The sequence below is a fragment of the Mesorhizobium sp. WSM4935 genome (genome assembly GCF_029625735.1).
GTDB lineage: Bacteria > Pseudomonadota > Alphaproteobacteria > Rhizobiales > Rhizobiaceae > Mesorhizobium.
The window spans coordinates 680,703-768,553 of record NZ_JARTVR010000002.1 but is presented as its reverse complement, the minus strand read 5'-3'; the positions used below and the strand labels follow the sequence as shown (position 1 = coordinate 768,553).

Here is an 87,851-nt window from a genome sequence, read left to right as displayed (position 1 = left end):
ACTGGCTCGACCGGAGCGACTGGTGCGACGGGCTCAACGGGGGCGACCGGAGCCACAGGTGCGACGGGTGCTACCGGTGCAACTGGAGCAACCGGCTCGACTGGCGCGACTGGTGCCACGGGCTCGACGGGAGCAACCGGAGCCACAGGTGCGACGGGCGATACCGGCGCAACTGGAGCGACTGGCTCGACCGGAGCGACTGGTGCGACGGGCTCAACGGGGGCGACCGGAGCCACAGGTGCGACGGGTGCTACCGGCGCTACTGGAGCAACCGGCTCGACCGGAGCGACTGGTGCCACGGGCTCGACGGGAGCAACCGGAGCCACAGGTGCGACCGGAGCAACCGGTTCGACTGGCGCGACCGGAGCCACAGGTGCGACGGGTGATACCGGCGCAACTGGAGCAACCGGCTCGACGGGAGCAACCGGAGCCACAGGTGCGACCGGTGCAACTGGAGCAACCGGCTCGACCGGAGCGACTGGTGCCACGGGCTCGACGGGAGCAACCGGCGCAACTGGAGCAACCGGTTCGACCGGAGCGACTGGTGCCACGGGCTCGACCGGAGCAACCGGAGCCACAGGTGCGACCGGCGCCACTGGAGCGACTGGCTCGACTGGTGCCACCGGCTCAACCGGAGCGACGGGTAGCGGCGGTCCGACGGGGGCTACCGGACCGACAGGCCCGGGCGGCGAAACCGGGCATCAAGGTCCGCAGGGCAACAACGGGCACGGCAATGGCCAGCAGGACGCGCCAGGCAATTCCGGCGACCACAACAATGCCGATAACAGCTCGCACCAAGGACAGGGCAACTCTGCCGGTGGCCAAGGCAATGGAAATGGCGGACCCCACGCCACCTTGACGGCGAGCACGCTCGGGCTGACGGACTCCAAGCAGTTCTTGCAGTCCGGATCGTCCGGCGCAGCCAGCCCCGCCTCGTTCGGGAAGCTCGTGAGCCAGGCTGCCAGTTCGGCGACGACCGATCTCTTGAACGTGCTCAACGCGGTCAAGGGCTTTGGTCAGAACCAGAACAAGCCGTCCGGCGCCGCATCCGACCTGCTATCGGACAAGGGCAAGCAAGGTGCTGGATACGGTCAGGCCGACGACACGCTGAAAAAGGCTCTGAAGGATATTCTGAAGCCGAATGACTGAGTGTCGGTCGAGAAAAGCTCACGCGGGCCCTGCGGAAACGCAGGGCCCGCGTCCTCGCGTCTCGGAAAGAGGGCAAGGCCTCGTGTCGTGGCCTTGTTCGCACTACAATAGAGTTGCCGGGCATCCACGCCGGCGCGGTCGTGGCGGCAGCGTTCTCGAACCCTCGCTTGCAGGTGGCAGAGGAAGCAGATGGTGAGCATTCCTCAAAACACCGTAGCTCAGCCGGTCCCAATCCGCACGGACTTGGAAGCGGACAAGGCCGGGCAAGGTCACAAGATCGGAGAGGACCGGATCCCTAGCGGCCCCACCGCTTTCGATCGGATCGAGCCGCGGATCAAAGCAATGCTCCAGGTCGCCCGCTATCACGGTGTCGAGCTCGATCCCAACGAATTCAGGGCAACGAACGAAGGGTCGTTTCCGACCGCCTCCGACCTCTCGCAGTGGGCCCAGGACGCCGGGATGTGGTCTCGTGCGTTGCGGATCCGCTGGTCGCATCTGTTGCGTTTTGAGCATGTGGGGCCAATCGTCCTCCTGTTCAATGATGGCGGAGCCGGTCTCCTCATCGGGGCAAGCGCTGAACACAACCTCGTTTTCCTCAAGAGCGTCGACGCTTCCGATGACGCGGACGCTCTACCGATCGACGAGCTCCGCCTCGCCCAGGTGTGGTCTGGCGAGGCTGTCCTGTTGCGGGCGGCGCGGTCCTACGTCGCGGCGGACGCGCCATTCACGTTTGGTTGGCTGATCGATCTGGTGCGGCTTGAGAGCCGCCCGCTGCGTGATATTGGCATCGCCTCGTTTACGCTCAGCATTCTTACCGTTCTGCCGCCCCTCATCGTAATGACGGTGGTCAACAAGGTGCTGCAGTTCAGCAGCGTTTCGACCCTGGTGCTTCTCTCGGCTGTGATCGCTGTTGTGTTCGCCTACGAGACGCTACTCGGTCATGCTCGGCGGCTCATCGTCAATGTTGTCGGCACTCGTCTGGACACGAAGCTCAATCTGCATGTTTTCGGCAGGCTGTTGCGCCTGCCGCTCGACTATTTCGAGCGGCATCCTGCAGGCGAGACGATGTATCACCTTGCCCAGGTTTATCGCATTCGTGAGTTCCTGACCGGCAAGCTCCTCAGCACCTTCCTGGATCTGATCACGTTGTGTGTGCTGATCCCGGTCATCTTCTACATAAATCCCATACTGGCCTGGATGGTGCTCGCCTGCGCGGTCCTGATCATGGCGACGATCTTCGCCTTTCTTGCGCCGCTGCGTCGGCGTTATCAGCGCGTCGTGGACGCGGAGACCTGGAAGGCAGCCGCGCTCGGCGAGACCGTCGTCGGCATCAAGACAGTCAAAGCGCTCGGGCTCGAACCGCAGCGCAAGGCGCTGTGGGACGAACGGGTGGCCGACGCGGGCAAGGCGCGTCTCGCCTTCGGGGAACTGGCCAACTGGCCGCAGACCCTCGTCACGCCGATCGAGCGCGTCATGGTTCTCGGCACAATGCTGATCGGCGCCTATCTCGCGATGAACGACCGGTCAGGCTACATGGTCGGCAGCCTGTTCGCTTTCATGATGATCGCACAACGCGTCGCGCAACCTCTGGTCGGACTGGCACGGCTAGTCGAGGACTATGAGGAGGTCAGCGCCGCGATCGGGGAAGCCGCTTCGGTTCTCAACCGGCCATTGGAGAGCAGTTCCAATTCCGCCGGGCTGCGGCCGAGGCTCGTCGGCGAGATCAAGTTCAGCGATCTGACCTTCAGTTACATCGGCACCAAAACACCTGCGCTCGACCGGGTCAGCTTCGACATTTCGGCCGGTACTATGTTCGGCATTGTCGGGCGCAGCGGATCGGGCAAATCGACGATCGCGCGCCTGTTGCAGGGAATAAACCGCGACTACAGCGGGTTCCTCAAGCTCGATGGGGTTGATCTCAAGGAAATCAACCTCCGCCATTTGCGCCAGGGACTGGGCGTCGTCCTTCAGGACAATTTTCTGTTCCGCGGCTCGATCAAGGACAACATCATTGCAGGACGTTCCGGGCTGACGCTGTCCGACGCCATGCGTGCCGCTCAATTGGCAGGTGCTGCCGAATTCATCGAACGCATGCCGAACGGCTACGACACCTATATCGAGGAAGGTTCGCCCAATCTCTCTGGAGGCCAGAAGCAGCGGCTGGCAATCGCTCGTGCGCTCATTCACGATCCGACGATCCTGATCCTAGACGAGGCGACGAGCGCGCTCGATCCGGAGAGCGAGGCCGTGGTGAGCGCGAACCTGATGCGCATTGCCAGCGGGCGCACGATGATCATCGTTTCGCACCGGCTCGCCTCCTTGACCGAATGCGACCAGATCCTCGTCATGGACCAGGGTAAGGTGCTCGATGTTGCCCCCCATACGGTGCTTCTGGAGCGGTGCGGTGTCTATCGCCAGCTCTGGTTCCAGCAGAACCGGCATCTTGACGGCCGCCATGGCCGCCTGGCGGCTGTGCCGTCTCGACCTGACTGAGCTGGCCGGCAATGAGCAGCACCACTTATTCCACTCTCCCAGTTCACCGGCGCCGGCGAGATGCGAGCGATCCGACCGCTCCCGCTATCCTCGAGTTCAAATGGCCGTCGACGGCAGTCGCCAACGCACCGATTCCTTTGATGGCGCGCAGTATCGTGTGGATCATCTCCAGCATGGTCGCCGCCTTGATTGCGCTCGCCGCGCTGATCCCCGTCGACCAGGTCGTCACGACACGGGGGCTTGTGGTTTCGCAATCGCCCAACATCATCGTCCAGCCGTTGGAGACCGCGATCGTGCGGTCGATCGAGGTGCGCGAAGGACAGCGGGTAAAGGCGGGCCAGTTGCTGGCTCGCCTCGATGCCACTTTCGCTTCAGCGGATCTGACCGCGCTGGCCACCCAGGTCTCGACGCTCGAAGCCGAAGTGGCGCGCCTCAAGGCAGAGGCCGACGGCAAGCCTTTCAGCTATGATGGACTGGACCCAAGCTGGACACTGCAGGCCGCGATCTTCGAGCGCCGCAAGGCGGTATACGATGCAAAGCTTGAAAGCTTCGACAGGCAGCGTGACGAGTTGAGCTCCGTCATCTCGCGCTCACAATCCGACGCAGAGGGCTATCGGCAGCGTCTGGCTGTCGCGGCGTCCATCGAAAAGATGCGGCAGCAGCTTGAAGAGCGGCAGGTTGGGAGCCGTCTCAACACGCTTCTCGCCGAAGACAATTCGGCGGAGATGTCGCGCTCGCTCAAGAATGCCGAGCAGACGACCGAGGCTGCCAAGCGCCAGCAGGCCGCAGCCGCAGCCGAGCGTGACGCCTACGTGCAGAACTGGCGTGCCGATGTATCGCAAAGCCTTTCGGAAGCGACTTCACGGATGTCGGACGCGCGTGAGCTCCTAAACAAGGCGAAGCTGCGCAAGCAGTTGGTGGAGTTGAAGAGCGAAGCCGATGCGACTGTTCAGTCGGTAGCCAAGGTATCGGTGGGCTCGGTCCTGCAGTCCGGCGAGCGCCTGATCACACTTGTTCCAGCCGACGCGACCCTCGAGGTCGAGACCAACATAGTCGGGCGCAGCAGCGGCTTCGTCCATGTCGGCGACCCTGTGGCCATCAAGTTCGATACCTTTCCCTATTCGCAATATGGCCTGGCGCATGGCACCGTTCGCGCAGTCAGCCCAGACTCCTTTTCAGCCAGGGAACAAGCGCGCGATCCAAACAGTTCGCTGGCCATGCTGCCCGCGGATGCGGATCTGTTCTATCGCACCCAAATATCCATAGACGATGTTGCACTCCATGGTTTGCCGGCGGACTTCGCGATCAGTCCCGGCATGCCTGTGACTGCTGATGTGAAAGTGGGCCGCCGCACAGTGCTAAAATATCTGCTGGGCGCCATGCTGCCGATCGGACAGGAAGCGATGCGGGAGCCCTAGATGGCGATCCTCGACCGTCTGACTGCACGCATTCATCCCGCGCTGGCACTTCGCCGGGCAGTCCAGCTCTCCGTCAGCGGCAAGCCTGCGGAAGCTTTTGCGCTGATGGCCATCGCAGCACGCGGCGGCATTGTGGAAGCGCAATATCAGGTCGGCCGTTTTTATCTGGAAGGCATTGGCGTACCGCCGAGCCATTCTGAGGGCGCGCGTTGGTTGCGGCGGGCAGCCGATCGCGGCAGCTCCGATGCGCAGGCCCTTCTTGCTGCGCTGTGTGTAGCCGGGCTGGCGCCACGGGAAATCGGGGCTGGTTCGGAAGGCTTGTTCGAACGAAATTCCTCGGGAGAACCGGACTTCGCGGCAGCGCTCGACCTTGCGCGGAAAGCCGCCGAAGCCGGGTCCGCTACAGGACAGGCCCTGCTCGGCTATATACTGAGCAAGGGTCCAAAGGCGATGCGCGATCTCGATGCCGCGCATGGCTGGTACGAAAAATCAGCCGCGGCCGGTTGCCCGGAAGGATGCCTTGGGCTGGCCCTTTCTCTAATCCGGTTGAGGCAGCCGGAGCAGAGAACCAGAATCGCCACAGAGCTTCGTCGGGCCGCGGATGCCGGGCTGCTAACGGCGATCTATCTGTATGCGGTCCTCACCGAGCACGGAATGGGGGTGCCTGTCGATCTGCACGCAGCTCAGAGGCTTTATAGGGATGCGGCGGAGAGGGGACTCTCATCCGCTCAATTCCGCCTGGGGCTAGCACTCATCGAGGGTAGCCTGGTGGATCGGGACCCTGTCGCCGGTGAAGCCTGGTTGCGTCGTGCCGCCTTGGCTGGAAATGTCGATGCCGCTTATCGCTTGGGCGAGCTGTATGCGAGCCGGCCCCCGCGGGACTTTGCGGAGGCAGCGACCTGGTATCGCCGGGCTGCCGATGGAGGTCACCAGCCAGCCTCACGTGCATTGGCTTCGCTCTATCTTTCGGGCAATGGTGTGGCTCAGGACGCTGAGGAAGGAACTCGCTTGCTGCGGTCCGCAGCAGCCAGTGGCGATCGCCAGTCCCAAGTTGATCTGGCAAACCTCGTCCTCGAAGGCGCGGGCGAACCAGATGACGCTATCAGCATTGCTGGATGGTTTGGGGCAACCGCGTCATCGGGCGATCTGGTTGCTGCGTTCAATCTCGGTCTTTGCTTTGCCGAAGGCGTTGGTGTCGGCAAGGATCAGGAGCGTGCGGCGCGTTGGATGGGCCGCGCGGTCGAAGGCGTTGCCGAGGCGCAATATATGTATGCCCGCATGCTTCAGGAAGGACGAGGCATGGCTGCCGATCAGAGGCAGGCCCGCGTCTGGTTTGAGCGGGCGGCAAAAGCTGGCATCGTGGACGCGCAGGTTGCTCTTGCCGAAATGCTTTACAATGGTCGTGGTGGAGAACGCTCCGTCGTTGCCGCAGCCCATCTTTTCAAGCAAGCCGCCGCTGCTGGACATGCCGGGGCGATGTTCGCGATCGGGGCATTGTACGAGACCGGACAAGGCCTGTCGACCAACCGTAAGGCGGCCCAGGAATGGTTTGCAGCGGCGGCAGAGAGAGGCCACGGGCATGCGCAGCTCATGCTTGGCCGCTATCTCTCCAGAGGCATTGCCGGCGAGCATGACTCCGCAGCCGCCCGCATCTGGCTCGAGCGGGCGGCTGCGCACGGTCTCCAGGAAGCCTCTGACGAGCTCGCCGAGATATAGCGGCGGGGGGCTCAGCTTCGTTCGCTGGAGTCTCGCATTTCCTCGATTTCTTCCGGCTCCTTGTCGTCCATTTCGGCGATCTCGTTGCGAGCCTTGTCGTTCGCCTTGATTAGCTCATCGAGTTTCGCCTGGAGGGCTTGGGTGTCGCGATGCTCGGCCCTTTGGATAAACAGCGTCATCGCCCAGGTGATCAGCGTCGCGACGCCGTGCCAGTCAAGCGTTTCCCGCTCGAAGATAAACCAAGAGACGGTGTAGCCGCCCAAAATCAAAAAAGCTGCTGGTCGGGACGTCAATGTGCCGACCTTGGTCAGCGCCTCTCGAATCTGCAATGTCGCCATGCCTGCGAACGGCTGACGGCAATCCGGGTTCCCGCCGAGTCGGCTTGGCAGCGCGAAGTGCAACGCGTATCTACGCCAACCGAAGACCGGCCGGTTTGCTCCGGTACACCGAACAAACCGCGCGACCATCGGTCTCCAATAGAAAAGTTCGCGTGTCCTAACCTAACGCAGAATGCCACCTATCATTCCAAGACTGAGCGCCTCGGCGGCATGGATGTAGCAATTCTGCGTCGCCCGTCGGTAAAGTTCGTCCGCGCTGAGCGAGCTGCCTTCGACAAGTTCCCTGAAGCCTTCCATCTCCAGACGTTGCGATGTCTCCAGCAAGGCGAGCTGCTCGCGAACGATCTGGATGCAGGATCGCATCGGGCCGTTGAGCGCAATGCTCGTTTCCATGCGCCGCTCATGCACGAGAAGAACGGCGTCTTCGGTCAGGAAACGGTTCTGCCTAGGGAAGGCTGCGAAGATCGTCACTCCCGCCGAATAAACTTTCGTCTTCCCGACGCAGAAAGCGTTGCGGCTGGAATGCCGCCGGAACAGCCGAACCTCCAGCGCGATGCGCCGCGCGGCGTCCGCATCGCCGCCGCTGGTGTTCAACTCCATTAGCATGTCCTGACCGTCTTTTCGGACCGTCTCCAGGCGACCGAGGAAGAAGCTGACCGTTTCATCATCGATCAGCCCGTTGATGGAGATATTGGGCTGGAACAGGAGCTTGTCCCGGCTCGGGGCGGAGCCGTCCTGCTCGTGTGAAACGCTGTCGTCGTGGAAAGTCATGGAATGTCTCGTCGGGATGCCCGAGATCCCAACCATTCATCGATCCGTTCGTTCCTCGCGGTTTCGGATTTCGGGAACATCAACGCCACAGGCCGGTTATTTCGCTGCGAGGAGGCTCTCCATGAACGCGACGAAAGAATTCCTGCGCAGCTGGCTCGAGGAGAATGTCGGCAATTTGCCTGCCGACACTGAGATCAGCGTTCCGATGTTGGCGCAGCAGTTCGAGCAGGATGCCGATGCCGCTGGCTACGGTCGCGAAGTGCGGGAGCAGGAGGTCGGCAATATCGAAGATGCCATCCGACGGGCGCTCGATAAAACCGTCGAGGAAAATGTGGAGACGGAATCGAATGCCGACGAGGACAATTCACTGGCGCCGATTATCGATGCCCTGGAAGCTTCCGAGCCCGACCATGAGGCATCGGACGATGCCGAGGGCCGCGGTAATGGTCGACAGTAGCGGAACAAAGGTCGACGCCAGAGGTTTGGCTCTCGATTCATCCCGGCAGCCATGCACACATTTGGTGGAACAGAGAAGCCTACAATGACGAAGTCCCCCGGAAAGAGCGATCCTGCCGCGCCGGGATCAAGCAGCGATCAGACGAAGCGGCAAACAGAGACATTGCCGGAGCAAGATCCCGCGGAAGGATCGCGCAGGACGGTGGATCACGAGTTGGAGCGGCAAAAGCGCTCGCCCGAGGCCGAGGATCGAAAGTCCGGGCGACAGGCGCTGCGGGACCAGGTCGAGGAAGAGACGGAGCTGCCTCAGAAGGGGTCGGCCTGAGAGCAGCAGCGCCGCATCGCCTGCTTCCGCAATTTCCAGTCATGACAGCAAAGCCCAGGCGAAACCTGCTTCTGTTGCTTGCGGCCGCAACGGTCGGACTGGCGCTCTACAACAATCTCCTCGCGCGACGGGCGTTGGCTTCACGACCGCTCGGGCGCTTCATCCACCTTCGCGGAACGAAGCTGCATTTCCTGGAGGCGGGCAGTGGGCAACCGCTGCTGCTCTTGCACGGCAACGGCGCTTCAGCGGAAGACTTCACGACAAGCGGCATCTTCCACAAAGCCGCTGCCAAATATCGCGTGCTTGCCTTTGACAGGCCCGGCTTCGGCCTGAGCTCACGTGGGGCAGGCAGACCTTGGACCGCCGGGGCCCAGGCCGATCTCATTCAGGCCGCGGCCGCGAAGCTCGGCATCGAGCGCTACATGGTTGTCGGCCATTCCTGGGGGGCCGCCGTGGCGCTCGAGATGGCGCGTCGGCATCCCCGATCCGTCGCCGGGATTGTCGTTGTCGCCGGCTATCATTACCCGCCGCCAAGGCTGGCCCTCGCCATCTCCGCGTTGCCGGCGATTCCGTTGATCGGGACGGTGTTGCGCCATACCGTGCTGCCTTCGCTGGTCAGGCTGAACTGGCGCTTGGCTATGAAGAAGATTTTCCATCCGGCAATGATCGCAACCCCTTTCGCAGCAATGACAAGGGAGCTGGCGAGCCGCCCCTCGCAACTGCGGTCCATCTCCGCGGAATCGTTCCTGATGCTGGCGTCGGCACTGTTCCCAAATCGTCGGTATGCCGAGATCGCCATCCCTGTCGGGATAATTGCCGGCGCCGACGATCAGCTGTTCGATGCCAAGGCCGAGGCGCTGCGGCTGCACACGGAGATAAGCCACTCGCTGCTGGATATCGTCCTGGATGCCGGACATATGGTGCATCAAAGCAAGCCGCAGGCGGTCCTGGCGATGATCGACAAGGTTGCCGCTCTCGCAAGCGCTGCCGGCCCGGGAGCACTCCTTAAGTCTGCGGTTCCTAAGGCACGTCCGCGTCCGCCATGCGGCGAGCCATCCGGTCAGGAACCGGATGGCTGCAGCAGGGTGGCACACAAGTCCCGGATGGCTTGAGGCAGGACGCCGAATGCATAGCCCATGTGCAGTCTTTCAAGCGGCGTATGGTAATCGCGTCCCCATGGGCCGATGTTGATCGTCGGCACATTGGCGAGAGCCTGTCGCATCGGCCAGCGCACGCTGTTTTTCCAGGCAGGCGTGTTGCGGGCAACGATATCGAGCGAGGACTCGGCTGCCTCGCCGAAAAAGCTCATGTCCGAAATTCCGGCGAAATAATCGGCGCAGGCGATGGTGCTGCCATAGCGTTCGGCCGACCCGCGCGCGATTTGCATGGCAATTGCTTTCAACCGCATGGCCGCCGGCGCGTTTGAAAGGTTGGTCGGAAGATAGGGTATCGAGCCGAAACCGGTGACGATCGCCGGGCCGGCGAGGCGGCTCAAATCCCAAGCTTCCTCGGTGATCAGCCAGCATTTCTCCGGCAGTGGAAGATCGCCAGCGATCGAGGCGGAGTATGCATCGAGCCTGTGCTTCTCCTGCGGGCCGAGATGCTCGACCAGCGCTTCGAACCGGTAGAGCGGGATGCGTCTTACAAGATTTGCGATGCCCTCCGGAGCCTGGCTTCGGCCTTTGAGTTCGCCCAGAAGGTTCGATGCCGCTTCCGCGCAAAGCCGGTCGAAGCGGTCGAGCACTTCATCCGGCGTGCGGCGATAGCTGAGTACGTTGAACGTGGCGAAGGCGGTTGCCGGCGTCGTGACGTCATATCCAGTCTTCCCGTCACGAATACCGAGCAGGCTGGGCGGGGTGCCTGGCGAGGAACCGCAATGATCGGTCAACTCGGTTGCCCATTCGACGCGCGCGGCTATAGAACCGGCGAGCGCGGCCGCATTGATGCCGTTCAGCGGAAAGCCGCTATGTGTCGGGACGCCAACCACATAGGCGGTCGGAAGCAGCTTGCCGACTGTCCCGAGCGCGATGATACGTCCTTTCGAGCCGTCGCCGTCATCGGCGATGGCGTCGAGATTGACCGCCGCGACAAGATCGAGGCCGTGCTGCTCACAGATACCGGGCAGCGCTGGGGCGGCCTTGCGGGCGCCGGCCGAATTGTTCTCTTCATCCGGCACCGCGATGAACAGCAGATTGCCCGCGACATTGGCGCTTTCGGCGAAATCCGCGCATACCGCCAGTCCGGCGGCGAGACCAGCCTTCATGTCCAGCAAGCCGCGTCCGGCCAGGAATTGCCCGCTCTCCAGGTCGGCAAGGGCCAACCGGGCGGCAGGCGTATCGGCGTCCGCCAGGGAATCGCGCAAGGCGCGCGTCAAAGCCTCAGGCCGCGTGGCCAGCTCTTCCAGCTCGCCATAGTCCCGCGTTGCCACCGTATCGTAATGACCGGTCAGAAGCACGGTCGAGCAGCCCGTCCCGCGAAGCAGCATCGCCACGCAATGCCGGCCATCTCCAGGCCCGACCTCGATCGTCCAGATATCCGCATGGCTGAAGGCGGGATTCTCCCGCAACTGCGCCGCCAGCCACGGACCGAATACAGCTTCGTCCTGCGTGCCGGTGACGCTCTTCTGCTCGGTGAGCGCCATCGCCCAGCTGCTGGCACGCTCAGGCAACGTTTTGGCTAAGTCGCGGTTCATGATCGTCCTGATACCGTTGAAATACTTGCGAAGCTAGGCCGGTCGTGGCGTTCGCCCCCGCAAATCCCGATGGCGAAGGAACTTTCCCGCGGCTTCGGATTTATTATCGTGATTTCAAGCGATTGCGATGGGGGAAGATGTTGCGTACCGTTGCCCGGCCGAGCCGGGCCTTCCTGCTCCTGCTGATGCTGGCGCTTGCCTCCTGCTCCTCATCTGAAACCGTCGACCAGCAATCGAAGCTTGCAGCCTCGACGGCGCAGGCGGCAGCGCTGGTGAGTGATGCCTGGCTCTCTGGGGCCGCGCCGTCCCGCTACGCATCCTCCGCTTTGCAATCCTTCGCCGAGACACTCGCCGACGCGGGCCGGCAATTGGAATCGGCGTCTGTGTCGGACCCGGCAAAGCGGGATGCGTTGGCAGCGGCTGCCAGCCGGCTGTCGAACGCGGCAAAGCGGGCCAACAACGCAGTCGAGGCCGAACAGCACGCGCAGGCCGGCCAGGCCCTCCAGGAGCTTCGCGCCGCCCAAGGCGATCTCGCCACCGCCTATCGACAATATTTCTCGCCCGACAGATGAAGAAGCTGCTGGAGATATCGCTTGGTGTCGTCACCAGCGTCGGCGGCTTCCTGGAGGTCGGGTCGATGGCCACGGCGGCGCAGGCCGGCGCGCTGTTCGGCTTCCAGCTCATCTGGGCTGTCGTGCTCGGCACCATCTGCATCATCTTCCTGGTCGAAATGGCCGGTCGCTTCGCTGCGGTGAGCCATCACACCATCGCCGACGGCATTCGCGAACGGTTCGGCTTCAATGCTTTCATCTGGCCGCTGCTAGCAACCTTGCTGGTGAACTTCCTGGTGCTTTCCGCCGAGATCGGCGGTGTCGCCGTTGCCGCCGAACTTGCTACGGGAATCAGCTTCCGGTGGTGGGCGCTGCCGGTCGCCTTCCTGGCGTGGCTGCTGTTGTGGAAAGGCACGTTCGGCCTGATCGAGAAAGGCGTGTCGATGCTGGGCCTGGTCACGCTCTGCTTCGTCGTCGCGGCCGTGATGCTCCGTCCCGAATGGAAAGAGGTGGCGGCCGGCGCCGTGCCGAGCCTGCCGCACCACGATACGGCAAAATACTGGTTCATGGCCGTCAGCATTCTCGGCGCCTCGATATCGCCTTACCTTTTCATGTTCTATTCCTCAGGCGCGATCGAAGATCAGTGGGACAAGAGCTATCTCGGCGCCAATCGGGCGATAGCCGGGCTCGGCATGAGTTTTGGCGGAACGATCTCGGTGGGCGTTCTGATCGTGGCCGCGCTCGTGCTTGGCGCTCATGGCGTTACCGAAGTGGACGACTACAACCAGTTACCATTGATGCTGATCCCGATATTCGGCCTCTGGGGTTTCGTCCTTTTCGTTGCCTCGCTGGCCATCGCCTGCTTCGGCGCCGCGCTCGAAGTGGCGTTGCAGCAGGCCTATCTCGTCGCGCAGGGGTTTGGCTGGACATGGGGTGAGGATCTGAAGCCGCGCGACGATCCCGGCTTCAGCCTCGTCTACACGCTGACGCTCTTCCTCGCCGCCGTTCCGATAGCGCTCGGTCTGGATCCGTTGAAGCTCACCATCTTCTCGATGGCGCTCACAGCGGCCAGCCTGCCGCTAACGGTTGTGCCGTTCCTTTTCCTGCTCAACGACGAGCGCTATGTCGGCAAGCATCGCAACGGCGTCATTTCGAACGCGGCCGTGATCTTCGTCATCGCGCTCGGCTTCGTGCTGGCGGTGGTGACCATTCCGCTGCAGATATTCGGGGGCACGTGATGCAGCTGCTGCGCGATATATTGGATAAGCAGGTTGTCGATCGCGAGCAGGTCAAGATCGGCAAGGTCGATGGCCTTGTTGCCGAACTGAGGCGTGGCAAGCCGCCCAGGGTCGTTGCCGTCGAACTTGGCTCGATTGCGCTTTCGCGCCGGCTTGGAGCGCGGCCCGGGCGATGGACCGCGCAGCTCGCGGCAAAGCTTAGCGGCAAGCGCCAGGCGCGGCCGCACCGGATCGCGTGGAACAAGGTGCGCGACATCGGCGTGGACATCGAATTCGACATCGACGTGCGCCGCACCAAGATCTTCGCCTGGCAGGATTGGCTGCGCGACCATGTGGTTGGCCGGATCCCGGGAGCCTGAATATGGCGACTGTGCACCTCGATCACCTTGCCGGCAGGCGCGTGTTTTCCGAGCACGGCAGGAGCATCGGCTATATCGAGGAGATCATCGCCGAGCAGGACGGCAGCGACCTCGTCGTCACCGAATTTCATGTCGGCATCTTTGCCGCGTTCGAGCGCCTGTCCGCTTCGACCATCGGTACCGCCTTGCTCGACTTCTTCGGGTTGCGGCGTCGCGAGGGGCTCTATCGCATTCCCTGGGACAAGCTCGATATTTCGGACCCGGAACGCCCGAGGCTACTTTGCCCAGACGAGGAGCTTGCAACTTTGAAGGCGCAGCCCCGTGGGCAAATGAGGACTGGCTAAAAAAGCTTCTCGCGCAGCGGAACATAGCAGCCGACGCGAAGTTGGACTGTCATCGAGGAGGCTGTGCCATGAACAGTGTCATTTATCTCATCGGTCTGATCGTCGTCGTGCTCGCCGTGCTTTCCTTCCTCGGCTTTCACTAGGAGGCACCATGCAGCGCGAGAATGATCGGGGCCGCGAGCCCGCCGACTTCGCCGAGGCGAAGGACGAAGTTTCCGAGCGAATCCAGCAAGAAACCCAAAGCGCCAGCGAAGCGCTCCACGATGCCCGCGACGACGTTGCCCGCAGGGCGGGGGCCTATGCCGCCGAAGCTCAGCAGGCCGTCGCCGAAAGGGCCGAGGCGACGCAGCGCGATATCGGATCGAGCCTGTCCGCCTTCGGCGGCGCCTTGCGCGCCGCGAGCGACCACTTGGCCAACAGCGACCAGAGCGCGGCCTCGAAATTCATGCAGGATGCCGCGAGCGGTTTGGAACGGCTGTCCTCTTCATTGAAAGAGAAGCCGTTCGGGCAGGTGCTCGAGGACGTTCAGGCCTTTGGCCGCCAGAATCCTGGAATGCTTCTTGCGGGTTCGGTTCTGGCGGGACTGGCACTTGGCCGATTCATAAAGGCTTCGCCGCCCGGCACACACCGTCCGACGCAGGGCGCCGCCAAGCCTGAACATTCAGGGCAAACCGGCGCGGGAACGACCGCGGGCCGGGATAACGCTCCAGCAAACTGGGGTTCGGACGGCGGTATACCCGGGAAGGCAGCGGAGCTGAAGAAATGAGCACTCAGGACAATCCAAGTCTCGGCACATTGGTCGCCGATCTGGCGCAACAGGTGAGCACGCTTGTGCAAACGGAAGCCAGGCTCCTGAGAGCGGAGATATCGGAAAACCTCACCAAGGCTGGCACGGGCGCCGTGGAGGTGCTGGGCGGCGCGATATGCCTGCTCGCCGCGCTGCTGATTTTGTTGCAGGCGCTCGTCATCGCCCTGGCCCGCCTTGGTCTGGGCGCCGGGTGGTCCGCTTTGCTCGTCGGCGTGGTGGTTGCCGTGCTGGGCGTGATCCTGTTGCGGACTGGCATGGCAAGCATGGCGCCCTCCGAACTCGCGCCGGATCGCACACAGGAACAGCTCAAGCGTGACGTGAACGTGATCAAGGAACAAGCGAGATGACCGAGAAATCCGCAGCCGAGCTCGAACGCGAGGCGGAAGCCACGCGCGCCAGGGTGGTGGCGACCGCCGATTCCATTCGCGACAAGATGACCCCCGGACAGCTCTTCGACGAATTCACTGGGCTTTTCCGGGGAGGCGCGGGCTCCGACATGCTCCACAATTTGAAGGTCCAGGTGAGGGACAATCCGTTACCGCTGACGGTGATCGGCGCGGGACTGGCCTGGCTGATGTTGGGCAGCGGCGCTTCCACCACCCCGGCTGGTACCGATGGTGTGACGCGGCGTGGTTCTCGCCTCGATCATGGAGCATTCGGCGCTGGAATGGCTTCGAGGGCCTCGGACGCGGCGGGCTCTGTTGCCGAAGCGGCCAGCGGAGCGGCCGGAACTGTCTCCGGAATGGCAAGCGAGGCAGCCGGCGCAGTGTCGGACATGGCAAGCAGCGCTGCGGATACACTCGCGGGTTCGGCGGCAGCTACGGCCGATATGGCAACGAGTGCCGCGCGCTCGGCGCATAGTCTGCTTCAGGAGCAGCCTCTCGCTGCGGCGGCCGTCGGCCTCGCCATCGGAGCTGCGATCGGGGCCATGCTGCCCCACACCGAGATCGAGGATGAGCGATTGGGCGCCTATCGCGAAAGGCTTCGGGAAAGCGCCGAAGACACTTTGAAAGAGGGGCTCGACGCTGCAAAGCAGGTCGCGGCCGAAGCCTACCGGACGGCGAGCGACGAAGCCGAGCGGCAAGCATCAAGCGAAGGGACGCTGGCCGACAAGGTCAGCCGTGTCGTCAGGGCCACGGCCGACAAGACAGATGAATCGGTGCGCGAGAAGCTCTCCGATTCCGATCCGTCCTCGTCCCGGAAATCGTAACCGGACCTCGCGTTCAAGGAACAATCCACGCCCCCGGCGGTTCGGGCGGCGTTAGACGGATGGAGACACCAATGGCTGAATCACGCGAATGGCTTGTCCAATGGTTAAGGGACGCTCACGCAATGGAGGAACAGGCCGAGACCATGCTGTCGGGCCAATTGAGCCGGATAGACAGCTACCCCGAGCTCAGCGAGCGAATTCGCAGCCATCTGGAAGAAACGAGGGAGCAGGCCAGGCGGCTGAAGACCTGCCTGGATGGTCTTGACGAAGGGACGTCCATGCTGAAGGACGCAGGCGGCAAGCTGACCGCCACGGCCCAGTCGGTCAGCGGCGTGTTTGCCGGCGATGAGGTCATGAAAGGCTCTCTGGCGAGCTACACGTTCGAGCATATGGAAATCGCGTCCTATACGATCCTTATCGCCGCAGCCAATGCCGCCGGCGAGGCCGAGATTGCCCGCGTGTGCGAACAGAATTTGCGGGAAGAGGAAGCTATGGCCGAGTGGCTGAAGAAAAATCTGCCGCAGGTCACGGAACAGTTCCTGGCGCGGGCGGACGTCGACAGCGACAGCGCCAAGCGCTGACGGGCGATCGATTAGAGCGGTTCACCGTTCGACCAATGTGGCCCGACCTGGCCCTGCGCGCCGGGCACGCCGGGAATCGTGCGGCAGCCGGGGCGACCATTCCCGGTCATGATCGGAATGGCGCGCGCGCTCACGCCTCCGGTCGCCACATCCGACTCGTGCCGAGCGGCTGCCCGGAGCAAAGGCGACACGCGAAATTATGACCGGGAAATGAGCACAATTGCTGAGGCAACAGGAACCTCCGTGCTGACAGCGCATTAGCTCCCTGGCTATCCAATCCAAACGGTTCCTTGCGGAGGCATTTTTGCGGACGATGAATTCCGGCTCGTCGGCCCTCCAAAACGAGGCGGCGATCGTCGATCTGATCCCGGCTTTGAGAGCTTTCGCGCGTACCTTCTGCAGGGATAAGACCGACGCCGACGATCTCGTGCAAGAGACCTTGCTCAAGGGGATAGCGCATATCGACCAATTCGAACCTGGCACCCGGATCAAGTCGTGGCTGTTCACGATCATGCGCAATACCTTCTACACGAAGCACAAGATCTATACGCGCGAGGCTCCAGGAGCCAATGATTGCGCATCGGCCCGTTCGATCACGTATGGTGACCAGGAGTGGCATCTTCGCAGCCAGGAGGTTCACGCCGCTATCGGCAAACTGCCTCCCCGGCAGCGGGAGGTCTTGATGCTGATCGCCATCCTCGGCGTAAGTTATGAGGAGACGGCGAGCATCTGCGGCTGCGCTATCGGAACCATCAAGAGCCGGTTGAACCGTGCGCGAATGTCGTTGCTTGAAGACCTTGGGGGAGACGTCTTCAGCGTCCGCTGTGGACTCCTGCGCCAATACCCCGTTACCTGGTCAAACCCCGTTACCTGGTCAATCGCAAAGTCGGCGCTAGAGCGCCATGGCGTTTCGTTGGATCGCCATGGCGGTCCAGCTCTTTGTGGAGCATGATCTCTCTCCGAAAACCGGTTCCTACTTTTCGGGATCATGCTAGCGGGATGGCGCCGACGGGGTCATCATCACGCGGACCGGCACCGACTTTGCCGCCGGCACATGTGCCTTTTCGGCCCGGTGCCACAGCGGAATGAGCGGATTGAGCTCGGGATAATAGCCGGCGCAATCGCCGCGTGGAATTGAATAGGGAGTGACGCGCAATCCGTGCACTCGGCGCTCGACACCGTCGCCTGCCGCGGATTCCAGATCGACCTCTTGTCCGTCGTGGAGTCCCAGCCGTTCAATGTCGTGCTCGTTCATGAGCAACACCATCCGCGTTCCGTAGATGCCGCGAAGGCGATCGCGATAGCCGTAGACGGTGGTGTTGAACTGATCATTGGAGCGAACCGTGATCAGCGTCAGCACGTCCGATTGCGCGACGTCGACGTCCGGATCCGTTTCCAGCATCGTCGGCGGCTTGAAGTTGGCCTTCTTGTTGGGGGTCTGCCACACACGCTTCGAAGCCTTGATGTCGCGATGAAACCCGCCCGGCGCCAGGAAGCGTTTGTTGAAGTCCTTGAAATGGGCGGGGAAGCAACGTTCGATTTCGTCCCTCACGCGGGAATAGTCGGCAACCCACTCATCCCATGGGATCGAGCTCTTCCCAGGCACCGTAGCCTTGGCAAGCTCGGCGATGATCCTCGGTTCGGAGAGCAGGTTGGGTCCGGCCGGCGGGCGATAGCCGAAGGAGCCATGGATGCAGGCCGTGGAATCCTCCATGGACACATGCTGCTCGCCGGTATCCTGCAGGTCCGTCTCGATGCGCGAAAGGCAAGGCAGCAAATAGGTGACGGCTCCCGGTATCAGGTGACTGCGGTTGAGCTTCGTGGCGATCTGGACGTGCAATCTCAGGTGCCGCCAGGCCTCTTCGACAAGCCCGGTTTCCGGAACGGCCCGTACGAAATTGCCGCCCAATCCAATGAACGCGCTCACCGAGCCGTCGATCACCCCTTCGCATGTCTCGACGGTATCGCGCCCTTTCTCGCGTGGCGGTTCGAAGTGATAAAATTCGGCAAACTTGTCGAGCGGCACCAGCTCGGGCTTTTCGGAGATGCCGACGGTTCTTTGGCCTTGAACATTGGAGTGGCCGCGAAGCGGGGACACGCCGGCGCCCGGTTTGCCGATATTGCCGCGCATCAGCAGCAGGTTGCAAAGCATGTGGACGTTCTCGGTCCCATGCCGGTGCTGCGTCAGGCCCATGCCGTAATTGCCGATGACCGCCGAAGCCTTGCTGTAGACATCCGCCACATGCTCGAGATCGGCGCGCGCGATGCCCGAACGCATCTCGATTTTTTCCCAAGGAGTGCGGCGTAGATAGGCCTCAAACGCGTCGAAGCCATCCGTGTGTTCTTCGATGAAGGCCATGTCGAGGACGCGCGGCGCGCCGGTCTGCCTCGCCGCGTCGTCGAGCGCGAGAACGGCTTTCGCAATGCCGGTCATGGCAGCGATGTCGCCGCCGCCGCGGATCTGGAAGAAGTCGCTGGACATTTTGGTGCCGGCGCCTGGCGAAAGCATTTCAACCGGGTTCTGCGGGTTCTTGAAACGCTTCAGGCCACGCTCCGGCAGCGGATTGAAGGTAATGACGGGTATGCCGCGCTGGCGCGCCTCCTCGATCGGGTGAAGCAATCGCGGCGCGGTCACGCCGGTATTGTGGCCGAAGAAGAACATCAGGTCGCAATGGCTGAAGTCCTCCAGTTGCACGGTGCCGACCGGCGAGCCGATCGACTCCGGCAGGCCGACCGAGGTCGACTCGTGGCACATGTTCGAAGAGTCCGGCAGATTGCTCGAGCCGTAGATACGCGCGAAAAGCTGATACATGAACGATGCCTCGAGCGAAGCGCGGCCCGAGGTGTAGAACACGACCGATTTCGGATCGAGCTTCCTCAGCTCTTCGCCGATATCCCGGAAGGCGGTCTCCCACGAGACCGGCTCATATTTGTCGGTGACCTCGTTATAGCGCATAGGCTCAAGCAACCGACCCTGCTTTTCCAGATCGTGATCGGGCCAGTCGAGCAGCTCGTTGACGGAATGCGCGGCGAAGAACTCCGGGCCGCAGCGCCGCTTCGTCTGGTCCCACATCGTAGCCTTGGCGCCGTTCTCGCAGAACTCGAACGGCCGGGGCTCGGCGGGCTTCGCCCAAGAGCAGGAGACGCACATATAGCCGTCCGCCTTATTCTGCTTGAGCAACGTGCTCCAGATGCCGGACGTCAGCAGACCTTCTGCACGAGCATTGCGGATCAGCGATTTGAGGGACCCCCACCCGCCGGTCGGGTGGTTGTATTCGCGAATTTCGATGTGGTCGGTGGTAGAGGGGTTCATGGTCGAGCTCGGTTGGCTATCGCTTTGATTTCCAACCCTTCCGGCGCCGCTATGTTCCAGTGCCGGCGAGCGAGGCCGCGGGGTTTTCGAGAGAATGATCTGCCAATCCGGATCAAGCGCACTCAAGCCGTCGACAGCGGCCCGCGGATTGTCTGGCGTGCCGGCCGGAACATTTGAACCCTTCACTGGTTAGCCCACGGAACCGGGCAACATCCTCGTTGCCGGGGCGGTACCTTCGAGCGGGAAGGAAAGACCAATGTCCGGCACCGATTTGTGGCTCGTCGTCGTCGCGGGCGGTCCCCTCATTCTCCTGCTTGCGATCGTCTACGTGCTCGTTACCCGCCGTCGCCGAGGACCGGCGGAGCGGCGCGAGAGCGATCGAGCGGTCGAACGCCTCTATCGAGAGGAAGGGGACTAAGCGCGTCTGTCCTGGCGAGGCTCGTCATGGAAGTCTGGCGTCGAGCGCGGAACAACGCCGCACTACCGCTGTTTACCGGAACAGGTGGATGAAGATCAAAGGCCGGAGCAACGGTTGATGACCAGTGACGAGTTGCCGGGAGTGCTGGCGACGCTGCCGGTGATCGACGCAAAGGCGGAGCCGACGCTGAAGAGCGCCGAGGCGGAGGCCTTCTACACGAACGCGATCCGCGAACTCGCCGCCACCGACATTCCCTTCCTGGTTGCCGGGACCTATGCGGTAAGCGCCTATACCGGCGTCGTACGCCAGACCAAGGACCTCGATATCTTCTGCAAGGCCGGCGATTGCCCGCGCATCCTCACCCATTTCAAGGATATCGGCTACGCCGTCGAAATCGAGGATGATCGCTGGTTGGGGAAGGTCTTCGAAGGCCCGCATTTCTTCGATGTGATCTTTGCATCAGCCAACGGCACCATGCAGGTCGAGGACCAATGGCTGGAACATGCCCGCCAGGTCGAGCTGCTCGGCAGCCGTGTCCGGATCATCGGACCGACGGAGCTCATCTGGTCGAAATGCTTCATCCAGGACAGGGGTCGTCACGATGGCGCCGACATCGCCCACACCATCCTCAAGGCACATGACCAGATCGACTGGCACAGGCTGCTTTCCTACCTCGACATCCACTGGGAGGTGCTTTTGATGCAGCTGCTCAACTTCCGCTGGATCTATCCGAGCGAGCGCGACCTTATCCCCGACTGGCTGCTCGACGATCTGCTCAAGCGGCTGGCCACACAGCGGCGGCTGCCGTCGCCGAAGATGAAGATCTGCCGCGGCCGGCTGCTGTCGCAGGTCGACTACGAGATCGACGTCAAGGAATGGGGCTTTGCGGGCGTCGGTGGCGTTGGAGAATTTCGCGATGGCTGAACGGAGCAATGCAGGCCGCAAAGCGAACGGTAACGGCAAGCTCAAAGTCGCCGCCATGGGCGATCTGCATGTTCAGGAAGATTCGCAGACGTCCTACCGCGATCTGTTCGGCGAGGTTTCGCGCGAGGCCGACATCCTTGTGCTTACCGGCGATCTCACCAATCTGGGCAAGCCCAAGGAGGCTGAGCTTCTCGCCGAAGATCTGCGCGCCTGCTCGATCCCCGTCGTGGCCGTGCTCGGCAATCACGACTACGAGTCAGGCTGCGTTGACCAGATCGCGGCGACCCTCCGTCAGGCCGGTGTCTACCTCCTCGATGGTCAGGCGACGGAACTGATGGATGTCGGCTTTGTCGGCGTTAAGGGTTTTATCGGCGGCTTCGGGCCAAGAATGCTTGGCTCCTTCGGCGAGCCGGCAATCAAGACCATGGTGGCCGAGAGCGTCAATGAAGCGATGCGGCTGGAGAATGCCATGCGGCAAGTCCGCGCCAAGCGCACGCTGGTGGTCCTTCACTATGCGCCAATTGTGGAGACCGTCGCCGGCGAGCCGCCGGAAATCTTTCCGTTCCTCGGCTCTTCCCGGCTGGCGGAAACGATCGACCGCTTCAAGGTGAGCGCCGTCGTGCATGGACATGCTCACCGTGGCACTTTTGAAGGCCAAACCCCCGGCGGCGCCAAAGTCTACAACGTCGCCATGCACATCACGAAGCCGACGGGCCGGCCTTACGCACTGCTCGAAATCTGAACCGTCGCCCCTAGACTTCGTCGAACCGGCTGCCTTCTTTGGAAGGATCCTTGGACAGGACGCGTTCCTCCTCGTCGTCAGGCAGCGCTTCGTCGCTGCCCTGGAAGGGGTTGTCGTCATCCTCTTCGGGAAGGTTACCTTCCGCTTCAGCATCATCCTGAGGGTCACCGTTCACGGCAACGCTGTCAGGCAGGATTCTACCACCCTCCAGAGCATCCCAGTCCTGTTGCTCGATGGTCGGCGCTTCGGTTTCTTCGGTCCTTGCAGGCCGCTGTTTATCGCGCGGGTCCATGACGTTCTCCAATGCTGAGTTTCGACTGAAGAACCTCCCGCAGGAAGAGTTGTTCCGCTTCCTGTCCGCTGCGGAATGGTTGGAGCCCGGGAACGGCAGGGTGCTTTTCCGACTTATCGTGCGGAACCGGGAACTTTCATGCCCCGCAAGCTCGATCTCACCGGCGGCACACCCGTCTGGTGCGCCTATCGCTCAGCCGCAGTGCCGGCGGGTCGCCTGACCCGAGATGCAAAGACGGATGTCCTGGTCGTCGGCGTGGGGATCAGCGGCGCAACGATGGCCGAAGTGCTGACCCGCGATGGCCATTCCGTGATTTGCATCGACAGGCGCGGGCCGCTGAAAGGGTCAACGGCAGCCACGACGGCGCTGGTCCAGTTCGAAATCGATCAGCCGCTCATCAGTCTGTGCAGGATGATCGGGGGCGATGCCGCTCGACAGGCCTGGCGGCGCTCGCGGCTGTCGCTGCTCAACCTGCGCGAGCGCATCACCGGACTCGATATCCGCTGCCGGTCGGCGGATACGCCGTCGCTTTATCTGGCCGGCAATCGGCTCGATGCGTCGGACCTGCGACGCGAGGCGGAAGCGCGCCGCCAGGCGGGCATTGGAGCGTCACTCCTGACACGCAAAAAATGAAAGAAGAGTTCGGGATAGACCGGACCGCAGCGATTCTAAGCCACGGCAATCTGGCGCTCGATCCGCGCAAACTGACATCCGGACTGCTCAGGAGAGCGCTGGAGCGGAAGGCGCGTTTCTATGCGCCGGCGGAGGCGATTGCTATCGACGACAATCGCGTCGGCGTGACGGTGTCGACCCGAGATGGCCCGGCAATCAAGGCTCGCCATCTCGTTCTCACGACCGGATACGAACTGCTCGATATCGTGCCGAGAATGGACCATCGCATCATCTCGACATGGGCGATCGCAACACGGCCGCAGCCCAAAAAACTTTGGCCGCTCACCGCCCTGATCTGGGAGGCTTCCGATCCCTATCTCTACATCAGGGCGACGTCCGACGGCCGCGTCATATGCGGCGGCGAAGACGAGAAGTTCACCGACGAGGAACGGCGCGACGCCCTGATCGCTCAAAAGACGGACCGCCTTGAGGAGAAACTCGGGGAAATTTTCGCGCAACTCGACACGGCGGCTGAATTCGCCTGGAGCGGCTCGTTCGGCGCCACCGGTACCGGACTGCCGATTATCGGCAGCGTGCCAGGACACCCCCGAGTGCATGCGGTGATGGGTTATGGCGGAAACGGGATCACTTTTTCACAGATCGCGTCCGAGATCATCTCGGCTTCCATCGCCGGCAGGGAGGACGCGGACGCAAGTCTGTTCGCGTTCAAGAATTAATCCTCCGGGCTTAAGGTCGCCAGCGGTCGCTCTATTCGATCTGCTCGAACGTGCACTGGCGCGGCGCTTTGTCAGGCCGCCAGCGTAACAGTCTGGTGCCATGCCGGAAGCGGTCGCCGGTGACGTGGTCGAAACGAACTTCGACCACCAATTCCGGCTTTACCGGCTCCCATTCACCGCTGCGTTCGGTGCTCCAGCGACTTGGCCCGCCGGGCGCCTTGCCGGTGAAGCCGGGCCCACCGCGCAACGCCTCAAGCTTGCTCGTCAGCTCAGCGCGGTCGTCATTGGCAATGGTCGATGTGAAGCCGACGTGATCGAGCTGCCCTTGGTCGTTATAGAGGCCGAGCAGCAGCGACCCGACCTGCCGTCTGCCGTTCAGATAGCGGAAGCCGCCGACCACGCAGTCGGCCGTGCGCAGCCGTTTGACTTTGATCATCGCACGCTCGCCTGGCCGATATGGTTCGTCGAGCCTCTTGGCGACGACGCCATCGGTCGAGCCATGGCCGGCGCCTTGCAGCCATTGCCTGGCTGTGGCGATATTGGTGGTGAATGGCGACAGACGGAGTGCGGCATTCGGTGCCTTGGACAGAAAGGCCTCCAAAGCGTCGCGCCGATCGGCCAAGGGTCTTTCGAGCATAATCTTGCCGCCCGGCGCGACCAGCATGTCGAACAGGATCAGCCGGGCCGGCGTCTCCATGCTCAGCTTGCGGATACGGCTCTCTGCCGGGTGCAGCCGCATCTGCAGCGCGTCGAAGGAGGCGTTGCCGCCGATTTCGATCACGATCTCCCCGTCGACAACGAAATCCTTTGCACTCAGGCCGCGCAACATGGCGGTCAGTTCCGGAAAATAGCGGCCGAGAGGCTTGCCGGATTTCGCCCGCAGTTCGACTACCTCGCTTCCTTTGAAGGCAAGGCATCGAAATCCATCCCATTTTGGCTCGTACTGCCAGGCGTCTTTCTCTTCCGGCAGCACGTCGGCGGTGTGCGCTTCCATCGGCGGTGTGCCGGGAGGCAGCGGAAACCCTTTGCTCGAAGCCGCTACCATCGTTCTTCCGCATCGTGATGGGGCAGGTCGAGGCCGCAGCAGATCCAGCCGAGGCGCTGCGATGATCCGTAGTTGTATCGAGGCGGAAGCTCCGCCGGATCGTCGAAACTTCCGACATGCAGCGCGATCTCGTCCTGGGCGGCATCGTAGGAAAGGGTCAGCGGAGAACCGCAGTCCCGACAGAAACCTCGCCTGGCAATGGGCGAGGACCGGCGGCTGGCAGGCGCTTCATCAAGCCAGGAGAGGCTTGCGCAAGGCACCCAGGCGAGCACCGCAAAGGCGCTGCCGGTGGCTCGGCGGCACATGTCGCAATGGCAATAGTGAACGCGCGGATCGCCGCTGACGCGATAACGGACCTTACCGCAGAGGCATCCTCCCGTTCGTTCGACGGGAGCAACTTGGGCGAAGCTTACGGATGTTTCCATCCACCTTGAACGCGTCGGGGGCAGATGTGTTTCGGCGGAACGGCTGTCGAAGCAACGCGTTGGTCCGCAGTCCGAGGATCCAAGCTTGCGCCTGAAATACCACGTTGCCCGTTCCAAACCTTTCCGATCTGCCCCGGCCCGCCGGGTCGGGAGCCCAGCCTTCGCGGTGTTGCGATGTCAGTTCCTGGCTTGACCTACGGTCCTCTTAGCGACCGCTGCGTCCACCTCTGTGTCGACATGCAGAGGCTGTTTGCCGAGCCATCGGAATGGGCGACGCCCTGGATTACGAGGGTCCTTCCGAGAATTGTGAATCTCGTGGAGAGAAAGGCCGGGCAGACGATTTTCACGCGCTTCATACCGGCGTCGAGGCCGGGGCAGGGTGCTGGCACCTGGAAGCGATACTACGAGCGCTGGGCATCGATGACGATCGAGAATGTCGGTGCAGGTATGATCGAGTTGCTGCCGCAGCTGTCGCCATTTTGTCCGCCGGCCGAGGTGATCGACAAGCATGTCTATTCGCCCTGGCCGGAAGGCAGGTTGCAGACTGTGCTTGCCGCTCGCCAGATCGACACGGTTATCGTCACCGGCGGAGAGACCGATGTGTGCGTGCTTGCCACCGTGCTGGGAGCGATCGACATCGGCTACCGCGTCGTGCTCGTCACCGACGCGCTTTGCAGCTCTTCCGATACCACGCATGATGCGCTGATGACCGTCTATCACCAGCGCTTTGCCCAGCAGGTGGAGACGGTCGAGATGGAGACCGTTCTTTCCGCCTGGAATTGACGGACGGCTTAGGCGTCGAGATCGATCAGGGCGATACCGAGTTCGGGTCGTTTCGTGCGCCGCAAATGGACGGGCGCTTCCGTCACGGTGATTTCGAGTGTCGGCTGGACGATGCCTTCGAGCAGATGTCCACCCCGGGTCGATCCGTCGCTCAGTCCGAGCACGGCATGGAGATGCAGGCTTGGTCTGCCGCTGTCGTCGACGGCGAGGTCGCCGATGGCGCTCAGCACCTCACACTGCTCGTCCACGGGAATTTTCCGGTACGATTTCGAGCCGAAATCGAACCAGCCGACCGTTGCGCTCTCGAACGCGCCGATGGCCGTCAGCGAGGCGCCGGTAAGTCCCTTCCGACCGGCGAAAGCGGTGAGGGACGCGACGGCTTCCTCGCCCGGATCGAGAACGACCACGAATATTCTTTGTCCGGCGGTCTCGGCGACGAGTTTCGATTTCATGATGCCCTGCTGACGGAGAGATGGACTGGGGCAGAACGCCCGGTCACGCCGCATGTTCCAGCGGGGGGGGCCTCGCGGCACTCCGGTTCGAGCGGGAAGTCTCACACTTCGGTGAAGCGTCGCGGTTTTACGCTCACCATCGGAACAATGGCACCCTTGAAAGGTTTGCGCACAACACGAGCCAGCCAGGAGCGAGCCATGTCCCAGCCTTCAGCCCTGTCCACCAATGGTCTCAGCCGAAGAAAGTTCATGGCGGGCACGGTCTCGGCGGCTGCGACCGCGCCGTTGCTGGCCTCGACCGCGCGGGCCGAAGCGCCGATCGCAACCCAGGCGAAACTGAGGCAGCCGGTCGTAACGTCGCTCAGGATCAACAAGCAGGCCTATGAGCTTTCGCTTGATACCAGAACCAGCCTGCTCGATGCCCTGCGCGACCATATCGGACTCACCGGCACCAAGAAGGGCTGTGATCACGGCCAGTGCGGCGCCTGCACGGTGCTGGTCGACGGCAAGCGCGTGCTCTCTTGTCTGAGCTTCGCCGTGATGAACGACGGCAAGGATGTGACGACGATCGAAGGCCTCGCCTCGGCTGATGGCAGGCTGCATCCTATGCAGCAGGCCTTCATCGATCACGATGCCTTCCAGTGCGGCTACTGCACGCCGGGCCAGATTATGTCGGCCATTGGCTGCGTCAATGAAGGTCACGCCGAATCCGAGAATGACATCCGGGAATATATGAGCGGCAATATCTGCCGCTGCGCCGCCTATCCCAACATTGTCGCTGCCGTTCTGCAGGCGCGCGGCGAGACGAGAGGGGCATGAGATGCGACCTTTCATCTATGAACAGCCGACCGACATTTCCGCAGCGGTCGCGCTGGCGTCCAGCTTCACGACCCGTGACGATCATCCGACGCGGGCCAATGCGCAGTTCATCGCCGGCGGCACCAATCTCGCCGATTATATGAAATTAGGGGTCGCCGAGCCGAACCGTCTGCTCGACCTTAACCGGCTCGAGGAGCAAAAGCTCAGGCAGATCCGGGTAACGGGCGACGGCATCCGGTTCGGTGCCCTGGTGCGGATGGGCGAGGCCGCGGATCACCGCGAGGTCAAGAAGCGCTATCCGGTCATTGCCGACAGTTTGCGTTTGGCGGCAAGCGGCCAGATCCGCAACGTGGCAAGCCTCGCCGGCAATGTCCTGCAACGCACGCGCTGCGAGTATTTCCGCGAGACATCCTGGGCTTGCAACAAACGTGTGCCGGGGTCGGGCTGCGCCGCGATGGATGGGTTCAACCGGCAGCATGCGGTGCTGGGGGGCAGCAACGCGTGTATCGCCACCTATCACGGCGACTTCGCCCAGGCGTTGATCGCGCTCGACGCCGTCATTCACGCCCAGGGCTCCGATGGCGCGCGCCAGATACCGTTCGCCAAGCTGCATCGGCAGCCAGGCGATACGCCGCATATCGAGACGGATCTCGCCGCCGATGAGATCATCACCGCCATCGAGGTACCGGCTCTGCCATGGGCGCGGCGCTCGCTCTACCTGAAGATCCGTGACCGCGAATCCTATGCCTTTGCGCTGGCTTCGGCGGCCGTCGCGCTCGACCTCGACGGCGAGACCGTGCGCGATGCACGGATTGCGCTCGGCGGCGTGGCGACCGTGCCTTGGCGCGCCGGCGCAGCCGAGGAAGTCCTGCAAGGCAAGAAGCTCGACGAGGCATCGGCGGGAGCGGCGGCGGATGCCGCCTTCGCCGAGGCCCAGCCGCACCAGCACAACGCATTCAAGATCGAGCTCGGCAAGCGAACATTGGTGCGCGCGCTGCTCGAAACCCGCGACATGAAGGTGTGATCATGGATGTTGCCGCTCCAAGGCCCAAGGAAAACCAGGGCGAACCGCTGCCGCGCGTCGATGCGCGGCTGAAAGTCACCGGGCAGGCGCACTTCCCCGCCGACCTGCCGACCGCCAACCTTGCCTATGGCGCGCTGGCCACCAGCAGCATCGCCAGAGGCAAGGTGGCGAAGCTTCGTCTCGACGATGCCCGCGCGGTGCCGGGCCTGCTCGACATCGTCACCTATGGCGACATGGACAAGGTCGACAAGCCGAAATTCGGCAATTCCAGCGCCACATCGATCGGACCACTGCATGACCGGACGATCTTCCATGACGGCCAGATCATCGCGCTCGCCGTTGCCGAGACTTTCGAGGCGGCCGAAGAGGCGGCCCGACTGATCCGCGCCGAATATGAGGAGGACAAGCCGACCGCGAGCTTCGACAGTCCGGGCACGAAGACCGTTGCGGCGGCCGGCAAAAGCCCGATGTTCAAGGAGGACGTGAAGGCCGGCGACTTCGACGCCGCCTTTGCCGCGGCGGCGGTCAAGATCGACCAGCGTTATTCCACACCAACCCAGCACCACAATCCGATCGAGCTGTTCTCGACAACTGCGTACTGGCAGGGCGACCAGCTCGTCGTGCATGAGCCCTCGCAGAACGTCACCGGATGGAAAGTCGAGCTTGCCAGGCAGTTGAAGATGGATCCGGCGAATGTGCGCATCGTAAGTCCCTTCATCGGTGGCGCATTCGGCTCGAAAGGGCCGATGACGCCGCGCACCGCGATCGTGGCCGTCGCCGCCAAGCGCCTCGGGCGTCCGGTGCGTTGCGTGACAAGCCGCATGCAGGCTTTCGGCACCCAGACCTACCGGGCTGAAACGCGGCATCGCATCAGGATCGGCGCCGGCAAGGACGGCCGCATCACCGCTTTCGCGCATGAAGGCTGGGAGGTGACCTCTCGGCCCGATCTCTATGTCGTCGGCGGCACGTCGGCGACCGGACGCATGTACGGCTACGGTTCGGTGCTGACCCATGTCTCGCTGGTGCAGGCGGACCGCAACACGCCGGGCTACATGCGTTCGCCGCCCGAGACGCCTTATGTCTATGCGCTGGAAAACGCCATGGACGAGATGGCGGTGGCGCTCGGCATGGATCCTGTCGAGTTCCGCCGGATCAACGAACCGAAGACAGAGCCGATCGGCAAGAAACCGTTCTCCAGCCGCTCGCTGATCCAGTGCTACGACCAGGCAGCGGCGGCCTTCGGATGGGCCAAGCGCGATCCGAAGGTCGGCGCGATGCGCGACGGTGACTGGCTGGTCGGCATGGGCTGCGCCACGGCGATCTATCCAACCGCCGTCGCGCCATGTGCGGCGCGCGTGCGCCTGACGGTCGATGGCGATGTGCGCCTGCAATGCGGTTCCCACGAGATCGGCACGGGTATTCGCACCGTGGCCGGCCAGATGGCGTCCGAGCGGCTCGGCGTCTCTATCGACAAGGTCAGTGTCGAAATGGGCGACAGCAGCCTGCCTCCGGCACCTGTCTCAGGCGGCTCGATCTCGACGGCCAGCGTGTGTTCGGCGGTGCTCAAAGCTTGCGATGCTATCCGAACCAAGCTCTATGCCGCCGCGACTGCCGAGGGCGGCCCGCTGGCCGGCTCCCACAATGAGGAATTCGACCTTGCCGACGGAAAGATCGTGGCCAAGAGCGGCGCCTCGGCCAAGGTCGAGGACGTCCTGAAAGCCATGCAGGTCGGCGCGATCGAGGAATATGCCGAGTTCGCGCCCAAGGGCGCGACACCGGAAGCGCTGAAGAAGCTCTATGCCGGCACGCCGGAATTCCACGGCGGCGAGCAGGACGAAGATTCGGTGAAATACGCCTTCGGCGCCGAGTTTGTCGAAGTGCGCATCAACCGCTACACCAGGGAAATCCGCGTGCCGCGCATCGTCGGCGCGTTTGCGGCCGGCCGCATCATGAACACGCGCACGGCGCGCAGCCAGCTGATGGGCGGGATGATCTGGGGCATTGGCCAGGCGCTGCACGAGGCGACCGAGGTGGACAGGCGCTACGCCCGCTACGTGAATCGCGATCTGCAGGACTACCTCGTGCCGGTCAATGCCGACATCAAGGACCTGCAGGTGATCCTGGTTCCGGAGGTCGACCATGCGGTCAACCCGGCCGGCGTGAAAGGCTTGGGCGAGTTGGGCAATGTCGGTACGGCCGCAGCCGTCGCCAGCGCGGTCTACCACGCGACCGGCAAGCGCATCCGCGACCTGCCGATAAGAATCGAGCAGTTGCTCGTCTGACAGCCCTGCTACTCCCTTAGACCGGCAACGCGCTCGAGAAGAGGCTTTTGCAGGGCCCGGAAGCGGCCGTCGCTCATCCGTATATCCAGCCAGCGTGCCGTCGCCGAAACGGCGGGCGAAAGACGCGGCGTCCTGGAACTGTTTTTTCCCACACCGGTTTGAGTAACGGTCAACCTGACCGCAGCACGACAGAGTGTCGTTTATGTTTCACCTTGGCATGTGGATGCTGCCCATCGCCGGCATTCCCCTGATCCTCATTCTGATCTGGATGTATTTCCTCGCCAGGCGCCGAAGCCGGCGGCCGGCGGAGCGGAGGGGCCGTCCATCACAGCCGAGGAACGCAACGACGACCTGAAGCGCTGAAGACTCGAGCCTAACTCAACCACCTGTCACCGATTAAATCCGCGACCTGTTCCGGGTTGCGGTCACCATTCTGTGATCCTGATGCCGCCCCGGAACCTTGGCGGCGAAAGCACCGTAAGTGTCGTCAACTCTGGGTTTGCCTTCAGCAGAATCGGCGAGGGGATGCCGCAGATCTTCTCGAAAAACGCCAATGGCGTTGCGCGCTTTGTCATCTGGGGAAGTTGTGCCGCCCTGCTGATCGCCGCCGCGATCGGGACAATCCTTCCCCGCTCGGACCTGATGACGGGAGTAGGTGAGCCATTGGCGCAGCCGGTGCCGTTCAGCCACAAGCACCATGTCGGCCAGCTCGGCATCGACTGCCGTTATTGCCACAACGGCGTCGAGACCTCCTCTTCAGCGGGTCTGCCGGCCACCGAAGTCTGCATGACCTGCCATTCGCAGCTTTTCACCAACGCCGACATGCTGGCGCCGGTCCGGGCCAGTCTTGCCAGCGGCAAGCCGATCGAATGGCAGCGCGTCAACAGTGTGCCCGACTTCGTGTTCTTCAATCATGCGATCCATATCAACAAGGGCGTCGCTTGCGAGACCTGTCATGGGGAGATCGACGAGATGCCGCTGACGAGACGGGCGCATACGCTGAGCATGGAATGGTGTCTGGGCTGCCATCGCAATCCGGAACCCAATCTGCGTCCGCCGCAGGACGTGTTCCTGATGCACTGGCAACCGCCTGCGGATATCGACGAGATCAGGCGGCAGCTGATCGGGATGCTCGACATCCGCCCCGAGACGATGACGGATTGCTATGTCTGTCATCGCTGACGACAGGCCCGACTCCGCCATCGATATCGCGGCTCTGCGGAAACGGCTGGCGCATGGCGGCGAAACATGGCGCAGCCTGGACGAGATCGCCGGCACTGCCGAATTCCGCCGCTTCGTCGCCATCCTGTTCGGGCTGACGCTGGTCGGGCGATGAACGGTAGGCTGGTGGCCTACGATCTAGCTGAACCCTGCAACCCGCCCGATCTCACGCGCCATCTCATTGTCGCGCAGGCTGCTCTGGAACATAGAAGATTGCTCGCAGTTCGGGTTTTGCTGCAGATGCCTGACGGGCGTCTGTTGAGATCGGTGGGCAACACCTGATCGGTCCGCGTCTGTCCCTCGCAGGCGCTGGCTTCAGGCTCCGGCCGGACTTGCCGCGCCGCTGTGAAGATGTCGCCGCCACAACCACAGGAGACAGCAATGAAGCACCAGACACCGCATGAACTTCAATCGGTTGCGGTCATCGACCGGCTTGGACCAATCCCTCTCGCAACAAAAAGGCAGCGGATAGAGCGATGGGCGGCGTTGCTCGATCGAAATCCCGCGCGGTGCCTCGCGGCCCTGACGGGGACCGAATATGTCGATCCTGAAGTTCGGGAACGGGTGCGGGCGGACGGATCCGCGCTCGCGGTTGCGTTCGATGATCCGCTGCTGCGCGCGGCCGGATTGCAATCGGACACCTACGGTGAGGCGAGGCGCTTTTTCGAACTCTCCGATTGGCAATTGCATGACATCGTCTGCAGCTGCCATACCGGGGCGACGATGCAGGCCAGCTGGGCTGCGGCGCGGGTCCGCAGGCTGATAAACGGCAACCGGTTCTTCGCTTGGCTCAGAAGCCGCCTCGCGCACTGAAGAAAGCCCGGCACCAAGCGCACGCAGGTCGCCGGCGACGGTGTCCTGCGCCGCCGGGCCGCGGAGAACACCGGGAATGATCGTCTGGCGCCGCGCAGGCAAGGCGGCAGAGGGCAGACGGCGCTGTCAAATGGCGAGGTGGGCAGTCCTCTCAGCCGTTCTGGTCGATAGCGTGCGGCGAGGGCTGCTGGGCACCGCCGGCCGGACGCCCGCTGTTCTGGTTCGCCCAGACCCAGACGGCGATCGTTACGATCACCAGAATGCCGACCAGGATAATGATACGACGCATCGGCCGAGACGCCTTAGCCGCCCGGCCTGTTAGCCGCCGGATCCGAGCCGACGCCAACCGCGGGATCGGGCGCCACTGGGCCGCGTTCGGCTTCCGAACCTTCCGACTCGATCTCCTGCACTGCCCGATCCCAGTGTTCCTGCTGGCGTCCCTCGGGGCGGCCTTCGCGTTCCCAGATCTCGTGGGCGCGTCGGCGAATCCGTTCTTCCCTGTCCATACCTTGCTCCTCTCGTGGCTGAACTGCTTGTGCCCAATCAGCTTTCAGGAGGTTTGTTCCATCGGGGCCTGGTTGGGCGGCTCTGCAGTTGGGAACGTCGCCCTTCCGCCGATGTTATCCTTCAACCAACCGGAGATAAGTCATGAAGGACAGTCAGAACCGTCGCGAGACCGGCGCCAGGAAATATCCTGCCAATAATGATCCGGACCCGAGCGACGAATTTTCCCAAGATGCCGCCGGCAACGAAAGACCCCATGTCGATCCCGGCCTCAGCCGCAAACAGGGCGAGGTCGAGGACAAGACCCGTCAATCAGAGGGCCGCAATCCGTCGGGACAGCCGACACCAAGCCCGGCGACGGAGAAGAGCTCAGGCGCCGGCCCGGCAGTAGCAGAGCATTCCAAGGACGCCAAGGCGCCCAGGGGCGGTCGTCAGCCCGGCGCCTATACAAAGGAATGAACGACGCCGCCCCGTGGAACATAGCTTTGACTTCCAAGTTCGGTAGCGGCCTCCGCCGGGGATCCCCTGTATCCCGGCGGCGGTCTGTGAGGCCCCGGGATCCGGGGCCGCCGCAACACGGCGGACCGACCATGAACAGAAAAGCCTCAATCAGACACGTTCAGAACCGGCTGGGTGCGGTGACGTGCCGTCCGTCCGATCAGCACCGCTCGCAGGTGTGGCTAATGTGGCTAATTTTGCCTGCAAGCGTTCTGGCTGGTTCTCTCTGCGTCCCGGCATCGGCGCACCAGGCGCCGGCGGGCTGGCAATATGATCCTTCCTGCTGTGCTGGGGTGGATTGCTACCAGGCGCCACCTTCGGATGTGAAAGAGACGAAATACGGTTACCAGCTCTCGACCGGCGAACTGATCCCCTACAGTGATCACCGCATCAAGCGATCGCGCGACGAATATTTTCACGAGTGCAAGCCTGGCGGCGATAACAGGGCCCAGCACTCCTTCTGCCTTTATGTTCCGGACCGCGGCATGTGATGTGGATCGGTTCGCCTGCAAAGGCGCCAAGAAAAAAGGCCCGTCTCTGAAAGACGGGCCTTCTTCATGTGCACGGCAAGGCAGGCCGACGTGCCTATTTGTTGCAATTCTGCATGTTGGATGTGGTGTTGCCGCTCGCGGTGTTGTTGTCGATGTCGTTGCCTGCCGCATCCTTGCACCGGTCGGTGCCGCCGTTGGGGTTGGCCGTGTTCGTGCTGTTGGTGGCGTTCGGATCGAGTGTGTTGCCATTGCCGTTGTTGTTCATGCCGCTTGTTCCGGTCGTGGCCCCTGTGCCGTTGGTGCCCGTGGTGGCGCCGGTCCCGCTACCATTGGTGCCAGACCCGCTGGATTGTGCCATTGCTGATGTGGCGAGGATGATTGCGACGGCCGAAGCCGAGAGAAGTTTAATCATGGGAGGTCTCCTAGTCGATCGCCTGATTGCGATACGAGTCAAACAAGAAATCTCTGCCTATGTTCCCGTTGAGCTATGTGCGCCACGATAATTTATTTTTGTTACTTTGCTCTGGGATAACATGCGACGCAACGTTGCGTCTAACGTGACAGCAACTGGAATTATTTGTTGGTTCGGACTTTCTGGCGCGGGTTGATTCCGCCCGCGGAGGTGGTGTCGTTCTCGACGTCTCCCTCGACGGTGTTCTCACCGTGCTCCAACTCGTCGCCCTCCTTGATCGTGCCCTTGGAGGTTCCGATGCCGGGGTCGTTCGCCATATCCGCGTCGCTTGGTTTCTTCGATTTCGGGTGCTGGTTTCCGCTCATGGCCGTTCCTCGCTGTATGTTTCCAAACCGGAGACGGCGCCGAATGTTCCGGCGTCAAACGCCGAATGGATAGGTTTCGGGCACGCCTTGAGCCGCGTGCTCGGGTCCGAGCGGCGTGACGGCGCTGGTTTCGTCGAACCAGACGAAGGCGTCGAACTGCCGGGCCAGCGAAGCGTCGGCATAGTGGCTGTGCAGTTCGGTTTCCGGCCGGTAGATCACGCCGATGAAGCGCTCCAGACGGCGCTCGGTCAGACGGTCGCGCAGGTTCGGGTCGCGCCCGAGGTCAAGCAGGAACCGGTCGATACCGGAGTCGTGGCAGAGCCGTTCGTAGCTGTCCTCGCGCGACGGCCGCACCGACTTGATTTCCATCTCGCCGTCCCAGTCGGTTGCCGCGGCGACAGTGCCTGCATGCGTGCCGAAACCGATGAGTGCCGCGGCATCGCCAAAGCGCTGTCGGCAGAGTTGGCCGATATTCACTTCCTCGCGGGAGATTCCCATTTCGGTGTAACGCGCATCGCCGATATGGGAATTGTGCGCCCACACCACGGCTTTGGCGTTCGGTCCCCGCGCGTCGAGGATGCGTTCCAGCGTTTCGAACATATGTGTGTCACGCAAATTCCAGGATTGCGGTCCGCCATAATACATGGTGCGGTAATAACGCTCGGCGGAGGCGATAAGCCGGGCATTCTGCGCGGCGTCGAAAAGTTCCTCACCCTCCTGGCCCGCATGATCGAGCTGCCTCGCCAGCATATCGCGGCATTGCTCGAGGACCGCTTTCTCGCATTCGCGATAGCCCTTGGTCAGCGCGGCGCGGCTATAGGTCGACGGTTCGGTCTGCCACGGCGTCAGGCAGCCATAGCGTTCCCGCGCAACCCTTGCCGCTTCCGGGTCGACGCGGTCGAGATATTCCAGGACGGCGGCGATCGAGCCGCGCATGTTGTAAATGTCGAGGCCATGGAAGCCTGCTTGCGGCTGGAGCGCCTTGACCTTTTCATTGTGCTCGCGCAGCCATTCCACAAATGCCGCGACGTCGGTGTTGCGCCACATCCAGGTTGGAAAGCGCCGGAACGGCCGATCGGCGCCGGGCGAGGCGCCGCGGCCGCGGACATAGCGGTCGATCGCGGCGGCATCGGGCCAATCGGCCTCGACCGCGACGATGGTGAAGCCGTGCCTCTCGATCAAGCTTTTGGTGATAGCCGCGCGCGCCCGGTAGAATTCGGACGTGCCATGGCTGGCCTCGCCGAGCAGCACGACCCGCCGGTCCGCGAACCGGTCGAACGCCTCGGCGAAGCCGGGATCATCGAAGTCCAAAAGTGGCTCGGCCGCCGCGGCGATCATCTCCGGCAGGCTGCGCGGGCGGGCAAGCGGTAACGTGCGGGCAATTCCCGGGCGGCTTTCCTCCCGCCAGCCCTGTTCGCCGATCAACGGGACGAAGCGAACCCCGCCGAAATCCTCCTCGCTGTAAGTCGATGCGCCGGTGCGGGTTACCTTCAGCAGCCGCTGCTCGTCGGGATCGTCGCCAACCGGGATAACCAGCTTGCCGCCGACGTCGAGCTGCTGCTGCAAGGCCAGCGGCGCGCCCGGTCCGCTCGCCGCGACCACGATGGCATCGAAGGGCGCCGCTTCGGGCCAACCTCTTGTGCCGTCGCCGGTCCGCACTTCGATGTTGCCGTAGCCGAGGTTCTGGAAGCGCTGCCGCGCAGCCTCGGCCAGCGCCGCATGCCGTTCGATCGTGTAGACATGGTCGACGACGCGGCTCATGACCGCGGCTGCGTAGCCCGATCCCGTGCCGACTTCGAGCACCTGGTCGCCAGGGCCGATCTCCGCCATTTCCAGCATGAAGGCGACGATGTAGGGCTGCGATATGGTCTGCCCTTCCGCGATAGGCAAGGGTCCATCTTCATAGGCGAATTCTTCGTAGCCGGGATCGACGAAGGCCTCGCGCGGAACCTCGCGCATTGCCGCCAGGATTTCCCTGTCACGGATGCCGCGACGACTTAGGTGAACATCGACCATCCGGCGGCGCTCGCGGGAAAGATCGAGCATCGGAATTTCCTCCTATTCGCCTGCCTCCATCATCGCCCTGGCCGGCTGGCGGGCGACGTTTTCCTCGATCAGGTCACGGCCCGGAGTCTGAGGCAGTGCCTTGCGGAAGTTCTTGGCGTAGTCGGGCGGCATTTTCGGCGGCATCATCGGCTCGTAGGCGTCGACCAGCGCTTCGATGATCACCGGCCCGCTGGCGGCGAAGGCCTGGTCCAGCACACGCTCGACATCGTCCGCCCGCTCGATGCTGAAGCCTTTTCCGCCCATCGCCTCCGCAGCCTTGGCGAAATCGATCGGCTGCAATTCGCAGCCGAATTGCGGGTTGCCGAGGAACATCATCTGCTCCCAGGCGATCTGGTTCAGCATGTTGTTCTTGATGACCAGAAGCTTCAGCGGAATGCCGTAACGCACCGCCGTGGAAAACTCGCCGAGCTGCATGGCGAGACCGCCATCGCCGACGATCGCCGCGACCGGTCGGCCCGGAAAGGCAATGCCGGCGGCGATGGCATAGCTCAAACCGCAGGACATGGAGGCAAGCGCGCCCGAAAGGCCGAAGGCCTGTCCGGCGCCAAGATCGACATGGCGCGCGGCCAGTTCCGTGTTCTGGCCGGAATCGGTCGCCAACACCGTGTTTTCGGCGAGGCGTTCGCCGAAAGCGCGCGCGACGCGTTGCGGCTTGAGCGGATGGGCCGAGCCATCTTCGGACTGACGCATCATCTCGCGCCATTTTCGCATCGCACCTTGCGCCGTCGCCAGGAATTCGCCGTCGGCCTTCTGCTTGAGCCGCTTGTTGAGGGAACGCAAGGTCTCGCCCGCGTCACCGACGAGGCCGGCCTCGACCGGGAAGCGCAACCCGATGCGCTGTGCGTCACAGTCGATCTGGACGCCACGAGCTTTGCCCGGCTGCGGATAATATTCGATGTAAGGGAAGGTCGAGCCGACAATGAGGACGGCATCGCAGGTTTCCATCGCCTGCTGCGAGGGCAAGGTGCCCAGAATGCCGATGCCGCCGGTTGTGTAGGGATGATCGTCCGGCAGCACCGCCTTGCCGAGCAGCGCCTTGGCGATCGGCGCCTGCAGGAGCCGCGCGGTCTGTTCGAGTTCGGCAGCCGCGCCGATCGCCCCACGTCCCGCCAGAATTGCCACGCGCCGCGCGCCGTTGAGGATGGCCGCGGCCTTGTCCAACTCCGCATCCTGAGCGAGGCAGTGGGGGGCGAACATGTCCTGCGGCGTGTGCGCCGGCCGGTTGCGCTTGGACCGCTTGGCCGCATCGGCGGGCTGTTCCTGGATATCGCTGGCGATCGAAAGATGAGCGACGCCCTTGCGTGCGAGCGCCGTGCGGCAAGCGAGGCTCGCCACGTTCTCCATATGCGCGGCATCCGAAACCTGGACGTTATAGACGCTCACATCGTTGAAGACGCGGGTCAGGTCGACGTCCTGCTGCGTGAATGTCTCGATAAGGTCGTGGAACTGCATGCCGGTGATCGCCAACACCGGGGCCTGGTCGAGCTTCGCATCATATAGGCCGGTCAGAAGGTGGGTGCCGCCGGGCCCGGACGTTGCGAGGCACACGCCGAGCCTGCCTGTCCATTTCGCGTAGGCGCAGGCCATGAATGCGGCCGATTCCTCGTGTCGCACTTGAACGAAAGAAATTTTGTCCTGGTTTTTGCGCAGCGCCTCCATGACGCCGTTGATGCCGTCGCCGGGGAGCCCGAAGACGACCTCGACGTTCCAGGCAATCAAGGTGTCGACTAGGATTTCGGCTGCGTTGGGCATGGCGAGACTCCGCTGTTGGCTTCCGAACCAGTAGGATTGCGGTTGGTTCCCTTATTGGCGCCGTGAGGAGCAATCCCGCGCCGGACGAGGCTTCTCCGTTACGAGAAATCCCGCCTGCTCGGTATTTTCGGGGAAATCCGTAGCGGTGAGTTGAAGGCGGTCTGCCCATCGGAAGGCCCGTGAAGCCCCTAAGCTTTCGACATCGTCAAAAGCGGCACAATGCCGGGATGTGCGCCGGAGGCCCAGGTCGGCCGGGAAGCCGCCTATGCGCCGATGCTGCCCGGCCAAAGCGTCTGAACGTCCCGGGGCAGGGCGTCCCGCACCTTGGCCGATTGGCCGAGATCGACATGATGGGCGAGCGTCTTGAATACGGCGCGCGCCGCATCGCCGGGATTGACCGGCCGCGTGGCCTTCAATCCGTCCGCAACCGGGTCCAGAAACTCGTCGATAGATCGGTCGCGGGTTGGCTGATCGGACGGATAGTACTGATCGTAGTAGGCTCCGCGGATCAGGAGCGGCAACTCGGCGGCGAGATTGGCCCCCAGGTCCGGCGGCAGCCTGTCGCGCAAGGTCCGCAGGACGACGCCAAGGGTATGCCACGCCAGCTGCCGATCGGGCCCGAGATCATCCATGATTTCCTTCAGCCAGATGTTGGTGGTCTGTATCGTCTTGTCGAAAACGTCGAGGCCATTAGCACTCATCATCGCCTCCAGATGAGAAATGCCCACACACCCATCGAAAGCAGAACACGCTACCGCAGCTATTGTTTCGTCCGTTTGGCAATTGTTTTGATCGGCTGCCCGGAAGCGTTCTCCTAGACGCGCCGGGCAGCTCGCCATGGCGGCATCGAAGCTTGCCGGCTGTCCATCAACGTGTACCCGGTGCGAGGCTGCGCGTCACATGTTCGGCAATCGCCAGGCTGGAGGTCAGTCCCGGGCTTTCGATGCCGAACAGGTTGACCAGGCCGGCACTTCCGTGGGTGGTCGCATCCTGGATGACGAAGTCGCTGTTGGCTTCGCCCGGTCCAGAGAGTTTCGGCCGAATGCCGCTATAGGCCGGCTGCAGACTATCGTCGGCCAGATCCGGCCAGTATTGGCGGATCGCATCGTAGAAGCGTTTGCCGCGCGCCGGATCGACGCGGTAATCGAGCGTATCCGTCCACTCCACATCCGGACCGAAGCGGGCGGTGCCGCCAAGGTCCAGCGTCAGGTGGACGCCCAGCCCGCCCGGCTCCGGAACCGGGTAGATCAGTCTTGAAAACGGCGCCCGGTCGGTGGTGGAAAAATAATTGCCCTTTGCATAACGAAGCGCAGGCAGGAATTTGCGGTCGAATCCCACGAGCGCGCCGGCAAGGGCGACCGCGCCGAGGCCTGCGGCGTTGACGAAACGCGGAGTGGCGATTTCAAAGCGTTCGCCGCTTGCGGTGTCGGCCGTCTCGAGCAGGATGCGGCCGGTTTCGATCCGGCCCCCAGCTATCCGCGTGTTGAGGGAAAGCACGGCCCCGCGGTTCTCGGCATCGGCGAGGAGCGCCAGCATTAGCGCATGGCTGTCGACGATGCCGGTGGAGGGCGAGAGCAGGGCGGCCGTGCAACGCAGCGCCGGTTCCAGCGCTCGCGCCTCGGCGGGGTCCAGCAAGCGCAGATCGTCTACGCCGCAAGCGGCGGCATTGGCGCGGATGGATGAAAGCACCGGTTCCTGGGCCTCGTCGGTGGCTACGATCAGCTTGCCGCAGCGTCGATGCGGGATCGAACGTTCGGCGCAATAGCGATAGAGCATCTCGCGCCCGTCAACGCAGAGCCGCGCCTTGAGCGAGCCTTCAGGATAGTAGATGCCGGCGTGGATGACTTCCGAGTTACGCGAGCTCGTTTCGGTGCCAATAGCGTCCGCCGCTTCGAGGACCAGCGTTTCGAGACCGAGCGCCGCCAAACGACGCGCGACCGCAAGACCAATGACGCCGGCGCCGGCAATTACGCAGTCTACCTGTTCCATGCCCGTCCATTCGGTTGCGCCGGCGGCGCGTCGCTGCCTTCTCAACGATCGTATAGCTGGTGTCCAAAACTTTGTTCGGACAGTGTGCAGAATCTTATGGCGCTATCGATCGTGACAGGGCGGCTCTTGCGGGCGGACCGCGCGATGATGCATCAAACACTCCAAATGCGAGGAGGGCCGTGGACTTACCGACAGGCGGGACGGTCCTATCTTCGCCCGCACGTCTTCGCTTGCACGCCTGCAGACAGGAGCCCGTTATGGACGCCAGACCGAATTCCCCCGAAGCGCGCGACATACGCTACCACATGCATGGCTACACCAATGCCCGCAAGCACCAGGAAGCGGGGCCACTGGTGATCGAAAAGGGCGATGGCATCTATGTCGAAGACATCGCCGGCAACCGCTATATCGAGGCGATGGCGGGCTTGTGGAGCGTCGCGGTCGGTTTCTCGGAAAAGCGGCTGGTGGATGCCGCGACGAGGCAGATGTCGAAGCTGCCCTTCTATCACGACTTCGGCTCCAAGGCGCACTCGCCGCTGATCGACCTGGCCGAGAAGCTGGTGCAGATGGCGCCGGTGCCGATGAGCAAGGCCTATTTCACCAATTCCGGCTCCGAGGCCAACGATACCGCGATCAAGATGATCTGGTATCGCTCGAACGCGCTCGGCCAGCCGGCGCGTAAGAAGATCATCAGCCGCAAGCGCGGCTATCATGGCGTCACCATCGCCTCGGCAAGTCTCACCGGCCTGCCGAACAACCATCTCTCCTTCGACCTGCCGATCGCCAACATCCTGCACACGTCGACGCCGCATCACTGGCGCGATGCGGAGCCCGGCGAGAGCGAGGAGCAGTTTTCCGCGCGGCTCGCCGATGAGCTCGAGAAGCTGATCCTCGCCGAGGGGCCTGAAACGATTGCCGCGTTCATCGGCGAGCCGATCATGGGCGCCGGCGGCGTCGTCGTTCCGCCCGCCGGCTACTGGGAAAAGATCCAGGCGGTGCTGTCGAAGTACGACGTCCTGCTAGTGGCCGACGAAGTGATCTGCGGCTTCGGCCGCACCGGCGAAATGTTCGGTTCACAGACCTTCGGCATGAAGCCCGACATCATGGTACTGTCCAAGCAGATCTCGTCCTCCTACCTGCCGATCTCGGCGCTGCTCATCAACGACAAGGTTTTCGGGCCGATCGCCGACGAGAGCGACCGCATCGGCACTTTCGGACACGGCTTCACCGGTGGCGGTCATCCGGTCGCCGCGGCCGTCGCGCTGGAGAACGTCAAGCTGATCGAGGAGCGCGACCTCGTCGGCAATGCGCGCAAGGTCGGCGCGCACCTGCAGGCAAGGCTGCGCAAGCTCGCCTCGCATCCGCTGGTGGGCGAGGTGCGCGGCGTCGGTCTCATCGCCGCCGTGGAGCTCGTCGCTGACAAGGCGACCAAGGCGGCCTGGGGCAAGCCCGCGGCGCTCGGGGCGCTGGTCAACGGCTTCCTGCAGCAGAATGGCGTCATCTCGCGCAATATGGGCGACGCGATCGCCTTCTGTCCGCCGCTGATCATCACCGAGACGCAGATCGATGCTTTGGTCGATGCGTTCGAGCGGTCGCTCGAGGCCGCGTTGCCGCAGGTTCATCCGCAGAGCTGAAGGGCTTCGTCAATATCCGGCGGGGTTAGTCAGTCGCTCGTTGTCGCAGGGCTTCGGCTGTCATCTCTTTTGGGCTGAGCGGCATCAACCGTCGGCAGGTACGCCGACATAGTTTTTCGTCTTGAAGAGCCCGGCCAGATGAGCGGCGTTGGACGCCGCCATCTTGATCATGCCGACGACCTTTTCAGGTGTGCCGGGCAGATCGACGAAATTGACGTCGCCCATCGCTTCCCCGACCCAATAGATCCCGCCATTGGCAGGAACGGTGAAGCCGACATCGTTGAGCGCCTGATAGCATTCGGCATGGCAATGATGCGCGCCGTCCTCATTGCCAACGATCGCCACCAGCGCGACCTTGCCGGCGGCCGGCATGCGCCCGCGGTCGTCGGTTTCCGACAGGAAAGCGTCCATCCGTTCCATCACGCGCTTGGCAACGCTCGACGGTTGCCCCATCCAGATCGGCAGGCCAAGGATGAAAATATCGGCCGCCAGGATCTTTTTGCGCAGCTTCGGCCAGTCGTCGCCTTCGCCCATGTCGGAAAGCACACCGGGCTTGATTTCCTGCGCGAGCGCACGGGCCGTCTCGCACTCGACGTCATGCGCAACCAGGGCCTTGGTCAGCTCCGCGAGCATTCGGTCGGTGGAGGATCGTTCGTCGTCCTTGGGCATCTTGAGTGTGCAATTGAGAGCGAAAGCGGTGAGCGGCATTGAACGTCCTTCCTGCTTGGCCACGAGGGACCAACGCGAAGCAGGGACTGAGGTTGCCTCTTTCGCCGAGGGCGGAACTGATCGGCGAGGCGTCGGCTGATGGCGGCGGAACTCCTGCCGGGAGATCGGACCTTCGGTTGCGTCAATGCGATGCGACGCGACCGCAGCCCGTCACATGACGCCGAAGGCCTTACAGGCTTCGACCGCGCTCATCCCCTCGCGGATCGCCTTGGCGACGAGCTTCTCGCCGCGGACTACCAGCGCGCCGCGCGCGCCGAGGATCTTCGCACGCGTCGACCTCGCTGCCGGCGGACAGGGAAGGATCGCGCCCGGGAAAATAGTTGGTGAGCTGTGCGACGATATGTGTGGCGCCCGCCTGGCGGGCAAAGCGGAAATTGTCTGATGTCAGCGATTCCCGGTATGACCAAGACCAATGTTCATGGTCACTTCACGCCGATGCCGGCGGTCAGGCCGCCGTCTATTTTGTAGTCCGCGCCGGTGCAGAAGCCGGCCTTTGACGAGCACAGGAAGGCGATAAGCTCCGCCACTTCCTCCGGTTCGCCGATGCGGCCGAGCGGATGGGCCGCGCCGAAACGCTTATAGGCTTCCTCGACATCGGCATCGCTGCCGTTGTCGCCGCGCGCGGCCTTCTCCAGGATCGGCGTGCGGATCGAGCCGGGGCTGACCGAATTGACCCGGATGCCGGCGGCCGCGTAGTCGAGCGCCAGCGAACGCGTCAACGTGTGGATGGCGCCCTTGGTGGTGGCATAGGCGGCGACGTTCTGCTGACAGGCAAAACCCTGCACCGAGGCGACGTTGACGATGGCGCCACCACCACGCTTGATCATTTCCGGGATGCCGAAATGGGCGGTCAGATAGATCGAACCGACATTGACCGTCATCGCCTTGTTCCAGGTTTCCCAGTCGGTCGTGGTCGCGGTTCCATAGGGATGGACCGCCGCGGAATTGACGATCACGTCGAGGCCGCCGAAGCGAGCGACACCGGCTGCAACGGCGTCGCGGACCTCCTCCGGCACGGAGACGTCGGTGTCCACGACCAGAGCGCCGGCCCCGGAGCTTTCCAGCTCCGCTCTCATCGCCGCATTGGCCGAGCGGTCGATGCCGCAGGCGACGATCGCGGCGCCGCCGGCCGCAAGGCGCCTGGCGGTTGCGAGACCGATCCCGGTCGTTCCGGTCACCAAAGCGACCTTGCCGTCAAAATCCTTCATTGCTGAAACTCCTTTGGTCACGTCTGGGAAGCCGGTTCTTCCGGCAGGAACCGCAGGGCGAAATCGAGATGGCGGCTCATCAGATAGGCGTAAGCCAGCCTGTCGCGCGCGCGCAGGGCGGCGATGATCTCGCCATGCGCGGCACGGGTGTCGGCCAGCACCGGGCGCATTTCCTTGCCGATGGTCATGATCCGCAGGATCACCGGGGACAGGAAGGAATACATATCCGTCAGCATCCGGTTGTCCGCCAGGCCGATCAGCGCCATGTGGAAATTGAAGTCGTTCTCAGCAGCTTCCTCGATCGAGCGGCTGTCGACAATCCTGGCGTTGATCGCGTCGAGAGCCTCGATCTGCTCGCTTGTGGCATTGAGCACGATGTGATCGCCGATGCCGACCTCGATGATGCGCCTGAAACGCTGGATGTCGGCGAAGGATGAGCGCGAGACATCCATATGCGCGGCGAAGAAATTCTGGACGGCTATGCTTTGACCGTCGGCCAGCACCGCGCCGACGCGCGGCTTGGGTTCGATCAGCCCATAGGTGCGGATGGTGCGGAGCGCCTCGCGCACCGTGTTGCGGCTGGCGCCGGTGATCTCGCTGAGCTCACGCTCCGTCGGCAGCACGTCGCCGACATTCAGCTGCCGCACGCGGATGAGGTCGAGGATCTGGCCGGCGGCGGTGTCCACTGCGGAGCCGGCGCGGCGGGCGGCGACATTGTCACGTGCAGCCTGAGAATTCTCCGGCATTGATCCTCCTAATTGTTGGACCAACATATAGTATGATTCAAGGAAAACAACCGGCCTTGGGCTTGATGCTGGCGATTTCCCGGCTTTACCAAAGCGGGGCAGCCCCTCACAGGCGCCAATTTTAGTTTGACTCCCGCTGTGGTCCAACAATAAGTTGGCGACCTCTCACGGAGGAAAAGCGGCAAATGGAACAAACCTGGCGCTGGTACGGTCCCGACGATCCGGTGACCCTCGATCATGTCAAGCAGGCGGGCGCGACAGGCGTCGTCTCGGCTCTGCACGACATCTATGACGGGCGCGCCTGGCCGCTGGAAAACATCCTCGAGCGTAAGCGCATCATCGAGGCGGCGGGGCTGACTTGGTCGGTGGTCGAGAGCATTCCGGTCAACAACTCGATCAAGATCGGTTCGCCGGAGCGGCTCCGCTATGTCGGCTTCTATAGGGATACGATCCGCGCGCTGGCCAAGGCCGGCATCGCGACGATCTGCTATAATTTCATGCCGGTGGTCGACTGGACCCGCACGGATCTGGCCTACCGCTTGCCGACGACGGGCTATGCGCTACGCTTCGACGCGATCGATTTTGCCGCTTACGACCTGTTTGTATTGAAGCGCAAAAATGCCGAATCCGGCTACACGCCTGACCGCATCGCCGAGGCGGAAGCACGGTTGAAGCAGCTTAGCGACGAGAAGATCGACAGGATCGAACGCAACCTCATCGCCGGCCTGCCCGCCACCGAGCGCGCCTACAACCGCGACAGCTTTCGCGAGGCCTTGGCCGACTATGATGCGATCGGGCCGCAGGAATTGCGCGACAATCTCGCCTGGTTCCTGCGCGAGATCATTCCGGTGGCCGAGGAAGTCGGGGCGCGAATGTGCATCCACCCCGACGATCCACCTTTCTCGCTCTACGGCCTGCCGCGCATCGTCTCGACCGCAGAGGATGCGCGCTTCATCCTCAATGCCGTCGACAGTCCGGCGAACGGGCTGACCTTCTGCACCGGCTCCTATGGCACGCGCGCCGACAACGACATTATCGCCATGGTGAAGGAATTTGCGGCCCGCATCCATTTCGTTCATCTGCGCAACGTCACCATCGAGGAGGACGGCTCGTTTTATGAAGCCGAGCACCTCGAGGGCGGCACGGACATGGCGCATGTCATCCTCGCCCTGATGCGGGAAGAGGCGCGCCGCCGCGAGGAGGGCCGGGCCGACTGGCGCATTCCGATGCGGCCCGATCACGGACACCTTCTCGCCGACGACATCGGCAAGACCAGGATCAATCCCGGCTATTCGCTGATCGGCCGGCTCAAGGGCCTTGCCGAACTGCGCGGCATCATGCGGGCCGTCGAGCGGTTCGGGCTGGCTTGAGGTCGCAGCCCGGAAGCGGATCGCGGTTTGCGTAGGTAAAGCTCCTTGCTCATCGGCGGGCAGGCTCAGCCCGCGTGTCAGGCCGGGTTGTGGCGCCGATCCGCCGGAAAACGAAGCTGTCATTTCTCTTCGGCGCCGCGTCTGTCTGGGCAGCGTCGGTCAGTATCGCCATTCGATTGTGGATCGGCGACTTGACGCAGGCCGGATCCGTTGCCGCGGCATCGCCGGCAATCGCCATCGCTTGACACCGGCAACCGCCCCAATCGACCTCACGGCGCTCGCAGCTTCGGCACGGCTCCTGCATCCAGTCGGTGCCACGGAAGGCATTGAATGCCGGCGAATCGGCCCAGATCTCGGCGAGGCTGCGGTCTCCGAAGCGCTCGAAGCGAAGCGAGGGAATCGTCTGGGCGGCATGGCACGGCAACACGGTGCCGTCGGGGGCCACCATGAAGGCGTCGCGCGCCCAGCCGCCCATGCATGGCTTGGGATAGATGGCAAAATAATCTGGCGTGACGAAATCGATGGTCATGATGCCGGCGAGCCTTTCGCGCGCCGCCGCGACGATGTCCGCCTGCCGGTTGACCGCCGCCAGGTCGGGCATCAGCCTGTCGCGGTTGGCCAACGCCCAACCAGCATACTGCACATTCGCGATCTCCAGCCGCTCGGCTCCCAAGGAGAGGGCGAGATCGATGAATTCCGGCACTTCCTCGATGTTGTGCCGATGGACCGGTGCATTGATGGTGAGTGGCAGCCCGGCCGCGCGGGCGCGGTGCGCCGTCTCCAGCTTCTTCTCGTGGCTGCCCCGGTGGTTGCCGATACGGTCGGTGGTCACCGGGCGGGCCCCCTGGAAGCTCAGTTGCAGGTGGTCGAGACCGGCTTCGGCAAAGGCCTCTATGCGGCCCTCGGCAATTGCGACGCCGGCGGTGATGAGGTTGGTGTAGACGCCGCGCGCCGAAAGCCCAGCGATCAATTGCTCGAGGTCGCGGCGTAGCGTCGGCTCGCCGCCGGAAAGATGCACCTGCAGGACGCCGAGATCGGCGGCCTGCGAGAAAAGATCGAGCCAAGTCTGCGTGTCGAGCTCGTGGTTGCCCTTCAGCAGTTCGAGCGGGTTGGAGCAATAAGGGCACTGCAGCGGGCAGCGATGCGTCAATTCCGCCAGCATGCCGATCGGAGGCAGGAGGGGCACACTCATAGCTTCACCAAAAGCTTGTCCGACCATTCCTGCAGGAAGGCGACAACGTCGGCCGCCACGTCCTGCGGATCCGCGTCATAGTCGGCCGCAAGATCGGCGATGATGCGCTCGACGCTGGACTGTCCGTCGCAGCGGCGCAGTATGTCGAGACTGATCTCGTTCGGCCAGAACACCTTCTCCGGCGAAAGCACGGCAAAGGCCTGCCGCACCGGGTCGTACTGTATGCGCACATGTCTGGGCAGCGATGGCGCCGACCGCAACGACACGATGGCCCTTTCGCGCAGCGCCATCATAGGGCCGCCTCCGGGCGGAAGGCGCCGGGTGGTATGTTGGCCGGCGCGCCATAGGCATGCTGGAGCGCATCGAGCATGGCCCAGAGTACATCGCATTTGAACACCAGCGCATCGATCGCCTGCTGCTGGCGTTCGGCCGTGTCGGCGTGGGCAAGCACATAGGCGAGGGCGAAGTCGGCGTCGCGCGATGCCTGTTCGGGCCGGCGGCTGAAATAGGCCAGCGTGTCTTCGGTGAGGTAGTCGTATCTGGCCAGCATCGCCGGCACCCGCTCGCCGATGATGGTCGGCGAGAACATCTCGGTCAGCGACGATGCGACCGCCTCGAGGAGCGTCCGGTTCGTGCAGAAGGACAGGTAGGCGCCGACGGCGAAGCGGGTCGCCGGCAGCGCCAGCCTTTCGCTCTTGACCGCTTCGGCGTCGAGCCCGAGCGAGGTCGCCAGATGCAGCCAGCGCGCAATGCCGCCGCTCCGGCCGTCCTCGCCGTCATGGTCCTCGATGCGCTTGCGCCAGGCGGCGCGAAACGCCGGATCCTCGGCGCGCGCCAGGATCATGGCGTCCTTGCGCGGAATGACGGCCTGGTAGCAATAGCGGTTCAGCGCCCAGGCCTGCATTTCGGCCTTCGACAGGGTGCCGCCGGTCATCCTGTGATGGAAGGGATGGCGGTTGTGATAGCGCTCTTCGCCGACCTGACGCAGCACGGCCTCAAGCTCGCTCTTCGACAGTCCGCCTCGGGCCGCGTCTTGGAAATCGCTCAAAATTCCATCTCCATGCCATCGCTGGCGACTTCCCAGCCAGCCGCCTTGACCGCCGCGTGTTCGGCGGAATTCTCGTCCAGAACGGGATTGGTGTTGTTGATATGGATGAAGATGCGGCGGCCGATCTTCACATCGGCGAGGCCGGCGATCGAACCCGCTTCTCCGGACATCGCGATGTGCCCCATGCGTGCGCCGGTTTTCTGGCCGACGCGGGCGGTGATCATCTCGTCGTCCGTGTAGACGGTGCCGTCGAACAGAAGGCAGGCGGCATCGGCCAGGCGCATGCGCAGCGCGGCATCGATGCGTGCGCAGCCCGGAACGTAGAAAACGGCGCCGCGACCGTCGGCCCCGCTGATACGGACACCGATCGTGTCGCCCGTGTCGGAGCTGAAATTGGCGCCGGGATCGCTTCCCTGCTCAAGATAGAGCGCGACCTTGCCTGGCACAGGAAAGGGCTCGACCGCCACGCCGGTCGGGTGGCCGTCCGCGCCGCAGACCGCCATTTCCTGCGTCGGCGCCAGCAGGCGCCGAGGCACGATCGCCGGATCGAGCACATTGAAGATCGAATTGGCCTCCAGCGTCGCCAGCACCTGCGCCGTTGCATAGATCGCGAAAGGCTGTCGTTCGCGCAGGCTAAGCAGGCCGGCGACATGGTCCACGTCGGCATTGGTCAGCACCACCGCGCGGATCGGTGTCGAGCGCAGCGGCGCGTCGGCCGCGGGCTGCAGCTCGGGCGTTTGCGCAATCTGCTGACGGATGTCGGGCGATGCGTTGAAGAGAACCCAACCTGTTCCATCCGCCGATGCGGCGATGGACGATTGAGTTCGCGAACGCAGGCCAGGCATGCCGGCGCGAGCCGCGCGGCTCAGGCGGTAATTGCAATTCCATTGCGGAAAGCCGCCTCCCGCTGCCGATCCGATGATCTTCACGCGCATGGCAAACGCCCACTCCGCGGCCCACCCGGCCGGCTTGTCGGCGGCAGACAGCTTCGTATCCTTATTTCCCGCTGCAAAGCCCTCACATGCGGCGGGGTGCATGCCCCTGCTGCCAGGGACATGCACCCTTGCGGCCTACTTCCTGGGAGGAATTTCAGCAGGCAGATACCGCGAAATTTCGAAGCCCGCAGCAACCTGGCACATGGTCGGTTTCTTCCAGCTCTTCTTCATCGCATTCTCCTCTTCTGCCAGCCCGAAGGGCCAGTCATGTCGTTGGCACCATTGCGGGCGGGTGCAATGGCTCGTCCATCACTTCACAAATGGACAAATGAAACACCGGGTTCTCAAACAACTAAAAGAAACTGTCCGCATCGGAGATCGGTTCCTTCCTCCATCGTCTCGCCCGCTTTTGCCTGGCAGGGCTGTCCAAGCGATTCATGTTGGACAAGCCGTCTACTTGCAAGGACTTCTTGGTCAGCGGGCTGTCCGCGGACATCGCCGTATCTGTCGGCGCCCTCGGAGCCGCAGTCGCTTTGCGCCGTCAATTCAAGCGCGTCAGCCAAGCTCGGCTCGCTGCTTCGGTTTCAGCGAAGCAAAAGACAGAAAAAGACTTCTTTTTGCGATCCGGCCCGGATGCTCTCTTGCAGGCCTAGAACACGCTGGGCCCGCCTGGGAGGCGACGCATAACAAGAGAGCGGCTGCCAAAACGCCGCTTGGCATGGGTCGTTGAATGGGCCGATGCCGGCAACAGCCATGGGGAACTACGACAATGAAGACATTCCGAAACTGCCTGATGACCGCAGCCGCCGCGGGCCTGCTCAGCCTGGGGCTTGCCGCTCCCGCCAATGCCGGCGCCATCCGCCTCGGCATGACGACCTGGGTGGGCTACGGGCCGCTGTTTCTTGCCCGTGATCTCGGCTACTTCAAGGAAGCCGGCGTCGATGTCGATCTGAAGATCATCGAGGAATCAGCGCTTTACATGGCGGCGGTCGCCGGCGGCGACCTGGATGGCGCTGCCTCTACCGTCGACGAGCTGATGAAGTACCGCTCGGACGAGCTCTGCTTCAAATATGTGGTGGCGCTCGACGACAGCCATGGCGGCGACGGGGTCGTCACCCAGCCCGACGTCAAGTCGCTCAAGGATCTGAAGGGCCAGCCCGTCGCGCTGAACGAGGGCTCGGTTTCCGAATTCTGGTTCAACGTGCTCCTGAAGAAGGAAGGCATGACCGAGGACGACGTCAGCGTCACCAACATGACCGCCGATGACGCGGCGACCGCCTTCATCGCCGGCCAGGTTCCGGCCGCGGTGACCTGGGAGCCGCATCTCACCGAAGTCCGCAAGGGCGGTAAGGGCAAGGTGCTGATCGATTCCACGACCACGCCTGGCCTGATCGTCGATGTGATCGCGCTCAAATGCGACCTGATCGAGAAGCACCCCGAGGACGTGAAGGCTCTCATCAAGGGCTATTACAAGGCGGTGGAATACATCAAGACCAATCCGGAGAAGGCCTATGAGATCATGGCCAAGGGTATCGGCGGCTATCTGGAGAAGCCCGAGGATTTCGCGGCCGGGGCCAAAGGCGTGCGCTACTACGATCGCGCCCGCAACCTGGAATTCTTCGGCACTCCGGAGAAGAGCGAAGCGGCCGACCTGGTGAACTTCGCACAGGATATCTGGGGCAAGGCCGGCAAGCTCAAGATGACGATCGACTCGAAGACCATCCTCGACACCGATTTCATCAAGGAACAGTGAGCCTTCGGATCGCCGGCGTTGGCCCATCCGGGCCAACGCCGTTTTTTCGAAGCCAGGTTTTCGCGTTTAGGTTCTACGGAGGCCATCCATGGCACAGAGGCGGACGGCGTGGACGCGCCTGACGACCCCATTCGCCAACATCCCCGCCGGCACGGCAACCACGCTCGCGCTGGCGATGTGGGTGGTCGTGATCGGCGGCTGGGCTTTGCTGTCCTACGGCCGCGTCGTGCCGAACATGTTCCTGCCGACGCCCGGAACGGTGCTCGAGACGACCTATCGCATGTCGCTGGACGGCAGCCTCTTCTACCACACTTTGACAAGCGCCAAGGTGGTGATCCTGGGCTTCATCGTGTCCTCGCTGATCGCGGTGCCGCTGGGGCTGTGGATGGGCACCTATCGGGCGGTGCAGGCGCCGCTCGAGCCGCTGGTCAATTTCATCCGCTACCTGCCGGTGACTTCCTTCGTGCCGCTGTTCATCCTGTGGATCGGCATCGGCATCGAGCAGCGCATAGCGGTCATCTTCTTCGGCACGTTCTTCCAGCAGTTGGTGATGATCTCCGACTGCGCGCGCAGCGTCTCCAGGGACCTGGTCAACGCCTCCTACACTTTGGGCACCAAGCGCTCAGAAGCGGTGTGGCACGTTATCTTCCCTGCAGCGCTTCCCTCGATCCTCGACACCCTTCGCGTCACCATGGGCTGGGCCTGGACCTATCTGGTCGTGGCCGAGCTCGTCGCCGCGTCGAGCGGCCTCGGCTATATCAGCCTCAAGGCGATGCGCGGCTTCCAGGTCGACGTGATCTTCATGGCCATCGCCGCGATCGGGCTTCTCGGCCTGATCACCGACACGGCATTCCGCATTCTCCGGGCAAGGGTCGCGCCATGGGCACCTTGATCTTGAACGCATCCTCGCAAACCGCAGCCGGACCAAGGGTAGTGATGACCGAAACCGTCAAGGCGAACAATTCGGGCGGCATGGCCTCTGCCAATGCGCGTGCGGCCGGGACCACGATGGCCATTGAGGACGTGACGCTGCGCTATGGTGACGTCAATGGCGTGCTGGCACTGGACGATGTGTCGTTGAAGGTGGCCAAGAACGAATTCTGCGTCATCGTCGGCCCTTCGGGATGCGGCAAATCCAGCCTGCTCTACCTTGCAGCCGGCCTCAACGACGCGACCTCGGGCAGCATCAAGGTCGACGGCAGGGAAGTGATCGAGCCCGGCCCCGACAGGGGCATGGTGTTCCAGAGCTATACCTTGTTTCCCTGGCTAACGGTGCGCGCCAACGTCGAATATGGGCCGAAGCGCAAGGGGCTGCCGGCGGAGCAGCGCAGGCAGATCGTCGACCAGTATCTCAACGAGGTCGGCCTTGCGCCTTTCGCCGACCACTATCCTGCGCAGCTTTCCGGCGGCATGAAGCAGCGCGTGGCGATCGCGCGCGCCCTCGCCAACGACCCGGCCGTCCTTTTGATGGACGAACCCTTCGGCGCGCTCGACAGCCAGACGCGCGGCACCATGCAGAAGCTGCTGCTGCGGGTCTGGGAGCGGCAGCAGAAGACGGTGCTCTTCGTCACCCACGATATCGACGAGGCCCTGGTGCTCGGCGATCGCGTCCTGGTGATGACGGCGAGGCCCGGCAAGATCAAGGCCGAGATCAAGGTCGATATACCCCGGCCGCGCTCGATGGACGTGATCCTCGAGCCCGACTTCATCGCGCTCAAGCGCCGCATCCTTGGCCTGCTGCACGACGAGATCGACGAGGATCACTGAGAGCAATCTCAGATAGTTGGGGGCAGTTCGGCGTGCAAACGCTGAACTGCCCTAACGTCGAAGGGGTTGAGGCTCCCTACCTTTGACCGTTCTGCCCCGAGCCCAGGATCATCTCCGAAACCTTCTGCCCGATCATCATGCTTGGCGCGTTGGTGTTGCCGCCGATCAGCTTCGGCATGACGGAGGCGTCCGCGACGCGAAGCCCGTCCACGCCGCGCACTTTGAGGGTCGCCGGGTCGACGACCGCCATATCGTCCGTTCCCATCTTGCAGGTTCCGACCGGGTGATAGACGGTCAGCGCCTCGGCGCGCAGATAGGCGAGGATCTCGTCGTCGCTGCAGACATTCTTGCCGGGCAGCATCTCCTTGCCGCGCACCGCGTCGAACTCGGACGAGGCAAGGATCCGGCGCGCGATCTTGATACCTTCGACCAGCACCATGGCGTCGTCTTCATGCGTGAAGAAGCGGTGGTCGATCAGGACCTCGCGGCGAGCATTGTCGCGCGACAGCCTGATTTCGCCCACGCTTTTCGGCCGAAGCACGCAGGTGTGAACAGCGTAGCCGTGGCCGTATTCGATCAGTCGGCCGCGATGGCTACGATAGCCCGGCACGAAATGGAACTGGATGTCGGGCAGGCCGTTCGCATGCCTGGTCTTCGCAAAGCCGCCGGCTTCGACGTAATTGGTGGTGAGCATGCCCTTGCGGCGCGCGAAATACTGGAAGGGTGCCGCCGCCATGCGCGGCAGATTGGCGATCGACAGGCCGAGCGTCCTGGTGCTCCTTGAGCGCACGGTGATCATGCCGTCGACATGGTCCTGCAGGTTCTTGCCGACCCCTGGCAGGTCGAGAACCGGCGCGATGCCGATCTGCTTGAGCTCGTCTGCCGGACCGATCCCCGACGCCATCAGGATCTTGGGCGAGTTGATGGCGCCGGCCGAAAGCACGATCTCGCGGCTGGCGGAGAGCAGTTTCTGCCGACCCTCATGCCGCACGCGCATGCCTGTCGCGCGGCCCTCGGCGATGACGAGATCGATCACCTCGCATTGGCTGAGCAGCGTCAGGTTCCTGCGATCGAGGACGGGACGCATGAAGGCGCTGAAGCTGCTGAAGCGCTGCCCTCGATCCTGCGTGACGTTGTAGATTCCGACACCGAACTGGCTTTCGGCGTTGAAGTCCGTGTTGGCAGGCAGGTCGGCATTTTCACCGGCCCTAACGAACATGCTCGAAAGCACGTTCGGATCGCGCGGATTGTCGACCAAAAGCTCCCCGTCGGTGCCATGATAGCGCGGATCCTGGGCAAGCAGATTGCGCTCCAGCTTCCTGAACACGGGCAGCACGTCGCGATAAGCCCAGCCGGCGCAGCCGAGCCTTGCCCACTCGTCATAATCCTCGGCGGCGCCGCGAATATAGACCATCGAATTGATCGAGCTCGATCCGCCCAGCGCCTTGCCGCGGTTGACCGGAATCCTGCGGTTGTTGAGATGAGGTTGCGGCACGCCGACGAAACAATAATCGTAGTTCGGGTTGCCGTAGAGCGAGAGGATGCCCGCCGGAACCTTGACCCGCAGGCTGTTGTCGCTGCCGCCGGCCTCGATCAGACACACTCTGACCGATGGTTCGGCGCTCAGCCGATTGGCGACCACGCAACCGGCCGAGCCGGCGCCCACGACGATGTAGTCAAATTCCGTCGCTTCCATCCACCCCCCAAGACGCGGTCTCGGCCGCGGGTTCTTCCCAGACCGGTTTGCCGCCGACGATCGTTTTCAGCACTTTGATATCCGCGATCCTGTGCGGCTCGACCTGTAGCGGATCAACGGAAAGGACGATGAAGTCGGCGAGCTTCCCCGCCGCCAAACTTCCCTCATCCTTTTCCCGGTGGCCGGCAAAGGCTGCCCCCAGCGTATAGGCGTGGAGCGCCTGCGCGACGGTGATCCTTTGCTGCGGGACCCAGCCTGTTTCCGGCTGGTGGTCCAGGCTTTGGCGCAGCACCGCATTGCGAATGCCAATGAGCGGATTGAGGTCGACGATGGGCCAATCGGTTCCAAACGCGACGGCGCCTCCTGCCTCAAGAATGGAACGAACAGGAAAGGCCCGCGGCAAGGACTCGGAGCCGACACGCACTTCCCACACTCCCTCCATCCCGAGCCACTGGTCGCGTGGATAGATCATCGCGGGTTGGAAACTTGCTATCGCTCCTATCTCGCCAAAACGCTCGATGTCGCGCGCGGTGGGTATTTCGCAATGCTCTACCCGCGGCCGGCACCGCCTTGAGCGTTCCCCGTCCGCGGCATAGGCGTCGAGGGCCATCTCGATGGCGCCCGTTCCGATCGCGTGCGTCCAGACCTGAAATCCTTCCTGCTGCGCACGGCTGACGGCCGCGTTGTAGGCCGCTGCCTTCCACAGGCATGTTCCGGTTTCGCCCGGTCTGTCGGCGTAGCCCTGGGGCATGAAGCCGGTATGGGATTCCAAGACGCCGTCCAGGAAGAATTTGATGACACGTCCGTCGAGAAAGTCAGGGTCGAGGTCATCCCTCCATCCGGACACGCGCGCGATCACCTCGTCGATGTTCGAGTCCGGATTTACAATACTCGACAGACTGAACCGCAGGCTCAGCTCGCCATTCGCAAATATCTCAGCAAGCAAGGGCACCGCTTCGTCATCCATCCCCGCGCTTTGGACCCGCGACAATCCCAAACGGTTTGCTTCCTTGATGGCGGAGAGCAACGCGGATCGCATATCGGATTGCGAGGGTTGGGAGACCAGCGCCTCAAACTTGGACCACGCTTTCTCCTTCAGCCATCCGGTCGGCTCACCCCTCGCATCTCTAACGATTTCGCCACCCTCAGGGTCGGGCGTGTCCCGGCTGATGCCGGCAAGTTCCAGCGCCTTGCTGTTCACCCAGGCGGCGTGCGCCATGCCGGAACGGAAGAAAACCGGACGATCGGCAACAACTTGATCGAGAAGCGATTTGTGGAAGCCGCCTTCGGGGAGATCCGGGTAGCCGTAGCTGAACTCGCTGCCCACGATCCATGCCCGGTCGGGATTGGCATGCGAATAGACCTTCAAGCGCGTAAGGACGTCGCCAAAGGTCTTCGCTTCGCGCAACCGCACCTCATCGAGATATTTGCTTCCCCAGGCAAAATGGACATGGGCGTCGATGAAAGCCGGCATTGCGAACCGGCCTTGGAGATCGACGATTTCAGGGTCTTTGGATGCTTGCGCCCTGACGGAGGACGAAGACCCGACAGCCACAATGCGGTCGCCGCGAACAAGCATCGCCTCAGCAACGGGGTTCGCCGCATCGACCGTGTATAGCGCGCCGTTTGCGTAAAGGGTGTCTCGCGCCATTTCAATCTCAGCGGTCGTCGCTCTCATGCGGGTGTTGAAAGCAAGCAACCACCAAATCCGAGGCGGAAGAATAACTTTTTCCGGTACCCGTGCTTAGGGCTTGCCTAAGCCTGCAATGTTCGGAGGTGATGTCGTCGATGTTGGTCGCAGGAATTCGCACTCAGCTCTGCGATGCCGCTGGAGCGTTTAGGGATAAGCTAAGCACTGACACATGAAATCATAATTTTCGCTCCGCCAGCCCGTCACTAAAAGCAAACCGGACCTCCATCGCAGCGGCGAAAGCCCCATCGGAAGAGACGTGGATATGTCGGTTGAGAAGATAGACACGCTCGTTGTCGGCGGTGGCCAGGCCGGGGTGGCCATGAGCGAGCATCTTAGCAAATGCGGGGTGCCTCATCTCGTTCTCGAGCGCGGCCGGATCGCCGAGCGCTGGCGTTCGCAGCGCTGGGACTCCCTCGTCGCCAACGGCCCGGCCTGGCATGACCGGTTTCCGGGCATGGAGTTTCCCGTGACGGGTCCCGACGGCTTTCCGTCCAAGGAGGAGGTCGCCGACTATTTCGTCGCCTACGCCAAGCAGATCAACGCGCCGATCCGCTGCGGCGTCGAGGTCAAGCTGGTGCAAAGGAATGTCGGCCGTCCGGGATTTCGCGTCGAAACCTCGGATGGCGTGATCGAAGCCAACAGCGTCGTGGCCGCGACCGGGCCTTTCCAGGTTCCCGTCATCCCGCCTCTCGTTCCCGCCCATGCCGGCATCCTGCAAATCCATTCCAGCGCGTATCGCAACCCCGCGCAGTTGCCAAAGGGCGCCGTGCTGGTGGTCGGCGCGGGATCGTCTGGCGTGCAGATTGCCGATGAGCTGCAGCGCTCGGGCAGGCGCGTCTATCTCTCGGTCGGCCCGCATGACCGTCCGCCACGCGCCTATCGTGGGCGTGACTTCTGCTGGTGGCTGGGCGTTCTCGGCAAATGGGACCTCGAGACCCCGGGACCCGGCACGGAACACGTCACGATCGCGGTCAGCGGCGCGCGCGGCGGCGAGACGATCGATTTCCGCCGCCTGGCAGCGCAGGGACTTACGCTGGTCGGCATGACAAAGACATACCAGGATGGCGTGATGACCTTCGCGCCTGATCTTGCGAAGAATATTGCCCGAGGCGACGCCAGCCTGATGTCGCTGCTCGACGAGGCTGACGCCTATGTTGCCCGCAATGGGCTCGACCTTCCGGACGAGCCCGAGGCCCGCCGGATCGACCCCGACCCGGAATGCGTGACCAATCCGATCCGCGAGCTAGATCTGGCCAAGGCTGGGATCGCGACGATCATCTGGGCGACGGGCTTTACCGTCGACTACAGCTGGCTGAAGGTCGATGCCTTCGACGAGAAGGGCCGGCCACGGCATCAGCGCGGCGTCTCGACCGAGCCCGGGATCTATTTCCTGGGGCTGCCCTGGCAATCGCGCAGGGGGTCGAGCTTCATCTGGGGTGTCTGGCATGATGCCAAGCACGTGGCCGACCGTATTTCGACGCAGCGCAAATATTTGGCCTACCACGCCGCCGCAAAGCGCGAGCCCGTGGACGCCTGACCAAAGCTGACGCTGCTAGCCCGGCCTGATGGAGACCAAGATGGCGCATACGCGAATTCGCAAATTCAATACGAAAGACACCTATCCCGAGCAGAAGCTCGACAATGATCTCTGCCAAGCCGTCGTCACGCGCGGCGGCCGCACCGTCTATCTGCGCGGCCAGTGCCCGCAGGACCTCGACACGGCCAAGAACATCGACAGCCACGATCCGGCCGAGCAGACCCACAAGGTCATGCAGAATATTAGGCAGCTCATCGAGGAGTGCGGCGGCACGATGGAGCATCTGGTGAAGGTGGTTGTCTACATCACCGATGTCCGCCACCGCGAGGCCATCTACCGGACGATGGGCGAATACATCAAGGGCGTGCATCCGGTTTCTACCGGACTGGTCGTGTCGGCGCTCGCGCGGCCGGAATGGCTGGTCGAGATCGACGGCACCGCCGTCATTCCGGACTAAAGCGCCATGACCTTCTCCATCGTCGCGCGCTGCAGGCGCACAGGCATGTTCGGCGTGGCGGTATCCTCGTCGTCCCCTGCGGTCGCTGCCCGCTGCGCCTACGCGCAGGCTGGCGTCGGCGCGGTCGCCAGCCAGAACGTCACCGACCCGACGCTCGGGCCGCGGGCTTTGGAACTGATGGCGCGCGGCGCCTCCGCCACGGAGGCCGTCGCGATCCTGAAGCGCACGGGCGCTTTTATCGAGTACCGGCAGATACTGGCTGTCGACGCCGCGGGCGGCAGCGCGATCCATTCCGGGCCGAAGGCGCTCGGCATCTGGGCCGAGGCGCGTGGCGAAGACGTCGCCTGCGGCGGCAACCTGCTCGCGAACGCCGGCATTCCGCAAGCCATGGTCGACGCTTTCCTTGCCTCCGAAGGCGACCTTGGCGACCGGCTGATCGCCACGATGCGCGCCGCGCTCAAGGCGGGCGGGGAGGCGGGGCCCGTCCGCTCCGCCGGAATGAAGCTGGTGCGCGATGTGTCCTGGCCCGTTGCCGACCTGCGTTGCGACTGGACCGAGGCCTGCCCGATCGAGCAATTGGCGATGCTGTGGGACATCTACAAGCCCCAGCTCGATGCCTATGTCACCCGCGCCCTCAACCCGTCCGATGCGCCGAGCTACGGCGTTCCCGGCGACGAATAGTCCGATCGGTTCTGGAGCCAGCATGAGCGAACTCAGCCACAAGGAGTGGGTCGGCAAGGCGTCTGCGATCCGTTTTCGCGACAAGGCGTTCATCGACGGCAAGCCGGTGTCGGCGCGCTCCGGCCGGACCTTCGCCAGCATCAATCCGGCCACGGGAGCGACGCTCGCCGAGGTCGCCTCCTGCGGAGAGGAGGATGTCGATCTTGCCGTGGCCGCGGCCAGGCGCAGCTTCGAGGCCGGCGTCTGGTCGCGAGCGGCCCCCGCGCATCGCAAGCAAGTGCTGCTGCGGCTGGCGGAGCTGCTGCGCGAGAACCTGCCGGAGCTCGCGCTGCTGGAGTCGCTGGACATGGGCAAGCTGGTCAAGGATGCCGCCACCATTGACGTGCCAGGCTCGGCGGCGACCTTCCAGTGGTATGCCGAGGCGATCGACAAGGTCTACGACGAGGTGGCGCCGACCGGGCAGGGCGACTTGGCGCTGGTGCGGCGCGAACCGCTTGGCGTCGTTGGCGCCGTGGTGCCGTGGAATTTTCCGCTCGACATGGCGACCTGGAAATGTGCGCCGGCGCTGGCGGCAGGCAATTCGGTGGTGCTGAAGCCGGCCGAGCAGTCGCCTTTCTCGGCGCTCAGGCTGGCCGAGCTCGCCATGGAGGCGGGCCTTCCCGCCGGTGTGCTCAATGTGGTGCCGGGCCTCGGCGAAACCGCCGGCCAGGCGCTTGGCCGCCATATGGACGTGGATTGTCTCGCCTTCACAGGATCGACCGCCGTCGGCAAGCTGTTCATGCAATATTCCGGCCAGTCGAATATGAAGCAGGTCTGGCTGGAGACCGGGGGAAAAAGCCCCAATCTGGTGTTCGCGGATTGCCGCGATCTGGACGCGGTCGCCGACATGGCTGCCTTCGGTATCTTCTTCAACCAGGGCCAGGTGTGCTCGGCAAATTCCCGGCTGCTGGTGGAGCGCGGCATCAAGGATGCGCTGGTGGAGAAACTGGCGGAGCGTGCGGCAGCGACGCAACCCGGCGACCCTCTTGACCCGGCGTCCAAGATGGGAGCGATGGTGGACGCGCGGCACGCCGCGACCGTCATGCGTTTCATCGATGGCGGCAGGAGGTCGGCGCGGCTGGTGGCCGGCGGCGACCGGGTGGCGATCGATGGGCGCGGCAGCTTCGTGCAGCCGACGATCTTCGACAATGTCTCGCCTGAAGATCCACTTGCCCGCGATGAGATATTCGGCCCGGTGCTGTCGGTGATCGCCTTCGACACCGAGGACGAAGCACTTCGGATTGCCAATGACAGCGTCTACGGCCTGGCGGCATCGCTGTGGACCGACAGCCTGTCGCGGGCGCACCGCATCGCGGAGAGGCTGCGCGTTGGGACGGTTTCGGTGAATACGGTCGATGCGCTGAGCCCGATGACGCCGTTCGGCGGGTTCAAGCAGTCCGGCTTCGGGCGGGACCTGTCGCTGCATGCGCTCGACAAATACACCGCGCTGAAGACCACCTGGATCAAGTACTGAGGAGCGGCCGCGACTTGATCACAGGGTGCAAACCGGCAACATAGGACCATGCCGCTCCGCTTCACGCTCAGACAACTCGAATATTTCGTCGCCGTTGGTGAAGCCGGCTCGATCGCCAAGGCGGCCGAGCAGGTGAATGTCTCGCCGCCGTCGATTTCGGCGTCGATCGCGCAACTCGAAGCGGAGTTCGGCGTCCAGCTCTTCGTGCGCAAGCACTCGCACGCGCTGGCGCTGACGGCGGGCGGGCGCCTGTTCCTCAAGGAAGCCGCGCGGCTGCTCAACGATGCGGATGCGCTGCATGACATTGCCGGCGATATCGCCGAAAAGGTACGTGGGCCGCTGGCGATCGGCTGTCTGCTCACGTTCGCGCAGATCGTGCTGCCCGCGCTGCGCCGGAAGTTCGAGGATGCTTATCCGGAGGTGCGCGTCAGGCAGTTCGAGCGCAACCAGGGGCAATTGTTCGAGATGCTGCAGCGCGGCGAGATAGACGCAGCGCTCACCTACGATCTCGAATTGTCGCAGGACATGACCTTCGAGCCGCTGATGCAGCTGCCTGCCTATGTAATGCTGCCGGCCGCGCATCGCCTGGCGGGGAGGGCGGGCATCACGCCGGAGGAACTGGTCGATGAACCCATGGTGCTGCTCGACCTTCCTTACAGCCGCGAATATTTCCTCTCGGCTTTCCAAGGCCTGCGGCCCAGGATCGCCGAGCGCACCGGCGACATCGCCGTGATGCGTTCGATGGTCGCCAACGGCTTCGGCTATGGCATCGCCAACATGCGGCCGCTCAACGCCATGTCGCCAGATGGCAAGCTGCTGGTCTTCGTGCCCTTGCTGGGCGACATCAGGCCGCTGACCATGGGAATTGCCTTGCCCAATGCCGAGCACCGCACGCTGACGGTACAGGCCTTCATCGACCATTGCCGCCGCTTCGTCGTCGAGCAGGGTGTCTTCGGCACCGAACGCATCGTCAAGTGAGCGACATCACGGCCAGCCGTCGGCAAGCCGCGACAGCAGTCTTTCCAGCATGTCGTCGCAACGCCGCAACTGTTCGACGCTGACGAATTCGTCCGGCTTGTGTCCCTGTGCCATTGAGCCCGGTCCGCAGACGACGGCAGGCGTGCCGAGATCGCGGCTGAACAACCCGCCTTCCGTGCCGAAGGCGACCTTCATCGTATCGTTGGCGCCGGTCAGCGATTTGACGAAGGCCACCGCTTCCGAAGCGGTCGGCGTGTCGAGACCTGGATAGGTGTTGGTGATCTCGATGTCGATCGCCGCTTCGGGCGCGATCGAAGCAGCGTCGGCGGCAATGCGCGAGGCGGCAGTCCGCAGCCGGTCGAGAATGCCTGCAGCATCGTCGGCGGCGACGTTGCGGATCTCGAAATCGACCACGCAGAGATTGGGCACGATGTTGAGTGCCACACCAGCATTGATCTTGCCGACATGCACAGTCGTATAGGGAATATCGTAGTCGCCGTCGCGGGCGCCTTCGCGGGCCAGCCGATCCTGTTCGTCGCGCAGGGCGCGCACGAAGTCGCAGCCGAGATGAATGGCGTTGAGCGCCAGCGGGGCGAGCGCCGAGTGGCCTTCACGGCCCTTGCAGAGGGCGCGAGCCGCGAGCTTGCCCTTGTGTCCCGTCGCCACCTGCATGTTGGTCGGCTCGCCGACGATGCAGAGCAGCGGGCGTTGCGGCGCCGCGCTCAGCATGTCGATCAGGTCGCGAACGCCCAGGCAGCCGACCTCCTCGTCGTAGGAGAGCGCCAGATGCAAGGGCGTGCGCAGCGGCATTTTCGAGGCCTTGATGCAGGCTGCGAGCGCCGAGGCCACGAAACCCTTCATGTCCGCCGCGCCGCGCCCGAAGAGCTTGCCGTCACGTTCGGTCATCGCGAATGGCGGCAGGGTCCAGTCCTGGCCGTCGACGGGAACGACATCCGTGTGGCCGGAGAGCATGATGCCGGGCCTGTCGGCCGGTCCGATCGTGGCAAAGAGATTGGCCTTGTGGCCGTCCGTGCTGTGGATGAGCTGGCTGGCTATGCCATTCGCTTCGAGCAGGTCCGCCGCGTAGCCGATGAGGTCGAGATTCGAGTCGCGGCTCACCGTCGGGAAGGCGATCAGCCTTTCGAGGATCCTGATGCTGTCCATGTCTGTTGTCCCGTTGCCCGCAGCCGGTTGTCTACATCGAGCGGTCGCCGCCCTGAAGTCGAATTTGGCTCAGCCCCGGTTCATCGCAGGCTAATCCCCGGATGCGCGGTTAGGCGCGTCCTAATCCGCACGGAAGAATTCCGTAGTTTTCCCGCGCCGACGCCAACTTATGAGTAATCTCGGCGGATCGGCAGGACCGAGCCGGCATGAAGGAAGCTATTATGCGCGACCCACGCTACGACATTCTGTTCGAGCCGATGAAGATCGGTCCGGTGACCGCCAAAAACCGCTTCTACCAGGTTCCGCATTGCAATGGCGGCGGCTATCGCGATCCATCGGCCGCGGCCGAGATGCGGCGCATGAAATCCGAAGGCGGATGGGGCGTCATCTTCACCGAGCAGACGGAGATGCATCACACCTCCGAGATCACGCCCTTCATCGAGCTGCGCCTGTGGGACGACGCCGACATTCCGGCTCTGACTAAGATGGCGAAAGCCATGCACGAGCATGGGGCGCTCGCCGGCATCCAGCTCGCCTATTCCGGCATCAACGGCCCCAACCTCTATACGAAGGAGGTCCCGCGCGGGCCGTCGGCCCTGCCGATCCGCACCTTCACCAACGACCCGGTGCAGGCGCGCGCCATGGACAGAGAGGATATCCGAGACCTGCGCCGCTGGCACCGCAATGCCTTCAAGCGCGCGAAGCAGGCGGGCTTCGACCTTGTGTGCCTTTACGGCGCGCACGGCTTCGGCATCATCCAACATTTCCTGTCGACCGCCACCAATCAGCGCAGCGACGAATATGGCGGCTCGCTGGAGAACCGCTCGCGGCTGATGCGCGAACTGATCGAAGAAGGGCGCGATGCGATCGGCGACACGTGCGGCCTGACGCTCAGGCTGTCGCTGGACGAGATGATCGGCGAGCTCGGCTTCGCCAACTCGGAAGTTCGCGATCTGATCGAGATGCATGCCGAGCTGCCCGATCTCTGGGATCTCGCCCATGGCGCCTGGGAGGATTGCTCCGGGCCGTCGCGCTTCAAGGAGGAAGCCGCGCAGGAGAGCCTCGTCTACGGCATCAAGAAGCTGACCTCGAAGCCGGTCGTCGGTGTCGGCCGCTTCACCTCGCCGGACGTGATGGTCAGGATGATCAAATCGGGCACGCTGGACTTCATTGGCTGCGCGCGGCCGTCGATCGCCGATCCCTTCCTGCCGCGGAAGGTCGAGGAGGGCCGCATCGAGGACATTCGCGAGTGCATCGGCTGCAACATCTGCATCACCGGCGACATGACGATGTCGATCTCGCGCTGCACGCAGAACCCGACCTTCATGGAGGAGTGGCGCAAGGGCTGGCATCCGGAGCGCATGCAGGCCAAGGGCGACAGCGACAGTGTGCTGATCGTCGGCGCCGGACCAGCCGGACTTGAGGCCGCCCGCGCGCTCGGCCTGCGCGGCTATCAGGTGGCATTAGCGGAAGCGGGCACCGGACTCGGCGGGCGCGTGGCGCGCGAGTGCCTGCTGCCGGGCCTGTCGGCCTGGGGCAGGGTGCGCGACTATCGTCAGTATCAGCTCGGCCAGATGCCGAATGTCGACATCTATTTCGAAAGCCGGCTGTCGGCCGACGATATCCTGTCCTTCGGTTTCCAGAACGTCGCCATCGCCACCGGATCGAGCTGGCGGCGGGACGGCGTCGCGCGCGCCCATGTCGTGCCGATGCCGATCGACGCCGCGATGCCGGTCTACACGCCCGACGATCTGATGGACGGCAAGCTGCCTTCGGGTAATGTGGTGCTGTTCGACGACGACCACTATTACATGGGCGGGGTTCTCGCCGAGCTGATGGCGCGGCAGGGCGCGAAGGTGACCCTGGTGACGCCGTCGGCCTATGTCTCGGACTGGACCCGCAACACGCTGGAGCAGGGCGCCATCCACCGCCGCCTGGCGGAACTCGGAGTGGATATCGTCCTCAACAGGACTGTCACGAACATCGCTTCAGGCGGAGTCGTGACGGCCTGCGTCTATACCGGCGCACGACAGGAGTTGGCGGCCGATGCCGTCGTCCTGGTCACCTCGCGCAGTCAGGACGACGCTGTCTGGCGCGAGCTCAAAGCAAGAGAAAACGAATGGGCCGGCAACGGCATCCGTTCGATCAAGGTCATCGGCGATGCGGAAGCGCCGGGACCGATCGCCTGGGCAACCTATGCCGGCCACCGCTTCGCCCGCGAGCTCGACGAACCCGATATTGGCGATGCGCTGCCTTTCCGGCGCGAGGTGACGGCACTGGCGGACGCCTAGCGCTGTTCGCTTCGGAGCGGATCGACCGATTTCGCCATCAGCGCGGCATGCAGCCGGAAAAATGTTGGCGGTCAGGATTCTCCTTGAGGCTGGCGCGCAGTTTGGTCAGTTTGTCCCCAAGCAGGACCACTTGCCAGGCCGCGCCGGACAGGGAGAACAAGCAATGCGCACCAAAACCAGCATCCGCGTCGTCGGCTGCCATGCCGAGGGGGAGATCGGCGACGTCATCGTGGGCGGCGTTCTGCCGCCCGTGGGCCGCACGATGATGGAAAAGATGATCGCGATGGAGCGCGATCACGACCATATCAGGCGCATGCTGATCTGCGAGCCGCGCGGCAGCGTTGCCCGTCACGTCAATCTGCTGGTGCCCTCGACGCGCGAGGATTGCGCCGCGGGCGCCATCATCATGGAGCCGACCGAATATCCGCCGATGTCCGGCTCCAACACGATCTGCGTCGCCACCGTGCTGCTCGAGACCGGCATGGTGCCGATGCAGGAGCCCGAGACGCGCTTCAAGCTGGATATGCCGGGCGGCGTTATCGAGGTCAGCGCCGAATGCCGCGACGGCAAATGTCTGTCGATCACCTTCCGCAACGCGCCGGCCTTCGCCGAGCGCCTCGATGCCAATATCGAACTCGAGGGGTTAGGAACGCTGAAGGTGGATATCGCTTATGGCGGCATGTTCTACGCCATCGTCGATGCCAAGGCGCTTGGCTTCTCAGTCGTCCCCGACGAGGCGCGCGAGTTGGCCGTTGCTGGCGAGAAGGTCCGCCGCGCGGCGCGCGAGCAGCTCGATGTCGTGCATCCGCAATTCGACAATGTGCGCGGTGTGTCCATCGTCCAGTTCGCCATGCCGTTCCAGGGGCCTGGCAATGTCACCCGCAACACCTGCATCGTCTCGCCCGGACGCTCGGACCGCAGCCCGACGGGAACCGGCACGTCGGCCCGTATGGCGGTGCTGCAGGCGCGGGGCCAGATGAAGGAAGGCGAGGTGCTGATCCATGAATCCATCATCGGCTCGCGCTTCACCGGCAAGATCCTCGAGCTCACCGAAGTCGCCGGGCGCAAGGCGATCGTGCCGCAGATAACGGGCAGGGCCTGGATCATGGGCGAGCACAATTATTATCTCGATCCGACGGACCCTTATCCGCAAGGCTACGTGCTGTCGGACACCTGGGGCACCTCGACTTCAGTGACGCAATAGAATTTCCTGCAGCGGCGGCGGCTCGGATCAGCCGAGCGCCTGAACGCTTTCCAGCTCGGCAGGGCATTTGCGCCTGGACAGAATGTCAGCGGAGCTTGCAGGGAAGCGCCTGCTCTGATTCCCTGCGCTTGGTGGGGGTCGCCTGATTCGCGTGCTTGTAGTTCCGGTCCCGCATCGTGGGGCAGGGCCGCAGGTGCTTTTGGTAGAAAGATGAAAAAATGACCGCCAAGCCGGAAATCCTGGAGATGAGACCCAAGATCACCGTTGTCGGGGTCGGCGGCGCCGGCGGCAACGCCGTCAACAACATGATCGCCGAAGGGCTGCAGGGCGTCGAGTTCGTCGTCGCCAACACCGACGCGCAGGCGCTCACCATGTCGAAGTCGTCGCGGCTGATCCAGTTGGGCGCGCATGTGACCGAGGGCCTGGGCGCGGGATCGCTGCCTCAGGTCGGAAGTGCCGCGGCGGAGGAATCCATCGACGAGATCATGGATCATCTGGCGGGAACGCATATGTGCTTCATCACCGCCGGCATGGGCGGCGGCACGGGAACCGGTGCGGCGCCCGTGATCGCGCGCGCCGCGCGCGACGCCGGCATCCTGACGGTTGCCGTCGTCACCAAGCCTTTCGTCTTCGAAGGCAAGCGCAGGACCCAGGCGGCCGAGGAAGGCATAGAGCGGCTGCGCGAGAGCGCCGACACCGTGATCGTCATCCCGAACCAGAACCTCTTCAGGGTTGCCGACGCCAGGACCACATTCGCCGATGCCTTCGCCATGGCGGACCGGGTTCTCTACGCCGGTGTCGGCTGCATCACGGACCTCATCGTCAAGGAAGGCCTGATCAATCTCGATTTCGCCGACGTGAAGTCGGTGATGCGGGACATGGGGCGGGCGATGATGGGAACCGGCGAGGCCTCCGGAGAGGGGCGTGCCAAGATCGCGGCCGAGGCGGCGATCGCAAATCCGCTCCTCGACGAAGCCTCAATGTCGGGCGCCAGGGGGCTGCTCGTGTCGATCTGCGGTGGCATGGACATGACGCTGTTCGAGGTCGACGAGGCCGCGACGCGGATCAGGGAAGAAGTCGACGCCGATGCCGACATCATCGTCGGCGCCATTTTCGACCAGGCCTTGGCGGGAAAATTCCGCGTATCGGTCGTTGCGACCGGTCTGCGCAAGAGCGCGGACATCGCCCAGTTCGAGCAGCGGATCGCCTAACTCCACGGCGCGATCTTCGATCGCGCCGATGGCGCGGCGCAATCGGCCGACGCCAGCTTGCGACGGCGAACAGACCCCGGCTGCCGAATATCACCGGCAGGTGTACTTACGCGCGCGGCTCTTCGTCGCTACCTTTCATGCCGAGGGCATATAACCGCGGCTGACGGGGAGGCGCTCGATGAAAAGCTTCGTCTATAACGGCCAGCCGGCACGAGTCGTCTTCGGGTCGGGCACCATTGCCCGGCTGCCGGAGGAGATCGAGCGGTTGGGGCTGAAACGTGTGCTCGTGCTGGCAACGCCGCCGCAGGATGCCGAAGCCCGGCGTCTGGCCGGATCGCTTGGCGGCACGGCGGCCGGCGTCTATGCCAAGGCGACGATGCACACACCGGTGTCGGTGACAGAGGACGCGCTGCGGGTCGTGGCGGAGCTCCAGGCCGACGGGCTAGTTGCGGTCGGCGGCGGCTCGACGACGGGCCTCGCCAAGGCGATCGCGTTGCGCACGGACCTGCCGCAGATCGTGATGCCGACGACCTATGCCGGCTCGGAAATGACGCCGATCCTCGGGGAGACAAAGGATGGCGTGAAGGTCACCCAATCGAGCCCCAAGGTGCTGCCCGAAGTGGTGATCTACGATGTCGACCTTACGATGACGCTTCCCGCTTCCTTGTCGGGAACAAGCGGCATGAACGCCATCGCCCATGCTGTCGAGGCGCTCTATGCGAGAGAAAGCAACCCGGTGATAAACTTGATGGCGACCGAGGCCATTGGCGCGTTGGTGAGCGCCTTGCCGGTCATCGCCGGGAACCCGCACGACCGCGAGGCGCGCTGCGAGGCGCTTTACGGCGCCTGGCTTTGCGGCATCTGCCTCGGCTCGGTCGGCATGGCGCTGCATCACAAGCTTTGCCACACGCTGGGCGGCAGTTTCGATCTGCCGCATGCGGAGACCCATACGATCGTGCTGCCGCATGCGCTGGCCTACAACGCCCCCGCCATTCCGGCCGTCATGGAGATCCTGCGGGCCGTGCTGAAGACAGACGATCCTGCCACGGCTCTCTACGATCTCGCCGGCCGGATCGGCGCAAGGCGCGCGCTCTCCGAGATCGGCATGCCGCCCGACGGGATCGACATCGCGACGGACCGCGCGCTGGCCAATCCCTACTGGAACCCGCGGGCACTGGAACGGGAACCGATCCGGGCTCTTATCGCGCGCGCCTATGCCGGCGAGCCGCCGCAGGCCTGAGAAAGCCGGCAGCAAGCGCACGTCGCCACGGAAGAGCCTCGGCAATCTGGTCGAGCGCTTCTTCAACAAGCTCAAGCAGTTCGCATCGCAACCCCGCTGCGACGAGCCGGTTGCCAACTTCATGGGCGACCTAGTCGGTCTGCATCCAGACCGCCTTCGTCTCAAGATATTCGTGCAGATGCTCGACGCCGCCCTCGCGGCCGTAGCCGGACATCTTCATGCCGCCGAACGGCACGGCCGGATCGATGGCATGGTACATGTTGACCCAGACCGAGCCGGCCTTGACGCGGCGCGCGAGCTTGTGCGCGGTGCCGAGATTGGTGGTGAAGATGCCGGCCGCCAGGCCGTAGGGCGTTGCGTTGGCGCGCGCGACAACCTCATCCAGCGTGTCGAAAGGCATCGCCGAGATGACCGGTCCGAAGATTTCTTCCCGCGCGATGGTCATCTTGTCCGACACCGCGCCGAAGACGGTCGGCGCGATGAAGTTGCCGCCGTCATAGAGCTCGCCCGTCAGCCGCAAGCCACCGGCGACCAGCCGGGCGCCTTCGTCGCTGCCCGCCTTGATGTAGCCTTCCACCTTGCCCGCCTGCCTTGCATTGATCAGCGGCCCGATTTCCGTCTCCGCTTCGATGCCATGGCCGACGCGCAGCTTGCCGGCGAACTCGGCGACCCGGCGCACGAACTCGTCATGGATATCGCGCGCCACGAACAGGCGTGAGCCGGCGATGCAGATCTGACCGGAATGCACGAACACCGCCATCGCCGCGACCGGCACGGCTTTGTCGATGTCAGCGTCGCGGCAGACGATGATCGGCGACTTGCCGCCGAGCTCCAGCGAAACACGCTTGAGGTTGGCGACGCCGGCGCGGGCGATCGCCTGGCCGGTCAGCGTCGAGCCGGTGAAGACAATCTTGTTGACATCCGGGTGCTCGGCGAGCCGTGCGCCGGCCTCGGCGCCGGTTCCGGTGACGATGTTGACGACGCCGTCGGGGACGCCGGCCTCCTGCATCAGCTTCGCGATCAGGAGCGGCGTCAGCGATGCATCCTCCGAGGGCTTCAGCACGATGGTGCAGCCGGTGGCCAGAGCCGGTGCGATCTTCCAGATCGAAGCAGCGGTGGGCGCATTCCAGGGAATGATCGCGCCGACGACGCCGACCGGCTCGCGCCGGGTGAAGGAGACGATCTCGCCGGGGATCGAATTGTCGATCGTCTCGCCATGCAGCGCGGTCGCCATGCCCCCATAGAAGCGCAACATACCGATGACGCGGCGCCGGTTGGCCAGCGTGCGGGTGATCGGCAGCCCCATGTCGAGCGTGTCGGAGACGCTGAGCTCTCCCCAATTTTTTTCGAAGAGGTCGGCGATCCGCAGCAGCACGCATTGCCGCTCGTAGGGCGAGAATTCGACCAGGGGCCTTCGAAGGCCGCGCGTGCCGCAGCCACCGCCGCGTCGATATCCGCGGCTCCGCCGCGCGGCACGGTGGCCAGCACTTCGCCCGTCGCCGGGTTCAGCGCCTGCATCTCCTCACCGGATTGCGCCGCCACCCACTTGCCGCCGATGAACATCGGCCGGAATTCGCCATGGTAGAGCGCGGCGGCCTTCGCCCTCGGGTCGAAATTCAGCGTCATCGTCTCCTCCTCACGAATTCCGACGCGACTATTACTCCCGCAGCCGGCGACCTCAAACAAGGGAAGCTAAAGGGGCGTTTCACATAATCGGACTGTGCCAGGCGCGCGTCTTCCCAGGTGTTTCCGGCAACGGAGGAACAGATATGCAAGGTGCAAGGTTGCGCGAGCCCCCGGCTGGCGGTTATGCGGGATCGAGATTTCCTGACGAAAGGCAGAACCGATGAAGGTCGTTTCCACATCAAAATCGCATGGTGGCATCCAGGGCGTCTATTCGCACGCTTCCGAAGTCTTAGCCTGCGACATGACCTTCGCCGTCTTCGTGCCGCCCCAGGTCAAGAACGGACCGTGTCCGATCCTGTGGTATCTGTCGGGCCTTACCTGCACGCACGCAAATGTCATGGACAAGGGCGAGTACCGGCGGATGGCATCCGAGCTCGGGCTGGTCGTCGTGTGTCCCGACACCAGCCCGCGCGGGTCCGACGTTCCGGACGAGAAGGACAATTGGCAATTCGGTTGCGGCGCCGGCTTTTACCTCGACGCGACGCAAGAGCCCTATGCCAAGAACTACGGGATGTATTCCTACATCGCCGAGGAATTGCCCCCGCTCGTCGCCGCCAATTTTCCGGTCGACATATCACGGCAGGCCATCTTCGGCCATTCGATGGGCGGACATGGCGCGTTGACGATCGCGCTGAAGAATCCGGAGCGCTACCGGAGCTGCTCGGCCTTCGCGCCGATCGTACAACCGTCGACGGCCGGCTGGTCGCGGCCCGCTTTCGAGAAGTACCTCGGAGCGGACGAAAAGAGCTGGCGCGCCTATGACGCGACGCTGCTGATCGAGGATGGCAAGCGATATCCGGAATTCCTCGTCGACCAAGGCACGGCGGATGGCTTCCTGCAGGACGGTCTGCGCCCATGGCTGCTGGAAGAAGCATGCAAGAAGGCAGGCATCGATCTGACCTTGCGCATGCAGGAAGGCTACGACCATTCCTACAATTTCATCTCGACCTTCATGGACGATCATCTGAAGTGGCATGCCGCGCGGCTTACGTGATTGTCGTCGGCGAAATGTGCGCCCGGCCGCTCTCGGAAGGGCTATTCCGCGCCAGCTCTGGCTGAGAATCGCGCGTTCACCTTCTGGTGAGCGCTAGGATTTCAGCAGGAACATTCGCCTTTTTGCGCTGTTAAGCCCGAGCAGCAGCGCGGAAAGGAGCTTCCGCATGGATAACCCGCGATCCACGGCAAGCATAGCCGGCCATCCCATCCACCCCATGCTCGTAACCATCCCGATCGCCTGTTTCGTCGGGACATTGCTGACCGATATCGTCTATTGGTGGACGGCCGAAATGACCTGGGCCAATTTTTCGGCCTGGCTTGTAACCGTCGGTGTCATCGTCGGTATCCTGGCTGCCATCGCGGGGCTGACCGACTTTCTTGGCGGCCGCAGGATACGCGCTCAGCGGACCGCGTGGCTGCACATGGCGGGCAATATCGTGGCGCTTGTTCTGTCCTTCTTCAACATGCTGATCCACACGCGCGATGCCTGGACGTCCGTCGTGCCGACCGGGCTGATCCTCTCGGCGCTGGTGGTGATCATCCTGCTCTTCACCGGCTGGCTCGGCTGGGGCCTGGTCTATCGCCATCACGTAGGAGTGGCCGATGAGACGGTTTGACAGCGATCTAAGATGGCCGATTGCGGCGCTTTGCTGCGCAATGGCTTTGGGCCTTGCCGCCTGCAGCGACGACAACACCGACCCGAACGTGCAGATCGGCCCCAATCCGAAGCTGCCGGAGATAACCCAATACCTGTTCCCGCCTATGCATCTGGCCTCGGTGGTCGGCTGGAAAAACGATGAGAAGCCGACCGTCGCGCAAGGCTTGCAGATCGAGGCGCTGGCCAAGGGGCTCCAGCATCCGCGCTCGCTTTACGTGCTGCCCAATGGCGATATCCTGGTGGTGGAATCCAAGGCGCCGAACGAAGCATCGGTCAAACGGCCGAAAGACATCATCATGGGCTGGGTCGAAAGCTGGGTCACTTCCGGCGGCGATAGCGGGCCAAGCAACCGCATCACGCTCTTGCGCGACACCAATGGCGACGGCAAGCTGGATTATCAGGGGGTGTTTCTCGACCACCTCAACTCGCCCTTCGGCGTGGCGCTGGTCGGCAACGATCTCTATGTCGCCAACACGGACGCGATCGTGCGCTATCCCTACCAGCCGGGCGACACCAAGATCACGGCGCCGGGCAAGGTGCTGACGGAACTGCCAGGCGGACCGATCGATCACCACTGGACGAAGAGCCTGGTGGCGAGCCCTGACGGCTCGCTGCTCTATGTCGGCGTCGGCTCGAACAGCAACATTACCGAGAACGGCATCCAGGCCGAGAAGGACCGCGCCGCGATCTGGGAGGTCGACCGCGCCACCGGCCGCTGGCGCATCTTCGCCAGCGGGCTGCGCAACCCCAACGGCCTGTCGTTCGAACCGGAAAGCAAGGCGCTTTGGACAGTGGTCAACGAGCGTGACGAGCTCGGGCCGAACCTCGTGCCGGACTACATGACCTCGGTGAAGGACGGCGCCTTCTATGGATGGCCCTACAGCTATTACGGCCAGCATGTCGATCCACGCGTCATGCCGCAGCGGCCGGACATGGTGGCCAAGGCCATCCCACCTGACTACGCGCTGAGCTCGCATGTCGCGCCGCTCGGGCTTGCTTTCTACACCGCAAACAGCCTGCCGCAATCCTATCGCGGTGGCGCCTTTGTCGGCGAGCATGGCAGCTGGAACCGAACTCGCTTCAACGGCTACAAGGTGGTTTTCGTGCCGTTCAGCGGCGGGCATCCGAACGGCATGGCGCAAGACGTCGTCACCGGCTTCCTCAACGACAAGGGCGAGGCGAGGGGTCGTCCGGTCGGCGTTGCCGTCGATAAATCCGGTGCGCTGCTGATTGCCGACGATGTCGGCAACACCGTGTGGCGGGTCACCGCGGCTGGGCCCGGATCCACGTAAGAACCTGGCTCAATCCCCGACATCGAACGGGCCATGTCGAGGAAGGCGCGCACCAGCTCGCCGTCGCTGCGTTCGCGCAGGCAGATTAACGCTTCGTCCATCAGCGTCTCCGGCGCGTCGATCGTAATCGGCACCAGCCGCGCATCATGGCCGAACTCCGCCGCCGAGACGAAACCGACGCCGGCTCCAGAGGCGACGATCTCGCGCACCGCCTCGCGGCCTTCCGCTTCGATGGCGGGTTTCGCCTGCCGCAGTGGCTCGACCGCCTCGGAGAGCCAGGCCCCGAAACGTCTGTCGCCCTTTGCAAAGTTCTGGAGACGCATGGTCGGGATCCGCAAAGTCCAAAGTTTGGGCCGGTCATGCGGGAGGCTGCGTTTCAAATTTCAAGATGCCGGAAATTGTCGGCTGCCTGGCGCGGTGGCTCAGCCGAAGCGCTTCGCGGAAAATTCGGCGGCCGATGGCACACCTCGCCCCGCGATGAAGCCGGCGATCCAGCGCGCCGTCGCCGGGGCGAGCGTCAGCCCGAGATGGCCGTGGCCGAAGGCGTAGATCACGTCCGGCGATTTCGTCGAGGGACCGATCACCGGGCGGGAGTCCGGCAGCGACGGCCGGAAGCCAAGCCATTGCGACGATGGCCGGCCGAGATCGGGGAAGAACTGCCGTACGCCGCGATCGAGCAGCGCGAGGCGGCGCGGATTGGGCGGCGCGTTAAGCCCGCCGAGCTCGACGGTGCCGGCAACCCGCAGCCTGCCGTCCATCGGCGTCATGTAGAAACCGAGATCGACCGGGCAGACCGGGCGGTTGAGCAAAGGCGCCGTGGTCGGAAATTCGAGATGGTAGCCGCGCTCGGTGTCCAGCGGGATACTGTCGCCGGCTTGGTCAGCGAGCGGGCGAGATCGCGCGCCCGCCGCAATCACCACTTTTTGCGCCGTGACGGAAAGGTCCCGGCCGCTCAGCCGCATGCCGCCGGCACCCGCCGCGAGGCCGGTCACGCTCGCGCGCATGAATTGCGCACCTCGGGCTGCGGCAGCGGCAGCCAGCCGCGCCATCACCGCCCCGGGGTCGCTGACATTGAGCGAATCCGGGAAATAGAGGCCTTTGGCCTCGAACGCCGCGAGCCGCGGTTCCAGCGCGGCCACCTGGTCGGCGGTCAGGACCTGCTGATGGACACCGAGCTCGGCCCGCAAAGCCCGCCCGCCTTCGGAGGCGGCAAAATCGCCGGCGCGGCGGTAGACATAGAGGCAGCCGTTTCGGCGCATCAGATCCTGAAGCCCGGCCTCCTGCACCATTTCGCCCCAGGCCGGCAACGCTTCGGCGAGCAGACCGGCGAGCGCCAGCGCATTGGCGCGGGTTGCCGCCGGCAGCGACTGCCGGACAAAGCGGATGAGCCATGGCGCGAGCTGGAAAAGCGCTGCCCAGCGCAACGAGAACGGACTGTCGGGATCGAGCAGCAGCTTCGGCAAAGCCCGCAGCACACCGGGATTACCGACCGGCATGCAGGCATATTCGGCGATTGTCCCGGCATTGCCGAACGAAGCGCCCGAGCCGGGCTCGTTCGGGTCGATGAGCAGGACCTCGCGACCCTCGCCAGCGAGGCGCAGGGCGCTCGCCAGACCCACGACGCCGGCGCCGATGATGGCGATCTCGACGGATTTCGGCGCGGAGGTCATGGCCTTAGACGAAGCCCGGCAGTTGCAGGTGGCCGGCGGCGAGCAACTCGGCCATGGTGGTGAGCGCCGAGCGCAGGTCCTCGAGCGAGCGCGCCGCGCCGACATTGATGCGCACGCCGTGCTGCACCGGCTCGCGCCCGACGGCGAAGGCGTCGCCCGGCAACACGGCGACACCACGCTCCAGGCAGGTGCGGGCAAAGCCGGCGCCGCGCCAGGGCTCCGGCAGGCGCAGCCAGGCATGAGTCGATGTCGGATGCGCCTGGATGTCGAAGCGACCGAGGATTTCGCTCAAGATCGCTTGGCGCTGGCGCAACTCCTGTTTCTGGATATCGATGATACGGCCGGCGGCACCTTCCTCGATCAGCCTGGCGCCGATCAGCGCCGTCAACGGGCTTATGCTCCAGCAATTGATGCGCAGCGCCGCCGCGATCTGGCCGGCGATCGGGCGCGGAGCGATGACGAAGCCGAGGCGCAGGCCGGGCGCCAGGCATTTGGACAGCGCGCCGAGATGGATCGTCAGCTCGGGTTCGAGGCTGGCGAAGGAGATCGGCGGATCGTCGGCCAGGGGCCGGTAGACGTCATCCTCGATGATCAGCACATTGTGGCGCCGCGCGACAGCGGCCAGTTCATGCCGGCGCTCCTCGCTCAGCGTGATCGTCGTCGGATTGTGCAACGTCGGCACCAGGAAAACGGCACGCGGGCGAAGCTGCGTGCAAGCGGCCTCGAAGGCGTCCGGGCGCATGCCGCCGCGATCCATGGCGACGCCACGCAAATCCAGCCCGTGGACCCGGCACAGCGCGTTGATCCCCTGATAGGTCACCTCGTCGGCAAGTATCACCTCGCCATCCCTGGTCACGGCGCCAAGCACGCAGTCGAGGCCATGCTGGGCGCCGGCTGCCAGCACGACACGGCCAGGGTCGCCATCGCCTGCGACCGATTTCAACCAATCGGCGACCGCCGCGCGTCCCCAAAGCGGCCCCTCCGGCGGATGATAATCCTGCAGCGAGGCGTAGTGGCGATCCTTTGAAAGGCGCGGCATCAGCGCCGCGACCGCGTCGAGATAGGCTGACGTGGGCGGCCGGTTGACGGAGAGGTCGATGATGCCGCTCTGGTCGCTCGGCGCCGACACGAATCCTGGACGTTCGACAATGTCGCGGGCAGCGACCGTCGTGCCGCGTCCAGGGCGTGCCTCGAGCAGGCCCTGCTCCTGCAGGGTGGACAGCGCCCGCGTCACGGTCGTGACGTTGATGCCCAGGGCGCGCGCGATCTCGCGCTGCGGCGGCAGCCGGTCGCCCACGGCGAGCGTGCCCGCGGCGATGCGTTCGGCGATTGCGTCGGCCAGACGGCGATAGACCGGGCTTTCATCCTCGGTGAGGCGAAGATCTTCGAGCATGAAGGATTCGAACTGCGGCTGACGTCTCACTTTGTCGGGCATCTAGCACAAGACAATGATCCATACAATAGAACTTGTCCGGCACAAGGCCGAGAAAAATTATCACACAATGCCGCAATTTTTCGACTTGACGGGCAAAGTTGTCCGCATTTATGGTCGATTTCAGCTTAATTGTGTGACCATACAAGTCGGACGGCGCTGTTTCGGCAGGCCGTACCCGGGAGGACGAAGCATGGATCGCAAACCACGTAACGAATCTCTCGACGGCAGCCGGGATTGCCCGCGATGAGCGTCGGCCAGGCCTTTGCACCGACCGGCGGAGCAGCGGTTGCGCATTCCGCGCAGACGAGCGCCGGCCAAGGCTTCGTCGAATTCGCTGACGTCGAGAAATCTTATGACGGCCGCAGCTTCGCGGTGACGCGGATGAACCTCACCGTCGCTCGCGGCGAATTCCTGACGCTGCTCGGTCCGTCCGGCTCCGGCAAGACGACGACGCTCAACATGCTCGCCGGCTTCGAGCGGCCGACGCATGGCACGATCACGCTGGAAGGACAGCCGGTCGATCGCTTGCCGCCTTACCAGCGCAACATAGGCATGGTGTTTCAGAACTATGCGCTGTTCCCGCATATGACGGTCGAGGAAAATGTCGGCTTCCCGCTTTCCGTTCGCCAGGTGAGCAAGGCCGACATCGCGTCTCGAGTGGGTCGCGCGCTCGACATGGTGCGGCTGAAGCAATTCGGGGACCGCCGGCCGGCGCAGCTTTCCGGCGGCCAGCAGCAGCGCGTGGCGCTGGCTCGCGCGCTGGTGTTCCAGCCCAGCCTGGTGCTGATGGACGAGCCGCTCGGCGCGCTCGACAAGAAACTGCGCGAGCATATGCAACTCGAGATCAAGCAGATCCACACGATGCTGGGCGTCACGATCGTCTATGTCACGCACGACCAGAGCGAGGCGCTGACGATGTCTGACCGCGTCGCGGTCTTCAACCAGGGCGACATCGCCCAACTCGGCTCTCCGGATGATCTCTACAACGCTCCGCAAAGCTCTTTTGTCGCGAGCTTCATCGGCGAGAACAATACGCTGGAGGGCGTGGTCGATCGCGTTTCGGGAGAGCAATGCCGCGTTCGGCTGAATGGCGGCGGCGAGATCACCGCGCTGGCGGTCGGGGTGACGCAAGGGAGCCCCTGCCACGTCGCCGTCCGGCCCGAGCGGCTCAGCCTCTCGGCCGCCGCCAATGGCGGCAACGCGCTATCGGCGACCGTCGATGGGCGCATCTATCTCGGCGATCACCTGCGCCTTCTGGCTAGGCTCGCCAACGACCAGGTGCTGACCGTCAAGGTCGGCCCCGAAGCGACGATGGCAAACGGCGAGACCGTGACGGTCTCCTGCGCGCCCAACGATTGCCGCGCCTTTCCGGTCGATGCCGGAACGGGCGGCGCCATTCCAAAACAGGGGAAACCATCATGAAACATGTGAGGACACATCTCATCGCGCTCGCGGCCGCCACGGCCTGCGCGACCATCGCCGGCGCCGCTTTCGCCGAGGAGCTGTCGATCATGGCAAGCGGCGGCGCCTGGCAGGATGCGCAGCGCAAAGCCTGGTTCGAGCCGTTCGCCAAGGAAACCGGCGCCAAGATCCTCGAGCAGGAATATCTCGGCGATCTCGGCAAGGTGAAAGCCATGGTGGAAACAGGCAATGTGCCGATCGACCTGGTAACGGTCGAGACCGCGACCGTGCTGCAGGGTTGCGACGCCGGCATCCTCGAGCGGCTCGACTATTCCAAGATCGCACCGCGCGACAAATTCATTCAAGGGTCGGCGCTGGATTGCGGTGTCGGTCTCGATGCTTATGGCGACATCCTCGCCTATGACCCGACCGTGCTCAAGGAGGCGCCGACCTCGGTGCTCGACCTCTTCGACACGACGAGATTCCCGGGCAAGCGCGCCATGCGCAAGTTCCCGGCGCAGAACCTCGAATGGGCTCTGATGGCCGATGGCGTCGCACCTGCCGACGTCTACAAGGTGCTGGCAACGCCGGAGGGCGTCGACCGCGCCTTCAAGAAGCTCGACACCATCAAGAAGGACATCGTGTGGTGGGATGCCGGCGCGCAGCCGGCGCAACTTCTGGCCTCCAAGGAAGTGGTCATGACAACCGCCTGGAACGGCCGCATCCAAAACGCCATCGACACCGACAAGAAGCCGTTCAAGATCGTCTGGAACAACCAGATCCTCGAATACGATATGATCAGCATTCCGAAGGGCGCCCGCAATACGGAGCTCGCCTACAAATATCTCGCCTATATCAGCGAGCCCAAGAACAACGCCAAACTCGCAAGCTACATCACCTATGGCCCGGTTCGCACCGACGCGGCGTCCTTCGTCGCTCCCGACGCGCTGCCGAAGCTGCCCAATGCTCCCGACCATCTCAAGGGCGCCTATCTGGTGGCCGATACCGAGTTCTGGGGCGACTATGGCGAGGACCTCGTCAAGCGCTTCAACGCCTGGCTCGCCCAGTAGGACGGCGAAATGTCGGCGCTCCAGCCCAGCGAACTCGACCGGGCGACGCTGGCCCGCGACCGGTCAGCCGCCGACACGGACCTGAAATCCGTGTCGGCGGCGCTCCGGCGCGCCGAATTCGGCGACCGGATGCGCTCGCTGGTTCTGGCGGCCCCGCTGCTCATCCTTCTGGCGCTGAGCTTCGGCATCCCGATCGTGCTGCTTCTCTCGCGCGCCGTCTACGACCCGACCATCGCCGACGCCTTGCCGAAAACCGCGCAGGCATTGGGCAACTGGAACGGCCAGGGAATGCCGGGCGACGACGCCTTCGCCGCGTTGGCGGCGGACCTGAAGGAAAACCAGGCCAAAGGCACGGCCTATGAGCTGGCCAGGAGCCTTAATGCCCGCCTGCCAGGCGCGCGCAGCCAAGTGCTGAAGACGGTGCGCAAGCTCGAAAGCGCCGACGGCCCGGCCGCGCTCGGCGCGGTGAAGTCGGTGCCGTTCTGGTCTGCGCCGTCGACCTGGCCGGCCATCCGGAGCGGCACCCGCAGCCTTACCTCCTTCTATCTGCTCAGCGCGCTCGATCTGCGCTGGAATGCCGACGGCGGCATCGAGCAGGTGCCGCCCGAACAGGCGATCTTCATCCAGGTGTTTCTGCGCACCTTCTTTGTCGCCGCATCGGTGACGCTGGCAACGCTGATCCTCGGTTTTCCGCTCGCCTATCTGATCGCCAACGTGCCGAAGGGGCTGGCGGCCATCCTGATCGTCGCGGTGCTGCTGCCGTTCTGGACCTCGATCCTGGTGCGCACCGCCGCCTGGACGGTGCTGTTGCAGAAGTTCGGACTGGTCAATGATTTCCTGCTTCTGATCGGCGTTACCAGCGACCGGGTCGACCTGATGTACAGCCGCATCGGCCTGATCATCGCCATGACGCATATCCAGCTGCCGTTCACGCTGCTGCCGATCTACAGCGTCATGCGCACCATTCCAGCCTCGCAGATGAAGGCGGCCTATTCGCTGGGCGCCAGACCCTTCACCGCCTTCCGCCGCGTCTACATTCCGCAGGTGTTCCCGGGCGTGATGGCCGGCTGCATGCTCACCTTCATCCTGTGCCTCGGCTATTACATAACCCCGGCGCTGATCGGCGGGGCGAGCGACCAGTTGATCAGCAATTTCATCGCCAATTACGTCAATGTCGAACTGAACTGGGAGATGGCGGCGGCGCTGTCCTTCATCCTGCTCGTCTTCACGCTGGCGCTGTTCGGCATCTTTGCCCGCGTCCTCGGCCTCGACCGCCTGAAGCTGGTATAGCCATGCTGCTGTCTCCCTATCCCACAACAGGCGAACGCATCCTCATCACGCTGCTGTGGATCTGGTGCGGGCTGGTCATCCTGTTCCTGCTGGTGCCGATCCTCATTCCGGTGCCGCTCTCCTTCAACAGCGGCGCCTTCTTCATCTTCCCTCTGGAGGGGATCTCGACGCGCTGGTACGAGGTGGTGCTCGGCACGCAGCGCTGGCAGTCGGCGATCGGCAACAGCCTGATCGTCGCCTTCGGCACGACGGTGATCGCGACGACACTCGGCACGCTGACGGCGATCGCGCTGTCCGACGAGAAATTCCCCGGACGTCGCATCATCATGCCGCTGCTGTTGTCGCCGCTGATTGTACCGGTGGTGATCACCGCAGTCGGCTCGTATCTGTTCTACGCCCGCGTCGGGCTCGCCAGCACCTATGCCGGCATCATCCTGGCGCATACCGCGCTGGCCAGCCCTTTCGTGGTGGTGACGGTCGGCGCCAGCCTCACGGGCTTCGACCGCAACCTGATGCGGGCCGCGGCTATCTCGGGCGCCAGGCCGCTGACGTCGTTCTTCCGCGTCATGCTGCCGCTGATCCTGCCCGGCGTGCTCTCGGGAGCGGCCTTCGCCTTCGTCACCTCCTTCGACGAAGTGGTCATCGTGCAGTTCCTGGCCAGCGCCAGCCAGCGCACGATGCCGCTCGAAATGTTCATCGGACTGCGGGAGAAATTGAGCCCGGCAATTACGGCAGCGGCAACCTTGATGATGGGGCTGTCGATATTGTTGCTCCTGGTCGCCAACATCCTGGCGCGGCGTGGGCGCAAGGCCCCAGCCTAAATTAGCTTACGCAATTCCGGACGGAAGGCTACGGCGGAGGCGCCGAGCCTAACCGCTTCGCACTTTTCCTGGAATTGCTCGGCCCCGCGGCCATCGGGCAGGAACGATCTCGCGGCTGACGCATTTTGCCTCGCGTCAGCAGCCGAGGGACCAAATGCGCATAGCTCATGTCGCGCCGCTCTATGAATCCGTGCCGCCGAAACTCTATGGCGGGACGGAGAGGATCGTTTTCTATATCACCGAAGCGCTGGTCGGGCTCGGACACGACGTGACTCTGTTCGCGAGCGGCGACAGCGAGACTTCGGCCAGGCTGGCGCCTGGACGCGACCAGGCGATACGCCTCGATCCGCGGCCGAAGAAATCGGAGATCGCCGCGCATCTGGCGATGCTTGCCGATGTGCGCGAGCGTGCCGGCGAGTTCGACGTCATCCATTTCCATCTCAGCCACTTCCTGCATTTTCCTTTCTTCGAAGAGATCGCCGGGCGGACCGTGACGACGCCGCATGGCCGGCTCGACTATGTGGATCTGGCGCCGGCCTACAAACGCTTTCCGCGTTTCCCGATGATCTCGATTTCGCACAGCCAGAAGCGTGGCCTGCCGGATGCGAACTGGCTTGCCACGATCCATCACGGACTGCCGCTCGACGCCTACCAACCGACTTATGAGCCGCAGCCGGAGGAACCATATCTTGTCTTTCTCGGGCGCCTGTCGCGCGACAAGCGGCCGGACCGCGCCATCGAGATCGCGCGCCGGTCCGGGTTGAAGCTGAAGCTGGCGGCCAAGATCGGCGACGACGACCGCGCCTATTTCCGCGACAACATCGAGGCACTCATCGACGGCGACCGCGTCGATTATGTCGGCGAGATCACGGAAAACGAAAAGGCCGCGTTTCTTGGCGATGCGGCGGGCCTGCTGTTCCCCATCGACTGGCCCGAGCCGTTCGGCCTCGTCGCGATCGAGGCCATGGCCTGCGGTACGCCGGTGATTGCGTGGAACCAGGGCGCCCTGCCGGAGATCGTCGATAACGGCGTCACCGGCTTCGTCGTGGACAGCGTGGACGGTGCGGTCGCGTCGATGCCCGCGCTTCTCGATCTCGACCGGCGGCAGGTGAGGGCAGCCTTCGAGAAAAGGTTCTCGGCGACAAGAATGGCGCGCGACTATCTTGCTGCCTATATGCGTCTGACCGGCACGCCGGAGGCCAAAGCCTCCTGACCTTGATGCCTAGAGCCGGATGATTTCAGGTCTGTTCGACCTGAAATCCGGATCCGACTCTAAATCAAAGAGATAGAGCATGATGTCGCCCGAAAGCCGCTTCACACTTTTCGGCATCATGCCTAGGGCGGGGCAAACAAAGAGGTGACGAATGATGGAGCTCGACGAGCGCAAGCTCGATCCCGCCGTAGCCCTTTCCTCACTCGACGAGACCGCGCCGCGGGAACCGCATCGGCTTTTTGCGCTCAAGCAGGGCGACTGCTTCGCCGTGGCCGATGCCTATGGCGATATCAGAGGGTCGGGCGACGGCTTCTTCCGCGACGACACCCGCGTGCTTTCCGAATTCCGGCTGACCGTCGGCGGCAGGCCGATGTCGCTGCTCGGAGCCTCGCTCAGCCAGGACAATGTGCTGTTCACGTCCAACCTCACCAATCTGCCGATCCAGAGTGCCATAGGCCGCGATATTCCGCAGGGTGCGATCCATATCGAACGCGTCAGGCTGCTGTGGCAGGACAGGCTGTTCGAGCGCATCACGCTTTCCAATTATAGCCGCGAGCATTCGACCATCACCGTCTCCCTGCATTTTGCCGCCGACTTTCGCGACATGTTCGAGGTGCGCGGCTCGACGCGGGTGAAGCGCGGCACGACGCATGTCGCCAAGACCGATAAGACTTCGGTACTGCTCGGCTATGACGGTCTGGACGGTCTGCCGCGGCTTTCCGCGATCTCCTTTTCGCAGGCACCCGACCAGTTGAGCGACAATCGCGCCGATTTCCTCATCGCGGTGACCAAGCGCAGTCAAAAAGTGCTCTATATCGAGGTTGGTCCCGAGGTCGCCGATCCGCCCGATCGCGACCGCTTCCGCGCCGCGGCGGCGCGGGCCCGCTTCGGCATGCGCGCCAAGCGCAGGCATGGCGCCACGGTGCACAGCTCGGGCCGCGTCTTCAACGATTGGGTCGAACGCGCCCGCGCCGATGTGGCGCTGCTTACCACGGAGCTTCCGACGGGGCCCTATCCCTATGCCGGCATCCCGTGGTTCTCGACGGCATTCGGCCGCGACGGCGTGATCTCGAGTCTGCAGATGCTCTGGCTCAATCCCGGGCTGGCGCGCGGCGTGCTGGCTTTTCTAGCCGAGCATCAGGCGACGGAGACCTCGCCCTTCAGCGATTCCCAGCCCGGCAAGATCATGCATGAGACGCGCAAGGGGGAGATGGCGACGCTGCGCGAACTTCCTTTCGGCCGCTATTATGGCGGCGTCGACACCACGCCGCTCTACATCCATCTGGCTTCCGCCTATGCCGACCGCACCGGCGACATGGCCTTCATCGACAAGCTTTGGCCTTCGCTGAAAGCCGCCGCCGAATGGACGGAGGAGGCGAGCCGCGCCACCGGTTTCGTGACCTACCAGCGCGCCGCCGAGTCGGGCCTCGCCAACCAGGGCTGGAAGGACAGTTTCGATTCGGTTTTCCATGCCGACGGCCGCATCCCCAAGGGGCCGATCGCGCTGGTCGAGGTGCAGGGCTATGTCTTCGCCGCCTTCCGCGGCATGGCGGCGCTCGCACGCCGCCGCGGCGAATTCGCGGACGCCGAGCATTGGGAGGGCCGCGCCGAGGAAATGCGGGTCGCCGTGGAACGCGACTTCTGGCTGGAAGACATGAACTTCTACGCCTTGGCCATCGATGGCGAGGGCCAGCCCTGCAAGGTGCGTACCTCAAATGCCGGGCACCTGCTTTTCGTCGGATTGCCGCAGCCCGAGCGTGCCAAGCTGGTCGCCGACCAGCTGCTGTCGGCATCCTTCCATTCCGGCTGGGGACTGAGGACGCTCGCCGACGACGCGGTGTTTTTCAACCCGATGTCCTACCACAACGGCTCGATCTGGCCGCATGATACGGCGCTCTGCGGCGTCGGCCTCGCACGCTACGGCGAACGCGACAGTGTGGTGCGGCTGATGAGCGGCACGTTCGAGTCGGCCGTGCATTTCAACATGCGGCTGCCGGAACTGTTCTGCGGTTTCGCCCGGGCGCCCGGCGAGGCGCCCATCGCCTATCCTGTGGCCTGCCTGCCGCAGGCCTGGTCGGCCGGCTCCACCTTCATGCTGATGCGGGCATGCCTGGGGCTGGAGATCGATGGCTGGCAGGGTGAATTGCACGTCACGCGCCCGAGGCTGCCGATCGGCATCGACACGCTTATGATCAGGCACCTGACGGTCGGCGACAAGACGATCGATCTCACCTTCCAGCGGGTCGGCGACCGCGTCGGCGCCTTTCTGTCCGATCGGCATGAAGGCCAGGTGCCGCTCATCGTGCGTACATAAACAAAGCGCTGCAACCCTGCGTTCAACGGCCGAAAATGTCGGAACTGATCGCTGGTTTGTGCGTTCCAGACCTACCCCGGTCCGCCCGTCTGCGGCCGGCAAGAACGAAAACAATGAATAGACGGCCGGAGGCGACCTGGCATTTCAATGACACAATATGGCGTCTTGTTACTGGTCCTTATCTTCGCAAGCCTTGGACTTTCCGTATTCGCGATCTTCATTTCGTTTTCCCGGTACCGTCGCAATCACCCGAGGGCTTCGACTTTGCCGGGCCCAGGTGAGGACGTTGCCACCGAGGCGGCGCGAAAGATGCTGCGTGAGTTCGAGAAGAACGGGCAGTCGGTCGACGCGGCTCTGGTGACATGGTCGCCGGATACGCTGCGCAAGATCCTCGCCGACGAACTGCCGGATGCGCAGGTGATCGTCGTTTCCAATCGCGAGCCCTATATCCACAACCAAACCAGGGATGGCGGTGTCGAACTTGTCGTGCCGGCGAGCGGACTGGTTTCCGCGCTGGAGCCGATCACACGAGCCTGCGCCGGCACCTGGATCGCCTATGGCGGCGGCAGCGCCGACCGGGCGGTGGTCGACGGAAACGACCGCGTGCAGGTGCCGCCTGGCCATCCCTCCTACACGCTGCGCCGGGTCTGGCTCAGCGACGATGAGTATCAAGGTTATTATCTGGGCTTCGCCAATGAGGGCCTCTGGCCGCTCTGCCATATCGCCTTCACGCGGCCGATTTTCCGCGAGTCGGACTGGGAGGCCTATGAAGCCGTCAACCGCAAATTCGCCGACACGGTGGTTGCCGAGGCTCGCAACGAGCGGCCGATCGTGCTTGTCCAGGACTATCATTTCGCGCTTTTGCCGCGCATGATCCGCGAGCGTCTGCCCGAGGCGATCGTCATCACCTTCTGGCACATCCCCTGGCCGAACTCGGAAGTGTTCAGCATCTGCCCTTGGCGTGAGCGCATCCTGGATGGCCTGCTCGGCAGTTCGATCGTGGGTTTCCATACCCAATACCACGCCAACAACTTCACCGAGAGCGTCGACCGCTTCATGGAAAGCCGCATCGAGCGCGCCGATGCCGCCATTTCCTACGGCGGTCAGGTGACGCTGGTGCATTCCTATCCGATCTCGATCGAATGGCCGGTCGAGCTCCTGAAAGCCCTGCCGAGCGTCGAGGAGTGCCGGGTGCGCGTCCGCAAGCGGTTCAGGATTCCAGCCGGCGCCAAGCTCTGCGTCGGTGTCGAGCGTCTCGACTACACCAAGGGTATCCTAGACCGCTTCCACGCGCTTGAAGAGCTGTTCATTCGCCATCCCGAAATGGTGGGCAAGGTCGTGTTCCTGCAGATCGCGGCGCCGAGCCGCGGCACGCTGCCGGCCTACAAACAACTGCACGAGGAATGTCTGCGCTGTGCCGAGGAGCTCAACCAGCGCTACGGCAGCGAATTCTATCGGCCGGTGGTCATGGTAGCCGAGCACCATTCGCAAGCGGCGGTCTATGAACTCTATCGCGCCGCCGACATCTGCCTGGTCACCAGCCTGCATGACGGCATGAATCTCGTCGCCAAGGAGTTTGTCGCGTCGCGCGACGACGAGCAGGGCGTGCTTTTGCTCAGCACCTTCGCCGGCGCCTCGCGCGAGCTGCTGGAGGCGCTGATCGTCAATCCTTACGACGCGGCGATGATGGGCGAGGCGATGCTGCAGGCGCTGACCATGGGACCCGACGAGCAGCGTGAGCGCATGCGGCGCATGCGCGAAATCGTGCGCGACAACAATGTCTTTCGCTGGGCCGGCAGCATGCTGCTCGACGCGGCGCGGCTGAGAAAGCGCGGCGACCTCGACCGGGTCACATACGACCGGCCGGCGAGCCCCACCGGCGACAATGTCGTCTCCATGTTCGAACGCAAACAGGCAGTCGGATTCCGATGAACAGTCAGGCAGACCTTACCCCGCCGCTTCCCGAAGGCCGGTGGGCGCTTTTCCTCGACATCGACGGGACCTTGCTGGAGCACGCGGCGCATCCCGACGCCGTCTCGGTCAGCAAGGAGCTGCGCGTTCTCCTGGAGAGGATCGAGCGGCGGCTCGACGGCGCGCTCGCCTTCATCACCGGGCGATCGATAGCAGCCGTCGACCATCTGTTCGACCCGCTGAAATTGCGGATCGCCGGCCTCTACGGGCTGGAGCACAGACTTCTGCCGGACGGAAAGATCGAAGCTGCGGACGAGCCGGCGGATATGGCGGCACTTGCCGACGAGATCGAACTGGAGCTCGCAAGCAAGGCCGTCTATGTCGAGCGCAAGGGTCCGGTGCTCGCCATCCACACGAGAGCTGCGCCGCAGCTCCTGGCCCGGGCGACGGAGCTGGTCGAGGCAGCGCTCGCGCGCTTGCCGCAGGGCTACCGCGTGATCGCCGGGAATGCCGGCGTCGAGCTGATGCCACTCGAAGCCGCCAAGGGCGCCGCGATCCGGCGCTTTATGCAGCTCGATCCTTTCACCGGCAGGCGTCCAGTGTTCCTCGGCGACGACACGTCCGACGAGAACGGTTTCGATACGGTCAATGCCGCGGGCGGCATATCGATCCGCGTGAAGCCGCAGGGCGAGACGGCTGCCCGCTTCGCCATCGAAGATGTCGCAAGCGCCATTGCCTGGCTCGAAGCCAATTTCGGCGCTCCCGCCGATGAGGCTTCACCGTTGCGGGCCCTGACTGCCTGAATATCGGTCCGCCTGATTGTTCGCTTGCCGCCAGCGATTTACTCGGCCGCCAGCTTGCGTCGGGCAAGGCTGACCTCGTCCAGCGGGAGTTCCGGCTCCTCCTGGCTTTCGTCGCGGTTTGCAAACGAGCTCAGCCAATGCGAAAGGTCGTCGAGGTAAAGATAGATGACCGGCGTGGTGAAGAGCGTGAGCGCCTGGCTGACGAGTAGTCCGCCGAACATCGTGTAGCCGAGCGGCTGGCGAATTTCCGCGCCGGTGCCGTTCTCCAGCATCAGCGGCAAGGCGCCGAGCATCGAGACCATGGTGGTCATCATGATGGGCCGGAACCTGAGCAGGCAGGCCTGGCGGATCGATTCCAGCGAACTGAGATGCTGGTCCCGCTCCGCCGCGATGGCGAAGTCGACCATCATGATACCGTTCTTCTTGACGATGCCGATGAGCAGGATGACGCCGATCAGCCCGATCAGGTTGAACTCCATATGGAAGACGAGCAGCGTGCCCAGCGCGCCAAGACCGGCGGAGGGCAGGGTGGAGAGAATAGTCAGCGGGTGGATGTAGCTTTCATAGAGGATGCCGAGGATCAGGTAGACCACGACCAATGCGCCGAGGATAAGCACCGGTACTGAAGAGAGCGATTGTTGGAAGGCCTGCGCCGTACCTGTGTAGTTGGTCTGGATGGTCGCAGGCAGCCGCATCTCGGCGGCGGTCCTGTCGATCGCGGCGGTGGCCTGGCCGAGCGCCACGCCGGGCGCCAGGTTGAAGCTGATCGTCACCGACGGGAACTGGCCTTCGTGGTTGATGACCAGCGGCTGAAC

General features: G+C 63.7%; 82 protein-coding genes and 3 pseudogenes (1 of these 85 only partly in view). 54 read left to right on the top strand and 31 right to left on the bottom strand.

Annotated elements, in window-relative coordinates:
• Positions 1-855 precede the first annotated feature (855 nt).
• The 4 genes from P9273_RS07875 (at position 856) to P9273_RS07860 (ending at position 6,776) form a co-directional block, all read left to right on the top strand.
• On the top strand, positions 856-1,149 hold the full coding sequence (locus tag P9273_RS07875) for a hypothetical protein (RefSeq protein ID WP_278048366.1): 294 nt from the start codon (positions 856-858) through the stop codon (positions 1,147-1,149).
• Between the two features lie 342 nt (positions 1,150-1,491).
• The gene (locus tag P9273_RS07870; RefSeq protein ID WP_442920198.1) at positions 1,492-3,642 is read left to right on the top strand and encodes a peptidase domain-containing ABC transporter; all 2,151 of its coding nucleotides are present in this window, start codon (positions 1,492-1,494) and stop codon (positions 3,640-3,642) included.
• A gap of 140 nt (positions 3,643-3,782) precedes the next feature.
• Complete coding sequence (locus P9273_RS07865) at positions 3,783-5,060, top strand: HlyD family type I secretion periplasmic adaptor subunit (protein ID WP_278048364.1); 1,278 nt, start codon at positions 3,783-3,785, stop codon at positions 5,058-5,060.
• Positions 5,061-6,776 (top strand): tetratricopeptide repeat protein, encoded by a 1,716-nt coding sequence (locus P9273_RS07860; protein WP_278048363.1) that lies wholly within the window; start codon positions 5,061-5,063, stop codon positions 6,774-6,776.
• Positions 6,777-6,787: 11 nt separating this feature from the next.
• On the opposite strand, the gene P9273_RS07855 is transcribed toward P9273_RS07860, so the two are convergent.
• Positions 6,788-7,243, bottom strand: coding sequence for a low affinity iron permease family protein (locus P9273_RS07855; protein WP_336619365.1), 456 nt, complete (start codon positions 7,241-7,243; stop codon positions 6,788-6,790).
• Between the two features lie 33 nt (positions 7,244-7,276).
• Positions 7,277-7,885 carry an ATP-dependent Clp protease proteolytic subunit gene (locus tag P9273_RS07850; protein WP_278048362.1) on the bottom strand — a complete coding sequence of 203 codons (609 nt, stop codon included), beginning with the start codon at positions 7,883-7,885 and terminating at the stop codon, positions 7,277-7,279.
• Between P9273_RS07850 and P9273_RS07845 the strand changes: the two genes are divergently transcribed.
• Both P9273_RS07845 and P9273_RS07840 read left to right on the top strand, forming a co-directional pair.
• A complete protein-coding gene (locus P9273_RS07845) occupies positions 7,884-8,342 on the top strand; it encodes a hypothetical protein (protein WP_278048361.1) in 459 nt (152 codons plus the stop codon). The genes P9273_RS07850 and P9273_RS07845 overlap by 2 nt on opposite strands.
• A gap of 398 nt (positions 8,343-8,740) precedes the next feature.
• Entirely contained in the window at positions 8,741-9,778 is a 1,038-nt protein-coding gene (locus tag P9273_RS07840) for an alpha/beta fold hydrolase (protein WP_278048360.1), read from the top strand.
• Here P9273_RS07840 and P9273_RS07835 read toward each other — a convergent pair.
• Complete coding sequence (locus P9273_RS07835; protein WP_278048359.1) at positions 9,727-11,358, bottom strand: M20/M25/M40 family metallo-hydrolase; 1,632 nt, start codon at positions 11,356-11,358, stop codon at positions 9,727-9,729. The genes P9273_RS07840 and P9273_RS07835 overlap by 52 nt on opposite strands.
• Before the next feature lie 44 nt (positions 11,359-11,402).
• Between P9273_RS07835 and P9273_RS07830 the strand changes: the two genes are divergently transcribed.
• The 9 genes from P9273_RS07830 (at position 11,403) to P9273_RS07790 (ending at position 17,401) form a co-directional block, all read left to right on the top strand.
• Complete coding sequence (locus P9273_RS07830) at positions 11,403-11,930, top strand: hypothetical protein (RefSeq protein WP_278048358.1); 528 nt, start codon at positions 11,403-11,405, stop codon at positions 11,928-11,930.
• Positions 11,927-13,147, top strand: a complete 1,221-nt coding sequence (locus P9273_RS07825; RefSeq protein WP_278048357.1) for an Nramp family divalent metal transporter — start codon at positions 11,927-11,929, stop codon at positions 13,145-13,147. The genes P9273_RS07830 and P9273_RS07825 overlap by 4 nt, the downstream gene beginning before the upstream one ends.
• Complete coding sequence (locus tag P9273_RS07820) at positions 13,147-13,506, top strand: hypothetical protein (protein ID WP_278048356.1); 360 nt, start codon at positions 13,147-13,149, stop codon at positions 13,504-13,506. The genes P9273_RS07825 and P9273_RS07820 overlap by 1 nt, the downstream gene beginning before the upstream one ends.
• Positions 13,507-13,508: 2 nt before the next feature.
• A complete protein-coding gene (locus tag P9273_RS07815; protein WP_278048355.1) occupies positions 13,509-13,850 on the top strand; it encodes a hypothetical protein in 342 nt (113 codons plus the stop codon).
• Positions 13,851-14,001: 151 nt separating this feature from the next.
• Positions 14,002-14,616: a hypothetical protein gene (locus tag P9273_RS07810; protein WP_278048354.1), complete on the top strand. Its 615-nt coding sequence runs from the start codon at positions 14,002-14,004 to the stop codon at positions 14,614-14,616.
• The gene (locus P9273_RS07805) at positions 14,613-15,005 is read left to right on the top strand and encodes a phage holin family protein (protein ID WP_278048353.1); all 393 of its coding nucleotides are present in this window, start codon (positions 14,613-14,615) and stop codon (positions 15,003-15,005) included. Before P9273_RS07810 ends, P9273_RS07805 begins: the two co-directional genes overlap by 4 nt.
• Positions 15,002-15,868, top strand: coding sequence for a DUF3618 domain-containing protein (locus P9273_RS07800; protein ID WP_278048352.1), 867 nt, complete (start codon positions 15,002-15,004; stop codon positions 15,866-15,868). The genes P9273_RS07805 and P9273_RS07800 overlap by 4 nt, the downstream gene beginning before the upstream one ends.
• 71 nt (positions 15,869-15,939) lie before the next feature.
• A complete protein-coding gene (locus tag P9273_RS07795) occupies positions 15,940-16,449 on the top strand; it encodes a ferritin-like domain-containing protein (RefSeq protein ID WP_278048401.1) in 510 nt (169 codons plus the stop codon).
• A gap of 313 nt (positions 16,450-16,762) precedes the next feature.
• A complete protein-coding gene (locus P9273_RS07790) occupies positions 16,763-17,401 on the top strand; it encodes a sigma-70 family RNA polymerase sigma factor (RefSeq protein ID WP_278048400.1) in 639 nt (212 codons plus the stop codon).
• A gap of 39 nt (positions 17,402-17,440) precedes the next feature.
• Here the strand turns inward: P9273_RS07790 and P9273_RS07785 are convergent, their stop codons facing one another.
• Positions 17,441-19,762 (bottom strand): FdhF/YdeP family oxidoreductase, encoded by a 2,322-nt coding sequence (locus P9273_RS07785; protein WP_278048351.1) that lies wholly within the window; start codon positions 19,760-19,762, stop codon positions 17,441-17,443.
• A 256-nt stretch (positions 19,763-20,018) separates the two neighbouring features.
• Here P9273_RS07785 and P9273_RS07780 point away from each other — a divergent pair, with 256 nt between their 5' ends.
• From P9273_RS07780 to P9273_RS07770, 3 genes are all read left to right on the top strand, one after another.
• Positions 20,019-20,180 carry a hypothetical protein gene (locus P9273_RS07780; RefSeq protein WP_278048350.1) on the top strand — a complete coding sequence of 54 codons (162 nt, stop codon included), beginning with the start codon at positions 20,019-20,021 and terminating at the stop codon, positions 20,178-20,180.
• A gap of 117 nt (positions 20,181-20,297) precedes the next feature.
• A complete protein-coding gene (locus tag P9273_RS07775; RefSeq protein WP_278048349.1) occupies positions 20,298-21,104 on the top strand; it encodes a hypothetical protein in 807 nt (268 codons plus the stop codon).
• Positions 21,097-21,846: a metallophosphoesterase family protein gene (locus P9273_RS07770; RefSeq protein WP_278048348.1), complete on the top strand. Its 750-nt coding sequence runs from the start codon at positions 21,097-21,099 to the stop codon at positions 21,844-21,846. Before P9273_RS07775 ends, P9273_RS07770 begins: the two co-directional genes overlap by 8 nt.
• A gap of 10 nt (positions 21,847-21,856) precedes the next feature.
• Here P9273_RS07770 and P9273_RS07765 read toward each other — a convergent pair whose 3' ends face one another.
• Positions 21,857-22,138 carry a hypothetical protein gene (locus tag P9273_RS07765; protein WP_040996169.1) on the bottom strand — a complete coding sequence of 94 codons (282 nt, stop codon included), beginning with the start codon at positions 22,136-22,138 and terminating at the stop codon, positions 21,857-21,859.
• A gap of 75 nt (positions 22,139-22,213) precedes the next feature.
• Here P9273_RS07765 and P9273_RS32335 point away from each other — a divergent pair.
• Positions 22,214-23,487 (top strand): annotated as a pseudogene (locus P9273_RS32335) (NAD(P)/FAD-dependent oxidoreductase).
• A 31-nt stretch (positions 23,488-23,518) separates the two neighbouring features.
• Here P9273_RS32335 and P9273_RS07755 read toward each other — a convergent pair.
• Positions 23,519-24,532, bottom strand: a complete 1,014-nt coding sequence (locus tag P9273_RS07755; RefSeq protein WP_278048347.1) for an ATP-dependent DNA ligase — start codon at positions 24,530-24,532, stop codon at positions 23,519-23,521.
• Positions 24,526-24,957 carry a GFA family protein gene (locus P9273_RS07750; protein WP_278048399.1) on the bottom strand — a complete coding sequence of 144 codons (432 nt, stop codon included), beginning with the start codon at positions 24,955-24,957 and terminating at the stop codon, positions 24,526-24,528. Before P9273_RS07750 ends, P9273_RS07755 begins: the two co-directional genes overlap by 7 nt.
• A gap of 174 nt (positions 24,958-25,131) precedes the next feature.
• Here P9273_RS07750 and P9273_RS07745 point away from each other — a divergent pair, with 174 nt between their 5' ends.
• On the top strand, positions 25,132-25,740 hold the full coding sequence (locus tag P9273_RS07745) for a cysteine hydrolase family protein (RefSeq protein ID WP_278048346.1): 609 nt from the start codon (positions 25,132-25,134) through the stop codon (positions 25,738-25,740).
• Positions 25,741-25,748: 8 nt separating this feature from the next.
• Here P9273_RS07745 and P9273_RS07740 read toward each other — a convergent pair whose 3' ends face one another.
• On the bottom strand, positions 25,749-26,192 hold the full coding sequence (locus P9273_RS07740) for a PPC domain-containing DNA-binding protein (protein ID WP_278048345.1): 444 nt from the start codon (positions 26,190-26,192) through the stop codon (positions 25,749-25,751).
• A gap of 198 nt (positions 26,193-26,390) precedes the next feature.
• Here P9273_RS07740 and P9273_RS07735 point away from each other — a divergent pair, with 198 nt between their 5' ends.
• From P9273_RS07735 to P9273_RS07710, 6 genes are all read left to right on the top strand, one after another.
• Complete coding sequence (locus P9273_RS07735; RefSeq protein ID WP_278048344.1) at positions 26,391-27,011, top strand: (2Fe-2S)-binding protein; 621 nt, start codon at positions 26,391-26,393, stop codon at positions 27,009-27,011.
• Between the two features lies 1 nt (position 27,012).
• Positions 27,013-28,035 (top strand): FAD binding domain-containing protein, encoded by a 1,023-nt coding sequence (locus P9273_RS07730; RefSeq protein ID WP_278048343.1) that lies wholly within the window; start codon positions 27,013-27,015, stop codon positions 28,033-28,035.
• Positions 28,036-28,037: 2 nt separating this feature from the next.
• Positions 28,038-30,317: a xanthine dehydrogenase family protein molybdopterin-binding subunit gene (locus P9273_RS07725; RefSeq protein WP_278048342.1), complete on the top strand. Its 2,280-nt coding sequence runs from the start codon at positions 28,038-28,040 to the stop codon at positions 30,315-30,317.
• Between the two features lie 525 nt (positions 30,318-30,842).
• Positions 30,843-31,499 (top strand): cytochrome c3 family protein, encoded by a 657-nt coding sequence (locus P9273_RS07720; RefSeq protein ID WP_278048341.1) that lies wholly within the window; start codon positions 30,843-30,845, stop codon positions 31,497-31,499.
• The gene (locus P9273_RS07715) at positions 31,483-31,653 is read left to right on the top strand and encodes a hypothetical protein (RefSeq protein ID WP_278048340.1); all 171 of its coding nucleotides are present in this window, start codon (positions 31,483-31,485) and stop codon (positions 31,651-31,653) included. The genes P9273_RS07720 and P9273_RS07715 overlap by 17 nt, the downstream gene beginning before the upstream one ends.
• Positions 31,654-31,919: 266 nt before the next feature.
• Positions 31,920-32,351 carry a hypothetical protein gene (locus P9273_RS07710; RefSeq protein WP_278048339.1) on the top strand — a complete coding sequence of 144 codons (432 nt, stop codon included), beginning with the start codon at positions 31,920-31,922 and terminating at the stop codon, positions 32,349-32,351.
• A 151-nt stretch (positions 32,352-32,502) separates the two neighbouring features.
• Here P9273_RS07710 and P9273_RS07705 read toward each other — a convergent pair whose 3' ends face one another.
• Positions 32,503-32,640: a hypothetical protein gene (locus P9273_RS07705; protein WP_278048338.1), complete on the bottom strand. Its 138-nt coding sequence runs from the start codon at positions 32,638-32,640 to the stop codon at positions 32,503-32,505.
• A gap of 13 nt (positions 32,641-32,653) precedes the next feature.
• Complete coding sequence (locus P9273_RS07700; protein ID WP_278048337.1) at positions 32,654-32,857, bottom strand: DUF2934 domain-containing protein; 204 nt, start codon at positions 32,855-32,857, stop codon at positions 32,654-32,656.
• A 142-nt stretch (positions 32,858-32,999) separates the two neighbouring features.
• On the opposite strand from P9273_RS07700, the gene P9273_RS07695 reads away from it, so the two are divergent.
• Together P9273_RS07695 and P9273_RS07690 are read left to right on the top strand one after the other, a co-directional pair.
• Positions 33,000-33,314 carry a hypothetical protein gene (locus P9273_RS07695; protein WP_040996146.1) on the top strand — a complete coding sequence of 105 codons (315 nt, stop codon included), beginning with the start codon at positions 33,000-33,002 and terminating at the stop codon, positions 33,312-33,314.
• A gap of 131 nt (positions 33,315-33,445) precedes the next feature.
• Positions 33,446-33,844, top strand: a complete 399-nt coding sequence (locus P9273_RS07690) for a hypothetical protein (RefSeq protein WP_278048336.1) — start codon at positions 33,446-33,448, stop codon at positions 33,842-33,844.
• A 94-nt stretch (positions 33,845-33,938) separates the two neighbouring features.
• Here the strand turns inward: P9273_RS07690 and P9273_RS07685 are convergent, their stop codons facing one another.
• The 6 genes from P9273_RS07685 to P9273_RS07660 form a co-directional block, all read right to left on the bottom strand.
• Positions 33,939-34,256 carry a hypothetical protein gene (locus P9273_RS07685; RefSeq protein ID WP_278048335.1) on the bottom strand — a complete coding sequence of 106 codons (318 nt, stop codon included), beginning with the start codon at positions 34,254-34,256 and terminating at the stop codon, positions 33,939-33,941.
• Positions 34,257-34,417: 161 nt separating this feature from the next.
• Positions 34,418-34,621 (bottom strand): hypothetical protein, encoded by a 204-nt coding sequence (locus P9273_RS07680; protein ID WP_041006299.1) that lies wholly within the window; start codon positions 34,619-34,621, stop codon positions 34,418-34,420.
• Between the two features lie 54 nt (positions 34,622-34,675).
• The gene (locus tag P9273_RS07675; protein ID WP_278048334.1) at positions 34,676-36,667 is read right to left on the bottom strand and encodes a protein-L-isoaspartate(D-aspartate) O-methyltransferase; all 1,992 of its coding nucleotides are present in this window, start codon (positions 36,665-36,667) and stop codon (positions 34,676-34,678) included.
• A gap of 12 nt (positions 36,668-36,679) precedes the next feature.
• Positions 36,680-38,440: a thiamine pyrophosphate-dependent enzyme gene (locus P9273_RS07670; RefSeq protein WP_278048333.1), complete on the bottom strand. Its 1,761-nt coding sequence runs from the start codon at positions 38,438-38,440 to the stop codon at positions 36,680-36,682.
• 263 nt (positions 38,441-38,703) lie between these two features.
• Positions 38,704-39,141: a DUF2267 domain-containing protein gene (locus P9273_RS07665; protein WP_278048398.1), complete on the bottom strand. Its 438-nt coding sequence runs from the start codon at positions 39,139-39,141 to the stop codon at positions 38,704-38,706.
• A 166-nt stretch (positions 39,142-39,307) separates the two neighbouring features.
• The gene (locus tag P9273_RS07660; protein WP_278048332.1) at positions 39,308-40,429 is read right to left on the bottom strand and encodes an NAD(P)/FAD-dependent oxidoreductase; all 1,122 of its coding nucleotides are present in this window, start codon (positions 40,427-40,429) and stop codon (positions 39,308-39,310) included.
• A gap of 257 nt (positions 40,430-40,686) precedes the next feature.
• Here P9273_RS07660 and P9273_RS07655 point away from each other — a divergent pair, with 257 nt between their 5' ends.
• Positions 40,687-42,063 carry an aspartate aminotransferase family protein gene (locus P9273_RS07655; RefSeq protein ID WP_278048331.1) on the top strand — a complete coding sequence of 459 codons (1,377 nt, stop codon included), beginning with the start codon at positions 40,687-40,689 and terminating at the stop codon, positions 42,061-42,063.
• A gap of 84 nt (positions 42,064-42,147) precedes the next feature.
• On the opposite strand, the gene P9273_RS07650 is transcribed toward P9273_RS07655, so the two are convergent.
• Entirely contained in the window at positions 42,148-42,771 is a 624-nt protein-coding gene (locus tag P9273_RS07650) for a flavodoxin family protein (RefSeq protein ID WP_278048330.1), read from the bottom strand.
• 175 nt (positions 42,772-42,946) lie between these two features.
• Between P9273_RS07650 and P9273_RS07645 the strand changes: the two genes are divergently transcribed.
• Entirely contained in the window at positions 42,947-43,174 is a 228-nt protein-coding gene (locus tag P9273_RS07645; protein ID WP_278048329.1) for a hypothetical protein, read from the top strand.
• A 40-nt stretch (positions 43,175-43,214) separates the two neighbouring features.
• On the opposite strand, the gene P9273_RS07640 is transcribed toward P9273_RS07645, so the two are convergent.
• Together P9273_RS07640 and P9273_RS07635 are read right to left on the bottom strand one after the other, a co-directional pair.
• Positions 43,215-44,000 (bottom strand): SDR family NAD(P)-dependent oxidoreductase, encoded by a 786-nt coding sequence (locus tag P9273_RS07640; RefSeq protein ID WP_278048328.1) that lies wholly within the window; start codon positions 43,998-44,000, stop codon positions 43,215-43,217.
• Between the two features lie 17 nt (positions 44,001-44,017).
• Complete coding sequence (locus P9273_RS07635) at positions 44,018-44,746, bottom strand: FadR/GntR family transcriptional regulator (RefSeq protein ID WP_278048327.1); 729 nt, start codon at positions 44,744-44,746, stop codon at positions 44,018-44,020.
• Between the two features lie 185 nt (positions 44,747-44,931).
• Here P9273_RS07635 and uxuA point away from each other — a divergent pair, with 185 nt between their 5' ends.
• Positions 44,932-46,116, top strand: a complete 1,185-nt coding sequence (gene uxuA / locus P9273_RS07630; protein ID WP_278048326.1) for a mannonate dehydratase — start codon at positions 44,932-44,934, stop codon at positions 46,114-46,116.
• A gap of 49 nt (positions 46,117-46,165) precedes the next feature.
• Here the strand turns inward: uxuA and pqqE are convergent, their stop codons facing one another.
• From pqqE to pqqB, 4 genes are read right to left on the bottom strand one after another with little or no spacing between them, the layout of a single operon-like run.
• Entirely contained in the window at positions 46,166-47,308 is a 1,143-nt protein-coding gene (pqqE, locus tag P9273_RS07625; protein WP_278048325.1) for a pyrroloquinoline quinone biosynthesis protein PqqE, read from the bottom strand.
• Positions 47,305-47,601: a pyrroloquinoline quinone biosynthesis peptide chaperone PqqD gene (gene pqqD, locus P9273_RS07620; protein WP_040996262.1), complete on the bottom strand. Its 297-nt coding sequence runs from the start codon at positions 47,599-47,601 to the stop codon at positions 47,305-47,307. Before pqqD ends, pqqE begins: the two co-directional genes overlap by 4 nt.
• The gene (gene pqqC, locus P9273_RS07615) at positions 47,598-48,356 is read right to left on the bottom strand and encodes a pyrroloquinoline-quinone synthase PqqC (protein ID WP_278048324.1); all 759 of its coding nucleotides are present in this window, start codon (positions 48,354-48,356) and stop codon (positions 47,598-47,600) included. Before pqqC ends, pqqD begins: the two co-directional genes overlap by 4 nt.
• Positions 48,353-49,291 (bottom strand): pyrroloquinoline quinone biosynthesis protein PqqB, encoded by a 939-nt coding sequence (pqqB, locus tag P9273_RS07610; RefSeq protein WP_278048323.1) that lies wholly within the window; start codon positions 49,289-49,291, stop codon positions 48,353-48,355. Before pqqB ends, pqqC begins: the two co-directional genes overlap by 4 nt.
• Before the next feature lie 769 nt (positions 49,292-50,060).
• On the opposite strand from pqqB, the gene P9273_RS07605 reads away from it, so the two are divergent.
• The 3 genes from P9273_RS07605 (at position 50,061) to P9273_RS07595 (ending at position 52,811) form a co-directional block, all read left to right on the top strand.
• Positions 50,061-51,044, top strand: a complete 984-nt coding sequence (locus P9273_RS07605) for an ABC transporter substrate-binding protein (RefSeq protein WP_052458616.1) — start codon at positions 50,061-50,063, stop codon at positions 51,042-51,044.
• 88 nt (positions 51,045-51,132) lie between these two features.
• Positions 51,133-51,936, top strand: coding sequence for an ABC transporter permease (locus P9273_RS07600; protein ID WP_278048322.1), 804 nt, complete (start codon positions 51,133-51,135; stop codon positions 51,934-51,936).
• A gap of 80 nt (positions 51,937-52,016) precedes the next feature.
• On the top strand, positions 52,017-52,811 hold the full coding sequence (locus tag P9273_RS07595) for an ABC transporter ATP-binding protein (protein WP_442920197.1): 795 nt from the start codon (positions 52,017-52,019) through the stop codon (positions 52,809-52,811).
• 76 nt (positions 52,812-52,887) lie between these two features.
• On the opposite strand, the gene P9273_RS07590 is transcribed toward P9273_RS07595, so the two are convergent.
• Entirely contained in the window at positions 52,888-54,507 is a 1,620-nt protein-coding gene (locus tag P9273_RS07590; RefSeq protein WP_278048321.1) for a GMC family oxidoreductase, read from the bottom strand.
• Positions 54,488-56,206: an amidohydrolase gene (locus P9273_RS07585; RefSeq protein ID WP_278048320.1), complete on the bottom strand. Its 1,719-nt coding sequence runs from the start codon at positions 56,204-56,206 to the stop codon at positions 54,488-54,490. Before P9273_RS07585 ends, P9273_RS07590 begins: the two co-directional genes overlap by 20 nt.
• A 256-nt stretch (positions 56,207-56,462) precedes the next feature.
• Here P9273_RS07585 and P9273_RS07580 point away from each other — a divergent pair, with 256 nt between their 5' ends.
• From P9273_RS07580 to P9273_RS07560, 5 genes are read left to right on the top strand one after another with little or no spacing between them, the layout of a single operon-like run.
• On the top strand, positions 56,463-57,737 hold the full coding sequence (locus P9273_RS07580) for a flavin-containing monooxygenase (RefSeq protein WP_278048319.1): 1,275 nt from the start codon (positions 56,463-56,465) through the stop codon (positions 57,735-57,737).
• A 40-nt stretch (positions 57,738-57,777) separates the two neighbouring features.
• Positions 57,778-58,194, top strand: coding sequence for a RidA family protein (locus P9273_RS07575; protein WP_278048318.1), 417 nt, complete (start codon positions 57,778-57,780; stop codon positions 58,192-58,194).
• 6 nt (positions 58,195-58,200) lie between these two features.
• Positions 58,201-58,875: a DUF1028 domain-containing protein gene (locus P9273_RS07570; protein WP_278048317.1), complete on the top strand. Its 675-nt coding sequence runs from the start codon at positions 58,201-58,203 to the stop codon at positions 58,873-58,875.
• A gap of 22 nt (positions 58,876-58,897) precedes the next feature.
• The gene (locus tag P9273_RS07565; protein WP_278048316.1) at positions 58,898-60,388 is read left to right on the top strand and encodes an aldehyde dehydrogenase; all 1,491 of its coding nucleotides are present in this window, start codon (positions 58,898-58,900) and stop codon (positions 60,386-60,388) included.
• Between the two features lie 48 nt (positions 60,389-60,436).
• Positions 60,437-61,366, top strand: a complete 930-nt coding sequence (locus P9273_RS07560) for a LysR family transcriptional regulator (RefSeq protein WP_278048315.1) — start codon at positions 60,437-60,439, stop codon at positions 61,364-61,366.
• A 6-nt stretch (positions 61,367-61,372) separates the two neighbouring features.
• Here the strand turns inward: P9273_RS07560 and argE are convergent, their stop codons facing one another.
• Complete coding sequence (gene argE / locus P9273_RS07555) at positions 61,373-62,530, bottom strand: acetylornithine deacetylase (protein WP_278048314.1); 1,158 nt, start codon at positions 62,528-62,530, stop codon at positions 61,373-61,375.
• Positions 62,531-62,751: 221 nt separating this feature from the next.
• On the opposite strand from argE, the gene P9273_RS07550 reads away from it, so the two are divergent.
• From P9273_RS07550 to P9273_RS07535, 4 genes are all read left to right on the top strand, one after another.
• The gene (locus P9273_RS07550) at positions 62,752-64,821 is read left to right on the top strand and encodes an oxidoreductase (protein WP_336619368.1); all 2,070 of its coding nucleotides are present in this window, start codon (positions 62,752-62,754) and stop codon (positions 64,819-64,821) included.
• Positions 64,822-64,984: 163 nt separating this feature from the next.
• Positions 64,985-66,025 (top strand): proline racemase family protein, encoded by a 1,041-nt coding sequence (locus P9273_RS07545; protein WP_278048312.1) that lies wholly within the window; start codon positions 64,985-64,987, stop codon positions 66,023-66,025.
• A gap of 218 nt (positions 66,026-66,243) precedes the next feature.
• Positions 66,244-67,236, top strand: coding sequence for a cell division protein FtsZ (gene ftsZ / locus P9273_RS07540; protein ID WP_040996104.1), 993 nt, complete (start codon positions 66,244-66,246; stop codon positions 67,234-67,236).
• Positions 67,237-67,414: 178 nt separating this feature from the next.
• The gene (locus P9273_RS07535; RefSeq protein ID WP_278048311.1) at positions 67,415-68,476 is read left to right on the top strand and encodes a maleylacetate reductase; all 1,062 of its coding nucleotides are present in this window, start codon (positions 67,415-67,417) and stop codon (positions 68,474-68,476) included.
• 130 nt (positions 68,477-68,606) lie between these two features.
• Here the strand turns inward: P9273_RS07535 and P9273_RS07530 are convergent.
• A pseudogene (locus P9273_RS07530) lies at positions 68,607-70,102 on the bottom strand (aldehyde dehydrogenase family protein).
• A 220-nt stretch (positions 70,103-70,322) separates the two neighbouring features.
• Between P9273_RS07530 and fghA the strand changes: the two are divergent.
• The 3 genes from fghA (at position 70,323) to P9273_RS07515 (ending at position 73,108) form a co-directional block, all read left to right on the top strand.
• On the top strand, positions 70,323-71,156 hold the full coding sequence (gene fghA, locus P9273_RS07525; RefSeq protein ID WP_278048310.1) for an S-formylglutathione hydrolase: 834 nt from the start codon (positions 70,323-70,325) through the stop codon (positions 71,154-71,156).
• A gap of 166 nt (positions 71,157-71,322) precedes the next feature.
• The gene (locus P9273_RS07520; protein WP_040996094.1) at positions 71,323-71,775 is read left to right on the top strand and encodes a DUF2231 domain-containing protein; all 453 of its coding nucleotides are present in this window, start codon (positions 71,323-71,325) and stop codon (positions 71,773-71,775) included.
• The gene (locus tag P9273_RS07515; RefSeq protein WP_278048309.1) at positions 71,762-73,108 is read left to right on the top strand and encodes a PQQ-dependent sugar dehydrogenase; all 1,347 of its coding nucleotides are present in this window, start codon (positions 71,762-71,764) and stop codon (positions 73,106-73,108) included. The genes P9273_RS07520 and P9273_RS07515 overlap by 14 nt, the downstream gene beginning before the upstream one ends.
• 17 nt (positions 73,109-73,125) lie before the next feature.
• Here the strand turns inward: P9273_RS07515 and P9273_RS07510 are convergent.
• The 3 genes and pseudogenes from P9273_RS07510 to P9273_RS07500 form a co-directional block, all read right to left on the bottom strand.
• A pseudogene (locus P9273_RS07510) lies at positions 73,126-73,350 on the bottom strand (LysR family transcriptional regulator substrate-binding protein); the annotation flags it as partial.
• 180 nt (positions 73,351-73,530) lie between these two features.
• Positions 73,531-74,778: an NAD(P)/FAD-dependent oxidoreductase gene (locus P9273_RS07505; RefSeq protein ID WP_278048308.1), complete on the bottom strand. Its 1,248-nt coding sequence runs from the start codon at positions 74,776-74,778 to the stop codon at positions 73,531-73,533.
• Between the two features lie 4 nt (positions 74,779-74,782).
• Complete coding sequence (locus tag P9273_RS07500) at positions 74,783-76,171, bottom strand: aminotransferase-like domain-containing protein (RefSeq protein ID WP_278048307.1); 1,389 nt, start codon at positions 76,169-76,171, stop codon at positions 74,783-74,785.
• Positions 76,172-76,456: 285 nt separating this feature from the next.
• On the opposite strand from P9273_RS07500, the gene P9273_RS07495 reads away from it, so the two are divergent.
• The 8 genes from P9273_RS07495 (at position 76,457) to otsB (ending at position 87,036) form a co-directional block, all read left to right on the top strand.
• A complete protein-coding gene (locus tag P9273_RS07495) occupies positions 76,457-77,635 on the top strand; it encodes an ABC transporter ATP-binding protein (protein ID WP_278048306.1) in 1,179 nt (392 codons plus the stop codon).
• Positions 77,632-78,684: an ABC transporter substrate-binding protein gene (locus tag P9273_RS07490; protein ID WP_278048305.1), complete on the top strand. Its 1,053-nt coding sequence runs from the start codon at positions 77,632-77,634 to the stop codon at positions 78,682-78,684. The genes P9273_RS07495 and P9273_RS07490 overlap by 4 nt, the downstream gene beginning before the upstream one ends.
• Positions 78,685-78,693: 9 nt before the next feature.
• Positions 78,694-79,974, top strand: a complete 1,281-nt coding sequence (locus P9273_RS07485; RefSeq protein WP_278048304.1) for an ABC transporter permease — start codon at positions 78,694-78,696, stop codon at positions 79,972-79,974.
• Between the two features lie 2 nt (positions 79,975-79,976).
• Positions 79,977-80,795 carry an ABC transporter permease gene (locus P9273_RS07480; protein ID WP_278048303.1) on the top strand — a complete coding sequence of 273 codons (819 nt, stop codon included), beginning with the start codon at positions 79,977-79,979 and terminating at the stop codon, positions 80,793-80,795.
• A 154-nt stretch (positions 80,796-80,949) separates the two neighbouring features.
• Entirely contained in the window at positions 80,950-82,008 is a 1,059-nt protein-coding gene (locus P9273_RS07475; protein WP_278048302.1) for a glycosyltransferase family 4 protein, read from the top strand.
• A 151-nt stretch (positions 82,009-82,159) separates the two neighbouring features.
• Positions 82,160-84,322: an amylo-alpha-1,6-glucosidase gene (locus P9273_RS07470; protein ID WP_278048301.1), complete on the top strand. Its 2,163-nt coding sequence runs from the start codon at positions 82,160-82,162 to the stop codon at positions 84,320-84,322.
• Positions 84,323-84,469: 147 nt separating this feature from the next.
• Complete coding sequence (locus P9273_RS07465) at positions 84,470-86,254, top strand: alpha,alpha-trehalose-phosphate synthase (UDP-forming) (RefSeq protein ID WP_278048300.1); 1,785 nt, start codon at positions 84,470-84,472, stop codon at positions 86,252-86,254.
• Complete coding sequence (gene otsB / locus P9273_RS07460) at positions 86,251-87,036, top strand: trehalose-phosphatase (RefSeq protein WP_278048299.1); 786 nt, start codon at positions 86,251-86,253, stop codon at positions 87,034-87,036. The genes P9273_RS07465 and otsB overlap by 4 nt, the downstream gene beginning before the upstream one ends.
• A gap of 38 nt (positions 87,037-87,074) precedes the next feature.
• On the opposite strand, the gene P9273_RS07455 is transcribed toward otsB, so the two are convergent.
• Positions 87,075-87,851: the 3' end of an efflux RND transporter permease subunit gene (locus tag P9273_RS07455; RefSeq protein ID WP_278048298.1), read on the bottom strand. Its footprint extends 2,382 nt past the window's final position; only the last 777 of its 3,159 coding nucleotides appear in the window; its start codon lies off the right edge, out of view; the stop codon is at positions 87,075-87,077.

Bases quoted from the DNA above. Each gene is read 5' to 3' on its own strand.
- P9273_RS07695 (WP_040996146.1), top strand. From the start codon at position 33,000: ATGAAGGACAGTCAGAACCGTCGCGAGACCGGCGCCAGGAAATATCCT.
- P9273_RS07515 (WP_278048309.1), top strand. From the start codon at position 71,762: ATGAGACGGTTTGACAGCGATCTAAGATGGCCGATTGCGGCGCTTTGC.
- argE (WP_278048314.1), bottom strand. From the start codon at position 62,530: ATGGACAGCATCAGGATCCTCGAAAGGCTGATCGCCTTCCCGACGGTG.
- P9273_RS07790 (WP_278048400.1), top strand. From the start codon at position 16,763: ATGAATTCCGGCTCGTCGGCCCTCCAAAACGAGGCGGCGATCGTCGAT.
- P9273_RS07810 (WP_278048354.1), top strand. From the start codon at position 14,002: ATGCAGCGCGAGAATGATCGGGGCCGCGAGCCCGCCGACTTCGCCGAG.
- P9273_RS07650 (WP_278048330.1), bottom strand. From the start codon at position 42,771: ATGCCGCTCACCGCTTTCGCTCTCAATTGCACACTCAAGATGCCCAAG.
- pqqE (WP_278048325.1), bottom strand. From the start codon at position 47,308: ATGAGTGTGCCCCTCCTGCCTCCGATCGGCATGCTGGCGGAATTGACG.
- P9273_RS07680 (WP_041006299.1), bottom strand. From the start codon at position 34,621: ATGAGCGGAAACCAGCACCCGAAATCGAAGAAACCAAGCGACGCGGAT.
- P9273_RS07690 (WP_278048336.1), top strand. From the start codon at position 33,446: ATGAACAGAAAAGCCTCAATCAGACACGTTCAGAACCGGCTGGGTGCG.
- P9273_RS07735 (WP_278048344.1), top strand. From the start codon at position 26,391: ATGTCCCAGCCTTCAGCCCTGTCCACCAATGGTCTCAGCCGAAGAAAG.
- P9273_RS07465 (WP_278048300.1), top strand. From the start codon at position 84,470: ATGACACAATATGGCGTCTTGTTACTGGTCCTTATCTTCGCAAGCCTT.
- P9273_RS07490 (WP_278048305.1), top strand. From the start codon at position 77,632: ATGAAACATGTGAGGACACATCTCATCGCGCTCGCGGCCGCCACGGCC.
- P9273_RS07825 (WP_278048357.1), top strand. From the start codon at position 11,927: ATGAAGAAGCTGCTGGAGATATCGCTTGGTGTCGTCACCAGCGTCGGC.
- P9273_RS07485 (WP_278048304.1), top strand. From the start codon at position 78,694: ATGTCGGCGCTCCAGCCCAGCGAACTCGACCGGGCGACGCTGGCCCGC.
- P9273_RS07590 (WP_278048321.1), bottom strand. From the start codon at position 54,507: ATGGAAGCGACGGAATTTGACTACATCGTCGTGGGCGCCGGCTCGGCC.
- P9273_RS07855 (WP_336619365.1), bottom strand. From the start codon at position 7,243: ATGGTCGCGCGGTTTGTTCGGTGTACCGGAGCAAACCGGCCGGTCTTC.
- P9273_RS07545 (WP_278048312.1), top strand. From the start codon at position 64,985: ATGCGCACCAAAACCAGCATCCGCGTCGTCGGCTGCCATGCCGAGGGG.
- P9273_RS07635 (WP_278048327.1), bottom strand. From the start codon at position 44,746: ATGCCGGAGAATTCTCAGGCTGCACGTGACAATGTCGCCGCCCGCCGC.
- P9273_RS07565 (WP_278048316.1), top strand. From the start codon at position 58,898: ATGAGCGAACTCAGCCACAAGGAGTGGGTCGGCAAGGCGTCTGCGATC.
- P9273_RS07725 (WP_278048342.1), top strand. From the start codon at position 28,038: ATGGATGTTGCCGCTCCAAGGCCCAAGGAAAACCAGGGCGAACCGCTG.
- P9273_RS07730 (WP_278048343.1), top strand. From the start codon at position 27,013: ATGCGACCTTTCATCTATGAACAGCCGACCGACATTTCCGCAGCGGTC.
- P9273_RS07770 (WP_278048348.1), top strand. From the start codon at position 21,097: ATGGCTGAACGGAGCAATGCAGGCCGCAAAGCGAACGGTAACGGCAAG.
- uxuA (WP_278048326.1), top strand. From the start codon at position 44,932: ATGGAACAAACCTGGCGCTGGTACGGTCCCGACGATCCGGTGACCCTC.
- P9273_RS07805 (WP_278048353.1), top strand. From the start codon at position 14,613: ATGAGCACTCAGGACAATCCAAGTCTCGGCACATTGGTCGCCGATCTG.
- P9273_RS07785 (WP_278048351.1), bottom strand. From the start codon at position 19,762: ATGAACCCCTCTACCACCGACCACATCGAAATTCGCGAATACAACCAC.
- P9273_RS07800 (WP_278048352.1), top strand. From the start codon at position 15,002: ATGACCGAGAAATCCGCAGCCGAGCTCGAACGCGAGGCGGAAGCCACG.
- P9273_RS07845 (WP_278048361.1), top strand. From the start codon at position 7,884: ATGGAATGTCTCGTCGGGATGCCCGAGATCCCAACCATTCATCGATCC.
- P9273_RS07480 (WP_278048303.1), top strand. From the start codon at position 79,977: ATGCTGCTGTCTCCCTATCCCACAACAGGCGAACGCATCCTCATCACG.
- P9273_RS07665 (WP_278048398.1), bottom strand. From the start codon at position 39,141: ATGAGTGCTAATGGCCTCGACGTTTTCGACAAGACGATACAGACCACC.
- P9273_RS07700 (WP_278048337.1), bottom strand. From the start codon at position 32,857: ATGGACAGGGAAGAACGGATTCGCCGACGCGCCCACGAGATCTGGGAA.
- P9273_RS07600 (WP_278048322.1), top strand. From the start codon at position 51,133: ATGGCACAGAGGCGGACGGCGTGGACGCGCCTGACGACCCCATTCGCC.
- P9273_RS07740 (WP_278048345.1), bottom strand. From the start codon at position 26,192: ATGAAATCGAAACTCGTCGCCGAGACCGCCGGACAAAGAATATTCGTG.
- P9273_RS07750 (WP_278048399.1), bottom strand. From the start codon at position 24,957: ATGGAAACATCCGTAAGCTTCGCCCAAGTTGCTCCCGTCGAACGAACG.
- P9273_RS07520 (WP_040996094.1), top strand. From the start codon at position 71,323: ATGGATAACCCGCGATCCACGGCAAGCATAGCCGGCCATCCCATCCAC.
- P9273_RS07475 (WP_278048302.1), top strand. From the start codon at position 80,950: ATGCGCATAGCTCATGTCGCGCCGCTCTATGAATCCGTGCCGCCGAAA.
- P9273_RS07720 (WP_278048341.1), top strand. From the start codon at position 30,843: ATGCCGCAGATCTTCTCGAAAAACGCCAATGGCGTTGCGCGCTTTGTC.
- P9273_RS07645 (WP_278048329.1), top strand. From the start codon at position 42,947: ATGACGCCGAAGGCCTTACAGGCTTCGACCGCGCTCATCCCCTCGCGG.
- P9273_RS07550 (WP_336619368.1), top strand. From the start codon at position 62,752: ATGCGCGACCCACGCTACGACATTCTGTTCGAGCCGATGAAGATCGGT.
- P9273_RS07640 (WP_278048328.1), bottom strand. From the start codon at position 44,000: ATGAAGGATTTTGACGGCAAGGTCGCTTTGGTGACCGGAACGACCGGG.
- P9273_RS07705 (WP_278048338.1), bottom strand. From the start codon at position 32,640: ATGCGTCGTATCATTATCCTGGTCGGCATTCTGGTGATCGTAACGATC.
- ftsZ (WP_040996104.1), top strand. From the start codon at position 66,244: ATGACCGCCAAGCCGGAAATCCTGGAGATGAGACCCAAGATCACCGTT.
- pqqD (WP_040996262.1), bottom strand. From the start codon at position 47,601: ATGATGGCGCTGCGCGAAAGGGCCATCGTGTCGTTGCGGTCGGCGCCA.
- P9273_RS07860 (WP_278048363.1), top strand. From the start codon at position 5,061: ATGGCGATCCTCGACCGTCTGACTGCACGCATTCATCCCGCGCTGGCA.
- P9273_RS07835 (WP_278048359.1), bottom strand. From the start codon at position 11,358: ATGAACCGCGACTTAGCCAAAACGTTGCCTGAGCGTGCCAGCAGCTGG.
- P9273_RS07605 (WP_052458616.1), top strand. From the start codon at position 50,061: ATGAAGACATTCCGAAACTGCCTGATGACCGCAGCCGCCGCGGGCCTG.
- P9273_RS07570 (WP_278048317.1), top strand. From the start codon at position 58,201: ATGACCTTCTCCATCGTCGCGCGCTGCAGGCGCACAGGCATGTTCGGC.
- P9273_RS07710 (WP_278048339.1), top strand. From the start codon at position 31,920: ATGAAGCACCAGACACCGCATGAACTTCAATCGGTTGCGGTCATCGAC.
- P9273_RS07660 (WP_278048332.1), bottom strand. From the start codon at position 40,429: ATGGAACAGGTAGACTGCGTAATTGCCGGCGCCGGCGTCATTGGTCTT.
- P9273_RS07670 (WP_278048333.1), bottom strand. From the start codon at position 38,440: ATGCCCAACGCAGCCGAAATCCTAGTCGACACCTTGATTGCCTGGAAC.
- fghA (WP_278048310.1), top strand. From the start codon at position 70,323: ATGAAGGTCGTTTCCACATCAAAATCGCATGGTGGCATCCAGGGCGTC.
- P9273_RS07575 (WP_278048318.1), top strand. From the start codon at position 57,778: ATGGCGCATACGCGAATTCGCAAATTCAATACGAAAGACACCTATCCC.
- P9273_RS07675 (WP_278048334.1), bottom strand. From the start codon at position 36,667: ATGCTCGATCTTTCCCGCGAGCGCCGCCGGATGGTCGATGTTCACCTA.
- P9273_RS07685 (WP_278048335.1), bottom strand. From the start codon at position 34,256: ATGATTAAACTTCTCTCGGCTTCGGCCGTCGCAATCATCCTCGCCACA.
- P9273_RS07865 (WP_278048364.1), top strand. From the start codon at position 3,783: ATGGCGCGCAGTATCGTGTGGATCATCTCCAGCATGGTCGCCGCCTTG.
- P9273_RS07745 (WP_278048346.1), top strand. From the start codon at position 25,132: ATGTCAGTTCCTGGCTTGACCTACGGTCCTCTTAGCGACCGCTGCGTC.
- P9273_RS07820 (WP_278048356.1), top strand. From the start codon at position 13,147: ATGCAGCTGCTGCGCGATATATTGGATAAGCAGGTTGTCGATCGCGAG.
- P9273_RS07470 (WP_278048301.1), top strand. From the start codon at position 82,160: ATGATGGAGCTCGACGAGCGCAAGCTCGATCCCGCCGTAGCCCTTTCC.
- P9273_RS07870 (WP_442920198.1), top strand. From the start codon at position 1,492: ATGCTCCAGGTCGCCCGCTATCACGGTGTCGAGCTCGATCCCAACGAA.
- P9273_RS07655 (WP_278048331.1), top strand. From the start codon at position 40,687: ATGGACGCCAGACCGAATTCCCCCGAAGCGCGCGACATACGCTACCAC.
- P9273_RS07535 (WP_278048311.1), top strand. From the start codon at position 67,415: ATGAAAAGCTTCGTCTATAACGGCCAGCCGGCACGAGTCGTCTTCGGG.
- P9273_RS07795 (WP_278048401.1), top strand. From the start codon at position 15,940: ATGGCTGAATCACGCGAATGGCTTGTCCAATGGTTAAGGGACGCTCAC.
- P9273_RS07755 (WP_278048347.1), bottom strand. From the start codon at position 24,532: ATGGTAGCGGCTTCGAGCAAAGGGTTTCCGCTGCCTCCCGGCACACCG.
- P9273_RS07715 (WP_278048340.1), top strand. From the start codon at position 31,483: ATGTCTGTCATCGCTGACGACAGGCCCGACTCCGCCATCGATATCGCG.
- P9273_RS07780 (WP_278048350.1), top strand. From the start codon at position 20,019: ATGTCCGGCACCGATTTGTGGCTCGTCGTCGTCGCGGGCGGTCCCCTC.
- P9273_RS07560 (WP_278048315.1), top strand. From the start codon at position 60,437: ATGCCGCTCCGCTTCACGCTCAGACAACTCGAATATTTCGTCGCCGTT.
- P9273_RS07765 (WP_040996169.1), bottom strand. From the start codon at position 22,138: ATGGACCCGCGCGATAAACAGCGGCCTGCAAGGACCGAAGAAACCGAA.
- P9273_RS07775 (WP_278048349.1), top strand. From the start codon at position 20,298: ATGACCAGTGACGAGTTGCCGGGAGTGCTGGCGACGCTGCCGGTGATC.
- otsB (WP_278048299.1), top strand. From the start codon at position 86,251: ATGAACAGTCAGGCAGACCTTACCCCGCCGCTTCCCGAAGGCCGGTGG.
- P9273_RS07495 (WP_278048306.1), top strand. From the start codon at position 76,457: ATGAGCGTCGGCCAGGCCTTTGCACCGACCGGCGGAGCAGCGGTTGCG.
- P9273_RS07580 (WP_278048319.1), top strand. From the start codon at position 56,463: ATGTCGGTTGAGAAGATAGACACGCTCGTTGTCGGCGGTGGCCAGGCC.
- P9273_RS07815 (WP_278048355.1), top strand. From the start codon at position 13,509: ATGGCGACTGTGCACCTCGATCACCTTGCCGGCAGGCGCGTGTTTTCC.
- P9273_RS07850 (WP_278048362.1), bottom strand. From the start codon at position 7,885: ATGACTTTCCACGACGACAGCGTTTCACACGAGCAGGACGGCTCCGCC.
- P9273_RS07595 (WP_442920197.1), top strand. From the start codon at position 52,017: ATGGCCTCTGCCAATGCGCGTGCGGCCGGGACCACGATGGCCATTGAG.
- pqqB (WP_278048323.1), bottom strand. From the start codon at position 49,291: ATGCGCGTGAAGATCATCGGATCGGCAGCGGGAGGCGGCTTTCCGCAA.
- P9273_RS07500 (WP_278048307.1), bottom strand. From the start codon at position 76,171: ATGCTCGAAGATCTTCGCCTCACCGAGGATGAAAGCCCGGTCTATCGC.
- P9273_RS07505 (WP_278048308.1), bottom strand. From the start codon at position 74,778: ATGACCTCCGCGCCGAAATCCGTCGAGATCGCCATCATCGGCGCCGGC.